Raw genomic sequence first — 115,343 nt, forward strand, 5'->3', positions numbered from 1 at the left:
CCGGCGCGCTGCCGTTGGGGGTGGGCGCCAGGGGCGGCCGACGGTTAGTTGCGATTTATAGGCTATCTGTATGCGGCTTTGCTCTCTGCCTGATGAAGGGAGACTCCAAGGTCGAATGCCGCGCGATCAGACTCGAGCTCTGCCGTACATAGCCGCTCGGACGCCGATTGAAAGCATCCAGGTGCACAGTTTTCAACTTGCGTTGATCTGTCCAGGACGTACGTCGTTGCGTCCAGGTTGCGTCAGGGTTTATTGCCTATCCTTGAGGCCTGCCGCAATGCACCTATCAATCTAATTCCCGGAGATAAAGACCATGACTGAAGCAAGCACCAAAAGGATCGCGCTCGTTACCGGCGCAGGCAGCGGGATTGGCCGAGCCACGGCGACGGCGCTGCTCGCGGACGGCTTCTGCGTAGTGCTTGCGGGCCGCCGCGCCGAGCCGCTCGCTGAGCTCGTCGAGACCGCAAAAGCCGCGGGCCAGGAAGCCCTTGCAGTGGTGACCGACGTTCGTGACGCAGCCAGTGTGGATGCCCTTTTCGACACCATCGAGCGCACCTACGGCAGACTCGACGTTCTGTTCAACAATGCCGGCGTCAATGCGCCCGCTGTGCCGATGGATGAACTACCCGTTGAGACCTGGACAAATCTCATCAATACCAACGTGACCGGTGTTTTCCTCTGCGCGCGTGGAGCTTTCGGATTGATGAGAAGGCAATCGCCGCAAGGGGGCCGCATTATCAACAACGGGTCGATTTCGGCACATGCGCCACGCCCCTTCACTTCGCCCTACACCGCTAGCAAGCACGCAGTGCTTGGTCTCACGAAAAGTATCGCGCTCGATGGCCGCGAGTTCAACATCGTCTGCAGTCAGATCGACATTGGCAATGCGCTGACGGAACTGTCCGAACGCATGACGCGCGGCGTACGCCAGGCAAATGGAACGATGGCAGCAGAACCCATGTTCGATGTGAAACACGTTGCGGAAGCGGTACGTTACATCGCCAATCTGCCCTTGAGCACCAACGTTCTGAACATGACGGTTATGGCCAGCAACATGCCATTTGTGGGGCGCGGCTAGGCCCTGCTTGCAGGCAAGCAACCCTTACATCACCTTCGAGACGCTCGTGAAAATCGACATTCTTCTATCAAGCTTCGTCCTGAGTTCATCGATCGATGAAAAGCCGGGCGATCTTGAGAGGATGTTGCTAATCATGTAGCAGGCCAGTTGTAGTTCGCGCGCCGATTTCCTGCTTTTGTCGAAGGGGCAAGCCGCTGGGGGCTGCTCGGTTCGGAAGACCTCGGTGGCGGGATAAGCACGACTTTCCGGCTGGAGAATGGTTTCAGTCCCTACACCGGATTAAACCGGGCCGGTGGTGGGGAGTTTGGACGGTCGGCGTGGGTCGGCCTGAACAGCAAGACTTGGGGTTCGATAACGTTGTGCCGGCAATATGATTCAGTCGCGGATTTCTACCAGCCGACCGTATTCGCTAGTACGTGGGGCCCATTCTTCTCCCACGCCGGCGACATCGACAACGCAATGGACACTTATCGACAGAGCAACGCGATTAAATATGCCAGCGTCAACTATGGTGGCTTCCGATTTGGAGCACTCTATGCATTGGGCGGCGTGGCAGGTGAGTTTGGCAAGCTCAGTACCCTTATCGCGGGGGTTAGCTATACCCGTGGGCCCCTCTATCTCGGCGCCGCCTACGATCATTCCAGCGACCCCGTGCAGCAATTCCCAGACGGAGCATGGACCTTTGGGGGAGCATTCTCGTACCTCGGAAATGGAGCGACCACGAGCCCGTCGAACAAGGAGATGTTTGGTGTCGGTGGTACATACCAGATAGGGCCAGCGACGGTGGGTTTGAACTACAGCCACACTGTGTTCGCCGACATACAGGGAACCACGGCTTCCGCATTATTTCAGAATTACGAGGTCTGGTTTAACTACAGAGTCACCCCCGCAGTGCTTCTTGGCTTGGGCGATACCTTCACGAAAGGAAGTGTGCGGTATGGTGCAATCCGGCCGCAGTACAACCAGCTCAATGCGGCGGCAGATTATTCTCTGTCCAAGCGTACCGATGTTTACTTTGAAATGAGCTATGAAGTGGCCTCCGGTGGCGCGAACGCAGCGCTTTATGGCCCCTTTACCGGAGCATCGTCAACCAACAAACAGTTCGCGGCGCACGTGGGGATAAGGCAGAGATTCTAAAGGGCTAGTTCGCCTGCCGGTACGGGACATCGGCGCAACGGCGACGAGCGGGTGGGTCAAGCCATTGGTACGCGGTCTCGCACCTCCGTGAGACGCGATTGGAGAATAGCCGGCGCGCAAGCCCGCGTGCCTGGCTTCAGCCGCATATCCCACTATCACCGCAACCGGTGTCACGACATCACCAGGCTGGTTCCCGGCTCACGCCGCATAGCTGCGTACGAAAAGGTCAGCGACTGCCTTAACGAGCATCTTTCGTTCGGCCCGCGCCGGTTTGGTCCGTTCGCCAACCAGCATCCGTCGCTCAAAATCGCCGGTTAACATTTCGATGAAGAACATCGCAGCGAGCCTGGCATCCGTATCGCGGAGCCGGCCCGCTTTTTGGTGGGTCTGTATGAAGTCGGCGCAAAGCGCGTATGTCCGTTCTGGACCAGCGTTCATCCATGCCCGTGCAATGTCAGGAAACGCGGGAGCCTCAGAGACGATTAGCCGATGCAATGCCAACGCGTCTGACCGAAGAACGATATCCAGGACAGTTTCGGCCAGCGCGTGCAACCCATGGCCCAAAGGCAGTTTCGCGAAATCATTGTCAACGAGCGGAACAAGGAGTACCTCAAGCAGCTTGTCCACCGCAGCGAGGAACAGGCCTTCCTTGCCACCAAACCACGAATACACATTGGTCTTCGACTGGCCCGCGGCAGCGACGAGTTCGTCGATGCTAACAGCGGCAAAGCCTCGAGCGAGAAAGCGTTCTGCCGCAATGTCCAGAAGATGCTCACGCTTTGCTTCGGAACTGGGTCGCCTCATCTTAGTCCCCGATCACGCCGCGGCCGATCAGACTGGGCGCAGCAATAAAATCGCCTGAGAGCGCGGCAGGCAGGGTTCGGCCAGGAGAGGCCGTCCAACGCGCGGTGCCTTGCACCATACAAGCTAGCCAATAGTTGCCGCACGATCTCCATCAAACAAGAACTTGAGCCAGGTCAGTCGAAGTGTCAGGAAGCGTGCCCGTAATCTGAATCCATCACATCCCGTCGCGATCGATTAAATGATACCATACAGTATGGTATCGTATCGAAACAGATCTCCGCGTACCGGAGGCGTCGATTGCGAAGTAGCTCGTACTGCCCATCGCTGTAATCGTCACGAAATTCCAGCGATCAGCGGGACACGGCAGTACCTCGTTGGCCTTGAAAAGTGAAACCATGAAATTCAGCAACATGAAACTGGGCACCAGACTGATCAGTGCCTTTATCCTGGTGTGTGCCATCGGCGCCATCGTCAGCGGGATCGGCATCCGCGATATGGATCAGATTAATGACAATGGCGACGATATCTACCGTGTCAATCTGATCGGGCTCGACCTTACCCAGGAGGCGAACATCGACCTCCTGTATGTCAGCCGTTCGCTGCGCGACGCCATTCTGGCCACCAGCGCCGAGCAGCGGGCCGCATTCCTCGCCGACAGCGAAAAAAACCTGGCACTGACGCGTGAGGCCCTCGATAAAGCCAGACAGACGTTAGTGACCGACGAAGCCAGGGCTGCTTTCGCCGAGCTCGACCAGAGCTGGCAAGATTACGCGCAGGCCGTCAGGGAGATGCAGGCCAGGGCCCGCGCTGCTTCGCTACAGGATCGCAGTGACCTGACCGACTACCTGTTCGGCGATTTGCGCTCGAGGACCAACAAGGTCGACGACCAGATGGACGCATTGGTGAATCTGAAGCAGAAAGGCGCGAAAGCGCGTGCCGACTCGAACCGGATGCTCTATCAGGAAAGCAGAGCTCTGATGATCGCCCTGGTCGTCCTCTCTGTCTTGAGTGGTATCGGAATCGGGGTCTGGCTCACGCGCAGCGTGACGCGGCAGTTGGGCACCGAGCCGGCGATCGCCGCCGAACTGGCGAGGAGCGTTGCAACCGGCGATCTGCGTGTAAAGATCAACCTGCGCCCCGGCGACACGAGCAGTCTGATGGCATCGCTGAAGGCCATGCGCGACGGCCTGTTGGGCATCGTGTCAGAGGTGCGCGAGAACGCCGAAGGCGTGGCGAGCGCGAGTGCGCAGATCGCCCAGGGCAATCTGGACCTGTCGAGCCGCACCGAAGAGCAGGCGGCCTCTCTCGAGGAGACCGCCTCCAGCATGGAAGAGTTGACCGCCACGGTCCGCCATAACACGGACAACGCGAGGCAGGCAGCCACGCTGGCCGGCACGGCCTCGGAAATCGCACAGCGCGGCGGCGAGGTGGTCGGGCGTGTCGTTGCGACAATGCATGAGATCGCCAGCAGTTCAGCCCGAATGTCGGAGATCATCACCGTGATCGAGGGCATCGCCTTCCAGACCAACATCCTCGCGCTCAACGCGGCGGTCGAGGCAGCCCGCGCGGGCGAACAGGGTCGAGGGTTTGCTGTCGTGGCCGGTGAGGTCCGCACACTCGCCCAGCGCAGCGCCACTGCGGCGAAGGAAATCAAGGATCTGATCAGCGGCTCGCTGGATCGGGTGGACGTCGGCTCGAAGCTCGTCGAGGAAGCAGGCAGCACGATCAACGAGATCGTCGAGTCGGTGAGGCGCGTGACCGATATTGTGGGCGAAATCTCGTCGGCCTCGCAGGAGCAGAGCACCGGTATCGAGCAGGTGAATCAGGCCGTCAGCCAGATGGACCAGGTGACGCAGCAGAACGCCGCGCTGGTCGAAGAGGCCTCGGCGGCGGCGCAGTCGATGGCCGGGCAGGCCCAAAGCCTGCGTGAAACGGTGGCGTTCTTCAAAGTCGGCGAAACGGGACCATCGGCGTCACGAGCGGTTGCCCCGCGGAGTGAACCGCGCCGGCCGGCACCGAAGATTCGCACGGCTCTTGGCGCACCATTGGCCAGGCCAGAGACGAGGTCAGTCGTACGGGCAGACCGGAGCACCACAGCCGCCACAGACACCAGTGACACGGTGGACTGGCAGGTATTCTGAGTGGGCGGAAAATTGAACAATACTGACGACGTGCTGGGCAAGATGGCCGGGATCGTGACCACCAACACGAAGACAGTCAGCATGCTAGGCGCACGGTCCATGGTGCTGGGCGCGTTTTTTGATGCAACCCTGCCCCACCTCACGGCGTCGCAGCGTGCCGCGGTCACCCGGTCATTCCGGCAGGGCATCGAGCATGCCCTGTCGCACATGGACGATATGCCCTTGCCCGCCGAATATCACTCGACGCTGCTTGAACTCACCAATGCCATCCTCGCCGCACTGAGCCAGGAATCGGGCAGCCGCCGATAGCTTCACCCCTGGCTCAGCAAAGATAGTGAGTGGGAGTGCCTATTGAGCATGAACTCATGCAACGAACATGACAGACCAATATCCGTCCCCGTCGAACACGCAGCAGTTATCGCTGATGCAGCAAGCGCTGGATAGCTATGAGCAACGCTACCGGACGCTGTACGAAGCCACGCCGGCCATGCTGCACTCGATCGATTCACAAGGACGCCTGGTACACGTCAGCGATCTCTGGCTGGCGACCCTGGGCTATGCGCGCGAAGAGGTGATTGGTTGCTGGTGGGCTGACTTCCTGACGCCGGCGTCGCGTACCTATGCCACCGGAACCGTCATCCCGGAACTCTTTCGAACGGGGCACAATAAGGGCGTCGAATACCAGGCGGTGCATAAAGACGGCACCGTTATAGACATAGTCGCATCGTCTTTCATCCAGCGCGATCCGGATGGCATCCCGTTGCTCTCACTGACGGTGATCGAGGACGTGACCGAACGCAAGCGCGTGCAGACCGAACTGGCCGAGCAGATTGAACGATTGCATGTGACGCTCCATGCGATTGGTGAAGGGGTGATCACAACGGATGCGAAGGGTCGGGTCGAGTACCTTAACCCGGTCGCTGAAAAGCTCACGGGCTGGACTACCGCAGCGGCTCGTGGAATGTCATCCGTTGCGGTATTCCGTATCGTCGATGACGCGACTCGCTTGCCCGCCAGGAGCCCGGTGGAAATGTGTCTGGCTGCCGACCAGCCCGTTGGCGTAGCCGGTCAGGCGATGCTGACCGGTCGCCATTGCCGGGAATATTTCATTGAGTATTCCACCGCGCCGATCAGAAGCGCCGAGGCTGACACGTGGGGGGTCGTGCTGGTGTTTCGTGACGTCTCGGAACAGCGCCGCCTGAGTCGCGAGATGACGTACCGTGCGACACACGACGCGCTCACCGGTCTCGTCAACCGGGACGAATTCGAGCATCGACTGCAACTGGCGCTTGCTCGCGCTCATAGAGGAGAGGCCGAGTATGCGCTGATGTATGTCGATCTGGACCAGTTCAAGCTGGTCAATGACGCAGGCGGACATGCCGCGGGAGACAGGCTGCTCAAGCAGGTTGCCGGTGTGATCGGGCGACTGGTCCGCAAAAGCGATACATTTGCCCGCCTGGGTGGTGATGAGTTTGGTCTGATCATCGAGCACTGCTCGACTGAAGCGGCTCAAAGCGTCGCGCAACAGATCTGCCAGGAAATCGACGCATTCCGCTTTCAACTGGGAACCCATCGTCTCCACATTGGCGCAAGCATAGGGCTGGTGCCGGTGGACAGGCGCTGGCCGACGACGGCGAACCTGCTGCGGGCGGCCGACAGCGCCTGCTACGCTGCCAAGGAAGCCGGACGAAACCGCGTGCACACCTACTTTGCCGACGACGCGATAATCGAGTCCCACCGGCTGGACATGCAATGGGTGCGCCGCATCGAACAGGCGCTGGACAACGACCAGTTCATTCTCCACTGGCAGCGGATCATGCCATTGAGCCATGACACCGGCGGCATACACGGAGAGGTCCTGCTAAGACTGGTTGGCGATGATGGAGAACTGATTTCGCCCGGCGCATTCCTTCCCGCTGCGGAGCGTTTCCATATGGCCTCGCGTATCGATCGCTGGGTGGTGCGAGAGGTCTTCGAGTGGATGGCGACGCACAAGACTGCGCTGTCACATGTCGTTACCGTGTCGGTCAACCTGTCCGGTCTGTCGATCGCGGACCTCGATTTTCATCGCTATGTGCTGGAGTTGATCGGGGCCTTCGAGTTTGACCATCACAAGCTGTGCTTTGAGATCACTGAAACCGCCGCCATCACCAATCTCAGCGACGCGAGATTATTTTTTGAATCCATGCGCGCCTATGGCGTGCGCTTCGCGCTGGACGATTTTGGCAGCGGTGTTTCATCGTTCGGTTATCTGAAGAGTCTGCCCGTCGACTACCTGAAGATAGACGGTCAGTTTATCCGTGACCTGGAAGAGAACCTGGTCGATCAGGCTACGGTACGTTGCATCAGCGAAGTCTCAAAGATAACCGGCAAGAAGACGGTTGCCGAATTTGTCGAGACCGAGGCCGTGGAAACGCTGTTGCGTGAAATCGGGATCGATTATGCACAGGGCTTTCTGCGACATCGCCCGGTCGCCCTCGACACCATCTTCGACTTGCCAGCCAGTGCATAGACAAGTGAACATAGACAGGACCCAATCAGCGTGCGTGGCTTCCGTGCCCATCTGCCCGTGGCAGATGACAAACTATACTGTCGAACTTATCGGGCCGCAGACATCCAACTGACCTGATGACCCACTACAACTTTCTTCGAACTCGAAACGCCATGACGACGACAATTGCGAAGTCTCGAAAGAGTCAGGAAGCCGATTTGTTGCCGGGCCGACGATCCGCTCAAAAGCGGAGTAATCTCCTCGCCATCGCTTCTGAGCTATTTCTCGCAAAGGGCTACGATGGGGTCAGCCTTGACGAAATCATCGCAACAGTCGGTGGATCGAAAACGACCATCTATTCGTATTTCAAAGGAAAAGAAGGTGTGTTCGTCGCCGCCGTCAGTGCACTGTGCGACGAGACAGTTGCAAAAGTCTTCCGGATCAAGGCATCTTCAATGCCATTGCACGAGGCTTTGCAGGCAGTTGGCCAGGCCCTCCTTGACGCAGTGTTGTCGCCCCGAGCGGTGGCCCTCCAGCGCCTCGTTCTAGCCGAGGCGCGCCGTTTCCCGGAGATAGGACGCATCTGGTTCGAGCGCGGCCCTGCCCAGACCCACCGCCTGCTGGCAGACTTCTTTGAAGAGCGTCAACGCATCGGTGAAATCGGTTCTGTCGATCCGCACAAAATTGCCGTACTGTTTCACGACATGTTGACTTGCGAGATACATCAGCAAGTATCGCTCGGGATAATAGCGAGACCGAAACGGGCTGTCCTGACCGACAAGGTGCGCTCAGCGATCGAGATCCTGTTGAACGGCTGCAAAGCCATCTGAAGTCTCCACGCCGCGTCAGGGAGCCGCTACGAAGCCGCCAGCGCGTCACGCTCAGGAACCGTCCAACGCCGGAAGCAGCGCTGGCACGCTCGTCAGGAAAGCGCGCACGTGCATCGCGATCACCGCGTCGCTGGGCGTGGTGTTGTCGTTCGAATAGATACGGCGGCGAATCGCGAGGTGGGATACCGCGCCGTGCAGCAGCCAGCCCACCTCGGTCAGATGAGCCGGATCGGCCGGTACGCCGCGTCCCAATTCGTGCGCCGTCTCAGTGACGATGATCTCAAGCGCATGTGTCACGACGGCGTTCGTGTACGTAGGCGCCATCTGCAAGTCTTCAAGCGAAGAGTAGAGAAACAGGCGAAGCCACTGCCGCGTCAACAGGGTGTCGTAGTACTCGCGATAAAAAGTATTGAGCCTGCTTTCAATGGGCACACTGCGGTCTTTCAGTTGAACAAACCACATCGCCTTGAAAGTCCCCACAATTTCGCGCTTGTAAACTTCGTCGATCAACGCGGCCTTGCTCGGGAACAGGCTATACAGCAAACGTTGCGACACGCCACAGGCGTCAGCAATCGCGCGAGTCTGCGCGTTCAGGCCGTGCTCGGCGAAATATTCGGCGGCCTTCTCCAGCACGCGCGCCTGACGCTCGGCGCGTGGCAGACGCTGCGGCGCTTTCTTCATTGGCCGCTTGACCGGCGCGCGACCCGCTGCGGTCTTGCTGCCCGGCTCTGCAACATCCGTGGGTTTGGCCTTCATGACGCTCCTGTGTCCATCGCTTTCGAAAAATAAGTCTTCACATGACGACTTATGGTTTGGTAGAGTATATCGACCGGGGACGAGGAAGAGTCTCGCCAGCCACCCGGGCGCAGTCATGCATTATCTCAGGCTGCCGTGAAGCGAGTCCCATCTTTGACCGCCACCTGCTGCAAACGTCTCAATCCGAAGCGTTTGAGGGCGCGTCGTACAACCCGAATTCCGTTCTTCGCCCATGTCTTTGTCAAGCCGCCAGCCCGTCATCATCGCGCTGATCGTCGCCAGTGCCTATTTCATGGAGAACCTGGATGCGACGGTGATCGCAACCGCACTGCCCCACATGGCTGCCACGTTCGGCGTCACGTCCGTGAGCCTGAGTATCGGCATGACTGCCTATCTGCTGGCACTCGCGGTCTTCATTCCAATCAGCGGATGGGTAGCCGACCGCTTTGGGCAATGTTCGGTGTTCGGTGGCGCGATCATCGTGTTCACCGGCGCCTCCATCTTGTGCGGGTTGAGTAACGGCCTCGTCGAATTCACAATTGCGCGGATCCTGCAGGGAATCGGCGGCGCAATGATGGTGCCGGTAGGCCGTCTCGCCGTGCTGCGCAGCACCGAGAAACGTCACCTGATGCGCTCGATAGCCTATATCACGTGGCCCGGCCTCGCGGCACCGGTGTTGGGTCCGGCCCTGGGCGGATTTATCTCGACCTATTTCAGCTGGCGCTGGATCTTTCTGCTAAACATACCGATCGGTTTGGTGGGCCTGGCGCTAACCGTCATCTTCATTCCGAACTACCGCGAACCCACCCGCCGTCCCTTCGATGTGCCGGGGTTCGTGCTGAGCGGTATCGCACTGACGTGCCTGATGTACGGCATGGTTTTGATCGGGCAACTGCATAGCGACTGGCGCATCACGACCGCCGCGCTGATCTGTGGCTTCGTCGCCGCCGTCCTCGCCATACGGCATTTCGGCCGCGCCGAGCATCCCCTGATCGATCTTTCGCCCTGGCGAATTCCGACGTTCCGCGTGACCCTCGACGGTGGTTCGTTATATGTCGTATCGGTTAGCGTCTCACCCTTCCTGTTACCGCTGCTGTTCCAGCTGGGCTTCGGGTTGAATGCATTCGCCGCCGGTTTGCTTGTGCTCGCGTACGCGGCCGGCAATCTGGGCATGAAAACTTTCACCACGCCGATCCTCAAACGCTTTGGCTTTCGCAAGGTAATGATCGTCAACGGGGTGCTGACTGCGGCCACAATCGCTTTGTGCAGCCTGCTTTCGCCGGATACGCCGCGCGCGCTGATCATGCTGGTATTAGTGGCCGGCGGACTGTGCCGGTCGATGCAGTTCACAAGCATCAACACGCTCGCGTTTGCGGACGTTCCGCAGGCGCGAATGAGTTCGGCGAGCACATTCTTTAGCATGGTCCAGCAGATGAGCATCGGACTGGGCATCGCATTTGGTGCGATCGCGCTGCACGCTGCGGTCCTGATTCACGGAAATCACGCACAACTCTCACTGGCTGATTTCCGGCTCGCCTTCCTGCTGGTGGCTGTGCTGGTGCTGATCTCGGTCCTCTACTTTATCGGCGTAGAACCGGATGCAGGCCGGGAGGTGAGCGGCCATACGCGAACCGCATCGCAGTAGCGCGGAATCGAATCGCGAATTTGCATGCCCTGATGGGCAAAACCGTGGAAGTTGAACAGAGAGATAGTCCGTGCAGGAAAAAAGCAGTACCCCGTCCGCAGTACGACCGACCGCCTCGGCCGGTGTCATGCCAACAGTCGACATAGCCGCCCCCCGTAGCGCCTCGCAACAGATGCTGATCCTCGTGGGCATTTGCATCGCCGTGCTCGTGCTGCCGCTGAATTTCGGCGGCGCGGCCGTGTCCGCGCCGGCCATCGGCACTGCGTTGGGAGGCAGCCCAGTGGCGCTCAACTGGATTCTCAACGCCTTTATGCTGAGCTTCGGCAGCAGTCTGATGGCCTCGGGAGCGCTTGCCGATCGGTTCGGACGAAAGCGTGTATTCGCCCTGGGCGTGGTGCTGTTCGCTTTGACTTCACTTGGGATCGCCGCGGCGCCGACTTTGTTGTGGGTCGATTTTCTGCGCGCGCTTCAGGGCATTGCCGCCGCACTGGTCCTGGCCGGCTCGTCGGCAGCGCTCGCGCAGGAGTTTGACGGACATGGGCGCGCCCGCGCGTTCAGCATGCTCGGCACCACCTTCGGCCTCGGCCTGGCGCTTGGGCCACTACTCGCCGGTTTCCTCACAGAGACGTTCGGTTGGCGTTCGTTCTTCCTGGTGGATGCCGCAATCGGCTTGACCGGGTTCGCACTCGGCGTTCCGAAACTTAGAGAATCGTACGACCCGAATGCCATGGGTCTCGATTGGCCTGGCGCCGCCAGCTTTACCGCCGCGCTGACGCTCTTCACCTTCGGGTTGTTGCAAGGACCGGAAAGCGGCTGGAGCAGCCCTCTCATCATTGGACTGTTGTCAGGCGCCGTGGCGATGTTCATCGCGTTCGTCTGGATCGAGAAACGTGCTGCCCGGCCCATGCTCGACCTGGCGCTGTTTCGCTATCCGCGCTTCGTGGGTGTGCAGGCACTCCCTCTCGCGACGGCATTTTGTTACGTCACGCTGCTTCTGGTCTTGCCCACGCGATTTATCGGCATTGAAGGGCATTCTGCGATCGAGGCCGGCTTGATGATGCTCTCGCTATCGGCGCCGATGCTCTTCGTGCCCATCACGGCTGCATTTCTCACGCGATGGATGTCGGCCGGTGTCATTTCAGCGGTCGGCCTCGTCATCGCGGCAGTCGGTATGCTCTGGTTCAGTGGCATCGCGCCTGGTGCGCCATCAGGTGCCATGACGGTTCCACTATTCATCATCGGAATCGGAGCCGGCCTGCCGTGGGGCCTGATGGATGGCTTGTCGATCAGCGTCGTTCCGAAGGAACGCGCGGGCATGGCAACCGGCATCTTCAGCACGACACGTGTAGCGGGAGAGGGCATGACGCTCGCAATCGCCGGCGCGATCCTGGCGGTTCTCACACGTCTAAGGCTATCCGATGCGCTCGCAGCGTTCCCGTCCGTTTCGCGCGATGCCGCCGCGCAAGCCGCCCAACGCGTGGCAACCGGCGACTTGCCGCATGCCGCCGCTCTTCTGCCCGCGCTGGGGCAGCCGGTTCTCGCGCAGGCGTACGATGGCGCGTTCCGTGTCCTGCTTCATATTCTTGTGGCCATCACCCTGGCCTCCGCGCTTGTCGTGCTGGGGTTTCTCGGTCGCACGCCGTCCACTGCCAGCCCGAGCGATTCCGGCCGCACGCTTTTAGGCGGCGAAGGGGTGGCCGACTGAGAACACGCCTGGGGCGAATTGATGATCGGTCAGGCGGCCGCCCCGATCTGTGACGTTTGCTCACAAAGTCAATATTTTTCGTGCATTGTCGTACCCTCGGTCAGGGCGCTTAATCTTCCTCGAGAGCATTCCGCAACGCGTAAATCTGGAGGAAGCCATGGATTTTGGGCTGCGCAAACCTGCGATTTCTGATCGGTTGATGAAACGCATCGCCTGGCGGCTCGCGCCGCTGATGATCGTGATGTACATCGCGAACCAGCTTGACCGCGCGAACATCGGCTATGCGGCGCTGACCATGAACGCCGAACTCCACATGACGACGGCGCAATTTGGCTTCGCTGCGAGCCTTTTTTTTCTCGGCTATATTTTGTTCGAAGTGCCGAGCAACCTGTGCATGCATCGGTTTGGCGCGAGACTGTGGATGACGCGCATTCTGCTGAGCTGGGGTCTGCTCTCCTCGCTGACGAGCTTTGTCCCTGACTCTCGCTGGCTCTATATCGCCCGCTTCTTTCTTGGCGCGTTCGAAGCCGGCCTGTTTCCGGGCATGGTGTATTACCTCACGCTGTGGATGCCGGCGCGCAATCGCGTATGGATGATGTCTCTGTTCGTGACAGCCATCCCACTGACCGGCGTGCTCGGGGCACCGGTGTCAACCTGGCTGATGGCACATGCGAACGTGTTCGGTGTCACCGGCTGGCGCGCCATGCTTCTGCTGGAGGGGCTCCCTGCCATCCTCCTCGCCGGGATCGTCTATTTCTGGCTGACGGACAACCCGTCCCGCTGCCGCTGGCTTTCCGCTGAGGAAAAGAGTGAGATCGAGGCGGCGCTGGCTGCCGAACGGGCCGCGGCAGCGGCCGCCACCTCGCCGTCCAGCGCGTGGAGGGCGCTCGGCAATCCGAAAGTCTGGGCGCTCGGTGTCGTCTACTTCGGCACTAACGCCGGCATCATCGGTTTGCTCTATTTCCTGCCGCAAGTCATCAAAACGTTTGAGAGCACTTTCGGAGTGAAGTACAGCCTCATGGATATCGGGCTGATCACGGCGATTCCATTCGGCGTTGCCGTTATCGCGACGCTGATCTGGGGCCGTGTGGTTAGCCGCCACCAGGTCGGCGCCTGGCACGTGGCAGGCCCCCTGCTGGTGTGCGCGGCCGCGCTCTCGGTAGCCCTGCTGCTGAAGTCTCCCTACCAGTCGATCATCGCCCTCTCGATCGGCGCCGCGGCCTGCTTCTGCAGCATCACGACCTTCTGGCAACTGCCTAGCCGCATCCTCACCGATCGCGCTGCAGCAGCCGGCATCGCGCTGATCACGAGCATCGGGGTATCGTCAGGATTTTTGCTGCCGTATTTTATCGGTTGGGTAAAGGATACGACCGGCACGTTTGTCCTCGCATTTGTCGGCATCGCCGCGACCATGGTGCTCGCCTCGATCACGGTCACGCTGCTCGAGAGTCGTTGGCGCAAAGTTGGCCAGCCACAGCTTGCCAGCGAATAGGCGTGGCCAGCGCCTCGCTGGCCTTAGGACTATCATCGAACGATCCATTGCCCATTTCTTTTCGCCAGCAAGGATTTTCGATGCGCCGCGGTGTCCCAAGTCTCAGTGCGTTGCAGGCTTTTGAAGCCGCGGCGCGACATGAAAGTTTTTCGAAAGCAGCGGTCGAGCTGTCGCAAACGCATGGTGCTGTTTGCAAAAAGGTCAACGAACTCGAGGCTCATCTGGGCATCCCGCTATTCGAGCGGGTGCGTCAGCGTCTGGTACTGTCCGCGGCGGGGGCAGAGTACGCGCGGCGAATTCGCGTCCATCTCGACCAGATTCGCCGCGATACGCTCGAGCTGATGCGCAAGCAAAGTGAAGTGAAGATCCAGTTGGCCGTCGGCGTCACGTTCGCGTCCCAATGGCTGATTCCGCGTCTGCATGATTTCTACGAGCTCAACCCGGACCTGCAACTTCACATCATGGGACGTGACCAGCCGACATTCTTCGACAATTCAAGCTTCGACGCCGCGATCTATTTCGGACAGAGCCTGTGGCCCGCCATGCCGGGGCAACCGCTCGTGAGCGACGACAAGATTCTGGCTGTGTGCGCGCCCGGCTTGATCGGCAGGCGCGATAGCTTGAGCAGCGAAATGATCAGCACGCTACCCTGGATTCACACCCGCGATCTTCCGCGCGCGTGGCTTGCATGGTCCGAAAGTGCATCCGTGCAGATCGTTGAGCATAGCGCGGCGAACCAGCACTACGACATGTTCATCATGGCAATCAACGCCGCGATCTCTGGACTAGGCGTGGCGTTGCTTCCGCGTATCCTGATCGAACGGGAGCTGCGCAGCGGTGCACTCGTCCAGGTGCATCCTCATTCGATCCCGAATCCGGAGACCGTCTACTATTCGTTTCCCGAGCAGAAACGTGACTGGGAGCCGCTTAGACGCTTCGATCAATGGCTAGGCGCGGCCGTGCGCGAGTATCGCGAAGGCTGCCACCGCGACAGCACGGCAGCCTTCGAAGCATCGCTTGCGCCCAACTGAGGACGTCCGTATGCGGACGTCCGTGTTTCACGCGAGTTCGCGCAGATCCGGACTGTCGCGCAGGAGCTGCTGGTAGAGCCCCTGGAAGTTGAGCCATGCAACGTAGTCGGAGCCCAGTTGCGCGCGCGTTGCCCGCGCGTCCTCGTCCGATAGCGGCTCAATCGGACCGGCCGCTTCGGCCAGCAACTGCACCTGGCAGCAACGTTCCATTGCAATGAAGCGGTACGCCGCGGCGTCGACCGATGAACCGACGGTCAGCAAGCCATGATTGAGCAGAACGGCGGCGCGCTTTGTACCCATTGTCTCCGCGATCCGGCGACCCTCTTCTGTTGCGAGCACAACGACGTCGCCGCGAAACAGCACGTGGTCGTCATAGAAGAGACAGGCTTCCTGATTGAGCGGAGCAAGGAGCCGGGCGCGCGCTGAAAACGCACGGCCGGAGGTGGTATGTGTATGGGCTGCTGCAACGACGTCGGGATTCGCGCCGTGGATGCCGCAGTGAATCGCCGCCGCAGCGGCGTTGACGGGGCCGGTCCCATGATAAACGTTGGCTTCGTCGTCAATGCAAACGAGATCGTCGGGATGGATCGACGAAAAATGCTGCGCGTACGGGTTGACCCAAAACCGGTCGTGAAACTCCGGATCGCGCACCGTGATATGCCCGGCTATGCCCTCGGACAGCCCGAATCGCGCAAAGATGCGAAATGCAGCAGCGAGTTTGAGCTTGCGATGTTGCCGTTCATCGTCGAGGCTGGCGAAAACCGGCGGCTCCGGCAAGCGTCCGCCGATTGGTTTGGGAATCTGCAACTCGCGGACTTCCGCGTGGCCCATGACATACTCCTTCGTGCTGTTCGGAGTCTTGATTTTCGTCCGCACAAAAGACTCAGTCCATCGACGATTTGTCACAAGATCGCTTCTTGCGCTCACAACGCCCGAAAGGAAAACCGGGCCTGGTGTCGCGATTCAGGCTATGCGTTTGCGTCGTGCCGGCGGGATCGTCCATTCACCGCCCTCCTCAACGTGTTCCGTCAGCTTGTTGATGCAGTCAAAAAGCACTCGCTTTTCCTCCGCTGACAGAACGGACATGAGCTGCTCGTCGAAGCTCTGACCGATCCGATCGCACTTGCGGACAATTGTCTTGCCTTTTCTGGTCAGGTTCAGGTTGATGACACGTGCATCCGTCGTGCCGGTAGAGCGTGTCAACAAGCCGCGATTAGCTAGCGTGGTGACCAGCTTCGAAACCAGCGTCTTTTCAAGGTAGGTCAGCTCGATCAGCGGGCCGAGCGAGATGCCCGGCTGCATATCGACGAAGCGCAGCACGCGCAGGTCGCGAAGGGTTACGTCACATTCGGCTTCGTAAAGGCCAGACGCCACGCCCTTGGCCAACTCGCTCAGTACGTCGAGGCGGAAGTTCAAATGCTCCAGTCGTGGATACGGCGCCTTCGACATGCTGGTCTCTCCCATTCGGCGGCTCTGATTCAGTTGCACACTGCAACTTTTCAAGTTTACGCGTTTCGCGCACGAAACATACCATCGTGCGGAAACTTCCACACGTGCAGACAAGCCCGGGCTTGCCGAGCGGCACGAGCGTACCGCAATGCGTACGAATCGGGCAAGCCCGCTCGATGCCGGTGCGGCAAGCGGATGGACGCTGACTAACCCCTCTCCCCCTGGTCAATCGCCTTGAGCACCAGACTGAAAAATTCGTCCGCATACGCCGGGTTGAGCCAGCGCACCACCACCGCCAGCTCGCGTTCCGGTTCGATCCAGGTGAACGAACCGCCCGCGCCGATTGCGAAGTAGCTGGACGCCGGCACGCTCGGAAAGACGCTGCGCTCGTGGTTGAGCCAGACCAGGTAGCCATAGAACGGTGCGATCGCACACGGTGTCAACATGCGCTGCAGCCATTCGCTGGAGACAATCTGCCGGCCGTTGACGCTGCCCTGACCCAGCAACAGCTGTGCCACCTTGATCTGGTCCTGGGCGCTGATCGACAGTCCGCCACCCCAGTGCGTGCCGCCTGGAACCGACTGCACGCGCTGTCCGCCTACCTCCACCCAGGCATTGTCGTAACCGACCCATTGCCAGTTCTCGCTCGCGTTGAGTGGCCGCATGATTGCTTCGCGAAACACCTCAGGCAGCGGGCGGCCGAACAGATGCAGCAGCGCCAGCGAAAACTGGTTGATGCGCACGTCGTTATATTCCCAGTAGGTACCGGGAGCCCGCAACGGCCGACGCTGCCCTTTTTTCCCGTCGGGCTCCTTGCCGAATCTGACGTACCGGTAGTGGTCGGCCTCGTCTGGCAAGCCGAAACACACGCCTTGCCATTCGCTCGTCTGCTGCAGCAGATGCGCCCAGGTCACACTTGCGTTGTGTTCGTCATCAAAGCCAATACCAGGTACGCGCACGTGCACCGGCTCGTCGACGTCGGGCAGCAGGCCTCGATCGTGCGCAACGCCGGCCAGCAAAGCGAGATAAGTCTTGGCGATGCTAAAGGTCAGGTCGGCACGAGCAGGTTCGCCCCACGAAGTTAGCGGGCGGCCGGCGCGAGTGATGACCCCGGACACCGGCCCACGCCCATGCACCGGTCCGAGCAGCCGGTTCCAGGGTGGCGGATCGTCCTGATGCACGCCCCATACGCCATCGACCTCGCGGTCCCACGGCGTTTCATGGTCGATCGCGAATTGCACAGCATGCTGGAGATTGACAGGTTGCATGAGGATCCTTTACCGGGCACAAAACAGCTTGACGAGGTTCACCCAATACGTCGCACCGATCGTAAGCGCGGCATCGTTGAAGTCGTAATGCGGATTATGGAGCGGTGCCGCCGGACTCGCCTCGTCAACACCCATCCAGATGTATGCGCCGGGCTTTGCGTGCAGCATGAACGCAAAATCTTCCGAAGCCATCGAAGGCACACAACCTCGCCGCACGCCGGTAGCGCCGACGGTCGCCTCGGCGGCCGCCGCTGCAAGACCGGCTTGAGCGACAGTGTTGATGGTGGCCGGATACGCGTAGCGATAGTCGAGCGTCGCGTTTGCGCCCAGTGCGCACGCGATACCCGAGGAGATCTCGCCGATCGACGCGCGAATCCGTTCCTGCACATCGCTCGAGAAGCAGCGCACGGTGCCGCGAATGACCGCACGGTCAGGCAGTACGTTCCACGCTTCGCCACCATGAATTTGCGTGACGCTGACGACGCCGGATTCCTTCGGCGAAATTCGTCGGCTTATGATCGTCTGCAATGCGGTGACGATCTGGCTGGCACACACCAGCACGTCGGTCCCCTCTTCCGGCATCGCGGCATGCGAACCCTTGCCATCGACAACGATCTCGAACGTGTCGAACGATGCCATCATCGGACCGTCGTTGATCGCAAACTGGCCGCGCGGAATGCCCGGCCAGTTGTGCAAACCAAACACGGCGTCGCATGCAAAGCGCTCGAAGAGCCCCTCTTCGACCATCATCCTGCCACCGCCCGCCGGCCCCTCTTCTGCTGGCTGAAAAATCACATGTACCGTGCCACGCCAACTAGAGTCGCGGCTCAACGCGACAGCGGCGCCGAGCAGCATTGCCGTGTGACCGTCATGGCCACACGCATGCATCTTGCCTTCATGTTGCGACCGATGCGCGAAGCTATTGGCTTCAACGATCGGCAGCGCGTCCATGTCGGCGCGCAAGCCGATGGCGGGTCCCGCGCTTCGGGTCATGGTGCCCACCACACCGGTTCGTCCAATGCCGCCATGTACCTCGAAGCCATACTGTCGCAACACGCCAGCGACGAGGTCCGCGGTTGCGACCTCCTCGAACGCAGTTTCCGGACAGGCGTGCAGTGCGTGCCGCCACTTCGTCATCAGGTCGATCAGGTCGCTATCCATCGGAATTTCATTCCTTTCAGGGGCAAATTACGGAGACAAAAAAACAGGGAATCGACGAAGCGGTATTGCATCCGCGCAGCTTCGAGTGGGCAAGATATCTGGCAAGCTGGCCGTGGCCGGTTGCATTACGAGCGCGTGGATGCGCGGGCAAACCACGCACGGCGCATCGGCCTGAGCGCGGCGATCGCGAGCAAAGCGGTACAACTATCCAACGCGATAGCCGTGCCGAACACTGCGTCCCATCCGCCCGTGTGCTCGTGGAGTAGCGCCGCCACCGGTCCGCCCAGGATCGATCCGACGCCTTGCGCATAAGACAGGCACGCGTAGTTGACGATTGCATGCTTGCCGCCAAAGGTGTCCGTGAGCGTCGACGGGAAAAGCGAAAAAATCTCACCCCAGCCGAGAAAGACGACGCCTGACAGCAGCACGAACAACACCGGGTCGTGCCGCGACGTGAGCCACAAGGTCATCGCTATCGCTTCCATGCCGAATGCGATCAGCATCGTATGCTCGCGCCCGATCAGGTCGGAGATCCATCCGAACATGGGCCGCGTCACGCCGTTCGCCACGCGATCAATGGTCAACGCAAGCGGCAACGCCGCGAGGCCGAACACGGTGACGCCCGACATGCCGAAATCTCGTGTGAACACTGCCATCTGTGAAGTCACCATCAGGCCGGAGGTTGCCATCATCGACATCATCACGAACATCAGCCAGAACAACGGCGTGCGCAGCATGCTGCCGGGCCGCGTGTCGGCTACGGCGGCGGCGGCTTTCTGCGGCCGCCAGTCCGCCATATAACCAGGGGGCGGCAGCCTCATGCCGAGCGCGGCAAGTATGCCGACTACGCCGAGGATCACGCCAAAGACGACCAGCGTATGCTGATAGCCGTACTTGGCGATGCTATTGGTGATCGGAAACGTCGTGAGCATTGCGCCCATGCCGAAGCCCGCCATCACTACACCGATCGCAAAACCGCGACGGTCCGGGAACCAGCGCGCCATCAGCCCGATCGTGCCGACCACGACGATACCTACGCCGATTCCCCCGAGAACGCCATAGCAGAGATAGACGGACAGCAGAGACTCCGCGCGGCTCGTCAGTACCCAGCTAAGCCCCGTGATCGCGCCGCCGGCGGCCAGCAGCCAGCGCGGTCCAAAGCGCTCGATTAAATAGCCTTCGAGCGGCGACAGAAAAGTCTGGCAGACAATGAGAATGGAGAAGGTGACCTGCAGACTCGGCAATGACACGCCGAGTTGCGCTGTCAGCGGGCGCGTCAGCAAAGTCCAGATGTATTGGGGATTGGACGCGACCATCGCACATACGAGGCCGCATAGTAATTGCCACCAGCGGCTCTGTAGTGAAAGTGCAAGTGGCGCGCGGCCGCGGACGCCAAAATCCTGGGTACTCATGCTTCAACTCCGTACGAATAGGTGACACGAAATGACTCAGGCAGTGCGCTTTCCTGGAGGTCTGATACGACGCTCCTGGACAACGCGCTCAGTACATCGAAGCGGAAGTTCGGATGACCCAGCCTTGAAAATGGCACCTTCGACGATCCGCCAGTGTGGCTGCATCACGCCGATATAGTTGCAATTTCCAATAATTGCCATTCACATGTGACTTCGATTTGCACGAAGTGTGCCACGACGAGGGAAACCCTGTGTTCATGGACAAGTAAGGTGTTTTTCATATCACGATGCGCACCCCGCCATGCGCAAAAATCATGCGCGGGGCGCGCGCGAAAGGTGCACCGCGCGACGCAATATCACCGTTGCACCGATTCCGGGCGCAACATCGGCATTCGTTGAACCCGTACGGCTGCGACGCTCCCAGGGAGGAAAAACACGAGACGCAGCCGCCGCATGTTCAGCGCGTCAGTCCTCGAGAAGCCGGGTGAGCGCAGCGGAAATAAACGCGGCATCGTCTACATTGGCCGTCGGCAGTCCGGCGCGATGGCCCCATATCGACGAAATGGGCAGGAGCGTGGCGTTTCGCATCTGCTCGACTTCGAGCCGGTTGTCCTCCACCTGGAAATACAGATCGGTCGTGCTCGGCATGATCAACGCCTTTGCCGTAATTGCTTTCAGCGCCGCGTGAAAATCGCCGTTGTAGGTGGAATTGGCGGCGATGTTCGCATGCTGCCATGTCCATAGGTGAGCCAGCAGATTGTTGCCGTCGCGCTTCAGGAAATTCGCTTCCCACGACATCACGAGATAATCTTCGAGCGAGGAAAAACCGGCCTGCCGCCACACTTCGTTACGATAAAACGTCTGCGACATCGCCATGGCGGCGTAGTTGCGACCCATGGCCCGCAGACCGCGTTCGGGACGCTCAACGAATGTTCCGTTTTGAAAACCCGGATCCGTCGTCAGCGTCGCGCGCACGCCCTCGATGAATACCTGGTTGTGCGGCGAGGCCTTTGCCGCGCCGCAAAGCACGGCCAGCCGCCTGACCATGTCCGGATACATCGATGCCCATTGATACGCCTGCAAGCCGCCCATCGACCAGCCGCATGCCAATTGCAAGACTTCGATGCCGAGTTCTTGTGTCAGGAGTTGGTGTTGAATCGCGACGTTATCGGCAATCGTAAAATTCGGCCAACGGCTTCCGGTAAAGGGCTCGGTTGCGTTGCTGGGCGAGGACGACAGTCCATTGCCGAACAGATTCGGAATAACGACGAAGTACTTGTTAGTGTCCAGCGCCTTGCCCGGCCCGACCATCCACTCGATGTCATAGTGATGCGCGGAAAACGACGTCATATACAAAATGACATTCGATTTTTCTGCGTTCAGCTTTCCGTAGGTTTGATAGGCGAGCTTGGCATCTCTGAACGTGATGCCTGATTGCAGCACCACGTTTCCAGCATTGAATACAAAATAGTCTTCCATTGGTGGGGGATTCCTCTTGGTGAAATGCGGCGAATGGTAATAGAAAAGTCAGCCCTGGATGCGCTGCGGCGGCATGAAGCCAGGCCCGCTGGAAGCCACAGAAGATGATTCGCTCAGGAGACACTCACTGTGATCAAAAAGCCCGCGTCAAGCGGCGCCGAACGCAAAGCCACGCCCTGGCGCCGCCGCCAGCAAGGCCTGCGTATATTCGTGGCGCGGTGCGAGGAACACGTCCTGGATCGCTCCTTCCTCGACAATTTCGCCGCGCCGCATCACGATGACCCGATCGCAGATCTGGCTGGCCACCCGCAGGTCGTGCGTGATGAACAGAATGCCGATCCGCAGCCGCTGCTGAATGTCATCCAGCAGGTCGAGAATCTGCGCCTGGACCGAGACGTCGAGTGCGGACACCGCCTCGTCGGCAATCAACACTTGTGGCTCGCATGCCAGCGCCCGCGCGATCGAAATGCGTTGCCGCTGGCCACCGGAGAATTCGCTAGGGTAGCGGTTCAGCGCATCGGGCCTGAGCCGTACCAGCGTCATCAATTCTTCAGCACGCTGCCACGCTTGAGCGTAGGGCACACCGAAATTCAACGGCCCTTCGATGATCGACGCACCCACTGTCTGGCGCGGATCCAGCGACCGGTAGGGATCCTGGAACACAACCTGGACGCCGCGCCGGAACGGATAGAGCGCGCGGCCGCGCGCTTTGGCCACCGATCGCCCGTCGGCGAAGATGTCGCCGGCAGTCGGCTCAATCAGCCGCGCGATGCAGCGCGCGACGGTCGACTTTCCCGAACCGGACTCGCCCACGATTCCGACCGTTTCGCCCGGATGCACCATGAGCGAAACATCGCTGGCGGCCTGCACCTTGCGTTTGCGGCCCGGCCAGGAACCCGTCACATAGGTCTTCCCGATCCCACGCGCGTCGAGCAGCGGATAGGCTTTCTCCACCGGCGGGCGCGTGCGCGGCACCAGCGCGGGAACGGCTGCCAGCAACATACGGGTATAGGGCTCGCGCGGTTGCTGCAACACCTGCAACTTGGCGCCCTGCTCGACCATGTCGCCCAGGCGCAGCACGACGACACGATCAGCAATCTCGGCGACGACGCCGAAATCGTGCGTGATGAAGAGCACGGCGGTTCCGCTCTCCGTCTGCAATTCACGAATCAGCTTGAGGATCTCGGCCTGGGTCGTGACGTCGAGCGCCGTGGTGGGCTCGTCGCAAATCAGCAGCGACGGCTTCAGGATCAGCGCCATGGCGATCACGATGCGCTGGCGCTGCCCACCCGACAACTGATGCGGATAAGACGCGTAGATACGCTCCGGTTCCGGCAGCCTCACATGGGCGAAGATCTCGAGGATACGCCGGCGCCGCTCGCCGGCGCCGGCACGGCTATGCTGTGCCAGCATCTCGTCGACCTGCGCGCCGCACGTCATGATCGGATTGAGGGCCGTCATCGGCTCCTGGAAAACCATCGCCATTTTTTCGCCGCGCAATTGGCGGATGCGCTCCGGGCTTGCTGTCAGCACGTCCTCGCCGAGCAGTTCGATGCTGCCGTCCACCGCCTTGAGCGCGGCCGGCAGCAAGCCCATCACGGCCTGTGCGATCACCGATTTTCCCGAACCCGACTCGCCCAGCAGGCAGACAATCTCCCCCTGTCGCACGTCGAGCGAGACATGCCGGATCGCATGGGGGCGGTCGGCGCCGGCCGGCAGCGCAATGGTGAGGTTATTCACGGCGAGGACGGTTGTAGCCGGCCCGGCGACGGCGGGTGCTGCCGTTTTGAAGTCGAAATCGGGCATCGCGTCAGCTCCCCCGTTTGTTGAATTTTGGATCGAGCGTGTCACGCAATCCGTCGCCCAGGATGTTGACCGCCAGCACCGTCAGCGCCAGGAAAACGCCAGGGAACAGCACGGTCTGAGGATACTGGTTGAACTGCATGCGGCCGTCGGCCATGACGTTGCCCCACGTCGGAATATCCGGCGGCAGACCGACGCCGAGAAACGACAGAATCGCCTCCACCAGGATGGCCGACGCGCACACGTAGGTTCCTTGCACGATCAGTGGTGCAATTGCATTCGGCAGAATATGACGCCACAGAATCTTGAGGGTCGGCGTGGCCAACGAAATGGCGGCCTCGATGTAGGGTTCCTCGCGAATGGTCAGCACGATCGAGCGCACCAGGCGCGCGACGCGCGGAATTTCAGGAATCGTGATCGCGACAATCACCGTGACCAGCGTCGGTCGCCAGAGCGCCATCAACGTAATCGCGAACAGGATGCTGGGAATCGCCATCAAGCTGTCCATGGCGCGCATGATGACGTCGTCGAGGCGGCGAAAATACCCCGCCGCCACGCCAACCAGTGCGCCGAAGGTGAGTGCCAGCAGTGCCACCGTGATGCCGACCGTGAGGGACACGCGCGCACCGTAGACGACCCGGCTCCAGGTATCCCGGCCGAGACTATCGGTACCCATCAGGAAGAAGTGCTGGAACGTCGCGCCTGACAGATCACTGAATTCGGCCGTCACGCCCGGTGCGAGATTGGCGCTCGCGGGATCCATCGCGGTCGGGTCGATCGTGCCAAGCCACGGTGCGGCGACGGCTACGAAGATCAGCAGCAACAGTGCACCGCATCCCAGACGCACCGACCAGTTTCGCAGCACACGGCGCCACAACGGTGTGCGGGAGCGTATGGTCGGCACCGCCTCCAGGTTGGCAAGAATGGCGCCCGGCGCGGCAAGGGTCATCGGATCGTGATCGTCGCTCATGTCCAATCGTCCTTTCATTCAATAGCGGATACGCGGGTCGAGCAGCAGATAGCTCATGTCGACCAGCAGGTTGATAAGCACGTAAACAAAGGAAAAGAACAGCGTGATGCCTTGTACCAGCGGGAAGTCGCGTGCCAGTACCGCGTCGACCGTCAGCTGCCCGAGCCCGGGGATCGCGTAGACGGTCTCGGTGACCACCACGCCGCCGATCAGCAAGCCGACGCCAATGCCGATCACGGTGACGATCGGTACCGCGGCATTGGCCAGCGCATGGCGAATCAGCACGCGTGCTTCGGAGATACCTTTGGCGCGGGCGGTGCGGATGTAGTCTTCGGTCAGCGCCTCGGCAACCGCCGCGCGCGTCACGCGGGCAATCAGCGCAAGGTAGACGATGGACAGCGTAATGGCCGGCAGGATCAGGTGCGTGAGCCACGGACCAATACCCGCGCTCAGGGGAGCGTACCCCTGCACCGGCAGCAGCTTCGCATGCAAGGCGACCGCCCATATGAGGATGTAGCCGACCACGAACGACGGCACCGAGAATCCCATCACCGAAAGCCCCATCAGCGTCCGGTCCAGCCAGCCTCCGTGCCGCGAGGCCGCGATCACGCCGAGCGGCACCGCGAGCAGAAGCGTCATCACCAGTGTCAGGACGGACAACGACACGGTCGGTGCGATGCGTTGCGCAATCAACCGGGTTACCGGCTGTTTCATGTAGTACGAGTCGCCGAGGTTGCCCTGCAGCAGCTGCCCGGTCCATTTGACGAACTGCACCGGCAGCGGCCGGTCGAGCCCGAGGCTCGCGTGGATCCGCGCGATGTCGGCGCTCGTGCCGTTGTCACCGACAAGCGCCGCAGCCGGATCTCCCGGCGTCAGGCGCAGAATCATGAATACGATAAGGGCGACAACGACCAGCACGGGCACCGTCGACAGTACGCGCCGGAAAAGAAAAAAAACCATGTCGGTTACGCTCCAAAGCCGGTTGACAGATGGACGGGCTCGCGTTTGCTCTGCGAGACGGCAGCCGGCCGGCGAACAGCCAGCCGCCGACACAGGTTAGCTCTTGCGAATGTTCCAGAACACGTTGACCGGAGCCGGGACGACGCCGCTGACCACGCCCTTGCGGATCACCGAATAGAAATCAAAGTCGCCCAACGGCGCCAGGAGCCCGCTCTGATATGTTTCCAGTTGGATCGCCGTAGCGATCTTCTTTCGCTGCGCAGGATCGGTGCTGACGAGGTATTCGTTCTTGAGCTGCTCAATCTTGTCGTCGGTCGCCCAGCCGAACCAGCCCTTCTCGCCATTGCCCGTCAGCGGCGTGAAGAACAACGGATTCATCGTGTCGCCGGGCGCCCAGCCGGTAATGAACAGGTTCCAGCCACCCTTGTCGGCCGGCGCCTTGCTGGTTCGGCGCGTCACGAGCGTCGACCAGTCCATTGCCTGAAGGTCGACATTGAAGCCGGCCTGCTTCAACAGTTGCGCCATGACTGGCGGAAACTTATTCAGTACTGCGTAGTCCGACGGATACATCAGCACCACCGGCTTGCCGTCGTAGCCCGCTTCCTTCAGCAGATTGCGGGCCGCCGCGAACTGGGGCTTGCCGGTGAAATAGGCGGTGTCGTTCGACGCCAACGGCGAATCGCATGGGTAAATCGACGTACATGTCCGGTACAGATCCTTGTTCACCAGTTGGGCGCGCATCAACGCTTCCTGGTTGATCGCCATGATTGCCGCCTGCGCAATCTTCGGGTTATTGAACGGCGGCACGAGATGATTCAGGTGCAGGTCGAAGAGCCCGGCGGGAGTCGGCTTCACCAGCTCCAGTTTGGGATTGCTCTTGAATGCGGCGTACTGCTCGGCGGGCATCCATTCGATCATGTCCACTTCACCGTTGGCGATCGCATTGGCCTGCGTCTGTGCGTCCTTGAGCACGATCCATTCGACCCGGTCGACATAGACATGCTTGCCGCCTGCGGTACCGGAAGCCGGCTCCGGTCGCGGCACATAGTTCGGGTTCTTGATGTACACGATCTTCGCGCCCGGGCGATACTCGTCCTGTTTGAAGATGTAGGGGCCCGACCCGGTGTAGTCAGAGATCTGCTGGTCCGCCGGCGTATCGGCGACCCGCTTGGGCATGATGAACGCGGCGCTGCCTGACGGCTTGCCGAGCGCGTCAAGGACCATTGGGAAGGGTTGCTTGAAGGTCATGCGGAAGGTCTTGGCGTCGACCGCATCGAACGACTGCAGGGCCGTGAACATTCTTTCACCGAACACGTCGCGCTTGCCCCAGCGCGTGATCGACGCGATAACGTCAGCTGAGGTGACCGGCTTGCCGTCGGTGAACGCAAGTCCCTTGCGCAGCGTGAACGTCCAGGTCTTGCCGTCCGGAGAGGTCGTATACGTGTCCACCATCTCCGGTTGCACTACGCCCTTGGCATCCACGCCGAACAGTGTGTCGTAGATCATGTAGCCGTGATCGCGCGTGATGAATGCCGTGGTCCAGATCGGATCGAGAATCTTCAGATCGGCTTGCGGCACGATGCGTAATACCTTGGACTCATCCTGCGCACATACCATCGTCGCAGCGCTCGCAATCAGCGCTCCAGCCACGCATTGAGTAAACAGTCGCTTCAGCATGCTTCACTCCAATAGGAAGAAATGACACCAAATGAATTCAGGCCGCGCTTGCGTCGTATTAGCGGCCGTGTCTACTCGCCACCCTCTTCGAGGTGTTCGGTAAGCTTGTTGATACAGTGGAATGGCACGTCACGTCCTTTCCGGACGCCGCACTCCACGCCAACGCGTCGAGTGCATCCAGACGGAACTTCAGATGCTTCAATTTCGGCTATGCGCCTGCGACAGGCTGATCTCCAATTCCATCGCGCTACATTAATTGCAACTTGCAACAATTGAAATTCACACGCTTACAGGCACGAAGCGTGCCATCATTCGGTAAATCCAGTACGTGTGGGCAAGTCGTGCGCTTACCCCACCGGCAAGAGCACGCTGCGGTGCGCGGGAGTTGTGCAAGTGCGCGCGAGGACGGTGCATTGCGCATTGCAAGATCGCTGTCGCACCGATTCCGGGCGCGCCAGCGGCGTCCCTCGTCGGTACCGCGTCTTTGCACGCTAGTTGAGGTACGGTTTAAGCAGATGTTTTCCACACACTTGAAAGGAACGCTTCGATGAACTATCCGAGCATCGCTGTGGGGGCACTTGGCGGCACCATATGCATGACCGCCGACAGTGCCGACGCTGGCGCGTTGCCACGTCTTTCCGCGCAGCAATTAGTGACTGCGGTCCCCGGTCTGGCTGATATCGCGCAGATTCACGCCGAGACGCTTTTGCAATTACCCAGCCCTTCGCTGAACTTCGCGCATGTGCTGGACAGTCTGGTGTGGGCAGAGCGCATGGTGGCTGCCGGCGCCGCTGGGATCGTGCTGACCCAAGGGACCGACACGCTAGAGGAAACCGCCTTCCTGCTCGATCTTCTGTGGACGCATCCTCAGCCACTGGTGGTCACAGGCGCGATGCGCACGCCGTTGACCGCAGGCGCGGATGGGCCCGCCAATATTCTTGCCGCGGTGGCCTGCGCCGCGCACGGCACCAGTCGCGGGCGCGGTGTAGCGGTAGTCATGAACAACACGATCCACGAGGCGCGCTGGGTGCGCAAAGCGAACTCGATGTCCGTCGAAACCTTCGAGTCGCCGGTCGTAGGGCCAGCTGGCATGGTGCTCGAAGGTATGCCCCAGTATTTCCGGCCACCGTCAAGGCGTTATTCCCAGCGCTTCGCAAAGCCCGACCTGTCGGTTCGAGTGGCGCTCGTCGAGACATGTCTGGGCGAGACGGGTGAGATGCTCGACGCGGTCGCGCACGCGGGATATCACGGGATCGTCATTGCGGGCTACGGTGCAGGCCATGTTTCGGATGACGAAGCACAGCGCATCGAGGCGCTGGCGCCGCGGCTGCCGATCGTCATTTCCAGCCGCACGGGCTCGGGCTCGACGGCCGAACGCACCTATGGATTTTCCGGCTCGGAAATCGACCTGGCCCGCCGTGGCGCTTTGTTTTCAGGGTGGCTCGGGCCGCGCAAGGCGCGCCTGCTTCTCTGGCTGCTGCTCGCCACGGGCGCGCCGCGCAACGCATGCGCCACTGCGTTCGAATTCTGGAAGCGTGTCGACAATGCCGGCTAGACGCGCGGCACAACGTCCATTGCCAGCCGGCTGGACCGACCAGTTCCGGGTTGCGGTGCAAATCGCAGGTGATCGAGAAATCACCGGCTTTTTCGCCATCTCAGCCCGCTCCCGGCCCCTTCCCGAGAAAGCCCTCGAGAAACTCGATGAACGCCGTCACCTTCGCCGTCAGATTGAGCCGCTCTGGATACACAGCATAGATGTCCGCCGGCGGCAACGACCAATCGGGCAGCAACTGCTTGAGACGGCCAGACTGCAGATAGGTGGTCGCATCCCATTCCGAACGCATCAGGATGCCTTGACCGTCAAGTGCCCAGACGAGCGTCGCTTCACCATCGTTGCTGCTCAGCACACCGTGCACCTTGACCGTCTCGTGGCGCTTCCCCTTGCTGAAATGCCAGGTGCCATAGGCCCTGTCGTTTTCCCTGAGTACGATGCATTGATGCCGCTGCAGATCGCGCGGCGTATCGGGTTCGCCTTTCGCGCGCAAGTAGATCGGCGACGCGCAGATCATCCGACGGTTCGTCGCGACCTTGCGTGCGATCAACCTTGAATCAGGAATCTCGCCGAACCGGACGCCGACGTCAAACGCAGCTTCGGCAAGATTCAACGGCCGATCCGTCAACTCGAGCTGGACCTCGACGTCGGGATACTGGCGATGAAACGCCGCGATGGCCGGGGCGATATGACGGCGGCCAAAGCCGAACGTCGCATTGACGCGCAGCAGCCCTTTTGGCGTCGCCCTGCTGCTTGAAATGGTCCGGTCGAGTTCCTGTAACGCGGACAGCAGCTTCGACCCCGTGGTCAGGTACTGCTCGCCCTCATGCGTCATGCTGAGCCGCCGCGTGGTCCGGTTCAGCAGCCGCACACCGAGTCGCCGCTCGATCTGCGCCAGGCGCGCGCTCACCGCGGGCGGCGTAACCCCAACGTCCCGCGCGAGCGCCGACAGGCTGCCATGTTTGACGAGTTCGACAAAAAACTCGAGGTCCGAAACCGCATCCATTGATAAATATAAGTTAAGAGTAGTTTAAATTCTTCTGAATTCTATATCAGAATTGGCGAATTAGACTCCTGCACATCGGTCGATCATGACCGCGCCCCACGCCTCAGATTCAACCGGCCAGAGGAGTCCATGCCGCACACCTTTTATCAAAAGCTCGTCGCATCGCATACGGTCGACCACCTCGACGAGCAGCATGTGCTGCTGTATGCGGACCTGCACATCATGAACGAGTACACGAGTCCGCAGGCGTTCGCCGGGCTCGCTGAGAAAGACGTCCTCGTGCGCCGACCGCGGCAGCAGATGGGCATTGTCGACCACGTGATCCCTACGCGCGCGGTGCCGGTTGCCGCCCGCACGATCGACATCGTCGACGCGTCAAAGCAAGCCTCGAATTTCACACGCAACTGCGTCACACAAGGCATCCATCTGTTCGACGTGAATGATCCGGCGCAGGGGATCGAGCACGTCGTCGCCCCGGAAATCGGACTGATCCGTCCTGGCATGGTCGTACTGTGCGGCGACAGCCACACGACGACTTACGGTGCGCTCGGCGCACTCGGCTTCGGGATCGGCACCTCCGAAGTCGAACACGTGCTCGCGACGCAAACGCTCGTCTATCGCGTGGCGGACGACATGCGGATCACCGTCGACGGAGAATTGCCGCCTGGCACCACGTCGAAAGACCTGGTACTGCACATCATTGCCCGTATCGGCGCACAGGGTGCCCGTGGTTTCGCGCTCGAATACGCGGGATCGACGATCGCTTCGCTTTCTGCCGAAGCGCGGATGACCCTGTGCAACATGACGGTCGAAGCCGGCGCGCGCGCTGCGCTGATTGCACCGGACGACACGACGATCGACTACGTGCGGACTCGCGTGCGCGATCTGGATACAGCCACGCTCGACAGTGCAACGGCCGCATGGCGCTCGCTGCGCTCGGACCCCGATGCTGTCTTCGATGTCGAATATCATGTCGATGCATCGCAAATCGCGCCGTATGTGACATGGGGCACGAGTCCGGACCAGGCGATTCCCGTCGACGGGCACATTCCCTCGGTCGACACGGCAACCGGCATCGACGCAGCAACCGCGCGTAAGGCACTCGACTACATCGCGCTGCCGGCCGGCGCAAGCATCGAGGGCACGCCAATCGATCGTGTGTTCATCGGCTCGTGCACCAATGCGCGCATTGAAGACCTGCGAGCGGCAGCGGCCATGGTGCGGGGACGCAAGGTCGCGGCATCGGTTCGCGCGATGGTCGTTCCAGGTTCCGGCATGGTCCGCGACCAGGCCGAGCGCGAAGGCGTTGCGCAGATCCTGATCGACGCGGGCTTCGAGTGGCGCCAGCCCGGCTGTTCAATGTGCCTCGCGATGAACGACGACGTGCTGGCACCGGGCGAGCGCTGCGCATCGACGACCAATCGCAACTTCGAAGGCCGCCAGGGCCGCGGCAGCAAGACTCATTTGATGAGTCCCGCAATGGCCGCCGCCGCCGCGATTGCGGGCCATATCGTCGACATTCGCAAGGAGCTTGTACATGGCTGATCGCCGTCTCATTCAGGGCACCGCAGCACCGTTGCCGATCAACAATCTCGATACCGACCAGATCATGCCGAAGCAGTTCCTGCTCGGCATCGACAAGTCGGGGCTTGCGCGTGGGCTGCTTTACGACCTGCGTTACGATGACCGCGGTCAGCCGCGCGAGACGTTCGTGCTGAATCGCCCCGAATACCGCGACGCACGCATTCTGATCGGCGGCTCGAATTTCGGCTGTGGATCAAGCCGCGAACACGCCGTGTGGGGACTACAACAAGCCGGCATCGAAGCGGTCATCGCGCCGAGCTACGGCGAGATCTTCTACTTCAACGCCGGCAACAATCGCCTGCTGCTCGTGACGCTCGCGCCGGAAATAGTCGATGCACTCGTTGCCGAACTGGCTGATACGGATAGCAAACAACTGTCGATCGACGTCGAAAACGAAGTTGTCGTGACCGCCTCGGGCGAGCGCCATTCGTTCTCGATCCCGTCGAGGCAAAAGCGCATGTTCATGGACGGTCTCGACATGGTTCAGATGACACTGCAGCAATCCGATCAGATCGACGCGTTTGAAAAACGGCATTGGGCCGCCAATCCGTGGGCACGCATCGATCTTCCCGCCCAGCAACGCAGCACTTCGTAAATAGACGCACACACGCCCTCGACGCGTGTGTGCCTGCATCGAGCAACACGAATTTCAACCTGATAACGAGACCGGCGCGTGGAACGCGCCGGCGGGAGACAACCATGCCCCAGCCTTCCCAACGCGCCACCGTGCCGGACGCGCACGCGCTAGAGACGCGCACCGTCAAGAAGATTACGTGGCGCATCGTGCCATTCATCATCGCGCTGTACTTCGTGAGCTTCCTGAACCGCGTCAACGTCGGCTTCGCCGGCCTGACGATGAATCACGACATCGGACTCACGCCATCGATGTTCGGCTTCGGCGCGGGAATCTTCTTTGTCGGCTACATTGTGTTCGGCATGCCGTCGAATCTCGCGCTGCAGCGCGTCGGCGCGCGCCGGTGGATCGCGTTGCTCATGGTCGTGTGGGGAACCCTCTCGGCGGCAACCGCGAGCGTCAGCGGTCCCTATAGCTTCTATGTGCTGCGCTTCCTGCTGGGGTTGGCAGAGGCCGGGTTCTTTCCGGGCATCATCCTGTATCTGAGCTATTGGTTCCCAGCCCGGCATCGGGCGCTTGTGACGGCGATCTTCATGACCGCCGCGCCGTTGTCGAACATGGTCGGCTCGCCGATCTCCGGCGCCATCATGGGCATGGACGGCATCGCACAAATTCATGGCTGGCAGTGGCTCTTCATTCTCGAAGCGGTGCCGACCGTCGCGCTCGGCGTGATCGCGTACTTCTTCCTGACCGACAAGCCTGAAGATGCGCGCTGGCTCGCGACCGACGAACGTGAGTGGCTCACGCTCGAGATGGACCGGGAGCGCTCCCTCAAGAAGACGAGCGCCGCATCCAGCGTATGGGCGGCCACGAAGGATCCGCGCGTGCTCGCTCTCGCCCTCGTCTATGCGGGCACGTCGACCGGGCTGTACGCGATTGGCATCTGGGCACCGATGATCATTAGCCACTTCGGCTTCAGCTATTTCGAACTGGGACTCGTCAACGCAATTCCCAATGTCGTCGCCGTCGTCGGCATGGTGCTCTGGGCGAAAAACTCCGACCGCACCGGCGAACGCAGATTGCACGTGTCGATCGCTTGTCTGGCCGCGGGCGCCGGGATGTTGCTTGCCGGGTATGCACCGTCCGCACTGCTCCTGATCGTCGGACTGTCGGTCGCGAATTTTGGCATCAACGCTGCGAAGCCGCCGCTGTGGAGCATGCCTACGCAATTCCTCTCCGGTTCGGCTGCAGCAGCGGGCATCGCGTTGATCAACGCAATGGGCAGTCTGATCGGCGGTACGATCGGCCCGATGGTCATCGGCAAGTTACGCGAAGTCAGCGGCGACTACTCGCTCGGACTCTACTTCGTTAGCGGCACGCTGATCGTGTCCGCGGTCATATCCTGGATGTTTGGCCGTCGAGAAACGAAGTCGTCCGTGACGCCCACAGTCTCCTGATTCTGTCGTGCGAAGCAGCGTCCGATTCTTCGGCAAATAGGATCAGTGCGCAAAAGCCATACAAAACCTGACCAGGATCACAACGACGCGAACGCTGTTGCCTAACCGCCAACGCGTCGTCGAACGCTCCTGACACGCGTGAACGTAGCGGCCCTTGCGACAAATCATTGGGCAGAAGTGCCGCGACCCGGTAAGCACTTGCTGGCGTCGGGAGGAAGCCGTGCTTTTCGGCCGCCCCCGACGCCGCGGCATTTATGCGGAGGCCGAAGCGACACTTCATGCGCATGCCCCGAGCCAAAACGCCGACTGGATCGAACTGGCAAGGTACTGTATCGAGCGCATCCTCACGCCGAAACATAGACGTTCTGATGCGATCGCATTGGCACCGCACTTAAATGCTGGAGGCGGCGCTCGCACCGCTTTCCAATCCTAAATGTTTTGCAATGGCCTTTCGCCGTCAAACGCCTGTGTTCGCCCAGCGGCGGTGCACCGCCGATTTTGTCGTGCCCGATGCACCTTCCTTGCGCGCATTTGCACACTTTTCGAACATGACAGTGTGCTCACATCCGCCTGACAATACTCGATTAGCATTTGTATACAGGGCGTTCGCACGATGGCATGCTTTTTGCAAATTGAATCAATGCGAATATTTCAATTGTTGCAATTCGCAACTATATTTCGCGGACAACCGACGAAACCAGCAACTAAGTGCCCCCATGACAGGCGCTTCTCAAGCGTCAACCAACCGTTTACCGACGCTGCGCGGAGCAGGCACGTAAGCGAAGTGCGAAGTGATTCAAGTTCAGCAAGAGGATCCGCATGCCCGTACAACCAGCGTTGCGAAGCAAAGTCGGCAGCGTCCGCGAAATCCGTGACGCGATCCGCGCGGGAACGCGCACCATCGAGCAGACTGTGCAACAGGCCTTCGATGTCGCGCAACGGCTGCAGCCTGAGTTGCAAGCGTTCATCCATCTGCCGGCGTCGCCCATAGTCAATCGTGCCGCTCCCCACGCGCCGCTCGCGGGCGTCCCTGTCGGCATAAAAGACCTGATCGATACGGCCGATATGCCCACCGCGTACGGGTCGCCGGCGTACGAAGGGCGCAGGCCCGACAAGGACGCATGGGTAGTCGCCCGTTTGCGTGAAGCCGGCGCCACGATACTCGGCAAAACGGTCACCACCGAGTTCGCCTGGCGTCAGCCTGGCGCCACGACCAACCCGTGGAATAACGATCACACGCCTGGCGGCTCGTCGAGCGGCTCGGCGGCCGCCGTTGCGGCAGGCATCGTGCCGCTCGCGCTTGGCACGCAGACGTTCGGATCCGTCATCCGTCCCGCCGCGTATTGCGGAGTGGTCGGGGTAAAGCCGAGTTACGGGACGATTGCGCGGACTGGCGTGTTGCCGTTGTCAGGGTCGCTCGATCACCTTGGCGTTTTCACCACCAATGTCGCTGACGCAGTTCATGCGCTATCCATTCTGGCGGGTAGCGATGCGAACGATCCACACGTCTCGCATAACAGTCGCCAGGGGAAAGGCCCAGGCAATGCGGCAAAGCGGCCGCCACGCATCGGCGTGCTGCGCGAGCAGCTCGGCGGACCGGTCGACAAAGCGCAACAGCACGTGTTGAATCACCTTGCCTTGCGTTTGCGCGCTGACGGCGCAGAAATCGTCGGTGCCGAGTTGCCGGCCGAACTGGTCGACGCCGCACGGCATGCTTCGATCTTGCTCGCGGTTGAAGCGGCGCTGACGCATGGCGAACTGGTAGACCGTTCGCCGGCGCTTGTCAGCGCACCGATTAAGGCTCTGATCGCGGAAGGCCGGGCATTGCCCGCGACCGAGTATGCGAAAGCAAAAGCATTGCAGGTCAGGATGGCGCGTCGCTTCGACCGCTGGCTCACCGGAACGGCGGGACTGGACGCGCTGCTGGTAGCGCCCGCATCGGGCGAGGCGCCCCGCGGGCTCGACTATACGGGCGATGCGGCGTTCTGCACGCCCTGGACCTTCCTCGGCGTGCCGGCGGTGACGTTACCGGTTGGCTTCGGTCCGGAGGGGCTGCCACTCGGCGTGCAACTGATCGGTGCGAGTCAATGCGACGCCGCGTTGCTGTCGCTTGCCGAGTGGGTGGAAGAGAGAGCCGGTTGGCGCGCCGCAGTTGCTTCTCGCTGAGGCCGGCTTCGTTGTGTGCAGCAAGTATCACGTGATCATGCGAACCCGTAGCGGCTGAGCGGGTAGCGATGATCGATTGATTTTCGAGGAAATATGTCAGCAGAATTTTTAAATCCTGTGCGGGGTATCCGCGGGATGGCAGTCACACCCCATGCGCTGGCGTCGCAAAGCGCGCTCGCGATCCTGCGCGACGGCGGCAATGCCGTGGAGGCGATGATTGCCGCCGCGGCGACCATCGCAGCGGTGTATCCGCATATGAACAGCATCGGCGGCGACGGCTTCTGGTTGATTTCACGGCCGGGCGAAGAGCCCATCGGCATCGAGGCGTGTGGAGCGGCGGCGTCGGCGGCGACGATCGACGCCTACCGCGCCCGCGGCCTGCAATCCATCCCGTTTCGCGGCCCACTGGCGGCGAATACCGTGGCCGGCACAGTGTCGGGCTGGTCGCGGGCGCATCGCTGGTCGACTGACACACTCGGCGGCAAGCTCCCCGTCGCGCGCCTGCTGGAAGACGCAATCGCCTATGCAGGAGGCGGTATTCCGGTCACTCGCAGTCAGTCCGACTGCATCGCGCTGAAGCGGGACGAACTCGAATCAGTCGCGGGGTTCGCCGAAACGTTTCTGACGAGCGACAACCCGCTGGGCGTGCCGGCCGTCGGCGACCGTTTTGTGCAGCCGCGCCTCGCCGCGACGCTCGAGCGTCTCGCCCACGCGGGTCTCGACGACTTCTACCGGGGCGACCTCGCGCGCAGCATCGCGGACGACCTGCGCGCCGTCGGAAGTCCACTCTCGCTGGCGGACCTTGAACAACATCGCGCAAAGCTGCGCACGCCGCTGGCACTCACGCATTCGCTCGGCACGATCTACAACATGCCGCCGCCCACACAAGGGCTTGTATCGCTGCAGATTCTCGGTGTGCTTGACCGTGTCTTGCGCGACGATATGGATCCGCTCGGACCCGAGTACGTCCACGCGTGCGTGGAGGCGACCAAGCTCGCGTTCGCCATACGCGACAAGCACATCACCGATCCGGATTACATGGACATCGATCCGCAGGCGCTGCTTGCGCCGCCTGTGCTCGACGCGATGGCCGAAAAGATTTCAATGTCCGCGGCAGCGCCATGGGGTCGCGGTCTCGGACCGGCCGACACCGTGTGGCTCGGCGTGATCGATGCCGATGGCGTAGCCGTCAGCTTCATCCAGAGCATCTATCACGAGTTCGGCAGCGGCCTCGTGCTTCCGGATTCGGGTATCAACTGGCAAAACCGCGGCTGTAGCTTCTCGCTCGATTCCGCTGCGCGCAATCCGCTTACCCCGGGACGACGGCCGTTTCACACGCTGAACCCGGCGCTCGCGCGCTTCGCCGATGGACGCACGATGGTGTACGGAAACATGGGCGGCGACGGCCAGCCGCAATCGCAAAGCGCCGTGTTTTCGCGGATCGCGCACTTCGGCTGGAATCCGCAAGCCGCTATCGACGCGCCTCGCTGGCTGCTGGGTCGGACCTGGGGCCAAACCAATGAATCGCTCAAGCTGGAAGCGCGGTTTCCCGTCGACACATTCAATGCGCTGCGTCGGCTCGGCCATGACGTCGAGCAGATGCGGCCGTACGACGAAGCAATGGGCCACGCCGGCGCGATTGTCCGGCACGGCAACGGATGTCTGGAAGCAGGTTTCGACCCGCGCAGCGACGGCGCCGCGGCTGGCTGGTAGGCACGTCTGTTAGACAGCGGGCGGCCGCTCCGCCCGCACCCTTTTGAATCGATGACCCGCGGGCGTTCGCGCCGGCGGCAAGGACAGCGCACGTCCGTTCATCTGTCGACACATCAATCCCAAACGGAGAAACACCTTGAGCATCCCCACGCAATCACTGAAAGGTGCCGCCCCGCCCGCCGCCGGAACAGCGGCGCATACCCGCTGGATCCAGCTCGGACTCGGCCTGGTTTGCATGATGACGATATCGAGTCCGCAATATGTATGGACGCTGATGACGAAGCCGCTCATGGCCAAGCTCGGCATCGCGCTGCCGGAACTCCAGGTGACATTCTCTCTGCTGGTGTTATTGCAGGCATTTTTTTCACCATTCCAGGGTGCGCTGATTGATCGTTTCGGGCCGCGCATGCTGATCTCGATCGGTACGCTGCTCGCAGGCGTGAGCTGGGTGTTGGCTTCGTATGCGCACACTACGTCGATGCTGTACCTCACGTATGGCGGCATCGGCGGTCTCGGTACCGGCATCGTCTACGTCGGCGTGGTGGGATTCGTGGTTCGCTGGTTTCCCGATCGACGCGGTTTCGCCGCCGGTGTAGCGGCCGCAGGATATGGCATGGGCGCCATTGTCACCACCTTTCCGATCTCCGCATCGCTGGCAACGCATGGCGTCGAATCCACGCTGTGGCTGTACGGCATCATTTTCGCGGCGGTCGGCCTGCTCGCCTCGCAGGGCCTGCGAGTCCCGCCTGCGGCCGACAGCGTCGGCCCGGCCGTAACGTTGACAGCAGTTGCGGCGCGCGACTACCGCCCGTCCGAGATGCTCAAGACGCCGCTGTTCTGGCTGATGTTCGTGATGATGACGATGATGTCTACTTCAGGCCTCATGGTCACGTCGCAGATGGCAAGCTTCGCCGCTGACTTCGGTGTCAGCAAGGTACTGGTCTTCGGGCTCGCCGCGTTGCCGCTGGCACTGACGATCGACCGCTTCACGAACGGGCTGACCCGTCCGCTGTTCGGCTGGATATCGGATCGCCTGGGACGCGAAAACACGATGGGTTTCGCGTTCGCGCTGGAAGGTGTGGCGATGGCGCTCTGGTTGCTGACGCGCGACAACGCAGTCCTGTTCGTGCTGCTGTCGGGCGTGGTGTTCTTCGGTTGGGGCGAAATCTTTTCGCTGTTTCCTTCGACCTTGACCGACACGTTTGGTACCCGCTATGCCACGACGAATTACGGCTGGCTTTACATCTCGTTCGGGATTGGCTCGATCTTCGGCGGCCCGCTGGCCGCGTTGCTGCATCAGCACACCGGTAGCTGGGTGCCCGTGTTCGGATGCGCGATTGTGCTCGATCTGAGCACGGCCGTCCTTGCAATGTTCGTGTTGAAGCCGGCGCGCGCGCGTTTCGTCGGCGTGCGCGGATAACAATTCTGGTCGTGGGCAACATCCCTTCTACAAGCAACGGATGTCACAACACCTGAAACAGTATGACCGCTCGCTATTGCAGCGGTCATGACGTCAATGGCAACGGTCGCTATCGAAGCGACCCTTGCGTTTACAGCGATGCCGCTCACAACAAAGACCCGCGCAACGCGGGCACGCATGATCAGCGATTTCTATCGATTGCCCGCGTCACTTTCGATTATCTCCTCTCAGATCGTCGCACCTATACTGGCTTTCAATCAGGCATGGAACGGGTGCCCGCGGCGTGGGAGATGACCGGTTCAACCATCCCCGATGCGCAACGCGCCGGGCGTGTACCTGACATTCAAACAGCGAATTAGGAAGATAGGCATGAGCAGAGCACCTGCAGCAGTCGGGGCATACGCCCAGCCGAAGACATCGGTTCGCTGGAAGATTTTTCTCATCATGTTGTTGCTCGTCACGGTCAACTACATCGATCGTGCGTCCCTGTCAGTCGCGATGCCGATGATCGCAAGCGAGTTCACGCTGACGCCGGTCATGCAAGGGCTCATCATGAGTTCCTTCTTCTGGTCGTACACGCTGATGCAGATTCCAGGCGGCATGGCAGTCGACCGCTTCAAGCCGCGACTGGTCCTCGCGCTGTGCACGTTGCTCTGGGGTGCCTTCCAGGGTCTTGGCGCGTTGACGACCAATGCGATGGCCCTGCTCGCTACGAGGCTCGGGCTCGGTGTGGCAGAAGCGCCGGTGGCCTCGGCGGGCGGTGCGCTCAATGCGATGTGGCTCACGCAGCATGAACGGGTCCGTGGCGCATCGCTCATGGATGGCGGCTCGCCGCTCGGCGCAGCGCTTGGATCGGTGCTGATCACCTGGCTGATCGTCGTCGCGCACTCATGGCGCGCAGCATTCGCGATCGCCGGCGTCGGCACGGTTCTGTGCGGCATAGGCGCCTGGTATTACATCAAGAATCAACCGCGCGAACACGCCGGGGTCAATGAAGCCGAAGCGGAACACATCGAACAGGCCCGGCGCAAGGAAGATGAAAAGGAGGCGAAACACCTGTCGGGCAACTCGCTGGATTTCTTCAAGTATCGCTCCGTGCTGCTGATGTTCGTCGGCTTCATGTGTTGCACGACGCTTTACTACGGCCTGTTGACATGGATGCCCACCTATCTGCAGAAAGCGCAGGGCTTCAATATTCAACAGATGGGCGGCGCGAGCTTCGTGATCTTCTTCTCCGGCTTCGTCGGCGAACTCTTCGGCGCCTACGTCGCCGACAAGTGGCTCGCGAGCGGCGCCGCGCCGAACCGCGTGATGCGCACGATCTTCGGTATCGCCGGCGTGGTTGCCACGATTGCGGTGTTTTCAGTGGCCCATGCCACGAGCCCCACGATGGTCGTGATCCTGCTGTCCATCACGCTCTTCTTTCTGCGCTGGGGTGGTCTGTACTGGTCGATCCCCGCGATGCTCGCCTCGCGCAACAAGGTGGGCATGCTCGGCGGTCTGCTCAACTTCGGTGGGAATCTCGGCGGCATGGTGATCCCGATCGCGATCGGCGCGATCGTGCAATTCACGGGCTCCTATTTCCTCGCACTGATGTGTTTCGCCGCAATGGGCGTCGGCCTGCTGCTCTGTTCGATCGGAATCGATTATGAAACGAAGATCCCGGTCTGAGCGAAACGTCGCGCCTCGCATGAACAACGTTGCTACTGAGATTGGAAAATGGGAATAGCAAAAGTCGAAGACATCATTGGTCAAACCGTCCGGCGCGACATTGGCCGCATGAAGCAGTTCGTTGAGGGTCAGCTGGAAGCGGCCGCGCGTTCGATCATGAGCACGCCGAACGCCCACGTGGGTATCGTGACTGGCTTCTTCATCCGCAATGCCGTGCCGCCCTCGCCGGAGACGGACGGGCTGGGCGGCATGGCCCATCTGGCCGCCGCACTGTCGAACCTCGGCGTGCCGGTGACGGTGATCTCGGACGCGCCTTGCTGCAAGGCGGTCTGGGCCGTCACGACGGAATTGCCGAAAGACGTGGCGTTCGAGATCACCTCGGTGAGCGCGGCATCGGTCAAGTCGCTGAGAACCCGGTTAAGCGAGGCTGAACGTCCGATCACGCATATGATCGCGATCGAGCGGGTGTCGCCCGCGAGCGACGGCAAGCCGCACCGCGAGTACGGCGCGGACATGTCCGACGATACGGCTCCGCTGCATCTTCTGTTCGAGGATCCCGAGTGGTCGCGTCCGTGGGTCACGATCGGCATCGGCGACGGCGGCAACGAAATCGGCATGGGCGTGCTGCCCGAGGACATCGTCCATGACGACATTCCCAACGGTCCGTTGATCAGCGCAGCCATTCCCGCGGACTACCTGATCGTTTCCAGCGTCTCGAACTGGGGCGGCTGGGGATTGGTATCCGCGATGGCGATGGTCGCGCCGCGAGATGCGGCGGCACGGCTGCTCATCGATTTCACGCCGGAGCGAGACCGGGCGTATCTCACCGCGGCCGTCGACGTCGGGCAGGCAGTTGACGATAGCCGCATCGACCGCCCCGCGACGCCGAAGATGAGCGTCGACCGGCTGTCGTGGGAACAGCATGCACAAGTGCTGACCCAGCTCAGAGCGCACGTCGACGGATACCTCGCGGCACCGTCGCACTCGTGAGCACGCCGCCCTTTTTCCTCTCTTAACGCACCAACATGTCCGACCTTTCGAGTACCACTCTCAGACGTGCGCCGTCGTGGGCCGCCAGCTTGCCAGAAGAATTGCAGACGCCGTGTTTCATCGTCTCCGAGCGCGGCATCGTCGATAACCTGTATGCGACCGCCCGTGCATGTGGAGGCGTGGAACGGCTCATGCCGCATGTGAAAACGCATCGCGCCGGATGGATCGTCAAGCGGTTGATTCGCGAAGGCGTAACCGCGTTCAAGGCCGCTACCGTGGCGGAAGTGGCGATGGTGCTCGAGGCCGGCGCGAAACACGTCGTCTGGGCGTATCCGACCGTCAACCCCGCTCATATCCGCACCTTGCTTGCGCTGGCGCACGCTCATCCGGACGCACGGGTCGAAGCGCTCGTCGACTCGGCGGCAGGCGTAGCCGCGTGGCATCTCGCGACGAATGGGGCGCCGCCGGCCAATCTCGCGCTGCTCATCGATCTGGACCCCGGCATGGGCAGAACGGGCGCACCGATGGCAGCGGCGACGCTGCAATTGGCCCGTGAGCTGGCGGCAATCGGCTGCTTTGGCGGATGGCATGTCTACGACGGCCATATCCATGATCTCGACATTGCCACGCGCCGCACGCGGGTGGCCGCCATCGTGGAGAAAGTGACGGCATTGACGCGCGCAGCCGACGCAGACGGATTGTCGACGAGGCTCATCGCCGGGGGCAGCTATACGTTCGATCTGTGGCCGCGCACGCTCGCCAACTTCGTGTCCCCGGGCAGCTGGACCTATTCGAGCGCTCAACACGATCTGGACCTGGCTGCGCTCGGCTGGACGCCGAGCGCCTATGTACTGGCAACAGTGATTTCACGCAGCAGCACGACCGCCACGCTCGATGCGGGCTCGAAGGCGATCTCGCCCGACAAGCCGCTCGCCGAGCGCTTTCGCTGGGACGGCAAGATCGTCATGATGAGCGAAGAGCACGTCGTGGTCGAGAACACCGATCTGGCTGTCGGCGACCGGGTAATGTTATTGCCGCGTCACGCTTGCACGTCGGCTTATCTCTACCCCGCCGCGATGGTGCTTAGCACCGAAGGGTCGTGGGAAGTGCGTGAGCAACTCGGGAGCCGTCGATAGGCCGGGAGGTCCGCCGCGGCAGGCGTCGGATGAAGCGATACAACGCGACTTGCCACGCACGTCACGCGGCAAGTCGGACAAACACCCGATCAATGTGAAGGGAAAAACATGAACGACAGTGGCACGCGCCCCGCATTGCGTAGCGTCAATCCGGCCGACTTCAAACCAGGCGGATATTATTCGTCCGCGATGATAGCGGGCGACTTCGTTTTCCTGTCCGGCCAGACGCCGCGCGACGCCGACCGGAAGCTGATCGGCGAGTCGATCGAAGAGCAGACCCGTGCAACGCTCGCCAATGTCGAGCGGGTACTGGCCGCCGCCGGCGCGGGACTGGAGGATGTCGTCAAGGTCACGGTCTATCTGACCGACTTGACGCTCTTTAGCCGCTTCAACGCGCTCTATGCGAGCTGGTTTGGTCAGCACAAGCCGGCGCGAACGACCGTGGAAGCCGGTCTGCAAGGCGTGCTCATAGAGATCGACGTGGTTGCTTATATAGGTAAGCGCTGAACCAGGCGGTGCGGCGCGCGGTGCGCCGCACGCACACGCACGCACGCACGCTAAAAGCCGTAAAGCCTTGCGGGATTCTCAACGAGAATTCGATGCCGCGTCGATTCATCGGGTATCCACATTGCCAGATCATCCAGCAAGTGGGCTGCGTCCGGCTTGTTGTCAGCCGCTTGCGTCGGATGAGGCCAGTCGGATCCCCACAGCGTCCTGTCCGCCGCAAGCTGGGCAAACCTGAGCGCGACCATGCCGGCATCGGCGTAGACCGGCGCTCCGCTGCGCGACACGAGATAGGGGCCGCTTAATTTCACCCAGGTACGGCCGTTGGCCAGCAACGCCTCGACCATTCGAAACGCGGCATGCTCCGCGCCGCCCGGTTGCGGGATCTGCCCCATATGATCGATCACGAGCGGCGACGACAGACTCGCGAGCAACTGCTGGTGCGCGAGTAGCTGCGCCGCGGTGGCATTGACCTGAATGTGCCAACCGAGCGGTTCGATCCGCTTCGAGAGCGGTTCCATCATCGATACCGTGACGCCGACCAGGTATTCAAGGTTAAAGCGCAACCCGCGTACACCCCTATCGTGAAGACTGGCCAGCTCACCGTCAGTCACGGTGACGGGCACGGTCGCGATACCGCGCGCGGTCTGTCCGAACTGCGACAGCGCATCGAGCAGGCAACGGTTGTCGTTGCCATACGTAGACGGTTGAACGACGACGTGCCGCTCGACACCCAGCCTCCGCTGCAGCGCGCGATAGTCGGCGACCGTCGCGTCGGGCGGCTGCAATTGCGCTGACGGATCGACTGGATACCGCGCATCGTAGATGTGGTGATGACTATCGGTCGCCTTCGGCGGAACCGGAAAGCGCGGCTGCCCGGTACCGCTTTCGCCGCCGCGCTCACCGAATTCATGTCGGTTGTGCATGTTCACGCGCCCATTCGACAACATCGCGGTGCGTCGCGAACCAGACGCCCGGTAACGACTGCGCATGCCGGATGATTTCTTCGAGGATCCATATCCTCGAGCGGTAACCGGTGACGTGCGGATGCATCGTCAACTGGAAGATGCCACCCTCCGCATAAGCCGCGTCGAACTCGCGGCGAAAGATCTCGTAGACGTCGGCCGGCGACGTATAAGGCCGCACCGCCTCGAAGCGGTTCATGATCAGATACGCGCCGTCGTCGCGAATCCATTCGACCGGCAGTTCGACGAGACCGCTCGGCACGCCGTCTTCGAGCAGCTCGTAGCAGTCGACGTCGGCCATCAACGACGAGTCGTAGCGCAAGCCCATCTCGCGCGCGATCGAAAGCGTATGCGGGCTGAAATCCCATGACGGCGTACGCATGCCCACCGGACGCTGCCCGGCGATGGTCTCGAGCGTATCCGCCGAGCGTAGCAACAGATCGCGTTCCGCCTCATGGGGGAGTATCGAGTTCAGTTCATGAATCCAACCATGCAAGCCGATTTCGTGGCCGTCGCCGATGATGCGCTGGGCCTCTTCCGGATGCAAAAGCGCAGTGACCGCCGGGACAAAGAATGAAGCTGGCACGGCATATTTGCGCAGCACGTCGAGAATGCGCGGCATGCCGGCGCGGCTGCCGTACTGCCCCCAACTGAGCCGGCCGATCGACTTGCCGCCCTCGCGCAATTCGCTGGTTTCGTGGTCGCAATCAAATGAAAGCGCCACCGCGCAGCGCGCGCCAGCGGGCCATGCATTGGGACGAAGCGCGCGTCCCGCCCGCACCTGGTCGACCAGCTTGCGCCAATGGGCTTCGGGCCATTGCCATGGCTGGCCGTACGAGTCATCTGGGTTCATCAAAACGTCCTTACTGATGGTTGTTAACTTAAGACCGGGCAGCGCTCAGGTCATTCGAATCAATCGGCGAGTCACCCGCAGCGGAGGGTCGAGCAGGTGCGATGCCCGCCACGACATCCGGAACCGCTTCGGGTATCGCAGACCTCATACAGGCAGCTTCTTCTCGTAGTCGATGCCGAGCGAGCAGAGCAGCAAGCCGACACCGGTCGCCGCAAAGAACATCATGGCGAGAAAATACGAACCGGTCGCCTGGACAATCCCGCCGACCAGAATCGGCGCGCCAATGCCGCCGACCGCCGCCCCCAGGTTCAGAAAACCACCGAGCGCGCCGACCTTGTTGCGCGTGGCAAGCAGGGGCGGAATGCACCAGTACAGATTGCCCCAGCGCAAGAAGAAAACCGTACACGAGAGGAGCGCGACGACCAGTGTCGCGCTGGACAAGTAAGCCACCGAAAACACCGAGACGGTGGCAATCACGCCGGCCGTGCCGAAAATCGTCCGCAACACTGTGTTCGGCCTGCCGCCCGCCGCCAGCCACTTATCGGCAATCCACGCGCCAACGAGTTCCCCGGCGAAGCCGGAAAAGTAAATGATGAAACTCGACCCACCCATCTGACGGATATCGAGGCCGTGCTCCCTGATCAGATAGCTCGGCATCCAGGTGAGCAATCCGTTGAACAACGTGTTGCAGCACATGAAGCCGAAGAACATGAGCAGGAAAGAGCGGTACTTCAGAAAATCGATTGCGCGCCCGGATGCGTTGGCCGGCTCGCGCTCGAGTTCTTCCTCGTGCGAACGCTCGATGAACGACGCTTCTTCTTCGTTGACCGCCGGATGCTCACGCGGATGATTACGGATAAAGAACCAGGCCACGACGCCGGCCAGCGTCGTGGCGACACCGGCAACCAGAAACGCGAGGCGCCACGAGCCCATGAGTCCGATCAACGCGGAGATCAACAACGATCCCACCGCTGCGCCTAGGGGCGCGCCGCCGTCCATCAGCGACGCGCCCCTTGTGCGTTCGTTGCGCGTTAGCCAGAGGGCATTGAGCTTACCGCCGGCGGGCGCGATCGACGCCTCGGAGAAGCCGAGACCGAGGCGCATCAGCAGCAGTGAAGCAGCATTCGTGCAGAATCCCGCGCCGGCCTGAAAGCATCCCCAGACGAGCGTCGCAACCGTGATCACGATGCGCGGCTTGAAGCGGTCGACCAGCATGCCCGACGGAATCTGCATGATCGTATACGACCAGAAGAACGAACTCAGAATCAAGCCTTGCACCACCGGCGAGAGCGAGAACTCCTTCGAGATCAGCGGCATCGCGACCGACAGCGAAGCGCGGTCCACGTAGTTGATTGTGATCAGCACGAGCAGGAACCAGAAGATCCTCCATCGAACCGATGATTTACGGCCGCGCGCCAGCGCTACGATTCTCGTGTTCATATTCGCTTCCCCCGCTTCAATAGTGGTTGCCGCTCAAGCCGTGCTGTCAAAATCTCACACGCAGGGCCGCACGCGCGACCCATTGCGTCGTCGTGCTCGATTCCGACCCCGGGAAGCCTTGGTAGATATCCGCGTTCGCTCCGCCGGCAGCCTTCTGATATGCCGCGTTCAGGTAGACGTCGGTGCGTTTGGAGAGGGCGTAGTCCGCCAGCAGGTTGATCTGGTTGTACTTGGGTCTCGCGCCGTTGTAGTCCACCTTGGCTTCCGTGAACGTATAGCCGGCGCCCAAAGTCGTCACTGGCGTCACGTGGTATTGCCCCCAGATTTCATAGTTGCTGAAGGTGACCGTGTTACCTACCACGCCGCTCGCATCCTCAAACCGTGTGTTGGTGTACGCCAGGGTGACCCGCGCCGGCCCGACCGTGTACGCGCCGCCCACGCCAATATTCTGCATGTTGCCCGGATTGCCGACGTAGCCGAATGCGCCTTCGCCGTTCGACACGCCCGGTATGGCGTTCGGCTTGAAACCACCGTCCGCAAACTGTTGCGCGGGGTTGGTCGCGTAAAAGTACGCGGCGCCAAGGTAGAACGGACCGTTGCGATAATCCGCGCCGGCGCCGATCGTGCTCTCCTTCCGGAAGTCGCCCGCGACGCCGCCGAATGCGTACATCGCTTCGGCCGTCAATCCTCCCCAGGTCGGCGTGACATACTTGACGGAGTTGTTCACGCGAAAAGCATTGTCTGTGTTGTCGATATCGCTCGGGTGCGAAAACAGGCCACCCCATTGGCCATTAGAGGTGGTCGGGCCAATGATGTCGACAATCGGGTCATACTGACGGCCAAGTGTCAGCGTGCCCCAGCGTTGATTAGCCAGGCCGACGTAGGCCTGGCGGCCGAATTCCAGACCACCCTGCCCGAGCCCGCCGGTAGAAACGTTGAAGCCGTTTTCCAACTGAAAGATCGCTTTGGTGCCGCCGCCGAGATCCTCGCTGCCTCTCAAACCCCATCTGCTACCGCCCTCGACGCCACTTTGCATGGCCCATTGACTGTGGCCGGCCGAGTTGCTGACGTAGGTCAGGCCCTCATCTATCATCCCGTACAACGTAACGCTGCTTTGCGCAAACGCGGGAATTGCGAACGCGTTCGAAAGTGCGAGAGCGAGCAGTGACTTCCTTATCATAAGGATTCCAAATTCATGGTCAGAGGTTTTATATGCCGATCTTGTGATAAACCGCGCACCACTTCGTATCTCGAGACCGGGGAGTGTCAGATTGCGCGCGGGGCAATCGGAGCCTGCGGACTGTCTTGCTGAAAAATGCCCGACAACTCATTACATTCCGGTGTCAGAGAGGCAACCGAAGAGTGCACCGAGTATACGAACGCAATTTTTCCGGGAGATAATCAAAGTTAGCGAGACCATCTGATAGAAACCTTCGATCATGCGTATTTCTCTGCAGCAAATTGAGACCTTTTACTGGGTGGCGCGGTTGGGTGGGTTTCATGCGGCGGCGCGCCATCAGCACCTCACGCAGCCGACCATCTCGGCACGCGTCCAGGAGTTCGAAGAACATCTCGGCGTGCAGCTCTTCACGCGCAGCCGGACGCGCTCCGAGCTCACGCTCGCAGGCCGTGACGCGCTCGCCAATGCGGAACAGGTGCTGAAGCTCGCCGAAAAACTCGAACAGATTGCGAAGCGTACTGATCCCATGTACGGGCTATTACGTCTTGGCGCAATCGAGTCGATCGCCCACGCCGGGCTTGCCGATCTACTGACGCAACTCAAGACGCGATACCCGCACATGAAGATCGAACTCACGATCGATGTGGGTGTCGCACTCGGACGCAAGCTTGGTGCGCACGAACTCGACATAGCGATACTGAACGATTCCACCGACGCGCCTCACGTGGTCGAGACCGCGATCGGCTACACCGATCTGCACTGGGTTGCGTCGCCGCAACTCGTGCCCAACAACCAGGTCACCCCTCACGATCTTGCATCGGTGCCGATCATCACCGTCTCACAACCGTCGTCGAACCATTCCCTGGTGATGAACTGGTTCCGCAGCGCCGGTTGCAATCCCGACAACATCAGCTCATGCAATTCGCTGTCGATGATGTCGCGGCTGGTCGCCGCCGGACATGCGGCGGCCGTGTTGTCGCCCGCGATAATGCGCGCGGAGATCGATTCCGGGCTGATTCACGTGCTGAACACTGAAAGGCCGATCACTCAGCAAGGGTTCTTCGTCGCCTATCAGGAAGAGTGTCTTAGCGGCGCGGATACCATCGTGGAGCTGGCAAAAGAGGTGCTCACGCGTAGTCGCGTGCTGATTCCGGGGTAGTCGGCGGGCGGGCGCGGACTATGACGTGCCGTACTGGGCAAGACCGGCGTACGGCGTGTTCATCATGCGTGTTCATCAGGACAGGGAGCGGTCAAGTTCGCTCAGACGCCGGCCGGTTTCGGCGTCGAACAGGTGGACGGCGTCCGGTAGCGGCGCAATGCACAGACGCTCTCCCGGTCGCGCGAGAACGCGTTCGCGAAACTCACAGACGATCTCGTCGCTGCCGTAACGGACATTGACCTGAGTGGCCGATCCGGTCGTCTCGACGACTACGACTTCGGTCGGCGTGCCATCCGCCGTCGTGACGAAATGCTCGGGACGAATCCCGAGGATCACCGGTCTCGAACGATCTGCCGTGAGTTGGCGGCCGAGGCGAACCGTCAAGCCGCTATCGGAACGGAACACGGTTTCCCTGTCGCCATCGACAAGCGCGCCGCGCAGGAAATTCATTGCCGGCGAGCCGATGAACCCTGCGACAAACACGTTGCGCGGCTGATCGTAAACTTCGAGCGGCGCGCCCACCTGTTCGACGACACCGTCGCGCATCACCACGATCCTGTCGGCCAGCGTCATCGCCTCGACCTGATCGTGCGTGACGTAGACGGTCGTCGTCCGCAGGCGTTGATGAAGCTGCTTGATCTCCGTGCGCATGGCGACGCGTAGTTTGGCATCGAGGTTCGACAGCGGCTCGTCGAACAGGAAGACTTGCGGATCACGCACGATCGCCCGTCCCATCGCGACGCGCTGGCGTTGCCCGCCGGAGAGCTGGCGAGGATAACGCTCAAGAAGCGGATCGAGTGCGAGAATCTCGGCGGCACGCCTGACTCGCCGCTCGATTTCAGCCTTCGGGACGTTGCTGATCTTGAGCGAGAACCCCATGTTCTGCCCAACCGTCATGTGCGGGTAAAGCGCGTAGTTCTGGAACACCATCGCCATGTCGCGGTTTTTGGGCGACATGTCGTTCACTACCTGCCCCGCCACGCGGATCTGTCCGGACGTGATGTCCTCGAGGCCCGCGATCATCCGCAGCAGCGTCGACTTGCCGCAGCCGGAAGGACCCACTAGCACCGCAAATTCTCCATCAAGGATATCCACGCTGATATCTTGAATGACGGAGTGAGAGCCATAGGACTTTTTAACGTTGTGGATGCTGAGGTTTGCCAAAGGGATGACTCCGGGAATGGGTGGATGAATGGCGGGACGCTCGCGTCAAGGCATCAGCAGACCGCCATTGACCTCGACGACCTGGCCGGTCACGTAGCCGCTCAACTGATCCGAGCACAGGTAAAGGAAGGTTCCGACGCAATCCTCCGGATCGCCTATACGACCCATCGGGATCTGCGTCGCGGTGGCCTTCAGTTGTTCGGGCGAGGTGACTCGCTCTTGCAAGTCGGTCATGATCACCCCGGGCGAGACGACATTCACCCTGATGCCTTCGGGCGCGACTTCCTTTGCGATCGAACGCGAAAATGTCGACATGAATGCCTTCGCGCCGGCATACACGGCCGAGCCTTGACCACCGCCAGTGCGCGCCGCGACGGAGCTGACGTTGATGATATTGCCGCCGCTCTTCTGACTGCGAAACTGGCGCACGGCCGCGCGGCATGCAACGAACACAGGCCGCACGTTGATCGCCATATGGCGCTCGAAGAGCTCATCGGGAAACTCCGCAATGCCGACGCGCGAGATCTGGTCGCCGGCATTGTTGATCAACACGTCCAGCCGCCCGAAGGTCTCGACCGTTTCCTGGATCAGCCGCTCGGCGGTGCCGTGCAGCGCGATGTCGCCCTCCACGATGCGCGCGGTACCGCCCTGCTGCTCGATGTCGGCGGCCACGGCCTCGGCTTGCGCGCGTCCGCTGCGGTAATGAACCATCACTTTCGCACCACGGGCACCGAGGCCGCGTGCCACCGCCGCGCCAATTCCGCGGCTCGCACCGGTCACGAGGCAGACCTTGCCTGCAATCTCATTCAGAATCATCTACGTTCTCCGTGGTTCAGGATGCGCTCCGGTCGGCGACCGGTTGAGCGACGCGTGCGGCGAGCAGGAAAGGCAGCGCAACGTCATGAAATGCGTCCGGCTGCTCGAGTTGCGGCGTATGACCTGCATCCTCGATGACTGCCAACGCGGCGCCTGCAATCCTTGCCTGCATCTCTGCTCCGTGCTCGGGCGTGCGCGCGCGGTCGTGCCGACCCTGGACGATCAGCGTCGGAACCCGGATGGAGGAGAGTTGGTCGAGCGTGTTATTCAATGCGTTGGAGCGTGCTGCATCGATGGCGGCGGCCTGCGTGGCGCTCAGCGCGATGCTGCGGAACTTCGCCAGATCAGGAGCCGATGGAGGGCGGAGAAAGAACCCGTTCACGATGGGCTCGATCGCGGTTTCGTCCCAGGGCGCGGCCGCCATGACGTCGGCCTTCGCGAGCGCCGCGGCGGGGTCTGCGGCCATCGCGCCCGTCGCGACGAGCAGCAGGCGCGACACGCGTTCCGGGTAGCGCAACACGAACTGCTGCGCGACGACGCCTCCCATGGAGCCACCGATCAACGTGACGCGGGACAGGCCGCGTGCATCGAGCAGACGCGCGACCGAGTCCGCCAGCGCGGCCATCGTGTACGGACCGGGTTCGCCCGCCGACGCGCCGAAGCCCGGTAGATCGGGTGCGAGACACGGAACGCCGGCGGCGGCGAGCCGATCGGCAGTCGGCTCCCAGTAGGCCGACGACTGACAGAACCCGTGCAGGAAAACGGCGGGCGTACCGGCACCGTCGCGCTCGAGGGTGAAATTGCTCATTAACTCGCCTCTTTCTTCAGTTGTTGCGCTTTTTGCGCCGACGCGGTCAATGCCGCGATCGGCGTGATCTGCCGCATTAACACAGCCTGAATCTGCTGCTGCGTAAAGCGGTCCCATTCGCTGTACCAGGTCGTGCCGATGTTCTCGCGAATGCGCGCATTCGCCATTTGCTGCTGGATGATCGCCGGCTCGTAGCCCAACTGTTTCTGCGAAGCCTCGATCTGTGGATCACTGTCGAGCGGCTTGAACGGATACCCTACCCCGTACTTGAGATACCACGTCTGGGCGGATGAGTACTGGCCCTTGGCATCCTTGCCGCCAAGGAAATACATCAGGCGCCAGGCCGCGTCGCGCGCTTTGGTCTGGGAACTCATGCCATACAGGCGCGCCCATCCCATCGGTCCTTTGCCGACATCCGTCACGGCTGGAAAGCGCGTCATGCGAATGTTGCCGGCGCGCTTGCTGTACTGCGGATTGTTGGAGCGAGGAAAGACGTTGCCGACGTTGGACGTGAAGATGCCCTGACCGCTCAGGTAAGCGTCGCGTACCTGGGTGTCGTCGAGTTCGAGGCCACGCGGGTCGAGGATCTGCCAGCTATGCATCGCATCGACCATCCATTGCAGGACCGTCAGCGCCGTCTTGTCTTCATTGGGAAACACGGGGTCCATCGCAGGATTGAACAGATGCCCGCCGGAGGCGAGCACCATGGACCAGAATTCGCTCAGCCCGTCCACGTTCGTTTTGTAGCCCTTCAGGATCGGGTACTGGGCGATGCCTGCTTTCTTGACCTCAAGGGCCGCGTTCTTGAGCTGGTCGAGCGTGACCGGTGCCGCTTTGACGCCGGCCTTGGCGAGCGCGGCACGGTCGTAGATGTAGACGTAGATGTCGCCGTAGTAGGGTGTGCCGTATTGTTTGCCCTTGTAGAAGAGCGCCTCGCGGTCGAACGGAAAGATGTCGTGGTTCAATTCATTGAGCTTCGGCAAGCCGTCGATCGGCTGCAACCAGCCCGCGTCGGCCCACGCGCCCAGGTCTATGTCGCGTACATAGAACGCGTCCGGTTGGGAGCCGGCATTGAACAGGGCGATCATCTTCTCGCTGTATAACTGCATGTCGAGCGGCGTGTAGTTCACCTTGATGTCGGGATTCTCGGCCATGAACTGCTGTAGCCGCTGCTCGACCACCTGTGGCTCGAAGGCCCAGCCGGCGAATCGCACCGAAACGTCGGCCGCGCGCGCCGGCGACATCAGCCCGAAGCCGCCGAGCGCCGCGCCGGTGCCGGCGAGCGCGGACATCGTGAGAAATCGACGGCGGGACAACGCAGGATAGGAATCTTCACTGGACGACATCGTGGTCCTCCTTGAGGCCATGAGATTGCATTGAATGGATTGCCATAATCAGTCCTTCACGGCACCGCTTGTCAGTCCCTGGACGATCAGCCGCTGGAACAGGAATGCCAGGGCCAGTGGCGGGATGATGGCCAGTACGCCGCCCGTGGCCATCAGCGTGCGCTGCGTCGTCACGTCGGTGGCGAAGCCCGCGACGACGACCGGCAATGTCTTCGACGCCGTCGTGCTCGTCAGGATCACGGCAAACAGGTAGTCGTTCCACGCGGTCATGAAGGCAAACATAGCCGAAGAGACGAGACCGGGCATGGCGACGGGCAGCAGCACCTTGACGAGCATCTGAAACCAGCTGCACCCGTCCATCAGCGCGGCTTCTTCGAGCGAGCGCGGGATAGTCTGAAAGTAGTTCTTCAGCAGCCAGATCGTGAACGGCAACGTGAAGGTCACATACGTGATGATCAGCGCGGACAGGTGGTCCAGCATCCCGAGATTCTTGAGCGTCAGATAGAGCGGCACGATCAGCGCGATACCTGGGACCATGCGCGAGCCAAGATAAACACCGAGCAGTGCGCCCTGCCCGCGAAAACGCAAACGAGCGAGGCTGTAGCCGGCGAGCGTGCCAAGCACCAGGTTGACCGCGGCCGTACCGAGCGCGGCGATCAGCGAGTTCAGCATGCCTGGAAGCATTTCTTCGGCAGCACGGCCGCCAACGATCGCGCTCGTTCCCGACGGATGAAAGAACATCTTGTAGTGCTCGAGCGTCGGGTGCCGGGGAATCCACTGCGTGGGCACGGTCAGCGCGTCACGCTCGTGCATGAAACTCGTCAGCAGCAACCAGCAGAACGGCGCGAGGATGTAGATCGCGACGGCGATACCCGCCACGACCAGGAACACTGTGCGCCGCGATTGGCGGCCGGCAGGGGTGAACAACGGGTGTAGAAGAGCGCTCATGCTTCAAAGTCCCCACGTCCGTACAGCACTCGGAAATAGGCCAGGGCAAGCCCCAGCGTAATCAGGCTTACCAGCCAGGCGTAGGCGTTCCCGTGGCCGAAATCGAGGTTATCGAAAGTGGTGAGGTAGGTCTGCCACGTGAGCGTGGTGGTGGCCGTGCCGGGGCCGCCCGCGGTCAGGACATAAATGATGTCGAACGCCCGGAGCGCGGACATCGTCTGCAGGATCAATACGACGAGCAGCGACTGCGAAAGCCAGGGCAAGGTGATGTACCGGAACAGCTGGAACCTGCTGGCGCCGTCCATGCCGGCCGCCTCGTAAAGCTCCGCGGGGATCCGCTGCAACGCGGAGAGCAACAGGATCACAGCGAGCGGCAACAGGCTCCAGACTTCCGAGAACACGAGCGCGAGCAAAGCCGAGGTGGGCGTCGACAACCAGCCGCGATACTGGTCGATCAGGCCGAGGCTGACCAGCAGGCCGTTGAGCGCGCCCACCTTGGCGTCATAGATCCATTGCCACATCAGGCCATTCACCACGGGCGGAATGGCCCACGGCAGCAGGACCAGCGTGCGCACCAGCGCGCGGCCGGGAAACTCACGGTTGAGCAGAAGCGCGATCAGGATGCCGAACACCACCACCAGCAGAACCACCAGCACCGTGTACACGGCGGTGATCCGCAGGGCGGTCCAGAATTCGGACGACTGCAGTATGTCGCTGTAGTTCGACAGGCCGACGAACTTGAAAGCCCGCGGACGCTGGAGGTTGTACCGGTGCAGGCTGATCCACGCCGAGTAGGCGATCGGGAACGCGGAAAGCAGGACGATCGCGAGGAGCGCCGGTGTGTTGAGCAGCCAGGCGAACGCGCGGCAATCGTAGCCGATACGTTTGCTGCGAAGGCGCGGGTTGCCGGACGATACCGATAGTGACAGTCTCATGAGCGGGTCCCCAGACGCAGGAACCTGCCGGCCCGAATGCCGGTAGGACCTTGTGCGTCGTAAGTCATCGAGCCGCTCACCATGACGCTGTCGATCCCGGCGGCGGGCGTGGTCGGCTGCGCGTAGGTGGCGCGGTCAATCACGAACTCCGGATCGAACACGACCAGATCCGCGTGCTTGCCGACCGCGATCGCGCCGCGATCCAGCAGATTGAAACGGTGTGCGGACAGACCGGTCATGCGATGCACCGCTTCCTCCAGCGTGAACAGACCCAGCTCGCGGGAGTAATGGCCTAACACGCGCGGAAAGGTCCCCCACAGGCGCGGGTGCGGATGACGATCGTGCGGCAGCCCGTCTGAGCCGATCATGGTCGCCTCGTATTGCAGGACGCGGCGCACGTCGTCCTCACGCATCTGGAAATAACTCGCGCCACCCGGCTGGAGACGCTCACAAGCTTCTTTCTGGGTGCATTGCCACTCGTGCGCGATGTCGGCCAGTGAGCGCCCGCTCATTGCGGGGTAAGGCTCGGACCACGTCACCATGATGTCGATGATGTCGTCCACCAGGTCCGGTCGCAAAATGGTCGAACCGGCGACGTAAGGGTACGCGTCGAGGCCGATCGGCTGCGTGCGCCGCGCGGCGTCGATGTGGGCGAGTGTTTCGACGGAGCGCCCCCAGTTGGTCGGCCCGGCGCACTTGTGATGGGAGATCACCACGGGCAGAGCGGCATCTCGCCCGGCCGTGAACGCTTCGTCCAGCGACGCGATCACGTCCTCGGCTTCGTTGCGGATATGCGCGGTATAAATGCCGCCGGCTTCGGCGGCGATACGCGCCAGCAGCGTGACCTCGGCAACGTCCGCTGCCGCGTTGGTGTCGTAGAAGAGACCCGTGCTGAGGCCCGTCGCACCCGCGGCCATCGCTTCGCGCATCAGGTCCGCCATCTTCGTCTGTTCCGCGTCTGTCGCGGCGCGGTAAGGATCGTCCATTGTCGCGACGCGCAAGGTCGAGTGGCCGACGAGGGCCGCGACATTGACCGCCGGACGTGCGGCGTCGACGGCTTGCGCATAGGCCTTCATCGTTGGAAAGACGTGCTTGCCGGAACCGCCCAGCAAGGTCAGCGGCGGCGGCACGTTCGGGTGCACGAGCGGCGCGAGACTGATCCCGCAATTGCCCACCACAACGGTGGTCACGCCCTGGCTTATCTTGGACAGCATCTGCGGCGCCGACAGGACGGATTCGTCGTCGTGGGTATGCACATCGATAAAGCCGGGCGCGACGACGCGCCCGGACGCGTCGATGCACGTCGCCCCGCGCAGCCCGAGATCCGCACCGATCTCGCTGATGCGGCCGTTTTCGACGCGCACGTCGGCGCGAAAACGCGACGCTCCGCTACCGTCGATCACGAAGCCGCCCTGAAACAGCCAATGCGTGGAGCCGTGCGCTTCCGGTGTTCCGTTCATAGGTCCAATTTCGCCAAGGCAAATGATGCTGTGGATGAGATGTAAGTAAATTTCACCTTCAGGGCCCGGTATCGTCGCTATGCGCCGCCAAACAAAGAACCACATCCGCTTGGTCGCCAGCCCGGCATTTCACAGACCCAGCACAAAACACACTGCAATTTCGCTGTTTACGACAGTAAATTAATTTGTATTCCTATTGAAATGGAGCAAACCTGCATCGGCCTGCCGTCACCCGCTCCCACATGGCAATGCGGTTTAGGTGTAACTAAATTTCATGACCAAGGGTAAAGCTTTGGTCCTTTGATGTCAAAAAGGAAAAAAATAAATTTGTGGAGGGGTGCTGGGCAATCACGGCGGAGGGCCGCGGGGAGCCGTTTCGCCGGGGTAGACGTACTTATTTGCCGCCGAGCGCGTCGCGCTCCGCTTCTGACCAGGCGCGCTGCAACGCCGGGTGCACGTCGCTATCGACACCCCTCTCGCGCAGCACGGACCGGACTCGCTTGAGCCGCTCGAGCGCCGACGGGCCGAGTCGCAAGCCAACCCCGACCATCAGAACCTCGATGAGTATCTGGCCGGCAAGATATGCCTCCGTGCCCACCCGCGCAGCGGCGTCCTCGGGCACGATCATGCCGATCGGAATCGTGCACTGCTTCGCAAGCGGTGTGTCGGGCCGGGTAATGCCGATTACCGTCGCGCCCTGCTCACGCGCGAGCGCCACGGCTTCCAGCAAGGTCGGCATGCGTCCGACGTGTGAAATCGCGAGTACGACGTCGCGAGGCGACAGCGCTGCTGCCGAGATGACTTGCATATGCGGATCGAAATAGGCGTTCGATGTGAGACCGAGGCGAGCAAAGCGCGACTGGGCGTCGTTGGCGAGAAAAGTCGACACGCTGCCCACGCTATAACAGTCGATCCGGTTGGCCGCAGCAAGCTTCTCGATGGCGTGACCGATCGTGTCGGCGTCGAGCTGGCTCTCAAGACCGGTCAGCACGGCGGCGGCTCCGTACAGGATTTTGTGGACGATGCTTGCTACGTCATCTTTGGCGTTGACCGCTCGATGAAGGTACGGCGTGCCTACCGCCAGGCTCTGCGCAAGTTGCAGCTTGAAGTCGCTCAACCCTTCGAAGCCCACGGCGCGGCAGAATCGAACGACGGTCGGTGCGCTAACCCCGGCGCGGTGCGCAATCTCCGCGACATTGGCTCGCACCGACCACTCCGGCTCGGCCAGTATCGCCTGCCCCACCAGTTGCTGCGCGTCAGGCAGGGAGTCTGAAATCGCCCGGATTCTCGCCAGAGTGTCGGTCGTGGAGTGAGGTACTACCTGTAGGTTATCCATGCTTCAGTTCGCTGATTTTGCGCGCATGTTTGACGTCCCGCACGCAGTTTTCCGGGCAACGTTTTTACACTCAGTGTAAACAAATTTCACCCATGCCAGAAAGAATACTTGGAAGGCAGCTCTGTGGGCGCTTGCAACCGAGAGTTGCGACGTTGGGAGAAACTAGATTACACGCTATTGTGTATCGCGAGCTTGCCAGGGAGGTCGCTAAACGAGCATTCTGGCTGTGGGTCTGAGGGCAAATCCGAGTGCGCGCACTGCCGCCGAAACGAAAACGGCCGGACTGGTTATGTGCGGAGTCCGCGCGAGCATGCGTGATACGCATGCAGCTGCGCCATTGTTGTCGGCGCCGGTGGGGATCTGAGCCGTCTGCCCGGTCTCACGAATCAGCGCCCGGTCGTCCGCCGGCGCGCTACGATCCCTGCTCGCGCGCTGACGTGGTGCGTCTTTCTCCGTCTTTTCATCGCGCACCGCGCCGCGGGTCGGCGACCTAGGTCTTGCGAGGACGCGCCGTCGTGCCGCGCACGATCAGGTCGGTCGGCACGATGTACTGCGAACTCACGGCCCGTCCTTCGATCCGTGCGAGCAAATACTCGGCGCTACGCGCGCCGATTTCATCAGCGGCGAGCCGCATGGTCGTCAGCGGGGGCGACGTGAAGCTGGAAAATTCGATGTCGTTGATGCCCGCGATCGACAGGTCGCCCGGCACGTCGATACCCGACTCGCGCGCCTCGGCCAGCGCGCCGATTGCAAGCAGATCGGTGCCGCAGATTACAGCGGTGGGACGCTCGGGGCCGTTCATCAGCGCCTTCATCGCCATCTGGCCTTCAATGATCTTGTGCGGCATCTCGATCAGATGCTCGTGGCGCAACTGCAGTCCGCGCGCCTGCAACGCCGCGCGCACGCCGATAATGCGATCAGCCGCGCGATCGCTATGCTGCGTCATTTGCGTAATCATGCCGAAGCGCGTGTGCCCGAGATCGAGCAGATAGTCGGCGAGGCGTCGGCCAACCGCTACGTTGTCAAAACCGACATACGAATGGTCGCGATCGACTGTCCAGCCATTGACGAGCGGAATCTGCTCCTTCTCGATCAATTCGTAGAGCGCCGGCGAGTGGCTGCGGCCCACGAGCATCAAGCCGGCGATGCCGTCCGCGATAAGCGCGCGCACTTGCTTCAGTTCGTCTTCCTGATCGTAATACGAGCATCCGAGCAGCAACGTATAGCCGGCTTCGCCGATGCGCTTTTGCAGCGCGAACACGCCGATCGCGAAGTTCTGGTTTTCTAGCGACGGGATCACCGCGCCGATCGTTTTCGAGCGCTGCGATGCCAGCGCCCGCGCCGCGGCGTGCGGTGTGTAGCCGAGTGCCTGCGCGATGTCGCGCACGCGGTTCTGCAGTTCGGCCGCTACCTTTGCGTTGCCGTTCAACACGCGCGAAACGGTCGCAGTCGATACCCCCGCCGCGCGCGCGACATCTATCACCGAAATCGCATTCGATTTGCGACGCGGCGCTCTTTTCTTTGCCTCGTTGGTCAACTTCCACCCTGCCCGATGTCGAGGCGCACCATCGCGCCTTCTCTTTGCGGCATACTATAACGCGGCATCTTGAGAAATGGCCACCGCCGGTCACGGGCCTTCGCCTGGTCGATCCGTTCGCGGCGCCGCCGAACTCCGCAAGTCAGCTGAAGCCGCGGAAGAGCGCTTCTCGCCTACCCTATCCTCTCCTCGCCCCCTTGCCCGCGGTCTGCACCGCATACTGTCCGGCGTCATTCTCAGGTGCGAGTCGAGCTGTCGCATGTTTCGTCCCATCGGTTACGCGCATTGCCAAACACGCTATAAACGGTCACGACGTGCTAGTCACCCCGGCACGCAAACTAAGTAATCGCTTTCTATAGCGCCTGAGATTCCGGGCGGTACTTGGTCAAAACAGGAGAAATTCACGGTAGTTTAGGGAGAAACCTAGGGAAATTCAAGAGAAAGCGCTTACTCATTTGACCTATACTGTGACTCCGCGCGACGGCAATACCTGCGACCGTCGTGGATCAACTTGCCGCCTGCGAAACCGCTCGGCGGCAGGTCACGTGTAGCGAGTACGCCGGCCACAACATCACGCTCATGAATTCGCACGAAGGGAACGTGATTGGCCGACGTGATCGTTCATCTGATCACGAGACCAAAGCCGGATCCGGCCAAGATTCGATTTTGGCCCAGCCCGTCAAGCAGGCAGCCAGCGTCAGCACCATAAACACAGTTGAAGTGAGACTCCAGTCATGGACTTCACCATCGTACCGATCCGTTGCGGCGATATCGTCAATCATGAGCGCTCGTGCTTTTTGTACCGTAAGAACTGCGGTTCCGCGCGCCTGCATGCGCCGTGCATCGCGTGGTTGCTGCGCAGCGCTCGCCATACGATCGTCGTCGATGCCGGACCGGGTTCCCGATCACGCGCACCGCAGTGCTACACCGAGACGGATGCCGGAATCGACGACCTGCTGCAGTACGGCCTGGCGCGCGAAGGCGTCGACCCGGCTTCCGTCGAACTGGTCATTCTCACGCATCTGCATAACGACCATGTCGGCGGCGCACGATTGTTCACGAACGCGCGCTTTCACGTCCAGGAAGCGGAGTTGAAAGAGGCGGTCTGGCCAGTGCCCTTCCAGCGGCCGATCTACGAAACCAACCAACGCGGCCACACGCCACCGTGGGTGGACATTCTCGACCGGATGGACGTGGCGTTCGGTGACGCCGACGTAGTGCCCGGCATCCGCGTGTTGCGCTTGCCGGGACATACGGCAGGCTCACAGGGTGTGCTGGTCGATACGCAGGCAGGACCGTATCTCATCGCGGGCGACCTGATTCCGCTCTATGAGAACTGGCCGGAAGACGGCAGCGAACCGATCCCGAACGGCAACCACACGGACCTGCGCGCTTACGACGAAAGCTTCCGCCGCATCGCGGCGCTTGGGGCGAAGGTGCTGCCGGCCCATGAGCCACGGGTCTTTGAGCGCAAGGTGTATCCCCCACCGCCGGGGCGCTGAGCGGCCGGAATTGTCACCGAGACAGGCGATGAGGCGGAGGGGGTTCCGACTGCTGCCCGCGATGATGACCGCCGGCAATCTCGGGCGTTACGTTGGCGGCCGGCTGCATTGGATACGCGTCGAATACGTTCCCGATAAACGTTGCTTTGCTGGTGTTGGCCGGTGCGATGCTGTACGGTTCGCAACGGGTGCGTTGGTTGATCGCCACCGAACCACTGGTATCGGAGACGGCCGGCACTTTGAGCGGCGGCCTGATAAATGGCGTCGGTATGATCGGCGCATTGCGTTCGTTGGCGAACTCATTCTCATCAGGACTGCTAGTGATACGCGTGTGCGCTCGTCGGAACGAGCGCGCTACTGACGTTGATCAAAGAGGCCAACAGCCCAAAAGCGATCAGGTACGCCATGCGGCCAATGGTGCGAACGCACTCACCGCGTCATTGATCGTTTAGGTACTTAACTGCCAGGACATTGCCTGCTCATCCAACACAGGGCCGCACGAGCCGAAGCTTTTAGCAAGCCTGAAGCACATTGATGACGCGGTTCACGAGCAACGGACGAGTATTGCGTCCATATTCGGCCATATGCGCAGAGGCCCCATGCGCCCTCAATGCTTCCGCGCTTTCCCAACGTTCGATTACTGCAAAGGTGTCTTCGCCGAGCGGTGTCTGAATCGCCCCAAACTCCGGCACGTCGATTACGGCCTCGTAGCTGATACATCCCTCTTCCGCCAACACCGCCGGACGGTTCTTGTTGAAGAGAGCCAGCACGGCTTCGCGTTGACCAGGCTGGGCAGTGATCGTTGCAATGACATGAATCATCCAGATTTTTTCCTTTCCATTTTCGGCGCCGATCGCCGCACGAAATCATAGCCGCATTTAGACACGTCTGCCGACAGCGCCTACCGCACGGTTCCAGTCGAGCTCTCGACGCGGCTCGTCAGTGATTCATTCGCCGCGCGGTGCACGCACCCTCGATGGCGATGCGAGCCGCCCACCCATCGATAGAGGTCGAATGGGGCGCTGCGATTTACCGGGGGGCACACTACCGAATACGGCGCAGCCACATTGCGGAGAAAGTGCCGCAACGATAATGAGGGCGTGCAATCACCCCCAGACGGCGGTAGACGAGCGCGCACCACAACAGGTAGCGTTCGCCGCGGAATCGTTGATGATGTGAATGAACCAGACCTTGCGGGTATCGTGATCAATGTCGCCGGCAACTGCTGCCACGAGGCCGCGCGTTGCTGATAGCCCTGCAGAAAACGTTATGCGTTCCGCGCACGCACACGCGCGGCCTTTCTGATTTCACCGGCGACGTAGGAACTGAACGTATTGGCAACGTCCGGCAGATTCAGAATATTGGCCTCGGTGACATTAGCCGGCTTGAGCATTTGACGCTCAATAGCGCGGAGTCCCATTGTGCTCGACGCGACAAACTTGCGGACGAGATCCTCGCGTGTCTTCTTGTCCGCTGTGTCGAAGAATTCGCGCGCCAGGCGAATCTCCTCCTGTCGACGCTTGTCGGCTGCCGCGTTAGCTGCCGCCAGGCTGGCCTCGACTGCCTTTTGCTTGTCAGACGTCGCCCCCTGCGCCCCCGTCGTCGCTTCAACAATCTGAGCCTGAATCAACTCAACCTGCCTGTCGGCGTCGGATACGCGGTAGTTGTCCGAAAGAGCCCTCATCAAGTAGGCGGATGCTCGTTTTACTTTGGTGCCTTGCCTGATTGTCCACCGGGTGTAGTCGATCGCTTGTTGAATGCGCTCGTCTGTCCAGACGGACCTGTTCTCAGCGATTTTTTCAAACTGTTTTTCAGACAGTCCGAATTCATCTTGAAGCATTTTGAAAAGTACGACCGAGTTCAGCATGGCCGCCTTCGATGCCAATGCCCCTTCCTTGCGTTTTAGCCGGAAGCGTATCTGGTCTTTCTTTCGCGAGCCGGGAGTCCCGGCTCGGGTCTCGTACGACAACTCGATGTCCGACAGTTCGTTGATCTGGTTGACGGCCGGCTCGAGATAATCGCGCTTGAAGTATTTGAACTCAGCGTTGTTTGCCCATGACTTACCGGGCAAGTTTCGAACGAGGTCGAGTGACAACCAGTCTGTTAGCCCGCCAGGCACGGATGGCAAAACATGGTCGTAAATGCCTCGCGCATAGATGAGCGTAAATCTCGAGGTAACTAGCAGGCTGGTCCAGTACGAGTTCTCCGGGTCCTTGATGAGGCGTTGCAGCTCGATAGGCACCCGGAAGCGAATCCGGCCATTTCTGACGCTGACCCGGCCTATCAGCTCGAGCCAGTCCCCGTCCTCGTTCTGGACGACCAGGTCCTCATCGGCATCGTCTTCACCGGCATTCCCCTCCTTGCCGGGTTCGGGAGGCTCCTCCAGCATCCGTCCTTTCGAATCCACGGACACCACCGGCGCACTCATCACTTCGAGCATGGAAGATTTGACGCTGCGGATGACGCTGGAAAAATGCTTCTTGTTTCTGCTGTCATAGCGCATCAGCCATTTAAAAAAGCTGAGGGTCACGTCATAGGTTTCCTGAATTTCAGGTTCCTGCGCGACGATGAAGTAAGCGGCATCCACAAAGCGTCTGGCGGACAGACCCAAACCGATAATGCGTGCGAAGACCCGGTTCTTTTGATAACCAATATCTTTGTCTGGACTAGCCTCATTGATGGACCTTTGCGCCGGCGCCATCTCCACGAATAGGTCCAGTGCAAATTGAAGAGGGGTTACTCGTCGGTCGACGCTGCTGGCCATGCCCGTTCCCTGGAAATTCAGCAGACTCTAGGCATACAGAGGTGAGATGTCAATAAAAAAGTCTCACCTTTGTCGCTGGGACGAAGCACAAGCACAGCATCTCTCACCTTCGGCACACCATCTCTCACCACCTGTAGAAACCCCGGAACGCTTAACTCATGATGGCAGGGGGTTTCAGCCGGTTATCCACAGGTGTCGCGGGAAAATCTCTCACCTTCAGCAAAACGCGCTTTTGTCTCTCACCTCGACACACTATAAATCTCCCCTTCTGTTCTCGGCCGTCTCACCCAAGGTGCACATTTTCTATCACCTTTGGCACATTGTGTCTCACCTTTCCGGGGCTAACTGTTTGATAACAAAGAAATTGCGGTTCTCCTGTAGGTTTGTTAGTTCGTTTTTTTATATAAAACAACCAACAAACCGCCTGGCAATCGAGGCAATTGGTTCCAGGGCTCCGCCCGCGGTAAGCAGCGGAGTGGGCCGGGCAAGCCGCACCTCCGACAGGTCAGCTTAGCGGGTCAAGTCAGTGATACAAGGGACACCGCTGCACTTTAAGAGCGGGTAGGGAGAACGATGGTGCAGTTCGAATCCGGTTGATGTGAAGCAATACTGCGCCATACGCATTTGGGGCACAGTCTCGGGGATGTTTTTTACCTCTCCACAAAGGTGAGAGATTATGTGCAAGATCTTCTGCAGGCAGCTACACGTGACATCTGACTCCACACTCTTCCTCACCTTCAGCGATGACGGGACTACCGTTCAATGCGCGAGCTTTACCGTTTGATTTCGATGAAACGTAAGGTGAGGGATTTTGTGCACCCGAACGGGCGTTCGATATCGACAACTGCCCCTGTGCACACTATTTCTCACCTTTGAGCTCTTCGCTTGGCCAAACGAAACAAGAATGTAATGTAGCCCCTTCTATCTGTGCGCTCATTGCGCAGGCAGGCGTCTCGAGCGCCGCCTTTTCGCCCACTCCCGGGCCGATCCCCTCGGTTCAATCGACAAAAACTCTCACCTTTTGTCCATGTTTATTTCCCTCGGCGGGGGACTTGCTTCAAAGGTGAGAGATTTTGTGCCATGGATTTCGATCAGCTGAGTTTGCATAGCGATCCGTGAAAGCATAAAAAACAGCGGCTTACAGGCGATATTGGAGAAACTGGACGACAATATAAAGCTGTTTTTGCGTTTTTCCTGTATTCTCCGTTTAGCTTCAATTTCCAGGGAAAACTCCGAAATGGCCAATGTCAGCCAACCGATGCCGATAGACCGAACCGTGACGCTCGAGGAAATCTCGGATTTCGCGGACGTCGTCACCGATTACGCAACTGAATTACGGGACCAGATTCTCGCGCCGCGCCCGCGCAAGGAAGCGCCGGTGTTTACGACTGGAGAGGTCGCCGAGCTGTGCGGCTTGACACGTCAGCAGGTGCAGTACCTCGCAACAAAGGGAGATGGTGTGCTGCCAGAAGGGCAGTCCACCGGGACCGGGCGAAGCCGCAGTCGGCTGTTTACATTAGCTGAAGCCCGAAACTGGGTACAGCAGGTGTCGGACATCTATCAGACGCCTCTGGTGGCCGGGCCGAGCGATTTTGAAGGCAAAGTGCTCATCACATCGCAGTTGAAGGGCGGCTCCGCTAAAACCACAACGTCGATGTGCCTTGCTCAAGGGCTGAGCCTGCGCGGGCGAAAGGTTCTCGTTGTCGATCTTGACCCCCAGGCGTCGCTTTCTGAGTTATGCGGACTGTACGCCGAAAAAGAGGTCTCTCCGGACGATACCGTGCTTCCTTTTGTCTATGACCAGAAGGTCGAGGGGGGTCTGCTCGCCAGAGTCCAGCCAACGTATTGGGATGGGTTGGATATCATTCCGGCGCATACAGAACTGGTTGGAGCCGAATATCACCTTCCGGCCATGCAGATGAAGCTTGCAGGATTCAAGTTCTGGCAGGTGCTCCGGGATGGACTGGCGCCGTTGCGCAAGCACTATGACTACATCATTCTGGATACCTCGCCCTCCCTGTCGTATCTCAACCTGAATGCACTGATGGCAGCGGACGCCATGGTCATGCCAATGGTCCCGGAGAATCTCGACTTCTTCAGTTCGCTTTCCTTCTGGCGACTTTTTTCGGACGTCGCCAAGTCGTTCATCAAATACGAAGCGAACAAAAAGTACGATTTCGTTTCCGTGTTGCTGACCCGCGTGAACTACAACAGCACGTCCGCGGCGCCAGTTGTGCGCACGTGGGCACAAGGTGCGTATCGTCACTGGCTTGACCCGTTCGAAGTTCCTGCCAGCTCCGTAATGAGTTCAGGTGCTCTCGCATTTACGACCGTTTTTGACATCAGCAGCTCTCATAGCCAGGCGAAATCCTTGGCTCGCGTCAAACAGCCGCTCATCGACTATTGCCGGTGGGTCGACGACATGTTTGTCAAACAATGGAGGCCAGCACAGTGAGCACCAACAATATCCGTGATCAGCTGCTGGCTAAGACTGCGAATCTTCGGTCAACAGCGGAAAGAACTCCCGATGCCAGCCGTCGCGCGAATCGGACAGAGACAGCACCGGGGATGGCCGGAGCCTTGGCGGCAGCACAGCTGAGGGTGCAAGAGCTTGAGTCGACAGGAACGACGTCGCAGTTGCCCTTGACGGACATTGTTCCCAATCCTTGGCAGCCCCGGCGAGTTTTCAATGAAGCGAAGTTGTCCGAGCTGGCAGAGTCGATTCGCGAGGTTGGGCTGATGCAGCCCATTGTGGTTCGCCGGGTTGAATCGGCGTACCAGATTGTGGCGGGGGAGCGGCGCTGGCGAGCGCACAAGATACTCGGGGCGGAGCACATCAAGACGGTGGTCATCGAGTGTTCCGACCAGGACATGATTGTGCTGGCGCTCGTCGAGAATATGGACCGGGACGACCTGACCGATTATGAAGTGGCGATCTCCCTTCGTCGATCTGAGAGCGAGTTTCCTAGCCGCAAGAGGCTGGCCGAAGCAGTAGGCCTCTCACGTACCGGGCTTTACCAATTTCTTGCGTTCGAAAATCTGCCGGACTTCATGAAAAAGGACCTCGATTTGCAGCCTGCCCTACTTGGCTGCAACGCTGCAGAGGAAATTGTCTCAGCGCTTAAGAAGCACGGCAGCGAAGCTGAGTCGGCTGCGCGCGAACTCTGGCCTGATGTGGTTAAAGGAGACATGGCCCAAGGCAAACTTGCGCCGGCGATTATCGCGATGGTGACTCGTCGTGCGTCGGGGACCACGGCTCGCGAGAGGCTCATTGAGAAATTCTTCGCCGGAAAAGACCAAGCGGGAAGCATTACCAAGGACGTCAATAGTTTTACGCTCAAAATCAAGGCTGCGGCTTTGACCGAGGCCCAAGAGGCGCGAATTCGGCAACTTATCAGTGAGCTGTACAAAGGCGAGCCGCGGTGAACAAGTGGTTCATGTGACAAAGGAGCCCGCTTCGAGCGGGTTTTTTTGTGTCCGCGCCGCGTCCGCGTCAGTATTACTGACACCCCGAGGCAGGGCCAAGAAAGGTGGCTAGACGAAGACCTTGACGGGCTTGATACGATCGTCCTAGCTGGAGTCAGCCATGACACAAAAGTAGCATCGCCAACTTGATTATTCCCTCTGGGAATGGCTCCTCCGACCGGGAGCGACCGGTATGGTCGGCACGACCTATGGACGGAGGATTATGCGGGGAAGTTTGCGCAAGCGGGACAAGGAGCTGGGGGCATGCCGGTCATTGGAGACAGGGACCTTCCAAGGCGCGTTGTGCGGAGTGTCGGTATTACTGACACTTGTGTTCAGCGGGGACTTGCCTTTGGCAGCCCGACGCTTCGCCCAATTGGCTTTTCCGGTTCGGACGCCCGGTTAGGCGCCGTGTTCGTAGTGACGTTGCGCTGCGTATCTTGTATCTCTGGACCCGCGATGGCATGAGTTGCACCGAGCGTTTGTTGTGTCAGTATTACTGACACAGGTTGGTGCCACGTCTTTTGGTCATCGGAACTCAAATGGAGAATAACAGTGCGCCAAATGCGGGAGTGAGGTGATCGGCGGTTGTTCGGCCGCCGCTCCGGCAAGGGATGTGCCGCCGGTGGAGGCATTCCCGTCTGCCTTGCCCCCAGTGCCTCCTAGGGCTTTCCCTTTTCCTCGCGGCTGCTGGCGCGCTCGGCCGACACGGAGATAATTGTCGGCGGCGGAAAGCCTAGTCCAATGGACGTTACGGCAGTCTATACATAGGTGCTACGCCACTGACTGCTTAGCGAACGTAGGGTAACAGCTGCGCCGCTCCCGCTCATCGGGCAGAGTTTCGTGTTGCGCGGTGCGCAGCAGCGTCGGTGTCAGCCCGTAAGGGAAAAATCGTTACCAGTCAGCGCAGGAGTGTCATTCTGAAGAAGTCGACGCTTTGCGAGTTAAGCGGTGACGTCCCTTCGGCTACCCCGACACTTTACGCAAACGGTGTCAGTATTACTGACACCAGTTCGCGCCGAGTGTTTGGACGGTCTTCGTGAGCGGTCACTGCGGGAAAGTAGTGAGACTATCTCGCATTTCGCATCTTCAAAATCATGGCCGAGATCAGCCGGCGGCCGCGTAAATGCTTAGGACCGAATCATTCGATTCCGCCTTTGCAATCGGAGCCGGGACGCTTCAGGCAGGTCACCGTCGTTGCGTGGGACAGAGCCGTGCGCCACCTTCGGCCCGACAGAATCGGGACCATCCAGGTACTTCTATTTGTCTGTCCTGCTCCGACCCGGGCCGGCAGCATGCGGATAATGTGGACAGGATTTTCCCGTTGTATCCAGTTGAAGCCCATCACCAGGGTGCTTGTGCGTGGGAGCCGGTATTGGGTGTCTGGTTCGACAGGGTCTTTGATTCCCAGCGGCGTACCACGCCGTGAGCGCATGGACGTCGCGCAGACAAGTTGGAGATGCCGTCGATGCACGTGGGGCAACTCCGGCGCATTTCGGCAAGACCGTGCCGATAGCGATGGCCTGTTCGCTCGTCTCCCTCGCCGGCTCCGTGATGCCCGGCCAAGCCTTGCAACTGAGGTAGCGCACGGCACTCGTCCCCGCAAAAATAGCCGCAGTACGAACATCGCGTAGCACTTACTTGACCGCGAATGCACCAGCGACCAGCGCGCTAATATTCGTGGCCTTAGCCGACCACGCGGAATCTGGTTCGCAGAAAAATTCTTGTACGGCTTCCACGATGTCATCGAAGACTCGAGAAAGCTTTCCCCCGCGTCCAGACTCACGCTAAGAGGAAGCATTCAGTCCCTTCCGGTCGCCGTACTGTCTCCGCGCGGTCGCGAAAACAGTACAGGTACGCGAGCAACGCTTTTTTTCGTCGTTGTACGCCGAGATCAGAGATGACACCGAAGTCCCGCGCTCGATCGAGCCACTGCAACCGTCGCGCGACTCCGCAATGTGCTGAAGTGCCATGAGCGGCTTTGGGGTCGGGATTCCGCTCCACGAGGGCCGTGCACCGTTCTCGAGGCACAGCGGCTAGCCGTCCCGGCGTTGCCGCATTGGCGTCCAGCCGCGCAGTTCGATGTGGACCAGCGTCTTCACTTACTTCGGCGGCATCGGCTGGTGGAGAATTACCCGAAACCATGCCGAGACCGCGTCTTCCGCCTTTGGGATTGGGTAATCCTGCTCGTGGTTTTCACTCAAAACGGCCACCGATTTCAGCCTGCGACCCAGCTTTCGCGCGTCCGCTACGGTCTCGAACAAGCAAGCGTGCCAGACATATCCGTTCAGATAGATGATCGTTCTATCTCCGCGAGCAACGCTGTCGTCACCTCGCCGGCTCAGATCCAGTTCTCCACGGAGCGTCCTTGGCTGGATCATGCATGTAACTATACGAACTGGGAATCGTTTTTAGACGGAAGCAACGGCGGGTCTGGCCGTCGGCGAACGACGCCGCACAGGGTGGGCGACATTGTTACGCTGGTCCATGAACGGGCCTCAGCTCGGCATCGTGACCCTGTTACCTGATAGTAATCCGGGGCCACAGTCCAAAGAAAAGCCCCGATGAGTGTCTGTCCGGGAGAAGCGGGCTACGGCAGGCGGAAGTCAGGCGAGTCCCCGCATCAACCTGCCCGGCTGCTAGCGACGGGATTTTTCAGTTATGCGCCCGATGCGTAGCACCACATGAGGCAATCACTTCAGCTGCAAAACTTCCGGCGGACGCTGCCAGTCGCACACTAAACCGACGTTTTTAGACGACGACACTCTAGCCACGTAGATTTCTTTCACTCGGGATATGGATTCGTGCGCAACGCTGGGTCAAACCTTGGGGCTCGGAATAAACGCCTGGCGCGCTGGCGTGACGGGGTTACCGCGGGGAACACCGTCTCAATGTCACGAGGCTTGACGGAGTGGTCAGTTGCTCGCGAAGGATCCCGACGCCAAAGTGCTTTAAGCTTGCTGTCGTCGCTCCATATTTACGGCCGCTGCTCACGACGGTCAGTGCTTTCTTCTTCTGTCTGCCTGTGGAATGACTGATCGGCATCTGAATATATATCGTTCGCTGTCGCGACGATCAGAAACGTCTACTGCTTAATAGTTATTTGCTATCAAACTTATAATTTGATAGTTATATGGGCTTACTCGCCTGTTCTCGTATGAAGGCGCCGGCCTGCGTGCGCCCGCGGAACGGCCCACTTCATCTATTAGACGCTACCCGCCTTGTAGCGAGGAAAATCCGCGCGATATGCCCTTCAGTCTAGTTTTCCGCTCTTCGGGCGGACACGGCCCGCTGGTCGCTGGCAAAAATCGCCGAAAGTTTCGACACTCGGTCGTTCCCAGAAATGGCGGGATGGCAAGGATTTTCGCCGAGGTCTATCTTCAACGAGGCGGCATTCGTGACGGGACCTTCAATCAGAAGGTAAGCCATTCGGAATCGCCGAGAGAGAAGGGGGCGTGACGGACCGGTTTATCATGCGGCTCCGGGACGGCGGCAGCGGCACGGAGATCTGCGCGCACATCTCGACCCGCGCGAATAGTTGCTCCCGCCGTAGCGTGCAGACGGTACTCAAGAAACGGTTTCAACATCGGTTATCCGGATCCTCGTGAAACAATTACACGGTCACTGCGGGAGTACCAAAAACGCCGCGCAAACAAGGCCTTGGAACATTTCTAGGCCACCATCTTCCAAATGTTTCACGACGAAGCGCATTTCTGGGCTGCCAAATCGACAAAGGGAGAGCGGCTATCGCCGAGCAGTACCTTCGCAAACCGCCATGTATCAAATGTTACGTATTCTGTAGTTCTCGTCTCGCCTCACAATGACAATTACGGACGACTACCGCCCAGCGGCAAAGAGGATGGTGCGTTGTTCGCCATTGCGCGATGGTGAGGCGATCGGGTAGGGTGAGAATTTCACAACCACAACAAGGGATCGGCAATGAACAAACAGGAATTGGTGGATGCAGTCGCTGCGGCGACTGGCGCGAGCAAGGCGGCCACAGGCGAAGCGATCGATGCGTTCACCGGCGCAATCACGAGCGCCGTCGGGAAGGGTGACACGGTCCAACTCATCGGTTTCGGATCGTTTTCGACGGGAGCCCGCGCCGCACGCGTCGGCCGCAATCCGGCGACCGGCGCTGAAATCCAGATCCCTGCGGCGAAGACCGTGAAGTTCACGGCGGGCAAGGCATTCAAAGATGCGGTGAACGGATCCTGATAGCGACAGAAAGCCGCCGCTCGGAGGCACGCCGGCGGCCGACCATTGCAGACACGTCGTCGCCAGAGGTCGGCGTGCTCTGCGGAGTCCCCGCGGCCACATGCCTGGGTATCCTCTCTAAAAGAGACCTGTTGTAAAGGCAGCTATTTGCACCACAGCCTCCAGTTGTCAGGCATGGCCGCGCAGCACGACGAAGGCGACCCGCGATGAACGCTGGAATCGCCCCACGTGTTCGACTGCGATCTGCGCCTACGACTTCGCGCCAAGCCGGAACTTGTGCAGCAATGGCTCCGTATATCCGCTGGGCTGTGATCGCCCTTCAAAAACCAGCGCCTTCGCCGCCTTGAACGCAAGCGATGTGTCGAGGTGACCGGTCATGGGCTGGTACTGCGGGTCGCTGGCGTTCTGCGCATCCACCACTTTCGCCATGCGCTTGAACGTTTCGTTCACCAGCGCTTCCGATACCACGCCATGATGCAGCCAGTTCGCAATGTGTTGGCTCGAAATGCGCAGCGTCGCGCGGTCTTCCATCAGACCGATATCGTGAATATCCGGCACCTTCGAGCATCCGACGCCCTGATCGATCCAGCGCACCACGTAACCCAGAATCCCTTGCGCGTTGTTCTCGATTTCCTTGCGGACTTCCTCCTCCGACCACTGCGCCTTTTCGACGACAGGAATCGTCAGCAAGCCATCGAGCAGTTCATCGCGCACGCTCTCGTAAGCGGTCTTTTCCAACTCTTGCTGCACGGCCTGAACGTCAACCTGATGGTAGTGCAGCGCGTGCAGCGTCGCGGCAGTCGGCGACGGGACCCAGGCCGTGTTCGCGCCCGCTTTCGGATGCGCGATCTTCTGTTCGAGCATCGCGTGCATCAGGTCCGGCATTGCCCACATGCCCTTGCCGATCTGCGCGCGCCCGCGCAATCCCGAGCTTAAGCCGGCCAGCACGTTGTTGCGCTCGTAAGCCGCGATCCACGCGGACGATTTCATATCACCCTTGCGCATCATCGGACCGGCTTCCATTGCGCTATGCATCTCGTCGCCGGTGCGATCCAGGAAGCCCGTATTGATGAACGCCACGCGCGCCGATGCCGCCGCGATACACGCTTGCAGGTTGACGCTCGTGCGGCGTTCCTCGTCCATGATGCCCATCTTGATGGTATGGCGCGGCAACCCCAGCAGATCTTCGACACGGTCGAACAGTTCATTGGAAAACGCGACTTCGGCCGGCCCGTGCATCTTCGGCTTGACGATGTAAATCGATCCAGTCCGCGAATTGAGCTTGTTTTGAAGGTCGTGCATCGCGCCCAGCGAGGTCATCACGGCATCCAGAATGCCTTCGGGAATCTGATGACCGTCGCGATCGACAATTGCCGGATTCGTCATCAGATGCCCGACGTTGCGAATGAACAGCAAAGAGCGTCCATGCAGCTTCACGGTCGAGCCATCGCCTGCGGTGTATTGGCGATCGGCGTTCAGGCGACGCGTGAAGGTCTTGCCGTTTTTCGTGACTTGCTCGGACAGATCGCCTTTCGCGAGGCCAGTCCAGTTGCGGTAAAGCTGGACCTTGTCGGCGGCATCGACAGCGGCAACCGAGTCTTCGCAATCGATGATCGTCGAGACGGCCGCTTCCATCAGCACGTCTTTCACGCGCGCGGCGTCGATCTTGCCGATGGCGTCCGTGGCGTCGATCTGGATCTCGAAGTGCAGGCCGTGATGTTTGAGCAGGACGGCGGAAGGGGAGCCTGAATCTCCTTGATAGCCGATGAACTGCGCGGGAACCTTCAATGCCGACGAGCCGTTTTTGAGCGTGACGGCGAGCTTGCCGCATTCCACGCGGTACGCGATGGCGTCGACATGGGAGCCGTTGGCGAGCGGTGCGGCTTCGTCGAGGAATGCACGGGCGCGCGCGATCACGCGTGCGCCGCGGACCGGGTTGAAGTGAGCGGTGCGCTCTGCGCCGTCGGTTTCGAGGATCGCGTCGGTGCCGTAGAGCGCGTCATACAGGCTGCCCCAGCGCGCATTCGCGGCGTTGAGTGCGTAGCGCTGATTCGAGAGCGGCACGACGAGTTGCGGGCCGGCTTGCCCGGCGATTTCGGTGTCGACATTCTGGGTCGTCGCCTTGACGGCTACGGCCGTCGGCACGATATAGCCAATGCCTTCGAGAAATGAGCGGTATGCCTTCAGATCGCGCACCGGGCCCGGATTTGCGCGGTGCCACTGGTCCAGTTCCGTCTGCAGACGATCGCGCTCCGCGAGCAGCGCACGGTTCTTCGGCGCGAGGTCGTGGACGAGGGCATCGAAGCCTTTCCAGAAGGCTTCGCTGTCGATGCCAGTCCCACTCAACGCCTCATCGTCGACAAATTTGTTGAGAACAGCCGCGACGCGCAGCCCGTTTCGCTCGATCATTTCACCCATCATGTGCTCCAACAGTTTCAAATATCAATCAATCAGCCGTTGAGGCTGTTTGCTGCGGTTCTGGCCACTTGCGAATCCTGATCCGGCTTGACACCGGATACACCGACTGCGCCCACAACGTGCCCGTCGACCATGACGGGCACGCCGCCTTCCAGCGTGCCGGCCAGCGGTGCGCTCAGGAATGCGGTCCGGCCGCCGTTGATCATGTCTTCGTACTGCTTCGATTCACGTCGGCCGAGCGCTGAGGTACGCGCCTTTTCGGTCGCGATGTAAGCGCCGATCGGCGCACAGCCGTCGAGACGGAGCAGGGCAAGCAGATGGCCCCCGTCATCCACCACCGCGATGGTGACTGCCCACTGGTTTTTCTCTGCTTCCGCGCGCGCGGCTTCGAGGATTTGCGTAGCTTCTACAACGGTCAATACGGATTTGCTTTGCATGTTGGGTTATCGAGTCTGTGTTTCGAAGTGAAGTGTCGCCGCCGGCGCATGCCGGTGGCCTGGATATGTTTTGTGGCGAACCGGGTTAGCCACCCAGTGCGCCCTGCGTGTTGACGTGCACCGCATAAATAGACTGCGACGACGCCATGAACAGCCGGTTCCGCGCGCGTCCGCCAAAGCACAAATTCGCGCAACGCTCGGGCAGCGCGATCCGGCCGATCATCTTTCCTTGTGGCGAAATGACCATGACGCCATCGAGTTCGTCATTGCCCATGCCCCAGCCGCACCACAAATTGCCGTCGATGTCCGCGCGCATTCCGTCGATCGTGCCGGCGCCCGCGTCGTGGAACATCCGGCCTTTACCGATTCCGCGACCGTCCGCGGCCATTTCATAAACGTGAATCATCCGGTTGGGCACACCGCGCGACTCGATGATGTAGAGCAGCTTCTCGTCGGGTGAAAAGCACAGGCCGTTCGGCCCTTTCAAATCGCGAGTGACGATGGACGCTTCGCCCGTCACGCCATCGATCCGATATACGGAGTGCGGGAGTTCCTGCTCCGCCTTGATTCCTTCGTAGTGCCCGGAAATGCCCATCGGCGGATCGGTGAACCAGATTGAACCGTCCGATTTCACGACCAGATCGTTGGGGGAATTAAGCGGCTTGCCTTCAAAGGAATCGAGAAGGACGGTGATGCTGCCGTCGTACTCGGTGCGTGTGACGCGGCGGCCGTGCTCGCACGTAACGAGCCGTCCCTGCCTGTCTCGGGTATTGCCGTTCGCGTAGTTGGAAGGTTTCCGGAACACGCTGACCACACCCGTTTCCTCTTCCCATTTCAGCATCTGGTTGTTCGGAATGTCGCTCCACAGCAGGTAGCGCCCGTCGCCGAACCAAACCGGACCTTCGGTCCAGCGGTAGCCGGTAGCCAGCCGTTCGACAGCCGAAAAGGCCACACGGTATTTGTCGAAGGAAGGGTCTAGCGAAATCACCCGGGGATCGGGGTATCGCTCAGCTTGTTGCCACATCTCAGTCTCCTGTTCGGGTACCCGGCATTTCCGCCTAGGCGGCGGCACGACCGGTAGTATAAGGGGAAATGAGTAAGCGCTTTCTCTTGAATTCGCAACTGATGTGCCATAAGATGCTTGGAATTCTGGAGTTTAGAGCAGTGGCGCGTCGGCCGTATCGGTTATGTAAGAAAGCGATTACTCGATTTGTGGCCGCATTTGACCGCCTGGCGCAAAATTTTTTGAAGGGCAATGCCTGATGACTGAGATGACGAGCAAGAACGTAACCGGGCCAGTGATCCGGTTGCATCCCGCTGACAATGTGGTAATTGCGCGCATCGACGTCGCGATCGGTACGCCGGTTCCATCGGAAGATTTTGTGTGCCGCAGTCAGGTGACCGCGGGTTATAAGATCGCGGCGACGCCCATCAAAAAGGGCGAACCGGTTCGCAAATACAACGTGGTGATCGGTTTCGCCGCGACGGATATTGCGCCAGGCACGATGGTCCATAGCCATAACGTCGAGTTCCGTGAGTTCGACCGGGACTACGCATTTGGCGCGGACTACCGGCCCGTCGAGATGGTGCCCGAAGCGGGGCGCGCCACGTTCCAGGGCATCGTGCGGGATAACGGCGAGGTTGCCACGCGCAACTACATTGGCGTGTTGTCGACAGTGAATTGCTCGGCCACGGTCGCCCACAGGATCGCCGAATGGTTCACACCGGAACGGCTGGCGGACTACCCGAACGTAGACGGCGTGGTCGCGTTCACGCACTCGATCGGTTGCGGCATGGAAATGAGCGGTGAGCCGATGGCGCTGCTGCGCCGAACGATGGCGGGTTACGCGCGCCATCCTAATCTTGCCGCGGCGCTGATTGTCGGGCTGGGATGCGAGCGCAACCAGCTGGCCGGACTGATGGGTCAGGAAGGCCTGAAGGCTGACTCGCGGCTGCACACGTTCATCATGCAGGAGAGCGGCGGCACCCGCCGGACCATCGAGGCCGGCGTAGCTGCGGTCAAGGCGCTGCTACCCGATGCCAATCGCGTGAAGCGCACGACGGTTCCCGCAAGCCACCTGAAGATCGGTCTGCAATGCGGCGGCTCGGACGGTTTTTCGTCGATCACCGCCAATCCTTCGCTTGGCGCCGCGATGGACTTGCTGGTTCGTCATGGCGGCACAGCCATCCTCTCCGAAACGCCCGAGATCTACGGCGTGGAACATACGCTCACGCGGCGTGCGGTCAGCCGCGAAGTTGGCGAGAAGCTGATTGAGCGGATTCACTGGTGGAAAGACGAGTACTCGGTCGGTCGAGACGTTCAGATCAACGGCCAGGTCAGCCCTGGCAATCAGGTTGGCGGACTGGCGAACATCTTCGAAAAGTCGATTGGCTCAGCGATGAAAGGCGGCACCGGGCCGCTGATGCAAGTCTATCGATACGCCGAGCCGGTGAAGCAAGCTGGACTCGTCTTCATGGACACTCCCGGCTTCGACCCGGTCTCCGCGACGGGTCAGATTGCAGGCGGCGCAAATCTTATTGCCTTCACCACAGGTCGCGGTTCGATGTTCGGCGCCAAGCCCGTGCCATCGCTGAAGCTCGCCACCAACACGCCGATGTACACCCGGCTGACCGAAGACATGGATCTGAATTGCGGTGGGATCCTGGACGGCACTGCGTCGATCCAGAGCACGGGTCAGAAAATCTTCGACGCGATTCTTGCAGCCGCGTCGGGTGAGCGGACAAAAAGCGAAATGCTTGGGCTAGGTGATCACGAATTCGTGCCGTGGCAGATCGGCATCATGAGTTGAGTCCGCGGTGCGTCAGCGCATCGCGAGGGTGAGCGGCTATTTATATCCATAACTAAAACCGCCGCCCTGTAGCTAGTCGAACAAAATAGAGGAGACAGCCCTTGAGCACGCAAACCCCGGCAATACACGTACCTGACAGCGCGGCAAGCAACTCGATCTACACGCGAGTGACCTGGCGCTTCATGCCCTTGCTGTTCGTCTGCTACGTGGTGGCCTATCTGGATCGGGTCAACGTGGGCTTCGCCAAGCTTCAGATGCTCAGTGATCTGAACTTCAGCGAGGCAATGTACGGTTTCGGCGCCGGCATCTTTTTCATCGGGTATTTCTTCTTCGAGGTGCCGAGCAACCTGCTGCTGCACCGGCTCGGCGCGCGCCGCTGGATCGCCCGGATCATGCTCACGTGGGCCGTGCTCTCGGCGGCGACCGCGTGGGTCAGCACGCCCACGATGTTCTATGTATTGCGCTTCTTTCTGGGCGTGGCCGAAGCCGGCTTCTTCCCGGGGCTGGTGCTGTATCTCACCTACTGGTATCCATCGCACCGGCGCGGCAAGATGATTGCTTTCCTGATGGCGGGCAATCCGGTGGCGGGCATTGTCGGTGGCCCGATATCGGGCTTCATCATGCAGCGCCTCGCGGGGAACGCGGGGCTTGCCGGCTGGCAGTGGCTGTTCATTCTGGAAGCCATCCCCGCGCTGATCCTGGGAGCCGTCATTTTCTGGTTTCTCGACGACCGGGTGAAGGACGCAAAGTGGCTGCCGGTTGAGGACCGCGACTTCATTGCAGCTGAAATCGATGCGGAAGCCCGCACCAAAAGCCACGGTTCCGTGCGCGAGGTCTTCACATCGCTCAAGGTCTGGACCTTGTGCACGATTCTCTTCGGCATCGTGATGGGCTCTTATGCGGTTGGCTTCTGGCAGCCGACCATCATAAAGAGTTCCGGAATCACGGACGCCTTCACCATCGGCCTGCTGACCGTCGTGCCGTATCTTGCCGCCTTGATTCTGATGATCGTGGTCGGCCGCCACGCGGACCGCACGCGTGAACGCCGCTGGCACGTCGTGTTGCCGCAATGCATGGCGGCGGCGGGTTTCGTGATGTGCGCCTACGCAGGCAGCAATACCTATATTGCGTTGCTTGGCCTGACGCTTGCCGCTTCGGGCGTGATTACGGCGTTGCCCATGTTCTGGGCCTTGCCCACCTCTTTTCTCGGTGGCACCGGTGCCGCCGCCGGTATTGCATTGATCAATTCGACGGGCAATCTCGCAGGATTTGTGAGCCCTGCGCTGGTTGGGTGGCTAAAGACGGTCACGCATTCACTTGATTCGAGCCTGTTCCTGATCGCGGGGTCGCTGATTGTCTCCGCATGTCTGATCTTGACGCAGCTTCCCGCCAGGCTTGTCAACAAGTAGTACCTCATGGCACTCGAGAGAAGTGTCAGATAACAACATTCGGTATCCTCAATTACATGGAATAGAGACAACATGAAGACTGGGAAGTATCGCTACGTTGTCGCGTTGCTGCTGTTTATAGCGGGCGCGATCAATTACATGGACCGCGCGGCGCTTGGCGTGGTCGCGCCTATCCTCAACAAGGAACTGAGTCTTTCGCCGTCGCAACTCGGCGTGGTGTTCAGCAGTTTTTTCTTCGGCTATTCCATTTTCGCATTCGTCGGCGGGCAACTCGCCGACAAGTACGGCCCGCGCCGGGTCTTCTCCTGGGCAATGGGGACATGGTCCATTCTCTGCGGGTTGACTGCGGCCGCGACGGGATTCGGCACGCTGCTGGTTTCCCGGGCGCTGTTCGGTTTCGGCGAAGGTCCGATGAATTCGACGACCAACCGGACCATCACCAACTGGTTTCCCCGGCATGAAACCGCGACCATGGTCGGCTTCACGTTCTCGGGCCAGACGGTAGGCAGTGCGATCGCCGGGCCGGTGGTGGGTCTGATCGCGATTGCTTACGGCTGGCGCACGTCGTTTGTGATTATCGCGGCGCTCGGGCTGGTATGGATCGTCGCGTGGCGTATCTTCGCGACCGACAAGCCGGCGCAAAGCGCGCGGGTCGGCGAGGCCGAACGCGAGATGGTCGAAGCGAGCCGTAGCGCGGCACATCCGGCCGAAGGCGGCGACGAAAGCACGCCGCTGCGCAGCTACCTGTTTCGTCCGAGCACGCTTGCGCTTGGCGTCGGCCTTTTCGCCGTGAACTACACGCTGTTCGTGTTCATCTCGTGGATGCCGAGCTATTTCACCAACGCACTGCATCTCGACATGAAACACATGAGCATTCTGAGCGCAGTGCCATGGGCATGCGGCGGGATTGGATACTTCGGCGGCGGTCTGGTTGCCGATGCGTGTTTCAAGCGCATGAGCAACAAGCTGCTGGCGCGCAAGGTGTCGGCGATCGTGCCGCTTGCGCTGTCGGGTCTCGCCCTGCTGGGCGTGAGCATGGTCGATTCCGTGACGCCCGCAGTGCTGCTTGTCGCATTCGCCGTGTTGTTCCTGACGGCTTCGTCGCAAGCGTGCTGGGCCACCATGCACGAGCTCGTGCCGGGCAGGCATCTTGGCGGGGTAAGCGGTTTTGTGCACCTGCTGAGCAACATTTCGGGCATCGTCGGTCCGACCATGATGGGTCTGGCGGTCCAGTACTTTGGTGGTTACAGCAGCGGCTTCATGCTCGGCGCGGCGGTCGATCTGGTCGGCGTACTGGCCATGCTGCTGGTCATCGGCCGGCGCCCGGCAGGCGAGACGGCTGGGACGCATACCACCGCCGCATAAACGGTCCGTCATGCCATGCATGCTGTCAGGGCGGCGCAGGCGGGGCCAGCCGCCCATGACCGTGCGCGCGGCCGCACGATCGGTTGCGTGAGTAATCTCGTTTTTTTTCGAGTCGATCTACTGCTATGAAACACGTCATCGTTGAACCCGAGCAAGCCGACTATCAAACACGTTCGCGGATCGTTTCGGTGGAGGCGCGCACCATCCGCGTGCCGCTCGACCGCCACACCGCATTCTCGACCCGTCTCGTCACCGCCCGCGACTACACGGTCGTGCGCGTCACGACAGCCGACGGCCATTACGGCATCGGCTTTTGCTACAGCGGCAACCGCGCCGGCATGCTGGTCACGTACGCCGTCCGCGAATTGTTTGCGCCGCTATTGCGCGGGCGCTCCGCGCTCGATGTCGAAGGCACGTGGTGCGCCATGTACGACGAGTCGTTGCTGCAAGGGCGTGCCGGTTCGGTCATGCGGGCGCTGTCCATCATCGACATCGCGTTGTGGGACCGGAATGCACGCGCTGCGGGCCTGCCGTTGAGCCGCTATCTCGGCGGCACATGCAGCGCCACCGTGCCGGCCTATGCCAGCGGCGGTTACTACCTCGAAGGCAAGACGCCCGAGCACCTCGGCGAGGAAATGGCGGGCTACGTGGCGCTGGGGTTTCGCGCCGTGAAGATGAAGGTAGGGCGGCTCGATCCGCGCAGCGAGGAAGCGCGGATCAGGGCGGCACGGGAAGCGATCGGCGACGACGTGCTGCTGATGCTCGATGCCAACAACGCCTGGTCCGACGTTCCGACCGCGCTCGAATACATGCGCCGGTACGAGCCGTTCAACCCGTACTGGATAGAAGAGCCGTTCAGCCCTGACGACATCGAGAGCCATGCGCAATTGAGCCGGCGCACGCCGGTGACCGTCGCGACCGGCGAGATTGAAGCAGGGCGTTGGCGGCATCAGGAGCTGCTCGACAAGCGCGCGGCGATGATCCTTCAGTCGGACGCGGCGGTATGCGGCGGGATCAGCGAATGGCGACGGATTGCGGCGTCGGCCGCAGCCGTGGGTGTGACGATGTGCCCGCACTGGTTCCACGATCTGCACGTGCATCTGGTGGCGTCGACGACCAATGCGCGCTATGTCGAATTTTTTCCTGACGATCAGGTGCTGAATTTCCGTCGGCTAGTCGATACGCAACTGTCGTTCGCAGACGGCCAGCTGACCGTGCCGACGCGTCCGGGCCTCGGATTCGACTTCGAGGAAGCCGCGTTGAACGAATACGCGCTGGACGATTGGGCGTGAAGCCGAAGCCGTGAATAGCCGGGAAACGCCCACTGGTTGCGCATGCAACCAGTGGGTGTTTCTTCAGGGCATCAGGCGGTGACTTCGATACCCGGCATCGAGAAGCCGATTTCGCGGAGTGCGGCGGCGAGCGCATCGCATTGCACGGGCGTCAGATCGACGAGAGGAGGACGGACGACGCCCCACTCGGGATCGCTCGAATACAAGCCGATCGCTGCCTTGAGCGCGGGGATCATCGGGAACCTGGCGAACGTCGCGCGCGTGACGTCCAGTGCTGCCTGACAGGCATCGGCGTCGGCCGCTTGCCAGTGGCGATACAACTGCACGATCGCCGCCGGATTGACGTTTCCGGTTGCCGTGATGCAGCCGACGCCGCCCGCCCGCATGGTGGCCAGCAGAAAGGTTTCACTGCCGGCGAACACATCGAAGCCATGCGGCTGGAAGCGCTCGAGCATGGCCTGCGTGTTGCTCCAGTCGCCCGAACTGTCCTTCACGCCGGCGATCACGCCCGGGAAAGCAGCGAGCAGCCGCTCGATGAGCGCGAGGCTGAGCGGCACCTGCGACACGGGCGGGATGTGATACAGATAAATGCGCAGCGCGTCGGAACCCACACGCTCGATGATCTGCGCATAGCTGCGGAACAGGCCTTCGTCGGTGACGCCCTTGTAGAAGAACGGCGGCAGCGTCAGCACATTGTTCACGCCCAGCGAAAGCGCATGGCGGGTCAGTTCGACCGTGTCGGTGAGGGCCGAGCAGCCGGTGCCCGGCATCAGACGATCGACCGGAATGCCTGCGCCAACCAACGTTTCGAGCAGTTTCATTTTCTCGCTGACCGCGAGCGAATTCGCTTCCGAGTTGGTGCCGAAAACCGCGAGTCCGACGTCCTGTTCGATAAGCCATCGGCAATGACGGACATAGCGGTCGTGATCGGGAAGAAGATCCTTTGTGAACGGCGTGACCACGGGCGAGTAGACGCCGCGCGGCCGGTTGACTGAAGTCATCGCGTGTTCCTTTTGATTGGGGTGAGGGTGTTTCGCGCCATTCAGCCGGCGATCTGTTGCGCCGGCGAGCGGGCGTGGAGCGCTTCGGGATTGACACAGGTCGACGAGAGCTGGCCGTCGAATGCATCGATGAGATTGCGTACCGCGCGCATGGCCATGTTCTCGCGTGTCTGTTGCGTGGCGGAGCCGATGTGCGGCACCGCGACCACGTTCGGTAACTGGAGCAGCGGCGAATCCGGCGACACCGGTTCGCGTTCGAACACGTCGAGACCGGCGCCGCGAATGCGGTTTTCGCGCAGATGCGCGATGAGGGCGGCTTCGTCGACGACCTGTCCGCGCGCACAGTTGATGAGAATGGCCGACGGCTTCATGGCGCCGAGCTCGGCACTGCCGATCAGGCGCTCAGTAGCGGGCGAGAGCGGCACGAGCACGCAAACGAAGTCCGCAGCCGCGAGCAGTTCGGGAAGCGGTCGCCATTGCGCGCCGTAGCGCTCCTCTGCATCGGGATTGCGGGAGCGATTGGAATAGATCACGTCCATGCCGAAGCCGAGAGCGGCGCGCTTGGCGACCGCGCTGCCAATGCGCCCAAGTCCGACGATGCCCAGCGTTTTGTGATGCACGTCGACACCGAATTGCGCCTCGCCGACAGTACGCGTCCACTGGCCGCGCCGCGTCCAGTCGGCGAGTTCGGAAATCCGCCGGGCGGTCGCGAGGATCAGGCTGAACACGAGGTCGGCGGTGGTTTCGGTGACTTCTTCCGGCGTATTCGTCAGCACGATGCCGCGGCGCGAGAGTTCGGGGACATCGAACGCATCGAAGCCCGCCGAAATGGTAGACGCGACCTCGAGCAGGGGCGCAGCATCAAGGATCTCAGGCGTGATCTTGAGATTGTTGCCGACTATTCCATGAGCCGTGCCCAAGGCGCGCCTGAACGGCGCGAGGTCGCCGGAGGAAACGTCGACCAGCTCGACGGAACAGTGCTCACGAAGAAGCCCCAGCACGGCTGGAGGCAACGAACGGTAGGCCACGACATGCTTCATGAAGACCTCAGCAGAATGCTGTTAGAGAGTTGACAGGCGGCATCGACCGCAACAAAAAAGAATCGCTTGCGGACAGACTATAAGTATCGGTAAGATCGCCGTCAAGATTATTGATAATCGTATCGGAAATTCAGGAGCAGTGATGAGCGAGAAGAAAAGCGGCTTGCGGCAGGGCCTGACGAACTACGGCGATGAGGGTTTCTCGCTTTTTCTGCGCAAGGCGTTTATCAAAGGCGCGGGCTATACCGACGACGCGCTGTCGCGTCCGATCGTGGCTATCGCGAACACGGGCAGTGCCTACAATCCGTGCCACGGCAACGCGCCGCAGTTGATCGAGGCGGTAAAACGCGGCGTGATGCTGGCGGGCGGGCTGCCCGTCGAATTCCCGACGATTTCGATCGCGGAGAGTTTTTCGCATCCGACCAGCATGTACCTGCGCAACCTGATGTCGATGGACACGGAGGAGATGATCCGGGCGCAGCCGATGGATGCGGTGGTGCTGATCGGCGGCTGCGACAAAACCGTCCCGGCCCAGTTGATGGGTGCCGCGGCGGCGGGCGTTCCCGCTATTCAACTGGTGACGGGTGCCATGTTGACGGGCTCGCATCGCGGTGAACGGGTGGGAGCATGTACGGACTGCCGTCGCTTCTGGGCGAGCTTTCGCGGCGACCAGATCGACGAAGCCGAAATCGAAGCGGTCAACAATCAGCTCGTCGCGACGGTCGGAACCTGTTCGGTGATGGGAACGGCAAGCACGATGGCCTGCATTGCGGAAGCCTTGGGCATGATGCTGCCGGGCGGTGCGTCTGCGCCTGCGGTGACGGCCGATCGTATCCGTATCGCGGAGCGTACTGGTGCGCAGGCCGTGGCGATGATCGGGCGGGATCTGAGTCCGACGACCATCCTGACGCCCAAGGCAATCGAAAACGCGTTGCGGGTGCTGCTCGCGATCGGCGGCTCGACTAACGGCATCATTCACCTCACGGCCATTGCGGGCCGGCTCGGGATTCGCATCGACCTCGAGCAGCTCGACAGGATGGCGCGCGAGACCCCGGTGCTCGTCGATTTGAAGCCGTCTGGACAGCACTACATGGAAGACCTGCATCGCGCCGGCGGGTTGACCACGGTCATGCGCGAGATGAAGGGCCTGTTGCATCTCGACGCGCTCACCGTGACCGGCCGTACGCTCGGCGAGGAACTGGATCTCGCTCCGGCGAGCTTCCCGCAAGAAGTCGTCCGCCCGTTTGGCCGCCCGATCTTTCCGCAAGGCGGTATCGCGGTGCTGCGCGGCAATCTCGCACCGGGCGGCGCGATCATCAAGCAGTCAGCGGCAAGCGCCAGCCTGATGGAGCACGAAGGGCGGGCCGTCGTCTTCGAGGACGCGGAGGATCTGGCTCGCCGTATCGACGATCCGGAACTCGAGGTGGAAGCGCACGACGTACTCGTGCTCAAGCGGATCGGTCCGGTCGGCGCACCCGGAATGCCGGAAGCGGGCTACATTCCGATCCCGCGCAAGCTCGGCCGCCTGGGGGTGAAAGACATGGTGCGCATTTCGGATGGCCGCATGAGCGGCACGGCGTCCGGTACCGTGGTCCTGCACGTGACACCTGAAGCGGCTATCGGCGGTCCCCTCGCGATCGTGCAAACGGGCGACCGGATTCGCCTGAGCGTGGCGGAACGGTCTATCGAACTTGCCCTTAGCGACGAGGAAATTGCAGCGCGTCTCGCCGCGTTGCCGGCGCGCCAGGTCGATCCTGACGAGCGTGGTTATCGCAAGCTCTTTCTGACCACAATCACTCAGGCCGACGAGGGTTGCGACTTTGACTTTCTACAAGCTACCCGTATCACCGCGACCGTTCCTGGTAACGGAAACAAGGGTTAAAGGTCATATTTTCGTATAGGCTCGCGGCTTAGATCATTTTGCGGATCCTTTTATGAGCAATGCTGCCAAGCCCAAACGCTCCGATGCACCGACTGCGAAGACGGTCGAGCGCGACCGCAATATCGACGAGACGCTGCGCAGCGTCTCGGACGAGCTCGAGGAGCAGATCGTCCTTGGCGTTCTGCATCCGCGCGAACGGCTCGTGGAAGACGATCTGTGCGAGCGCTTCAACCTGAAGCGCCACGTCGCACGTCAGGTGCTGGTGGAAGTGGAGCGGCGCGGCCTGGTGGAGCGCCGCAAGAATGTAGGCGCGCTGGTCAAGTCGTTTACACCGCGCGAGGTCACCGAACTGTATGCGCTACGCGAATTGCTGGAAGCAGACGCGGCGAGGCGCATCGTTTTTCCGGTGAGTAGCGAGGCGCTCGCTGCATTGACGGCAATTCAGGCAGAGCACGACGAAGCGGCTATCGCCGGCGATCTGCGGCGGGTGTTCCGCGCGAACATGGCTTTTCACCATGCGTTCTTTGCGCTGTCGGAAAGCCAGGTGCTAACCGAGGCGATTCACGAGTATGAACGCCGCACGCATGCCATCCGTTCGGTATCCATTGTGTTTCCTCAGTATCTGGAGAAGGCTCGCGCCGAGCATCACCAGATGATCGAGGCGCTTCGAACCGGCGACCGGGAATCGTTGATCAAGTTATGTCGCGAGCACCTGGTGCCATCGCGCGATGCCTATCTTGAAGCGCACCATCGGCGCTCGGCCGGCTACGCCCTACAGAAAGGCGAAACCGATTAACCGTATTGACCTGAATCACAGAGAGGGTATCAATGACTCGAGTACTGATTACCGGCGCGGCCGGTCACATTGGACGTGTGCTGCGCGCCGGTTTCCAGGGCCACTATGAATTGCGTCTTGCCGACATTGCGCCGCAGGCCGAGGCGCAGGCCGGCGAAGAAATCGTGACCGCGGACATCACGCGGCTGGAGGAGCTTCTGCCGGTCATGAAGGGCGTCGACGTCGTCGTGCATCTCGCCGGTATTCCTGACGAGGCTCGCTGGGAGCGCATCCGTGATATGAACATCGAGGGCTGCTACAACGTGTTCGAAGCGGCGCGGCAAGCGGGCGTCAAGCGCGTGGTGTTCGCGAGTTCGAACCATGCAGTGGGTTTTCAGCGTCGCGACAGGATGATCGACAATTCCGTCGAGCCGCGTCCTGATAGCCGCTACGGCGTCTCGAAGGTGTTCGGCGAGGCGCTTGGGCGGATGTACGCCGACAAGCACGGCATGTCGGTTGCCTGTATCCGGATCGGCTCATTCCGCCCGGACAATCGGCCAACCGTACCGCGCCATCTCTTCACATGGATCAGCCATCGTGACATGGTGCAGGTGGCGCGCCGCTGTATCGACTATCCGGAGTTCCACTTCGCGGTCGTCTATGGCGTATCGAATAACGCGCGCAATCGCTGGGACAACGCCAACGTGCGCTATCTCGGGTACGTGCCGGAAGATGATGCCGAACTGTACGCGGCTGAGATCGAGGCAACGGGAAAAGTGGAAGATGCGCGTGAAGCGCTGTTTCACGGCGGTCCCGGCTGCCTTGTCGAATTCGACGGTGATCCGCTTCAGATCGATTGAATACGACGGTCCGTCGTCGGGACGATTACGCCGCGTTCAGGCGGCGGTCGTGAATTGGCATCCTTCATGACCCGACGACAAGAACCAGGTGGACGTTTTTAACTTCCGCGTCCATGTTCGAGTCTCCCTGCGAAAAGTGCCCTCGGTTCGCACCGGTTGCACTGCTTCGCAGGGCAGTTCTTGCGGCTGCTTCCTGCGCTTCGTTCAGCCGGCCAGCGGGCCGACCTCGAAACTGAAGTTCGCAATGCCATCCACTCCGCCTGTGACCTTGTCGCCCGGGCGCAATGCGGCGACGCCAGCGGGTGTTCCGCTGAAAATAAGGTCGCCCGGCTTTACAGTCACGGACTGAGACACGTAGCTGATGATGTCTGCGACAGGCCAGATCATCTCGCTGAGATCGCCTTGCTGACGAACTTCGCCATTCACTGACAACCAGATCCGGCCGCTTGACGGATGCCCCGTCCCGGATGCCGGTTTGATCTCGCTCACCGGCGCGGATGCGTCAAAGCCTTTCGCCCAGTCCCACGGGCGGCTCAGTTTCTTCGCCGTCGCCTGAAGATCCCGGCGGGTCAGATCGACGCCGACTCCGTAACCCCAGACATATTCGAGTGCGTTTTCGGGAGCAATGGCTTTTCCTTCCTTGCCGATCGCAATGACGAGTTCAATCTCGTGGTGCAAGTCGGCGGTAAGGGGCGGGTACGGAAGGACGCCGGACGCCGGTACGACGGCATCGGCAGGCTTGGAAAAAAAGAACGGAGGATCGCGGTCCGGGTTGGCGCCCATTTCGCGCGCATGGTCTGCGTAGTTGCGCCCGACACAAAACACGCGGCGCACGGGAAAGCGGCTCGTCGAGCCGCTGACGGCAACGGACGTGATCGTAGGGGGTGTCACTGAGTATTCGGACATGGTAAGCCTCGCTAGTAGTATCGGGCTACCCACGATATCGCCCTGCGAACGCACCGTGCAGGACAAATCCGCTGAACACCAGGACGATCTTACGGTGCGTCTTTGCGCGCGGTCGCACCACCGTTTCGTTGACTGGTGCTCCGGTGCATGTCGCGAAAGTCGCTCGGAGATTGACCGACCGACTGACGAAATCGCCGTGAAAAATAGGCTTCGTCGCGATAGCCGACCAGAAACGCAATGTCCTTGATGCGGCGGTTGTCGTTTGCCAGCAGATCCTTTGCACGTGCAATGCGCCGCTCGGTTACCCACTCGACAAAGGTCCGGCCCGTCTCTTTCTTGATCAGATGCGTCAGATAGTTCGGCGATAGAAACGCAGCGGCGGCGGCAGAGGTGAGCGACAGTGCGTCGTTCGCGAGATTCGCATTGACATGACGGTCCACGCGCACGAGAGCGTCTCGTCGGCCAAGTCGTTGGACGTTACGCGAGGAAAGCCGAAGTAACTGATCCGCGTATCGCTGACATACGATCCCGATAAGCTGAAGAAGGTATCCGCGCAGAAGGGCGGTCGCACCGAAGCGACGCGTCTCATTGACCGCCAGCATGCGGGACAGAACCGGTTCGATTTCGGCGAGATCGGCGTCCTCCAGAATGAAGTCGATGTACTCCTGAAGCCTGAATGGTGCGAGTTCCGGCGCCTGCGCGATCGACACGTCCTCGAGGTCCAGGAAATCCTCGATTCCGTCCGTATTGGCGCGTAAAAACGCTTGCGCAAAGTTGATGACAACGAAGCGCGACTGCGCGGGATGCGGTATCAGATGCAGGCGATGCGGCAAGATAAAGGCGACCGCGCCCGCAGGAAATGGCCGGCGTACTCCGCCGATGTGCTGTTCGGTGTCACCGCCGAGATTGATCTGAATCTGAAAATATTCGTGCTTGTGCGGCTCTTCAATCGCGGGGCGTGTGGCTTGGTCGCGGATGTAGAAATCGAGGCGATCGCTTCGCTCGGGCATCGCATAAGTGCGTGATACCGCCGCCGGTGAAGCCTTCATGGCTGCGTGCTCCAATTGATTCATGGTCGCCGGGGCGTTGCACCCTTGACGGCGCCATCGGGCGCGAGGGTAGCTTGAGATGATGCATGGCTGCACCCGGACGCCTGATGAGGCGCTTCCTCGCTGCCGGTCGAGCTACTGTATCAGACCATAAGTCGTCATGTGAAGATGTACCGCTGTGAAGCGGTGTGCATAGGCCGCTCGTGCGCGTGAGGTGCTTTCAGTGGTGATTAGCTGCCTCAAACTGCTTCGCAACAATTTATACCTTATAAAATTATAAAAAGGTATAAAAACGGCGGCCTGCCATTTATACCTTATAATCAAAAAAACAGGTATAGGTATCGCGATCATGCCGAGCTTCCACAACGACGCACTTCAAACCCTCTATTCCTCTGTAACCGAGTATGCCAGCACGCAAACGTCGATTCCCCTGCATTCTCCGGGATCAGCTGCGCGCAAGACAGTCGACGGGAAGACCTATCTCTACTGGCGGGTTTACCTGGCGTCCGGCAAGCACAAGGAAACCTCGTTAGGCCGGTTGGGAGAACCGGCGACCGATGCGGCGCTCGAGGCCAAGGTGCTTGAGGGCGCAGAGATGCGGGCGATCGGCGCAGATGTTCAGCTGTTGCGCAAGGCCGGCTTTGCCGCGGCCGATAACTCTTCGGCGCTGACCATTGCAACGCTGTTCAACGCCGGCATCTTCAACCACGGCGGGGTGCTTGTCGGCTCGCATGCATTTGGCGCGCTTCTGAATAGTCTGGGCGTTCGTCAGCCGGCGAATTACAAGACCGAGGACATCGACATCGGAAGCGCGGGTTCAATTTCGCTTGCCATCCCGGAAGACCGTAGCTTTCTCGAGATTCTGCGCGACAGCAGTATTTCGTTTCTCGAAGTCCCTGAACTGGACTCCCGTAGACCATCCACGTCGTTCAAGGCAAGAGGCCAGCCGTTGAAAGTCGATCTGTTGGTGCCGGGTACGGACGCGTATGAAGCCAGGCCACTGCCGCATCTACGCGCACACGCGACCGGGCTGCCGTACTTCAGATACCTCGTGTCTGACACGGTTCGTGGCGTTATCCTCGGCAAGGAACACGTCGTTCCGGTGCAGTTGCCTGACCCCGCGAGGTTCGCCCTTCACAAGCTTATCGTCAGCACGCTACGGGACGCCTCGCGCGCAGCCAAAGCGGATAAGGATCGTCGTCAAGCCTGTGTGCTGATTGACGCTCTGATGGAAAAATTTCCGGACTGGCTCACGATTGCGGCCGATGAGCTGGAGGAGGACGCCCGCCCGAAGGTGGCCAAGGCTTCGGCGCTTGCCTTGCGGCTAAACCTGGATCTGTCGGAGCGCACACGCGACTTTCTGGGGAACCTGGTTACTTAGGCATCCGGACTTGCGGCGGGCAGCCTCAATGCGATGGGCGAAGCTTGCCCCAACGGTCAATGAAGGACGTCACACGATGCAGTCGGAGCAAGTTTCTCACTGGCGGATAAAGTGTCATTTGTCCCGGCACGCCTCGCGTTGATTGCAGCAACAATCTCTGAAAAGCGATGTTCCGTGAGAGGATAAAACGAGAAAACGGCCAATGTCACTGCGAGCAGTCCAGCCGGGACCAATGTCAACGCGCTATATATGCCCGCGATGCTCTGTGGGGTCTGGTGTGACGCATTAGGCACATAACCGGAGGCAGCGAGCACAAATGCTGGAAGCGCACCGCCCAAGGCCTGCCCGCACTTGCGCGAAAATGAAAAGAAGGCGTAGCTCATGCCCTCGAGACGCTCGCCGCTGACATACTCGCCATACTCGACGGTATCGGCCTGCAGCGCGAATGCCATCGACGATACGAGAACCTGCCCAATCGATATCAGGCTGAAGAGTGCAAAGATCGCATACGCATTCGTGGTACGCACGAAGTACAGCGCAATGAATCCACCGATATACACACACAATCCTGCGATGAAGACCCCTTTCCGCCCAGAGAGCTTGACCAGCCACTGAGTCAGACAGATAGAAACGAGCATTCCCAGAAGCTTCCTTGCTACGACAATGGCAACGATCATTTCCGGATTGTCGAGAACGTACCTCGCAAAATAGATAATCGTGGCGTTCATCGAAAAATAAGCGGCCATGATGCAAACCTGCGCAAAGCAGATAAACATCAATGCACGGTTTCTCGATATCGTTCGCAGGCTGTCTCTGAGCGATTGCACCTCCCTGCGACGGCTGACAACTTCCTTCGTTCCTTTGAAGCAGATGACGTAGAACAGCACGCCGATCAACCCGAAAATTGTCACATAGCGTGTGTACATGTCGTGCAGGCCGTCACCGCCTTGTGCGGCATGATGGATCCTGGGTGCAATCACGATCGCCAGAAAAATCGCGGTGAAAGATGCCATCACCTCACGCGATACGCCAAGCATCGCCCTCACTCCGGAATCCTGGCTGATTGCGGTGGCCAGTGAACCATATGGAATGCTGACGAACGAAAACAACGCGCCGAGCAAACCGTAGCTGCAGTAGGCATAGGCAAGTTTCGCACCCGCTCCCCAGTGCGCTGGGACGGAAAACACCAACACGTTGGCAACTGCCAGCGGTAACGCGAGCCAGAGAAGATATGGCCGGAATCGACCCCAGCGTGTATTGGTGCGATCCGCGGAGAACACGGGAACACTGCGGGTTGGCGCAATTTCGTCGGTTCAGGAGTCGGTCCTGGCAGGACCTGTGGTGTCTTTTCGCCAGTTGTTCCCGGCGTGGCGAGTCCGCATTGTGACGGGCGGAGCGCTCAACCTGCTCGGCCAGGTAGACTCGGGAGATCTCGACATCGCGGTAATCGGTCGGCCGTCGTTCACCGTGCCAAATGGACTTGAATGGTGCGCGCTCTCGTTCGAACCATTCGTTCTCCTCGTGCCGGATACGCTAGCTGGGCAGCCGTGGCGATATGCGCTTTGCGAGGCGCCGTTCATTCGTTACGACCGCGGCTCATTCGGCGGACAACTCGTCGATCAATTTCTGTCTCGTGCGGGTCTCGATGTGCATGATGCAGTCGAGCTGATCGATTTGCACGGTATTGCCCAGATGGTCGCCAGCGGCGCCGGTGTTGCCCTCGTGCCGAGAACGGTCGCGCGGGTCACCTGGCCCACAGGGGTGACCGCGCTTGAACTCGGCGAGGATACCTTTTATCGGGAAATTGGCATGGTGCAAAAACCTCGACAAAATCGCCACCTCGCAGCCCAAAAATTCGCCGAAGAAATGATCAAGGCATGGCGCCCCGAGCCAGTCCCTGCCAGCCAGAACTGACGAAGCGCATTGTGCGGGAAGCTGCCGGTGGAGGCAGACAAGGGGTGAGACGCGGCGTGTTGTGATCGCCCGTGATTCACACGATGGACTAACGAAAATCACGTCTGCGCCGTGGTGCGTCATGCCGATCGCGCGGCATAAGCACGCCACAAGCGCCGCTCAGTCGCTGTGCAGCGTATCGATAATCGCCTGCGTGATGCCGGGCCGGTCATAGGACGCGCGCTGGATCATGCCGACAGTGCGCAACATCGGCGGATCCGAAATCGACAGCACGCGTAGCAACGGATCGTTGTGCCAGTTGCCGCGATGCAGAAGCGGCAGTACCGTGACGCCGACATTTTCGCGCACCAGCGCGACGATCGTCTCGATCGAGTTGAGTTCGAGGTATTCGTTGACCGTCAGGCCGGCTGTCTGCAGGGCGTGCTCGACGACGCGCCCGGTGCGCACCCGCCGGTCGAAGCGCAGGAAGGGGTGGCTGCACAGAATCCGCCGCGGATCGTTGTCGCCGATTTCGCGGCTAACCACCAGCATCAGCGGCTCCGCGTAGAGCGTCGTCCACTTCAGCGTGTCAGGCAGCGTCGTGTCGGCATGCGCGACGACCGCCGCGATATCGACCTCTCCCCCCTCGACCATCCGCGCCAGTTCGTCGGAGCGAGACGACAGCAGCCGCACGTCCAGTTGCGGATGCGCGGCCTTCAAACGCGCGACGACCAGCGACAGCGCACCGATCACCGACACCACCGCGCCGATGGTCACCGGCCCGACCATCGAATCCGCCGGCGTCGCCTCGAGTTCGCCCAGCAGGTCGAAGATCTGCTCGACCTTTGGCCAGATCTCCTGTCCGTGGCGGCTCAGCGCAATCTGCCGCCCGCTGCGGTCGAACAACTGGCGGCCGAGCGCCTGTTCAAGCGCGCGCATCTGCAAGCTGACGGCCGCCTGGGTCAGCGCGACTCGCCCGGCCGCCGCCGCGAATGAACCGGTCCGCGCGACGGCCCGAAAGGTCCTCAACATGCGCAACGTCGTATCGCTCATACTCAAGAAAAATTTAACTGTGAATAAGAAATATTAATATTTTTCGTGATGACGCGCACCACATAATCATTGCCAGGACAGCCTTGAACAGGACTAGCAAGCCGATATGGAGTTTTCTAGCACGGCCGATACTGACCGCCGACCGGTTCTGGAGGTCCGCGGCTTTTCGTTGAAGTTCTCGCGCGCCGCGGAAGTACCGAACCTGGTCCACGATGTGTCGTTTTCAGTCGGCACCGGCGAGACGCTCTGCATCGTCGGCGAATCGGGCTGCGGCAAGAGCGTGACGTCGCTTGCGCTGATGGGGCTGCTCGCGAGCCCGCCGGCACACCGCGTCGCCGGCACCGCACACTTCGAAGGCAAGGATCTGTTCTCGTTGTCTGAGCGCGAACTGGCCGATATTCGCGGCAACCGGCTGTCGATGATCTTTCAGGAGCCGATGACGTCGCTGAACCCGGCGTTCACGGTCGGCGAGCAGATTGGGGAAAGCATCCGGCGGCATCGCCATGTCGAGCGCGGGCAGGCGCGCGAGCTGGCGCTCGAGATGCTGCGGCTGGTGCGAATCCCGGCGCCCGAAACCCGGCTCGATGCATACCCGCATCAGCTTTCCGGCGGCATGCGCCAACGCGTGATGATCGCGATGGCGCTCGCGAACCGCCCGCGCCTGTTGATCGCCGACGAGCCGACCACCGCGCTCGACGTCACGATCCAGGCGCAGGTCCTGGCGCTCGTAAAAAACCTGCAAGCCGAGACTGGCACCGCGATGGTGTTGATCACGCACGACCTCGGCGTCGTCGCGGAAGTCGCCGACCACGTGGCGGTGATGTACGCGGGACGCATCGTCGAATACGGCACCGTCGCCGACCTGTTCGACGACCCGCAACATCCCTACACGATCGGCCTGATGGGTGCGATTCCGTCGGTCGGCAAGCGCGAAGGCGCGCTCGCGACGATCCGCGGGTCGGTGCCGTCGCCCGAGTTGATGCCGCACGGCTGCCGCTTCGCGCCGCGCTGCCCGTTCGCCGAGCAACGCTGCATCGACGCCGCGCCGCCCGACAAAGTGATTGCCGGCGTGCATCGTGTCGCGTGCTGGCTCGCTCCGGTCGAACAGGTCGCCGCGCCGCTATCGCGCAAGGAAATTGCATGACGACGCCCACTACACCGACGCCGATCATCGAGGCGCGCGCGCTGACGAAGCATTTTGGCGGTACGCGGCAGCTCTTCACGCGCACGCCAACCGTCTATGCAGTCAACGACGTATCGTTCGCGGTCCAGCCCGGCGAGACCTTCGCGATCGTCGGCGAATCCGGCTGTGGCAAGTCCACGCTGGGCCGCCTGCTGCTCCGTTTGATCGACTCGACAGACGGCCGCGTCTTCTATCAAGGCAAGGACATCACGCATCAGCAAGGCGCGCCGCTGCGGCGGCTGCGCCGCGAAATGCAGATCATCTTTCAGGATCCGTTCGCGTCGCTGAATCCGGGCATGACGATCGGCCAGATCGTCGGCGAGCCGATCGCGCTGCACGGGCTCGCGCACAACGGCGCCGAGCAACGCGAGCGCGTCGCGCAATTGCTGCGCACGGTTGGCCTGCAACCGGCCTACGCGGACCGTTACCCGCACGAATTCTCCGGCGGCCAGCGACAACGGATCGGCATTGCGCGCGCCTTGGCCGGCGAGCCGAAGCTGATCGTCGGCGACGAGCCGGTGTCGGCGCTCGACGTCTCGGTGCAGGCGCAGGTAATCAATCTTCTCGAGACACTGAAACAGGATCTCGGCCTCACGTTGATCATGGTCGCGCATGACCTCGCGGTGATTCGCCATATGAGCGACCGCGTCGCTGTGATGTATCTCGGCGAGATCGTCGAGCTGGCCGATGTCGATGCACTGTTCGACGCGCCGCTGCATCCGTACACGCAAGCGCTGCTGCGCGCGATTCCGGCGAGCAGCCCGCGCGAGCGGCGCGCGAAGCCCGCGTTGGCCGGCGATTTGCCGAGTCCGACCGCGCCGCCTTCCGGTTGCCGCTTCCATACGCGCTGTCCGCATGCGAAGCCGCACTGCGCGCAAGCGCGGCCGATCATCGAACGACTCGACGACGGACGGCAGGTCGCGTGCCACTTCTGGCGCGAGATTCAGAACGCCGGCGGTGGCGCGCCGCTGGCCACGAGCGCCAGCCCGAAATTGATCGAGCGGCTCGCGATCTACCGCGACCGCCAGACGGCGCTGGCCGCCGGCGTTGGCGACTGAGCCGGTGGTCGAGATGAAAGTCGGGTGAAGAATCGAGTTGCCGCGGCCCGCTTACCAAACCGCTTTATGAATTGGAAAACAAAGGGAAAGTCCTCATGCGAAGAATGTTGATTGCCGCGGCGCTCGCACTCAGCGCCACCGCCGCGATGGCCCAGACCGGCCAGACGATACGGATCGGCTTGCAGGACGACATCGGTTCCCTCGACCCCGCGCGCAGCGTGCAACTCGTCGACCGGATCGTGTTTGCGTCGATGTGCAATGCGCTGGTCGATATCACGCCCGACCTGAAGATCGTGCCGATGCTGGCAACCTCGTGGACCACGAGCGCCGACGGCAAAACGCTGACGTTCAAGCTGCGTCAAGGCGTGAAGTTCCAGGACGACGAGCCGTTCAATGCGGCCGCGGTCAAGGCGAACCTCGACCGCGACCGCACGCTGCAGACGAGCAACCGCAAGAGCGAACTTGCATCGGTCGATCACGTCGACGTGATCGACGACTACACGGTCGCAATCGTGTTGAAGCAGCCGGACGCCGCGCTGCTCGCGACGCTGACCGACCGCGCCGGCATGATGCTCGCGCCGAAGACGCTGGCCGATCCGGCGGGCGTCGCTGCGCATCCGGTGTGTTCGGGCCCGTACAAGTTCGTTCAGCGCGTGCAGAACGATCGCGTCGTGCTGGAGAAATTCCCTGGCTACTGGGACGCCGACAAATACCCGATCCAGCGCGTGATCTTCTTGCCGATTCCGGACAGCACCGTGCGCCTCGCCAATCTGCGCTCGGGTTCGCTCGATATGCTTGAGCGCCTCGCGCCGTCCGATGTCGCGTCGGTCAAGAGCGACACGAACAACAAATTCGCGCCGGTCAGCGGCTTCGGCTACTACTACGTGACGTTCAACATCGGCAACGGCAAGCGCAGCAACGCGGTGCTGAAAGACAAGCGGGTGCGGCAGGCATTCGAACTCGCGATCGACCGTGACGCGATCAACCAGGTGATCGGCGCGGGGATCTTCGCGCCGGCGAATCAGGCGGTGCCGAAGTCGAGCCCGTACTACAACGCGTCGCTGCCGATGACGCATCGCGACGTCGCGAAGGCGAAGGCGCTGCTGAAGGCGGCGGGCCACGAGCACGTCGACATCGAATTCACTTACCCGAACAACACGGTGTCGAGCCAGATCGTGCAGATGATGCAGGCAATGGTCAGTGAAGCCGGCTTCAATCTGAAGCTGCGGCCGACCGACTATGCGACCGAGCTCAATGCCGCGCACAGCGGCGACTTCGAGGCGATGTACCTCGGCTGGTCGGGCCGTGTCGATCCGGACGGCAACCTGCATCAGTTCAACACCTGCGCCGGCAACCTCAATTACGCGCATTACTGCAACCCCGAGGTCGACCGATTGCTCGACGCCGCGCGCGTGAAGCTGACCACGGCGGAACGCAAAACGGACTACGACGCGGCCTCGAAGCTGCTCGCCGACGAAGATCCGATCATCTATGTGTATAGCCAGCCATGGCCGTTCGAGTTGTCGAAGAAGGTGCAAGGCTTCACGCCCTATCCCGACGGCTTGATCCGGCTGCGCGGCGTCAGTATCAAGGGCTGACCGATCATGCTGCAGATCATTGCAAATCGCGTGCTGGTTGCCATTCCGACGCTGATTCTCGTGTCGATGCTGATCTTTGGCCTGCAGAAGCTGCTACCCGGCGATCCGGTGATGGCGATGGCAGGCGAAGATCAGGATCCACAGTTGATCGCGTCGCTGCGCGTCAAATACCACCTCGACGAGCCGGTGCCGACGCAGTACGCGCTGTGGGTCCGCGACGTCGTGCACGGCGATCTCGGCGCGTCGCTGCGCACTGACGTGCCGGTAACGTCGCTGATCGCGCAGAAGCTGCCGGTCACCCTGCAGCTCGCAGCGATGGCGATGATCTTCGCAATCGGTATCGGCATTCCGGCTGGCGTCATCTCCGCGGCAAGCCGCGGCGGCGCGCTCGATTACGGCGCGAACGTGTTCGCGCTGTCCGGCATGTCGATCCCGAACTTCTGGCTCGGGATCATGCTGATCTTTCTGGTGTCGGTGCGCTGGCATCTGCTGCCGTCGTCCGGCTACGTGTCGCCCACCGAAGACTTCTGGCTCAGCATCAAGACCATGCTGATGCCCGCGTTCGTGCTCGGCGCGTCGCTCGGCGCTCAATTGATGCGCCACACGCGCAGCGCGATGCTGAGCGTGCTGCGCACCGACTATATTCGTACCGCGCGTGCCAAAGGGCTGCTGCGCGGCACAGTCGTCGTCAAGCACGCATTTCGTAACGCGCTGGTTCCGATCGTCACCGTGCTCGCGCTGCTGTTCGGCGAACTGCTTGCGGGCGCGGTGCTGACCGAGCAGGTTTTCACGATCCCCGGCTTCGGCAAGCTCATCGTCGATGCCGTGTTCAATCGCGACTACGCGGTCGTGCAGGGCGTGGTGCTCGTCACCGCGCTGTGCTTCATCGTCGTGAACCTGTGCGCCGACGTGTTGTACGTCCTCCTCAATCCCCGCCTGAGACGCAGCTGATGGCTACTCCCGTCACTCCCGTTCGCGCATCGGCCGCTGCGCAGACGACCGTATTGCCGCGCCGCAAGCGCCGCGGAATCGCGAAATTCATGCGCAATCGCGCCGCCGTGTTTGGCGCGGTGCTGGTGCTGCTCATCGTCTTGATGGCGGTATTCGCGCCGTGGCTGTCACATTACGACCCGGTGCAGGCCAGCTTCATGACCGTGCGGCAGGCGCCTTCGGCCGTGCACTGGTTCGGCACCGACGAACTTGGCCGCGACGTGCTGAGCCGCCTGTTGTGGGGCGCGCGCGCCTCGCTGCTGGCGGGCGTCGTATCGGTCTGCATCGCGGTCGTGATCGGCGTGCCGCTCGGCTTGCTGGCCGGCTACTTCGGCAAGCTTGTCGACGGCGTGATCTCGCGAATCGCCGATGCGTTGCTGTCGATTCCGTTCCTGATTCTCGCGATCGCGCTCGCCGCATTCCTCGGTCCGAGCCTGACCAACGCGATGGCCGCGATCGGCATCTCGGCGATGCCGCGCTTCGTCCGGCTGACGCGCGGCCAGGCGATCTCCGTGAAGGCCGAGGAGTACGTCGAAGGCGCGCGGGCCATCGGCCTCGGCCACGCACGGATCATCGTGCGCTACATCCTGCCGAACGTGCTGCCGCCGATCATCGTGCAGGCCAGCCTGACGATCGCGACCGCGATCATCGCCGAAGCGAGCCTGTCGTTCCTCGGACTCGGCCAGTTGCCGCCGTCGCCGTCGTGGGGTTCGATGCTCAACACCGCGAAGGATTTTGTCAGTCAGGCGCCGTGGATGTCGGTTTTCCCAGGCATTGCGATCTTTCTGGCTGTGCTCGGTTTCAACCTGCTCGGTGACGGTCTGCGCGATGCGCTCGATCCGCGCGAGTCGTAACCGGATTGCAGCGCCGCACTAATCGGCCGACGGCCCCCTCATTACTTTCGCTCGAGTTTTTCAATGACACGTTTCAATTGGCAGAACCCGTATCCCACGCCCCGGTTGCCCGTGTTCGCGCGCAACATCGTTTCGACGTCGCATCCGCTTGCCGCGCAAGCGGGCTTGCGGATGTTGTGGAAAGGCGGCAACGCCATTGATGCGGCGATTGCCGCAGCCGCGGCGATCACGGTCGTCGAGCCGGTCTCGAACGGCCTCGGCAGCGACGCGTTCGCGCTCGTCTGGGACGGCGCGAAGCTGCATGGGCTGAACGCGTCGGGCGTGTCGCCCGCCGCATGGAATGTCGACTACTTCAAGCGTAAGTACGGTGAGGAAAACGGTCTCGCGAAGCGCCCCAAGCGCGGCTGGGATACGGTGACGGTGCCGGGCGTGATCGCCGGCTGGGAGGCGTTGCATCAGAAGTTCGGCTCGCTGCCGTTCGCGGACCTGATGGAGCCGGCCATCGAAATCGCCGAGCGCGGGCATGCGGTGGCGAGCGTCGTTGCGTACAAATGGGCGGCGGCCGTGCCCGAGCTGAAAGACCAGCCGGGCTTCGCCGAAACGTTCATGCCGCGCGGCCGCGCGCCGGAAGTGAGTGAACTGGTGCGCTTTCCGGGCCACGCGAAGACTCTGCGCAAGCTGGCCGAGCTGGGCCCGCGCGCGTACTACGAAGGCGAGATCGCCGAACAGATCGCCGCGTTCTCGCGCGAGGGTGGCGGCGCGCTCACGATGGACGATCTGCGCAACTACCGCGTCGACTGGGTCGAGCCGATCAGCAAGGACTATCGCGGCCACACGGTGCACGAAATTCCGCCGAACGGCCAGGGCATTGCCGCGCTGATCGCGCTCGGCATTCTCGAACAGTTCGACCTGGGCTCGCTGCCGGTTGACGGCATCGAATCGCAGCACCTGCAGATCGAAGCCATGAAGCTCGCGTTCGCCGACGTCTACCAGTACGTCGCCGATCCGCGCTCGATGGAAGTCACGCCCGAGCAGATGCTCGACGACGCGTACCTGAAGTCGCGCGCGAAGCTGATCGACCACAAGCGCGCCACGCAGTTCGACTTCGGCATGCCGAAGGCCGGCGGCACGATCTACATGTCGGTGGCGGACGAGCGCGGCATGATGGTCAGCTTCATCCAGTCGAACTACATGGGCTTCGGCTCGGGCATCGTGGTGCCGGACAGCGGCATTTCGCTGCAGAACCGCGGCTACGGGTTCTCGATGGATCCGAAGTCAGCGAATGTGGTCGAGGGCGGCAAGCGACCGTTCCATACGATCATCCCTGCTTTTCTGACCCAGAAGGTGGACGGCAAGCACGAAGCGGTGATGAGCTTCGGCGTGATGGGCGGCGACATGCAGCCGCAAGGGCATCTGCAGTCCATCGTGCGGATGCTCGACTACGGTCAGCAGCCGCAGGCCGCCTGCGACGCGCCGCGCTGGAAGGTCAATCGCGACTTCACGGTCGACGTCGAAGCGACGCTCGATGAAGACACGGTGCGCGCGCTCGAAGGCCTCGGCCACACGATCAAGTCGGTCGAGGATCCGTATATGGACTTCGGCTCTGGGCAGTACATCTGGAAGCTCGATCGCAACGACCCCGAGCGCGGTTATGTCGCGGCGAGCGACACCCGGCGCGACGGACTGGCTGCGGGGTTCTGATTCGGGTAGCCGTACCGTACGAGATGCCTGAGCCTCGGAGGTGGCGACCCGCCGCTTGTTAGGCTCGGCGTCAAAGATGCCGGAGCACCCGCAGTCCAGGAGCATGGGCATATCGCGCGAACCATTTTTGAAAGCCCCGGCCGGTTTCGCATTAGTGGTTCAGACAGAAGCACGCGCTCACAGCTTCAGCAGGCGACAGGCCAGTGTCGAAGTAAGACTGCAATCGTCGGACGATCGCATCGTCAGGTTCCCAGGGCGCGTGAATGAAGCCCTCTCCCAAGGCTTTGTCGTACACGGCTTTTGCCCATGCGCGCAGGTCGAACTCGAACGGAACCGCTAGGGCTATCTGATTGGACTGGATAAACATGACAACCTCCACAACATCGAAAATGCGAGTGGTCAAATCACGTAGATACGAATAACGGCAGCGGATTGATACGACCTGTCCGCGTTTCAACGATTTGGCCGCGCCACGGTCTTGATCATCGCGACAAGCACACACGCCACGATGACAAGAAAGCCGGACATATAGATAAGCACGATGGTCAGCATCGTCTGCTCCTCCTGCAGATAAGCCGCAATTGCGGCGGCCACCTCCGGCTGACAGCACGGCTACGATTGCGCAGCAGGTCCACGGCACAAACCGTGAGACGAGCGGTGAGCATCAATCGTCAAGAAACCGGATTCAGGTTCGCGTATTGATCGAGCGAACTGGTGATGAACAAGGCTGACCATGTCAGGCGTATCGCGCTTGCACAGTGGCCTTGAAAACAATGTACAGGTCCGAGTCAAACGAAACCATTCTACGAACGGTTCGGACGCTCCTGCATGTGGATAGGAATCCCATACCCCCGTATAACTCGGGCTATTGCTGAGGGCGATGAGATCGCGTCCTTCGCAATGAAGTTCCTGTTCGAAACGCAAACGCCGTTGGCGTGAAGCCATCCGGACTCAAATCGTCTGACGACGCAGGGGAATTGAAGCGGTGAGGGGGCGGAGTGTGTGCCCGGGCGGGACGACTGTCTTCTGACGAGCTGCAAACGCGTTACGGCTGACCCAGCGCAAGATTGAGCAATCGCTCAACCGTGGTGGCATCAACGGGCTTCTCGAGGAAAGGAGGGGCGCCTCTGGCCTGGATTTTCGCCTCAAGGGCGGCGGTCGGGAATCCCGTGGTGAAAATGATCGGAATTGCGTACCCGAGGGCGAGCAGGCGGTCGTGCAGTCCGATTCCAGACAGGCCCGGCATTCGTATATCCGAAATCAGGCATGACGTTTCGCCGATCAACCCTGAGTTCAGAAATTCCTCCGCCGATGCAAATACTCGCGCCTGCCACCCTAGCGAACGAATCAGGCTCGCGGTCGCCACCCGGGCACCCTCATCATCATCGACGATGGAAATTATTTGAGAAGACACGGGCGACGGGCCTCGACACACTGAAAGCGGAGCGTGCCAGACGGAATCGTGTGGCATGCGACTCAAATCAATCGTAGTCCGGAAGCCGCTGCACGGAAATGATACGAATGTATAGACGGTTCAATAGACGGTTCATGAGCGTAGCGTGAATCGCGGGTGTGTTTTCGATCGTGCTTTCAAACATTACCGATTTATCGGCCTGCTTATCGGCCTGCTTATCACGCCGGATTGCCCTTCAAGACGCGTCGCCAATCGAAGGCAGGCTGAACTGGAAAATGGCCCCGTGCCCCGCATTGTTGGACGCCCACACCTGTCCGCCATGGGCTTCGATAATCGAACGGCAGATCGACAATCCCATGCCCATTCCTTCGGTCTTCGTGGTGAAGAAAGCGTCGAACAGCCGGTTTGCGCTTTCCGGATCGATGCCCGGGCCAGAGTCCTGTACGGCGACCACCACGTGCCCATCGCCATTCTGGTGCGACTCGATCAGTAGTTCACGTGGGTCGTCGCCGATGTCCGCCATCGCCTGGATGCCGTTTATCACCAGATTGATGAGCACTTGCTGAAGCTGGATCCGATCGCCGAGCGACGGCGGCAACCCGGAGGCAAGCTCGAGACGCAACGAAACACGATGATTCGAGATTTCGCGCTGAACCAGGGCTACAACGTCATTGATCACATCGTTGAGTTCCAGTTGCGCCTTCCGCGGGGCAGCCTTGCTGGTGAGCGTGCGGATACGTCGGACAATTTCGCTCGCACGCCTGCCTTCGCCGATCATATGTTCCACACAGGCCCGCACTTCTTCCGGTTGCGGCTTCGTGTGGCCGAGCCATCGCAGGCAGGCTTCGCCACTGGTGACGATCGCGCCGAGCGGCTGGCCTACTTCGTGGGCGATGGAGGCACTCAGTTCGCCAAGCGTCGTTACGCGAGTTGCATGAGCCAGTTCCACCTGCAACGCCTGCAATTGCTCCTCTGCTTGCGTGGCCGCGGTCCGCCGCGCTGCGAGTTCCGTCTCGGCCGCTTTCTGTTCGGTCAGGTCGAGCACGAACGCTACGCCCTTTTCCTCCGAGCCCTCCATCAATGCCCCGCCGACCAGAACCGGGATGCGCCCGCCGTCCTTGCGGATATATTCCTTCTCATAGGGCGAGGAGCTGCCGCGTTGCCGTAGTTCTTCAAGCGCCCGCGCATCTGCGGCGCGATATTCCGCAGGCGTCATGGTGGCCCATTGGACATGGCCGGACAGCAGATCCTGTCGCGAATAACCTACGATCCGAAGGAACGCGTCGTTCGCGTCGGTGGCGATACCGGCTACGTTCCAGAAGAACACCCCGATGATATTCGACTCGACCAGTCGCCGGATGCGTGCTTCGCGCTCGCGTAGCTCCTCCTCGGCGAGCTTGCGCTCGCTGTTCTCCCGCTGCAGGTCGGCATAAAGCAGCGCGTTCTCCAGCGAGATCGCCGCCTGAGAGGCCAGCAGTTCCAGCACGGTCACGCGTTCGGGCGTAAACGCATGCGTGGCCAGGTTGTTCTCCAGATACAGCAGGCCGATCAACGCAGAGCGGTGCATGATCGGCAGGCACAACACCGACTTCGGTCGCCGGCGCGCAAAGTAGTCGTCTGCCGCAAAGGGATTCGACTGCATCGCATCCGTCAGCAACACCCGCTCCTGGCAGCGCCGCACGTAATTGGTGATGGACGCGGGTAACACCGACTCGCGTAGGGACGATTCCGGCAACGCTTCTGCGGGCAGCGTGCGGCCCAGATGCCGCCGTACCTGGATCGTCTGCTGCTCGACGCTTGCTTCAGCCGCGAGGACCAGGCTCTCGTTGCGTGCGAGCAGCAAATGGCAGGTCTGTGCCCCGGCATTTTCGAGCAGGATGTGCATCAGCGTGTCGACCAGATCCTCGAGCACGATCTGGCCAGAGATGGCCTGTGAGGCCTTGGTGACCGACAGCAGATCCAGTTGTTCAACTTTGCCGAACGCGGTGTCAACCGATAAAGCCGGCTCTTCGCGCAGTTGCGGCGCGCGCGCGTCGATCTGCCTGACCTTGCCGTCGGCGCCCCAACGCGCGAAGCAGTCACGCGCCTTTCGCATATAGGTGTCGGCAAATGTCTCGAATCCACGCGTGCGGTAGAACGCCGCTGCGCGTTCGTAAGCGACTGCTTCGTTCTGGACGAAGTCGTGCTCGCGAGCCGATCGAATGGCCTGTTCGTAAAGCCGCATGGCGGCGGAGTCGCGTCCTTCGAGCCGGGCGATCTCCGCGGCGATCAGCGCGGCGCGGTTCGTGAAATTCTCGGGGCAATGGTTCGCCCATGTCTCGAGCTGCTTGTGGTGAGCGGACAGCGCCTCCAGGTGCCGCGGCCGTTCGTCCGCCGATACCGAATCGCAGTGTGCCGCGCGCGCCAGCGCCGCATAGAAATGATATTCCGCCACCTCGAAGCAGAAAGGGGACGTCCACAGCAACAGCTCAGCATTCGATGCCGCCGCGATGGCGCCCGCATAGTCACCCGCATGGAAGCGCGCTTGCAACTTGCGAATCCAATACCAGCAAGCGCCGAGTGCCAGCCCCGGATCTGCGCCCAAATGCTGCTCGAAGCGGTCTTCGTCAAACGCGGCATCGTTGAAGGAGCCAAATTCTGGCGTCATGCCGCGAAGTGATTTGATCATCGCGACCTGGGTAGCGATTATGTCGGCGACGAAGTCGAACCGCATTTTGTGTGCGAACTCGAAGCTGCTTTCGGCTTCTCGCTGCACATCGCCGAGCGGCTCTCCAGCACCCAGACGATTGGTGATCAGGTTGTTGCTGCAATAGCCAGAGAAGGTAAGGTCGCCGGTTTGGTTGGCCGTGTCGAAGGCGAGCCGCAGTAAGGCGTGAGCCGAGCGTATGTGCTTCGTCCAGGGAACGATGAAGGCGCCAAAGCAGGTGTAGACGCGGGCTTTGAAGCGATCCATCCGGTACTTCTCGACGAGATCGACGCCAAGCTTGCCGAACCGGAACCCGGCCTGGTAATCGCCGAATTGCGGCCCGAGGGTCATGCCGAGCATCACATAGGCGAAGCCCGATCCATCGCTGTTGCCACGCTCGAGGCTCAGATTCGCCATACGGCCGGCGATGAGGCAATACAGGTTCCTGTCGGTGGCATGGGCCGGCGGCTGAACGGCGGTCAGCACCTCCAGGGTGGCGCGGCAGACGGGATCGGTCATCAAGGGCAAATCCAGGAGCTGCTCAATCGAGCGATCGCCCATTCGTTGCCACAAGTGCTCATACTCCAGTTGCACGTCTTCCTTTCCCGGGTGCGCCGACCACGTGATGCCGACGGCGCGCAGATAGTCGAGGCTCACTTCAACGGCGCGATCGGCTTGTCCCGCGTTCATATAAAGCGCCATGCGCAGGCACGTGACGGAGGCCTTATCGATGAGGTTTGCGGCCCGTTGTGAAAGCGTCGACAGTCGCTGTTCCGCCGTCGTCAGGCAGCCGGTCAGGAATTCGCATTCGGCACGCTGAAAACCGAGCGAGAACGTGAGGGCATCGTGCCGGTTCGTACCGTCCTCTATCACCAGTGCTTCGCCAGCGGTGAAGTAGGCCAGTGCCGATGCATAAGCCGTCGCTGTCTTGGCACGCAGGCCAGCGGTGAGATTGAGTTCAGCTACGCGCTCACGCTCCTCTTGTGCCGTGATCAGCGCGGCGCCCCGGTTGAAATGGTTCGCCACATCGAACAGATGATCGACGAGCGCGTCGGCCGTCATGCTCGAGAGGAGTACGCGACCGATACGCAGGTGGACTTCACTGCGGCGTTCTTCGGGAATCAGTGAATAAGCCGCTTGCTGGATCCGGTCGTGCAGGAACTTACCGCTGCCGTGAGTGCGCAAGATCAGATTTTCGCGCACCGCAGGTGCAAGGTGATGCTCAACCTCGGCGTGGCCGCTGACCAGCTCGAGAATCCGCAGGTCGAACTTGTTGCCGAGGCAAGCGGCCAGCTGCAGCGCTTCCTGTGCCGGGATCGGCAGTTGCCGTAACTTGCCCAACATCAGATCGACGACGTTGTCGGCAAAGTCTTTCGCTTTGATCTGTTCCAGGTCCCATCGCCATGCCTGGATCTGTGCATCACGCCGGAGCAACCCCTCCTTGTGCAGCGCATCCAGGAACTGGATAAAGAAAAACGGGTTGCTCTCGGTGCGTTCGCAAATGAGGTGCGTGAGCGGCGCGCAGGACGCGGGCGGCGCATGCAGCGTGTCGGCCACCAACTGGTTCAGATGCGCGGCAGACAACGGCGCGAGCTGGATGTCGACCACCGGCGTGCCACCGTGATGTATCGCATCGAGACTTCTCATCAGCGGATGCGCGCCGTTCACTTCGTTGTCGCGATAGGCGCCGATCAGCAGCAGATAACAGGTGTCTGGATGGGTGAGCAGGTGTTCGACGAGTGCCAGGCTGGCTGCGTCGATCCACTGCAGATCGTCCAGAAAGAGGACCAGCGGGTGTGCCTTGCTCGTGAACACGGTCACGAATTGCCGGAACACGAGACGGAACCGGTTTTGAGCCTCCGTCGGCGGCAGCGGCGGTACCGGAGCTTGCGTGCCGATGATCAACTCGACTTTGGGCAGCACATCGAGAATGAGCTGGCCATTGACCCCGACCGCAGCCTGCAGTTGTTGCCGCCAGCCGGCGATGCGCGCTGCACTTTCGGCCAGCAGTTGCTGCACCAACTCGCCGAACGCTTGCGTCAGGGTGGCATAGGGAATGTCGCGCCGGTACTGATCGAACTTTCCTGAAATGAAATAGCCATGCTTCGTGACAATCGGCTTGCGCAGCGCGTCGACCAGCGACGATTTGCCGATGCCCGAATACCCGGATACGGTGGCAAGCGCCGTCCAGCCGGTGGACGCCATGAGTTCGAATACACCGAGGAGCATGTTCGACTCTTGATCGCGCCCGTACAGTCTGTGTGGAATCTGGAAACGATCCGATAGATCGTCCGTGCCGAGCCGGAACGGGTCGATGCGGCCGGAGGAACACCATTGCGCCAGACAGCGGTCGAGATCGGATTGCACGCCACGCATGCTTTGATAGCGATCCTCCGGTAGTTTGGCCAGTAGTTTCATCACGATGTCCGACACCGGTTGCGGCACGGCGGGCGCGACCTCGCATGGCGGCTGTGGCATGCGGGCGATATGGCAATGCGCCCATTCCAGCGGATCGCTCGCCTGGAAAGGCAACTGACCGGTCAGCATGCGATAGAGCAGCACGCCCATCGAATAGCAATCGGTCCGGTAATCGACCGGACGATTCATGCGGCCGGTTTGCTCGGGGGACATGTACGCCCATTCGCCTACGGATACGACAACGTCCTCTGGCGAGATGATGTGTTCCTGGGTCGTCGCGAAGCTGAAATCCGCCAGCAGAACATTGTCGGTATCCGGCGCGATCAGAATATTGGCCGGCCGCAGATCCCGATGGATGACCTGGGCGGTATCGATACCCGCCAAGGCAACGGCCAGGTGATGCGCGATAGTCAGGCAGCGAGGCAGGTCCGGGCGCGGGCCCTGGCACAAAATGGTCTCGAGCGATTCGCCCGGGAAGTCTTCCAGAATCAACACCAGGCGGCCGCGGTCATTCATCAGGGCGAGCGGCTTCGCAACGCCCGCGACTTTCAATGTTCGAAGGAGCAGGTACTCGCGCTTGAAACGAGCGGATTGGACCGTGCCGGCGTGTTCAGGAAGGAGCTTCAGGAGCACCGGCATCCCATCCATCAAGCGGCGGGCACGGTAGAGCGCGGAGCCCGCAGTCATGCAGAGCCGATCAATCGTCTGACAATTCGCGATAATCATTGTCCCCCCCTTGTGTGCCGGCGACCTGGCCCGACACCTGCACGTTGCATTCCGCTGTTGAATGGGATTCAGGCCCGCGTGAACGTTGGCCTCATCCAAAGCGATCACCTGGTGACCCGCAACGATTTACAATTAGTTTACCCGGTTGCCAATCAGGTGCTGGGAGCACTGGCAAGTGGCGGCGTAAAATGGCCGCATGCCAGAGGGGTGCGCCCGCACTCCAGCTTCGCGAGGTGTCCAGATGATTACTAGACCGACCCGCCAAACAATGGACGAATCTGAAGCAAGCAACAATTCCCTCATCTACGTCGTCGACGACGATGAGGGAATCCGTCTGGCCCTTGACTTGCTCTTGCGCTCCGTAGGCTTGCGCGTCGAAACGTTCGAGTCCCCGGACGAATTTCTCCGCTTTCCTCACTCCGCTGGACCGAGTTGCCTCATCCTCGACGTGCGACTCCGCGGCAAAAGCGGCATGGCTTTTCACCAGGAAATCGTGAATAGCGGCATGCGTATTCCCGTCGTATTCATGACCGGTCATGGCGACATCGAAATGGGGGTGAAGGCAATGAAGGCGGGCGCGCTTGATTTCTTCGCGAAGCCATTCAAAGACCAGGACATGCTCGACGCAGTTGCTCAGGCCTTGGCGCGAGACAGTGAGAGACTCGCGGCAGAATCGGCGTTAACGGGTCTGCGCGCCGCGTACCAGTCTCTTTCGCCGCGCGAGAAAGAAGTGATGGGCTTTGTCCTGTCCGGTCTGCTGAACAAGCAGATTGCCTCTGAGATGAACTTGAGCGAGATCACGGTCAAGGTCCACCGTGGACAGGTCATGCGAAAAATGAACGCGCGCTCGATGCCGGATCTTGTCCGCAAGGCCGAATCGCTGGGTATCAAGCCCTGCCTGCCCGACGGCCGTCGTTGATTGCTGAACGCGGATCTTCCGCCAGCATAGTTGTGCGCCAAGTCACGCGCGGTGAAAAGTCTTCATGTCGCGCTTATACGTCCGTATAAGCCAGTTACGCTAATGCTGCATCGGCATATCCAATCGTAGAGTAGACCCGCCCCCCGGCTGAATCTACTCTTCTCTCACGGCTACACGCTCGCTGCTAATGCAGCGCAAAGATCGCCGTTCTGCCCGACGACCGCATGGCACTTTCGGATGGCCGCCTGACCGGTTCCCTTCTTAAAGTCTGCAAGGAATCATCGTGTCACATGTTCTACGTAGCTGGATTCATATCGGAAGCAACGCATATAACGAGTACACTTTTGTGCCGTGGCTTGGCAGAACTATTTATCGCCGTACCGTCGACTTCTCCGCCATATGCATCCAGTAGCCGCAAGTCAGCGGTTGCGCTGCAGTGATTCTGACTAGCGAGCTCATCAAGGCCCGCGCACGCGTCTGAGACGCGCTGAAATTGAAAGAACCCTTATCGGCCGGATTCGCGGACCCCCGGCCCGTCGTCGTTCAACGAATCGCCGGAGCGAAAGCGCTGCCGGTATTCAACGGGACTAATCTGAAGCCGGCGACTAAATGTGCGCCGAAGTGTATCCGCGCTCTCAAAGCCGCAACGTTTCGCGATTTCGCCGATTGGGTGGCGAGTGCTTTCGAGGTAGCGGCGGGCGGCGTCGATGCGCGCGTCGTTCAGGAATGCGATGAGACTGACGCCACATTCCTTGGTGAAGATGCGCGACAGATTGCGCGGACTCATTTTGAGCCGGCGCGCCAGCGACGTGGTCGTATGATTCAGATGAAGGTTGTCGAGCAGGTACTGCTGAATCGACTGGATCTGCGAGTCGCTGGCGGCCTGGGTTTCCAGCAGCGGACTGAACTGCGACTGGCCGCCCGCGCGGCGCACGTACACGATCAGATACTTCGCGACGTCGAGCGCCATCTGCTTGCCGAAGTCTTCTTCGATCATGACCAGCGCCAGATCGATGCCGGCGGTCACGCCCGCGGTCGTGTAGAGGCTGCTGTCTTTTACGTAGATCTGGTCGGGTTCGACCTTCGCCTTCGGAAACATCGATGAAAGACGTGTGGCGTCCATCCAGTGTGTCGTGACCGTCCGGTTATCGATCATGCCGGCGGCGCCGAACGCAAAAACGCCGTTGCAGATAGCGGCGATCCGCCTGGTACTCTTGTGCTGCTTGGCGAGCCATTCGCTGAGCGTCGAGTCTTCCAGTACTTCGAATACGCCGAGGCCACCGGGCACGATCACCGTGTCAAAATGCGGACACGGATCGAAGATGGTCCGGTCCGGCATGACCGTCAGCCCGCTGGAAGACAGCACACTGCCCCGCGTCGTGCCGATTGTCAGCATTTCGTATTCGCACGCCCCCTGACTGAGGACGCGGACCTCCGCGAAGGCATCTTTGGGGCCGGCGATATCGAGCAGCTGGAAGCCGGGGTACAGGACCATTCCGACGGTGATCTTGCGCATAGGTGTCAGTCAAAATGGAGCCGACGCTGGGGCGGCGCATACCGCATGCGCTCGCCTAGTGGTTCGTCTCAAGTTCGTCGAAGCGCCGGGTTCGGTAAAGCACCATCGATACGAGCCAGCTCGCGGCGAAGATACCAATGATGATGTAGCCCAGCGTGCCGAAGTTATCGTTCAACGTACCGATAGCATCCCACAGCTTGCCTTCGAGCTTCAAGTGGTCAGAAATCAGGCCCAAAGCCTCGATCGTGCCGACCAGCAGCGCGACCGCGACCGACACCAGCGTAATCGTCATGTTGTAGTAGATCTTACGAATCGGCTTGAGGTACGCCCAGCCGTAGGCACCGAGCATCAGATGACCGTCGAGCGTGTCGACCAGCGACATCCCCGCGCTGAAAAGCGCCGGGAACACCATCACTGACCATGGCGAAATGCCGTGCGAAGCCTGCGACGCGGACATGCCGAGCAGGCTCACCTCGGTCGCGGTATCGAAACCGAGTCCGAACAGAAAGCCAAGCGGGAACATGTGCCAGCTACGCGCGACGAGCCGAAACATCGGGCGAAAGATCCGCGCGAGAAAGCTGCGATCGGCCAGCAACATGTCGAAGTCGTCGTCGACGTAGGCACCGCCTGCGCGCACGTGGCGCCATGCCTGGAAGATCGATTTCAGAATCACGAGGTTCAGGAACGCAATCGCGAACAGGAAGACGGTCGACACCGACGTGCTGATCAGTCCGCCCAATTCCTTGTAGTGGGCAAAGCGCGTGTTCAACGCGCTTGCGACTGCTGCAACCGCGAGCGAGGCGATGACGATGATAGTCGAGTGACCGAGCGAGAAGAAAAAGCCCACGGCAACAGGGCGTTGTTTCTCCTGCATCAGCTTACGGGTCACATTGTCGATCGCGGCAATATGATCGGCATCGACCGCATGGCGCAAGCCTAGTCCATAGGCGATCAACGCGGTGCCGAGCAGGACCGGGTGGTCCCGGAACGACACGAACGCCCAGATCCACGCGCCGACATTCATCACCAACAGCAGGCCGTAGATGCCGAAAAGCTTGCGCTGGACCTGCGGATCGGATCCGGTGAGTACATTGGACAGTTGCTTGAGCATGGTAGATATCCTGATGAAACTTCGTTTTGCGATATGGCGGGCGTCTCGTGCTATTGCCTGAATGCCGCAAGCATGGGCACGGCTCAGTTGCCTGACGGACGCAACGCACGCAGATTCAGCGACGCCATGTCGGTGGCCGACAGCACGCCGGCCTGCGTCACGGTCTTTTCGAGGGCGAGCAGAAAGCGCTCGTAGTAATCCCACGGCGGCTGCCCCGCGCAGTATCCGTCTTCCCATTCGGCGATCGACTCGATGAGGTTTTGACGGAAGTCGTCCCACTCGAAGTGCCCCGCCTTCGACAGCGAAAGCGCGAGCCCGAATACCTGCCGTTCCCATGGCTTGTCGAACAGCAGCTTGCCTTGCATGCGCGGCGGAGAGTCCGGATGTCCCAGCATGCTGGAGGCGGCATATTCCTCGAAACGGGTAAACATGATCAGACCGCCGGCCGTGGCGATGCAGCGGGCGAGGGCACCAGCGCCACACCCATCATCGCTTCGGGGGTGACGAGCCCGGCCAGTTCCGCTTCGCTCATGCCTTCGGTGCCGGCGGGCCGCTCCGGGATGACGAACCAGCGGATTTGCGCGCTGCTGTCCCATACCTTGACTTCCGTGTCGTCCGAAACCGGCACGCCGAACTCCTTCAGCACGGCGCGCGGTTCGCGCACGCCGCGCGCGCGGAACACCGGGTCTTTGTACCAGTACGGCGGCAGACCCAGCACGGGCCACGGATAACAGGAGCAGAGCGTGCAGATGATGAGGTTGTGAACGCCGTTGCCGTTGGCGACCGCGGCCATGTGTTCGCCTTCCGCGCCTTCCATGCCGGCCGGGAAGTTCATTTCCGCAATGGCCTTCGGTGTGTCTTCGACTAGGCGCTCCCTGAACGCCGGGTCGATCCACGCGCGCGCCACGATTTTCGCGCCGTTGAACGGGCCAGCCATCGTTTCGAAATGACTGAGCACGGTGTCGACCGAGTCGCTGCCCAGCACCCCTTTCTCGATCAGAAGCGCTTCAAGTGCGCGTACCTTGGCCGCGCTCGCGGCTTCGCGCTCGTCGTCGTATTTGAAAAGTTCGCTCATGTTAGTTTCGTACCGGATGATGGATGGGGAGATTCAGTTCGATGCGTCGAGATACGCTTCGTAGAGGTCGGCGTAGATCGTCGTGTTCGGTTCGCTCTTGTCCTTGCCCCAGATGTCCTCGGCCTTGAATGCAACGCGATAGACGGGCATCGGCTCGCCGATGCCGTCGGGTCCGGTCGAAACGAAGTAGGAGAAGGCGCCCGGATAGACGAGGTCGATCACACCGCGCTTGTTGCGCAGGTAGCCCGGCAAACGCGTGTGATCGACGGCGGCCGGATCGGCGATGCGCACCTCGGCGCCGGATTCGAAACGCGGCGCCTGCGTCAGTGTGTTCAGCCCTGAATCACCTTTCGCGAGGTACTCGTTGATCTGCGAGGCAATGCCCGGATTCGGCTGCGCGGGCAGCGGCGCATCCGGCTGAGCGCGGTAATGCTCGGTCTTCTGCGCAAGTTCCTCGGCCGATACATAACCCTGATCGATGAAGAATTGCGAAATCCCCATCAGCCACTTTTCGTAGTACCGGTATTTGAAGTATTCGAACGGCTGCATGCCTTCGGCGCCGGTGCGCAGCGACGCCCAGGTCCACGTATTCCTGAACGTGGTAGGCAGCGTCGCCACCGGATACTTTGGCAGCGCGTCCGACAGATGCGCGCTTTCCGCCATCATCACCGTATGAATGCCGAAAATGCGCTTCTCCCACTGCTCGACGAAAACCCGTGTCTCGACACTGACGGGTCCGAGGTTTTCGAGCCCGCCAAGGCTGTGCTGTAGTTTCATGGTGTGCGGTTCCTGAAGTGAGAGGTCAGTTGAGTTGCGGCTGGGGCTGGTGGCTGAGTGCTTCGCCGAACGCTTCGGAGACGATGCCGAAGACAGCGCCGGTGACGAGCGCGGCGGCGGCCACTAACGCGGGGTTGTGGATGCCGACCGTGGTAATCGCCTTACCGGAGGCGACGGTGGTGCCGACCGTGGAAGCGAAGCCCCACACAACGGCGGGCAGCACATTCAGCAACTTCAGTTTCGATACCTGCACCATCGCCGCACTGCCGACACCGACGCAAACCGCCACGGCGATCGGCGCCGGCCCGGTATTGGCGATCGCCAGCAACGAGAGCGACGCGATGACGAGGCCGGTGAGGTTCGACGCGACGCTCTGCACGAAGCCGCGCGGACCACCACCGACCACGAAGAACGACGCCCAGGCGATAAAGGTGACCCACACCGGGACCGGAAACACCGTTGCGGTCACGTAGGTGTCGACGACGGCGAGCACGCCGATACTGACGGTAAGCGCATTAGTCTTCTTCATTGCAGACTCCTTGAGGGTAGGTGGGCTAGTGAATACAGCTGAGAAACGATTCGCGTAGTTGCGGAAAATCCAGATTGCGGCCGATGAACACGAACTTGTTCTCGCGCGGCTCGTCCTTCAGCCATGCGCGTCCGGGTGCGGCTTCCAGCAACATATGCACGCTATGGAAATGGAACTGCCGCGCTTCGGCGTGGAAGTTGAGGACCCCTTTCATCCGCATCAGTTGCTGCCCTTGCTGCTGCACGAGTTCATTGATCCAACGGTTAAAGCGCGTCGCATCGAGGTCGCCCTTTTCGACCAGCGCGCACGATTGAATCGACGTGTCGTGTTCGTGGTCGTGAGCGCCTTCGTCGAGCAGATCGGGCTCGATCGCGAGCAGCGCGGGCAACGAGAAGCGGCGCATACCCAGCAGAGCGTCCGCGCGGATTTGCGAACGAGTCGAGGTGATGATGGCGGCGGTCGGATTCAATGAACGGATGGTTCGTTCGATGGCGATCAGCTCGTCTTCCGCGATCAGGTCGAGCTTGTTGATCAGAATGACGTCGGCGAAGGCCACCTGTTCGCGCGCGATGTCGTCATCGAGTTGCTGGCGCAGATGCAGTGCGTCGACCACGGTGACGACCGATTCGAGATCTACGGCTTCGCGCAGGTCGGGATCGGCGAGGAACGTTTGCAGGACCGGCGCCGGATCGGCCAGTCCGGATGTCTCGACGATCAGGCGCTGCATGGGCGCCGCGCCGGTCTGTGGACGCGCCAGCAGCGCTTTCACACTGTCGACGAGGTCCGCGCGCACCGTGCAGCACACGCAGCCGTTATTGATCTCGACCAGCGCCTGTTCTTCGGCGACGATCAGTTGACCGTCGATGCCGACTTCGCCGAATTCGTTGACGACCACGCCGATTGATCCCGGCGCGTGTTGCTGCAGCAACTGATTGACGAGCGTGGTTTTGCCGGCGCCGAGAAACCCGGAGATGATGGTGACGGGAAGCTTGCGCGGTATGGGTGTGCGATTCATGAGTGAGTCCGTTGCTGATCGAGACTGACTCAATAGAGCGAGTACCAGGCCTGTCGCCGGCATCCGTCTGTGCGGGAACCCAGCTTGTCCCGAATGCACTGAAAATGTGGCGGTTTTTGTCCGAGGCGGAAAATAAGGACAAAATGGCACGATGATGCGGCCGGAAGCCGATGCCAAGCGCTGGTGCAGAGGTGGGATTCGATGCGCCGCGACGGTGCGTAATGCTCCGTGACTACGCGATGCGGCGGGGATGACCCGCTGGAAATGCGCTAATGAAAGCGCGAATTCTGCAGTAACTGACGGTGTCTACGGCTATTCCGCTTTCGTCGGGGCCGGCGTCTGGAAATGCTCGACCAGAAATTCGATGAACGCTCTCGCACGAACGGTCTGGTTGCTTCGGCTCGGATAGTAGACGTACAGATCCGCTGACGGCAGCACGAATTCAGGCAGCACCACCTTCAGCCTGCCACTCTCCAGATACTTGGCCAGATCCCACTCCGAACGAATCACAATCCCGTGGCCGTCCAGCGCCCATCCGAGCACGATGTCTCCGTCGTTGCTCGACAGCATCCCGTGCACCTTCACGACTTCACTCTGGTCGCCGTGCATGAAGCGCCAGATACCGTAGGCATCGTCGTTCTGCCGATGGATGATGCAACGGTGATCGCTGAGTTCCTGAAGGCTGGACGGCGTGCCGTGCCGCTTGAGATAGCCGGGCGAGGCGCACAGCAAACGCCGGTTCGACATCACACGTCGGGCATTGAGGCGTTTGTCGGGCAGCAAGCCGAACCGGATAGCCAGATCAATGCCGCTTTCGACCAGATCGATTGGCCTGTCAGTCACTTCAACCTGCACCGCGACATCCGGATAGCGTTTGGCGAATTCGGAGACGATCGGCGCGATCGCCGTGCGGCCGAAGCCGAGCGTCGCGTTTACGCGTAACAGACCGCGCGGTGTCGAGCGGCCGCTCGACACCAGGTCTTCCATTTCGCGGACTTCGGCCAGAATCCGTGTCGCGTGCAGCAGGTAGGTTTGGCCCTCGCTTGTCAAACTGACGCTGCGCGTGGTCCGGTTGACGAGTCGCACGCCGAGCCGGTTTTCCATCTGCACAAGTCGTCGGGTGGCAGCCGGCGGCGTCAGATCGAGCGCTCGGGCTGCCGCCGAGAGGCTGCCGTGGCGTGCGATCAGCACAAAAAACTCAAGATCAGAAGCGATGTCAGTTTTCACTGAAAGTGAATAAACAA

General features: G+C 60.9%; 91 protein-coding genes and 1 pseudogene. 43 read left to right on the top strand and 49 right to left on the bottom strand.

Going from position 1 to position 115,343, the window contains the following annotated elements:
* The first annotated feature begins 313 nt into the window (after window positions 1-313).
* Both PQR53_RS25400 and PQR53_RS25405 read left to right on the top strand, forming a co-directional pair.
* Window positions 314-1,078, top strand: a complete 765-nt coding sequence (locus PQR53_RS25400; RefSeq protein ID WP_408460066.1) for an SDR family oxidoreductase — start codon at window positions 314-316, stop codon at window positions 1,076-1,078.
* Window positions 1,079-1,273: 195 nt separating this feature from the next.
* A pseudogene (locus tag PQR53_RS25405) lies at window positions 1,274-2,215 on the top strand (porin); the annotation flags it as partial.
* 198 nt (window positions 2,216-2,413) lie between these two features.
* Here PQR53_RS25405 and PQR53_RS25410 read toward each other — a convergent pair.
* The gene (locus PQR53_RS25410; RefSeq protein ID WP_408460069.1) at window positions 2,414-3,019 is read right to left on the bottom strand and encodes a TetR/AcrR family transcriptional regulator; all 606 of its coding nucleotides are present in this window, start codon (window positions 3,017-3,019) and stop codon (window positions 2,414-2,416) included.
* A 395-nt stretch (window positions 3,020-3,414) separates the two neighbouring features.
* Between PQR53_RS25410 and PQR53_RS25415 the strand changes: the two genes are divergently transcribed.
* From PQR53_RS25415 to PQR53_RS25430, 4 genes are all read left to right on the top strand, one after another.
* Window positions 3,415-5,160, top strand: coding sequence for a methyl-accepting chemotaxis protein (locus tag PQR53_RS25415; RefSeq protein WP_408460072.1), 1,746 nt, complete (start codon window positions 3,415-3,417; stop codon window positions 5,158-5,160).
* Window positions 5,161-5,469, top strand: a complete 309-nt coding sequence (locus PQR53_RS25420) for a hypothetical protein (protein WP_408460075.1) — start codon at window positions 5,161-5,163, stop codon at window positions 5,467-5,469. It abuts the gene before it with no gap.
* 67 nt (window positions 5,470-5,536) lie between these two features.
* The gene (locus PQR53_RS25425; protein WP_408460078.1) at window positions 5,537-7,672 is read left to right on the top strand and encodes an EAL domain-containing protein; all 2,136 of its coding nucleotides are present in this window, start codon (window positions 5,537-5,539) and stop codon (window positions 7,670-7,672) included.
* A gap of 152 nt (window positions 7,673-7,824) precedes the next feature.
* Window positions 7,825-8,481 (top strand): TetR/AcrR family transcriptional regulator, encoded by a 657-nt coding sequence (locus PQR53_RS25430; protein WP_408460081.1) that lies wholly within the window; start codon window positions 7,825-7,827, stop codon window positions 8,479-8,481.
* Between the two features lie 51 nt (window positions 8,482-8,532).
* On the opposite strand, the gene PQR53_RS25435 is transcribed toward PQR53_RS25430, so the two are convergent.
* Complete coding sequence (locus PQR53_RS25435) at window positions 8,533-9,237, bottom strand: TetR/AcrR family transcriptional regulator (RefSeq protein WP_408460083.1); 705 nt, start codon at window positions 9,235-9,237, stop codon at window positions 8,533-8,535.
* Window positions 9,238-9,469: 232 nt separating this feature from the next.
* On the opposite strand from PQR53_RS25435, the gene PQR53_RS25440 reads away from it, so the two are divergent.
* From PQR53_RS25440 to PQR53_RS25455, 4 genes are all read left to right on the top strand, one after another.
* A complete protein-coding gene (locus PQR53_RS25440) occupies window positions 9,470-10,882 on the top strand; it encodes an MFS transporter (RefSeq protein ID WP_408460086.1) in 1,413 nt (470 codons plus the stop codon).
* 127 nt (window positions 10,883-11,009) lie between these two features.
* Window positions 11,010-12,587: an MFS transporter gene (locus PQR53_RS25445; RefSeq protein WP_408460089.1), complete on the top strand. Its 1,578-nt coding sequence runs from the start codon at window positions 11,010-11,012 to the stop codon at window positions 12,585-12,587.
* Window positions 12,588-12,636: 49 nt separating this feature from the next.
* Complete coding sequence (locus tag PQR53_RS25450) at window positions 12,637-14,079, top strand: MFS transporter (RefSeq protein ID WP_408460092.1); 1,443 nt, start codon at window positions 12,637-12,639, stop codon at window positions 14,077-14,079.
* 80 nt (window positions 14,080-14,159) lie between these two features.
* Window positions 14,160-15,110 carry a LysR substrate-binding domain-containing protein gene (locus PQR53_RS25455; RefSeq protein ID WP_408460095.1) on the top strand — a complete coding sequence of 317 codons (951 nt, stop codon included), beginning with the start codon at window positions 14,160-14,162 and terminating at the stop codon, window positions 15,108-15,110.
* A gap of 27 nt (window positions 15,111-15,137) precedes the next feature.
* Here PQR53_RS25455 and PQR53_RS25460 read toward each other — a convergent pair whose 3' ends face one another.
* The 10 genes from PQR53_RS25460 to PQR53_RS25505 all read right to left on the bottom strand — a co-directional run bounded on the left by PQR53_RS25460 (window position 15,138) and on the right by PQR53_RS25505 (window position 27,289).
* On the bottom strand, window positions 15,138-15,941 hold the full coding sequence (locus PQR53_RS25460) for a class II aldolase/adducin family protein (protein WP_408460097.1): 804 nt from the start codon (window positions 15,939-15,941) through the stop codon (window positions 15,138-15,140).
* A 132-nt stretch (window positions 15,942-16,073) separates the two neighbouring features.
* Window positions 16,074-16,559, bottom strand: coding sequence for a MarR family winged helix-turn-helix transcriptional regulator (locus tag PQR53_RS25465; RefSeq protein WP_408460099.1), 486 nt, complete (start codon window positions 16,557-16,559; stop codon window positions 16,074-16,076).
* Window positions 16,560-16,765: 206 nt separating this feature from the next.
* Complete coding sequence (locus PQR53_RS25470) at window positions 16,766-17,827, bottom strand: serine hydrolase domain-containing protein (RefSeq protein ID WP_408460102.1); 1,062 nt, start codon at window positions 17,825-17,827, stop codon at window positions 16,766-16,768.
* 9 nt (window positions 17,828-17,836) lie between these two features.
* Window positions 17,837-18,988 (bottom strand): M20 aminoacylase family protein, encoded by a 1,152-nt coding sequence (locus tag PQR53_RS25475; protein WP_408460105.1) that lies wholly within the window; start codon window positions 18,986-18,988, stop codon window positions 17,837-17,839.
* A gap of 125 nt (window positions 18,989-19,113) precedes the next feature.
* Entirely contained in the window at window positions 19,114-20,400 is a 1,287-nt protein-coding gene (oxlT, locus tag PQR53_RS25480; RefSeq protein ID WP_408460108.1) for an oxalate/formate MFS antiporter, read from the bottom strand.
* Between the two features lie 465 nt (window positions 20,401-20,865).
* On the bottom strand, window positions 20,866-21,879 hold the full coding sequence (locus PQR53_RS25485) for an alpha/beta fold hydrolase (RefSeq protein ID WP_408460111.1): 1,014 nt from the start codon (window positions 21,877-21,879) through the stop codon (window positions 20,866-20,868).
* A 147-nt stretch (window positions 21,880-22,026) separates the two neighbouring features.
* Complete coding sequence (locus tag PQR53_RS25490; protein ID WP_408460114.1) at window positions 22,027-23,685, bottom strand: dipeptide ABC transporter ATP-binding protein; 1,659 nt, start codon at window positions 23,683-23,685, stop codon at window positions 22,027-22,029.
* A 4-nt stretch (window positions 23,686-23,689) separates the two neighbouring features.
* On the bottom strand, window positions 23,690-24,652 hold the full coding sequence (locus PQR53_RS25495; protein WP_408460117.1) for an ABC transporter permease: 963 nt from the start codon (window positions 24,650-24,652) through the stop codon (window positions 23,690-23,692).
* An 18-nt stretch (window positions 24,653-24,670) separates the two neighbouring features.
* Entirely contained in the window at window positions 24,671-25,612 is a 942-nt protein-coding gene (locus PQR53_RS25500; protein ID WP_408460120.1) for an ABC transporter permease, read from the bottom strand.
* A gap of 96 nt (window positions 25,613-25,708) precedes the next feature.
* On the bottom strand, window positions 25,709-27,289 hold the full coding sequence (locus PQR53_RS25505; protein WP_408460123.1) for an ABC transporter substrate-binding protein: 1,581 nt from the start codon (window positions 27,287-27,289) through the stop codon (window positions 25,709-25,711).
* Between the two features lie 547 nt (window positions 27,290-27,836).
* Between PQR53_RS25505 and PQR53_RS25510 the strand changes: the two genes are divergently transcribed.
* Entirely contained in the window at window positions 27,837-28,844 is a 1,008-nt protein-coding gene (locus tag PQR53_RS25510; protein ID WP_408460126.1) for an asparaginase, read from the top strand.
* A gap of 100 nt (window positions 28,845-28,944) precedes the next feature.
* Here the strand turns inward: PQR53_RS25510 and PQR53_RS25515 are convergent, their stop codons facing one another.
* Entirely contained in the window at window positions 28,945-29,847 is a 903-nt protein-coding gene (locus PQR53_RS25515) for a LysR family transcriptional regulator (RefSeq protein ID WP_408460129.1), read from the bottom strand.
* 129 nt (window positions 29,848-29,976) lie between these two features.
* Between PQR53_RS25515 and leuC the strand changes: the two genes are divergently transcribed.
* The 11 genes from leuC to PQR53_RS25570 all read left to right on the top strand — a co-directional run bounded on the left by leuC (window position 29,977) and on the right by PQR53_RS25570 (window position 43,065).
* Window positions 29,977-31,392 (top strand): 3-isopropylmalate dehydratase large subunit, encoded by a 1,416-nt coding sequence (leuC, locus tag PQR53_RS25520; protein ID WP_408460132.1) that lies wholly within the window; start codon window positions 29,977-29,979, stop codon window positions 31,390-31,392.
* A complete protein-coding gene (gene leuD / locus PQR53_RS25525) occupies window positions 31,385-32,026 on the top strand; it encodes a 3-isopropylmalate dehydratase small subunit (protein ID WP_408460135.1) in 642 nt (213 codons plus the stop codon). The genes leuC and leuD overlap by 8 nt, the downstream gene beginning before the upstream one ends.
* A 104-nt stretch (window positions 32,027-32,130) precedes the next feature.
* A complete protein-coding gene (locus tag PQR53_RS25530; RefSeq protein WP_408460138.1) occupies window positions 32,131-33,462 on the top strand; it encodes an MFS transporter in 1,332 nt (443 codons plus the stop codon).
* An 819-nt stretch (window positions 33,463-34,281) separates the two neighbouring features.
* A complete protein-coding gene (locus PQR53_RS25535) occupies window positions 34,282-35,628 on the top strand; it encodes an amidase (protein WP_408460141.1) in 1,347 nt (448 codons plus the stop codon).
* Window positions 35,629-35,763: 135 nt separating this feature from the next.
* The gene (locus PQR53_RS25540) at window positions 35,764-37,341 is read left to right on the top strand and encodes a gamma-glutamyltransferase family protein (protein WP_408460144.1); all 1,578 of its coding nucleotides are present in this window, start codon (window positions 35,764-35,766) and stop codon (window positions 37,339-37,341) included.
* A gap of 136 nt (window positions 37,342-37,477) precedes the next feature.
* A complete protein-coding gene (gene oxlT / locus PQR53_RS25545; protein WP_408460147.1) occupies window positions 37,478-38,761 on the top strand; it encodes an oxalate/formate MFS antiporter in 1,284 nt (427 codons plus the stop codon).
* A gap of 62 nt (window positions 38,762-38,823) precedes the next feature.
* On the top strand, window positions 38,824-39,120 hold the full coding sequence (locus tag PQR53_RS25550) for a hypothetical protein (RefSeq protein WP_408460150.1): 297 nt from the start codon (window positions 38,824-38,826) through the stop codon (window positions 39,118-39,120).
* Window positions 39,121-39,130: 10 nt separating this feature from the next.
* A complete protein-coding gene (locus PQR53_RS25555; RefSeq protein ID WP_408460153.1) occupies window positions 39,131-40,432 on the top strand; it encodes an MFS transporter in 1,302 nt (433 codons plus the stop codon).
* A 48-nt stretch (window positions 40,433-40,480) separates the two neighbouring features.
* Window positions 40,481-41,422, top strand: a complete 942-nt coding sequence (locus PQR53_RS25560) for a glutamate cyclase domain-containing protein (protein WP_408460155.1) — start codon at window positions 40,481-40,483, stop codon at window positions 41,420-41,422.
* Between the two features lie 35 nt (window positions 41,423-41,457).
* On the top strand, window positions 41,458-42,558 hold the full coding sequence (locus tag PQR53_RS25565; RefSeq protein WP_408460158.1) for an alanine racemase: 1,101 nt from the start codon (window positions 41,458-41,460) through the stop codon (window positions 42,556-42,558).
* Between the two features lie 108 nt (window positions 42,559-42,666).
* On the top strand, window positions 42,667-43,065 hold the full coding sequence (locus tag PQR53_RS25570) for a RidA family protein (RefSeq protein WP_408460161.1): 399 nt from the start codon (window positions 42,667-42,669) through the stop codon (window positions 43,063-43,065).
* Between the two features lie 50 nt (window positions 43,066-43,115).
* Here the strand turns inward: PQR53_RS25570 and PQR53_RS25575 are convergent, their stop codons facing one another.
* From PQR53_RS25575 to PQR53_RS25590, 4 genes are all read right to left on the bottom strand, one after another.
* Window positions 43,116-43,988, bottom strand: a complete 873-nt coding sequence (locus PQR53_RS25575; RefSeq protein WP_408460164.1) for an amidohydrolase family protein — start codon at window positions 43,986-43,988, stop codon at window positions 43,116-43,118.
* The gene (locus PQR53_RS25580) at window positions 43,972-44,880 is read right to left on the bottom strand and encodes a polysaccharide deacetylase family protein (protein ID WP_408460167.1); all 909 of its coding nucleotides are present in this window, start codon (window positions 44,878-44,880) and stop codon (window positions 43,972-43,974) included. Before PQR53_RS25580 ends, PQR53_RS25575 begins: the two co-directional genes overlap by 17 nt.
* A gap of 144 nt (window positions 44,881-45,024) precedes the next feature.
* The gene (locus PQR53_RS25585; RefSeq protein WP_408460170.1) at window positions 45,025-46,320 is read right to left on the bottom strand and encodes an MFS transporter; all 1,296 of its coding nucleotides are present in this window, start codon (window positions 46,318-46,320) and stop codon (window positions 45,025-45,027) included.
* A gap of 46 nt (window positions 46,321-46,366) precedes the next feature.
* A complete protein-coding gene (locus tag PQR53_RS25590; protein WP_408460173.1) occupies window positions 46,367-47,500 on the bottom strand; it encodes a porin in 1,134 nt (377 codons plus the stop codon).
* Between the two features lie 259 nt (window positions 47,501-47,759).
* On the opposite strand from PQR53_RS25590, the gene PQR53_RS25595 reads away from it, so the two are divergent.
* The gene (locus tag PQR53_RS25595) at window positions 47,760-48,659 is read left to right on the top strand and encodes a LysR family transcriptional regulator (protein ID WP_408460175.1); all 900 of its coding nucleotides are present in this window, start codon (window positions 47,760-47,762) and stop codon (window positions 48,657-48,659) included.
* A 75-nt stretch (window positions 48,660-48,734) separates the two neighbouring features.
* On the opposite strand, the gene PQR53_RS25600 is transcribed toward PQR53_RS25595, so the two are convergent.
* The 9 genes from PQR53_RS25600 to PQR53_RS25640 all read right to left on the bottom strand — a co-directional run bounded on the left by PQR53_RS25600 (window position 48,735) and on the right by PQR53_RS25640 (window position 58,955).
* Entirely contained in the window at window positions 48,735-49,823 is a 1,089-nt protein-coding gene (locus PQR53_RS25600; protein WP_408460178.1) for an ABC transporter ATP-binding protein, read from the bottom strand.
* A gap of 45 nt (window positions 49,824-49,868) precedes the next feature.
* Window positions 49,869-50,633, bottom strand: coding sequence for an SDR family NAD(P)-dependent oxidoreductase (locus PQR53_RS25605; protein WP_408460325.1), 765 nt, complete (start codon window positions 50,631-50,633; stop codon window positions 49,869-49,871).
* 22 nt (window positions 50,634-50,655) lie between these two features.
* On the bottom strand, window positions 50,656-51,447 hold the full coding sequence (locus PQR53_RS25610; protein ID WP_408460181.1) for an alpha/beta fold hydrolase: 792 nt from the start codon (window positions 51,445-51,447) through the stop codon (window positions 50,656-50,658).
* Entirely contained in the window at window positions 51,447-52,793 is a 1,347-nt protein-coding gene (locus tag PQR53_RS25615; protein WP_408460184.1) for an ABC transporter substrate-binding protein, read from the bottom strand. The genes PQR53_RS25610 and PQR53_RS25615 overlap by 1 nt, the downstream gene beginning before the upstream one ends.
* A gap of 48 nt (window positions 52,794-52,841) precedes the next feature.
* A complete protein-coding gene (locus PQR53_RS25620; protein ID WP_408460187.1) occupies window positions 52,842-53,741 on the bottom strand; it encodes a carbohydrate ABC transporter permease in 900 nt (299 codons plus the stop codon).
* Window positions 53,738-54,676 (bottom strand): carbohydrate ABC transporter permease, encoded by a 939-nt coding sequence (locus tag PQR53_RS25625; RefSeq protein WP_408460190.1) that lies wholly within the window; start codon window positions 54,674-54,676, stop codon window positions 53,738-53,740. Before PQR53_RS25625 ends, PQR53_RS25620 begins: the two co-directional genes overlap by 4 nt.
* The gene (locus tag PQR53_RS25630) at window positions 54,673-56,136 is read right to left on the bottom strand and encodes an N-acyl-D-amino-acid deacylase family protein (RefSeq protein ID WP_408460193.1); all 1,464 of its coding nucleotides are present in this window, start codon (window positions 56,134-56,136) and stop codon (window positions 54,673-54,675) included. Before PQR53_RS25630 ends, PQR53_RS25625 begins: the two co-directional genes overlap by 4 nt.
* Window positions 56,137-56,530: 394 nt before the next feature.
* Entirely contained in the window at window positions 56,531-57,472 is a 942-nt protein-coding gene (locus PQR53_RS25635; RefSeq protein ID WP_408460196.1) for a MurR/RpiR family transcriptional regulator, read from the bottom strand.
* A gap of 490 nt (window positions 57,473-57,962) precedes the next feature.
* A complete protein-coding gene (locus PQR53_RS25640) occupies window positions 57,963-58,955 on the bottom strand; it encodes a LacI family DNA-binding transcriptional regulator (RefSeq protein ID WP_408460199.1) in 993 nt (330 codons plus the stop codon).
* A 788-nt stretch (window positions 58,956-59,743) separates the two neighbouring features.
* Between PQR53_RS25640 and PQR53_RS25645 the strand changes: the two genes are divergently transcribed.
* Window positions 59,744-60,511, top strand: a complete 768-nt coding sequence (locus PQR53_RS25645; protein ID WP_408460202.1) for an N-acyl homoserine lactonase family protein — start codon at window positions 59,744-59,746, stop codon at window positions 60,509-60,511.
* Window positions 60,512-61,023: 512 nt separating this feature from the next.
* Here the strand turns inward: PQR53_RS25645 and PQR53_RS25650 are convergent.
* Window positions 61,024-61,332: a putative quinol monooxygenase gene (locus PQR53_RS25650; protein ID WP_408460205.1), complete on the bottom strand. Its 309-nt coding sequence runs from the start codon at window positions 61,330-61,332 to the stop codon at window positions 61,024-61,026.
* Between the two features lie 446 nt (window positions 61,333-61,778).
* Window positions 61,779-63,275, bottom strand: coding sequence for a replication initiation protein (locus tag PQR53_RS25655; RefSeq protein ID WP_408460208.1), 1,497 nt, complete (start codon window positions 63,273-63,275; stop codon window positions 61,779-61,781).
* A gap of 1,237 nt (window positions 63,276-64,512) precedes the next feature.
* Between PQR53_RS25655 and PQR53_RS25660 the strand changes: the two genes are divergently transcribed.
* Both PQR53_RS25660 and PQR53_RS25665 read left to right on the top strand, forming a co-directional pair.
* Window positions 64,513-65,730 (top strand): ParA family protein, encoded by a 1,218-nt coding sequence (locus tag PQR53_RS25660; protein WP_179742369.1) that lies wholly within the window; start codon window positions 64,513-64,515, stop codon window positions 65,728-65,730.
* The gene (locus tag PQR53_RS25665; protein ID WP_408460211.1) at window positions 65,712-66,701 is read left to right on the top strand and encodes a ParB/RepB/Spo0J family partition protein; all 990 of its coding nucleotides are present in this window, start codon (window positions 65,712-65,714) and stop codon (window positions 66,699-66,701) included. Before PQR53_RS25660 ends, PQR53_RS25665 begins: the two co-directional genes overlap by 19 nt.
* Before the next feature lie 3,297 nt (window positions 66,702-69,998).
* Here PQR53_RS25665 and PQR53_RS25670 read toward each other — a convergent pair.
* Window positions 69,999-70,169, bottom strand: coding sequence for a hypothetical protein (locus PQR53_RS25670; protein WP_408460214.1), 171 nt, complete (start codon window positions 70,167-70,169; stop codon window positions 69,999-70,001).
* A 510-nt stretch (window positions 70,170-70,679) separates the two neighbouring features.
* Here PQR53_RS25670 and PQR53_RS25675 point away from each other — a divergent pair.
* A complete protein-coding gene (locus tag PQR53_RS25675) occupies window positions 70,680-70,958 on the top strand; it encodes an HU family DNA-binding protein (protein WP_408460217.1) in 279 nt (92 codons plus the stop codon).
* Window positions 70,959-71,207: 249 nt separating this feature from the next.
* Here PQR53_RS25675 and PQR53_RS25680 read toward each other — a convergent pair whose 3' ends face one another.
* The 3 genes from PQR53_RS25680 to PQR53_RS25690 form a co-directional block, all read right to left on the bottom strand.
* Complete coding sequence (locus PQR53_RS25680) at window positions 71,208-73,367, bottom strand: malate synthase G (RefSeq protein ID WP_408460220.1); 2,160 nt, start codon at window positions 73,365-73,367, stop codon at window positions 71,208-71,210.
* 41 nt (window positions 73,368-73,408) lie between these two features.
* On the bottom strand, window positions 73,409-73,813 hold the full coding sequence (locus PQR53_RS25685; RefSeq protein WP_408460223.1) for a heme-binding protein: 405 nt from the start codon (window positions 73,811-73,813) through the stop codon (window positions 73,409-73,411).
* 85 nt (window positions 73,814-73,898) lie between these two features.
* Window positions 73,899-74,837, bottom strand: a complete 939-nt coding sequence (locus tag PQR53_RS25690; RefSeq protein ID WP_408460226.1) for an SMP-30/gluconolactonase/LRE family protein — start codon at window positions 74,835-74,837, stop codon at window positions 73,899-73,901.
* A gap of 238 nt (window positions 74,838-75,075) precedes the next feature.
* Here PQR53_RS25690 and PQR53_RS25695 point away from each other — a divergent pair, with 238 nt between their 5' ends.
* From PQR53_RS25695 to PQR53_RS25710, 4 genes are all read left to right on the top strand, one after another.
* Window positions 75,076-76,623, top strand: a complete 1,548-nt coding sequence (locus PQR53_RS25695; protein ID WP_408460229.1) for a UxaA family hydrolase — start codon at window positions 75,076-75,078, stop codon at window positions 76,621-76,623.
* A gap of 101 nt (window positions 76,624-76,724) precedes the next feature.
* Window positions 76,725-78,032, top strand: a complete 1,308-nt coding sequence (locus tag PQR53_RS25700; RefSeq protein WP_408460232.1) for an MFS transporter — start codon at window positions 76,725-76,727, stop codon at window positions 78,030-78,032.
* Window positions 78,033-78,104: 72 nt separating this feature from the next.
* The gene (locus PQR53_RS25705; RefSeq protein ID WP_408460235.1) at window positions 78,105-79,397 is read left to right on the top strand and encodes an MFS transporter; all 1,293 of its coding nucleotides are present in this window, start codon (window positions 78,105-78,107) and stop codon (window positions 79,395-79,397) included.
* A 125-nt stretch (window positions 79,398-79,522) separates the two neighbouring features.
* Complete coding sequence (locus PQR53_RS25710) at window positions 79,523-80,689, top strand: mandelate racemase/muconate lactonizing enzyme family protein (protein ID WP_408460237.1); 1,167 nt, start codon at window positions 79,523-79,525, stop codon at window positions 80,687-80,689.
* Window positions 80,690-80,760: 71 nt separating this feature from the next.
* Here the strand turns inward: PQR53_RS25710 and PQR53_RS25715 are convergent, their stop codons facing one another.
* Together PQR53_RS25715 and PQR53_RS25720 are read right to left on the bottom strand one after the other, a co-directional pair.
* Window positions 80,761-81,690 carry a dihydrodipicolinate synthase family protein gene (locus PQR53_RS25715; RefSeq protein WP_408460240.1) on the bottom strand — a complete coding sequence of 310 codons (930 nt, stop codon included), beginning with the start codon at window positions 81,688-81,690 and terminating at the stop codon, window positions 80,761-80,763.
* Window positions 81,691-81,731: 41 nt separating this feature from the next.
* A complete protein-coding gene (locus tag PQR53_RS25720) occupies window positions 81,732-82,730 on the bottom strand; it encodes a 2-hydroxyacid dehydrogenase (protein ID WP_408460243.1) in 999 nt (332 codons plus the stop codon).
* Window positions 82,731-82,872: 142 nt separating this feature from the next.
* Between PQR53_RS25720 and PQR53_RS25725 the strand changes: the two genes are divergently transcribed.
* From PQR53_RS25725 to PQR53_RS25735, 3 genes are read left to right on the top strand one after another with little or no spacing between them, the layout of a single operon-like run.
* Window positions 82,873-84,612: an IlvD/Edd family dehydratase gene (locus tag PQR53_RS25725; RefSeq protein WP_408460245.1), complete on the top strand. Its 1,740-nt coding sequence runs from the start codon at window positions 82,873-82,875 to the stop codon at window positions 84,610-84,612.
* A gap of 52 nt (window positions 84,613-84,664) precedes the next feature.
* Window positions 84,665-85,408: a GntR family transcriptional regulator gene (locus PQR53_RS25730; protein ID WP_408460248.1), complete on the top strand. Its 744-nt coding sequence runs from the start codon at window positions 84,665-84,667 to the stop codon at window positions 85,406-85,408.
* 32 nt (window positions 85,409-85,440) lie between these two features.
* The gene (locus tag PQR53_RS25735; RefSeq protein WP_408460250.1) at window positions 85,441-86,247 is read left to right on the top strand and encodes an NAD-dependent epimerase/dehydratase family protein; all 807 of its coding nucleotides are present in this window, start codon (window positions 85,441-85,443) and stop codon (window positions 86,245-86,247) included.
* 204 nt (window positions 86,248-86,451) lie between these two features.
* On the opposite strand, the gene PQR53_RS25740 is transcribed toward PQR53_RS25735, so the two are convergent.
* Entirely contained in the window at window positions 86,452-87,153 is a 702-nt protein-coding gene (locus PQR53_RS25740; RefSeq protein WP_408460329.1) for a fumarylacetoacetate hydrolase family protein, read from the bottom strand.
* Window positions 87,154-87,242: 89 nt separating this feature from the next.
* A complete protein-coding gene (locus tag PQR53_RS25745) occupies window positions 87,243-88,202 on the bottom strand; it encodes an AraC family transcriptional regulator (protein WP_408460253.1) in 960 nt (319 codons plus the stop codon).
* A 349-nt stretch (window positions 88,203-88,551) separates the two neighbouring features.
* Here PQR53_RS25745 and PQR53_RS25750 point away from each other — a divergent pair, with 349 nt between their 5' ends.
* Window positions 88,552-89,583: a GSU2403 family nucleotidyltransferase fold protein gene (locus PQR53_RS25750; protein ID WP_408460255.1), complete on the top strand. Its 1,032-nt coding sequence runs from the start codon at window positions 88,552-88,554 to the stop codon at window positions 89,581-89,583.
* 56 nt (window positions 89,584-89,639) lie between these two features.
* Here the strand turns inward: PQR53_RS25750 and PQR53_RS25755 are convergent, their stop codons facing one another.
* Window positions 89,640-90,863 carry a glycoside-pentoside-hexuronide (GPH):cation symporter gene (locus tag PQR53_RS25755; protein WP_408460257.1) on the bottom strand — a complete coding sequence of 408 codons (1,224 nt, stop codon included), beginning with the start codon at window positions 90,861-90,863 and terminating at the stop codon, window positions 89,640-89,642.
* Here PQR53_RS25755 and PQR53_RS25760 point away from each other — a divergent pair.
* On the top strand, window positions 90,844-91,497 hold the full coding sequence (locus PQR53_RS25760) for a LysR substrate-binding domain-containing protein (protein ID WP_408460332.1): 654 nt from the start codon (window positions 90,844-90,846) through the stop codon (window positions 91,495-91,497). The two genes, PQR53_RS25755 and PQR53_RS25760, sit on opposite strands and share 20 nt — an antisense overlap.
* Before the next feature lie 159 nt (window positions 91,498-91,656).
* On the opposite strand, the gene PQR53_RS25765 is transcribed toward PQR53_RS25760, so the two are convergent.
* Window positions 91,657-92,529, bottom strand: a complete 873-nt coding sequence (locus PQR53_RS25765; protein WP_408460259.1) for a LysR family transcriptional regulator — start codon at window positions 92,527-92,529, stop codon at window positions 91,657-91,659.
* Between the two features lie 106 nt (window positions 92,530-92,635).
* On the opposite strand from PQR53_RS25765, the gene PQR53_RS25770 reads away from it, so the two are divergent.
* The 6 genes from PQR53_RS25770 to PQR53_RS25795 all read left to right on the top strand — a co-directional run bounded on the left by PQR53_RS25770 (window position 92,636) and on the right by PQR53_RS25795 (window position 99,913).
* Window positions 92,636-93,673, top strand: coding sequence for an ABC transporter ATP-binding protein (locus PQR53_RS25770; RefSeq protein ID WP_408460262.1), 1,038 nt, complete (start codon window positions 92,636-92,638; stop codon window positions 93,671-93,673).
* The gene (locus PQR53_RS25775) at window positions 93,670-94,770 is read left to right on the top strand and encodes an ABC transporter ATP-binding protein (protein WP_408460264.1); all 1,101 of its coding nucleotides are present in this window, start codon (window positions 93,670-93,672) and stop codon (window positions 94,768-94,770) included. Before PQR53_RS25770 ends, PQR53_RS25775 begins: the two co-directional genes overlap by 4 nt.
* A gap of 95 nt (window positions 94,771-94,865) precedes the next feature.
* A complete protein-coding gene (locus PQR53_RS25780; RefSeq protein WP_408460267.1) occupies window positions 94,866-96,368 on the top strand; it encodes an ABC transporter substrate-binding protein in 1,503 nt (500 codons plus the stop codon).
* A 6-nt stretch (window positions 96,369-96,374) separates the two neighbouring features.
* Complete coding sequence (locus tag PQR53_RS25785) at window positions 96,375-97,319, top strand: ABC transporter permease (protein ID WP_408460270.1); 945 nt, start codon at window positions 96,375-96,377, stop codon at window positions 97,317-97,319.
* On the top strand, window positions 97,319-98,212 hold the full coding sequence (locus PQR53_RS25790) for an ABC transporter permease (protein WP_408460273.1): 894 nt from the start codon (window positions 97,319-97,321) through the stop codon (window positions 98,210-98,212). The genes PQR53_RS25785 and PQR53_RS25790 overlap by 1 nt, the downstream gene beginning before the upstream one ends.
* Before the next feature lie 63 nt (window positions 98,213-98,275).
* Window positions 98,276-99,913: a gamma-glutamyltransferase family protein gene (locus PQR53_RS25795; RefSeq protein ID WP_408460276.1), complete on the top strand. Its 1,638-nt coding sequence runs from the start codon at window positions 98,276-98,278 to the stop codon at window positions 99,911-99,913.
* A 151-nt stretch (window positions 99,914-100,064) separates the two neighbouring features.
* Here PQR53_RS25795 and PQR53_RS25800 read toward each other — a convergent pair whose 3' ends face one another.
* From PQR53_RS25800 to PQR53_RS25810, 3 genes are all read right to left on the bottom strand, one after another.
* Window positions 100,065-100,280 (bottom strand): hypothetical protein, encoded by a 216-nt coding sequence (locus tag PQR53_RS25800; protein ID WP_408460279.1) that lies wholly within the window; start codon window positions 100,278-100,280, stop codon window positions 100,065-100,067.
* A 678-nt stretch (window positions 100,281-100,958) separates the two neighbouring features.
* Window positions 100,959-101,327 (bottom strand): response regulator transcription factor, encoded by a 369-nt coding sequence (locus PQR53_RS25805; protein ID WP_408460282.1) that lies wholly within the window; start codon window positions 101,325-101,327, stop codon window positions 100,959-100,961.
* A gap of 235 nt (window positions 101,328-101,562) precedes the next feature.
* Window positions 101,563-107,118, bottom strand: coding sequence for a trifunctional serine/threonine-protein kinase/ATP-binding protein/sensor histidine kinase (locus tag PQR53_RS25810; protein WP_408460285.1), 5,556 nt, complete (start codon window positions 107,116-107,118; stop codon window positions 101,563-101,565).
* 307 nt (window positions 107,119-107,425) lie between these two features.
* Between PQR53_RS25810 and PQR53_RS25815 the strand changes: the two genes are divergently transcribed.
* Window positions 107,426-108,076: a response regulator transcription factor gene (locus tag PQR53_RS25815; RefSeq protein WP_408460288.1), complete on the top strand. Its 651-nt coding sequence runs from the start codon at window positions 107,426-107,428 to the stop codon at window positions 108,074-108,076.
* 505 nt (window positions 108,077-108,581) lie between these two features.
* On the opposite strand, the gene PQR53_RS25820 is transcribed toward PQR53_RS25815, so the two are convergent.
* From PQR53_RS25820 to PQR53_RS25855, 8 genes are all read right to left on the bottom strand, one after another.
* Window positions 108,582-109,592: a GlxA family transcriptional regulator gene (locus PQR53_RS25820; RefSeq protein WP_408460291.1), complete on the bottom strand. Its 1,011-nt coding sequence runs from the start codon at window positions 109,590-109,592 to the stop codon at window positions 108,582-108,584.
* Window positions 109,593-109,647: 55 nt separating this feature from the next.
* The gene (locus tag PQR53_RS25825; protein WP_408460294.1) at window positions 109,648-110,703 is read right to left on the bottom strand and encodes a HoxN/HupN/NixA family nickel/cobalt transporter; all 1,056 of its coding nucleotides are present in this window, start codon (window positions 110,701-110,703) and stop codon (window positions 109,648-109,650) included.
* Between the two features lie 83 nt (window positions 110,704-110,786).
* Entirely contained in the window at window positions 110,787-111,134 is a 348-nt protein-coding gene (locus PQR53_RS25830) for a nitrile hydratase accessory protein (protein ID WP_179742166.1), read from the bottom strand.
* A gap of 2 nt (window positions 111,135-111,136) precedes the next feature.
* Window positions 111,137-111,778, bottom strand: coding sequence for a nitrile hydratase subunit alpha (gene nthA / locus PQR53_RS25835; protein ID WP_408460298.1), 642 nt, complete (start codon window positions 111,776-111,778; stop codon window positions 111,137-111,139).
* 33 nt (window positions 111,779-111,811) lie between these two features.
* Entirely contained in the window at window positions 111,812-112,555 is a 744-nt protein-coding gene (gene nthB / locus PQR53_RS25840) for a nitrile hydratase subunit beta (RefSeq protein ID WP_408460301.1), read from the bottom strand.
* Window positions 112,556-112,580: 25 nt separating this feature from the next.
* Window positions 112,581-113,084 carry a DUF1097 domain-containing protein gene (locus tag PQR53_RS25845; protein ID WP_408460304.1) on the bottom strand — a complete coding sequence of 168 codons (504 nt, stop codon included), beginning with the start codon at window positions 113,082-113,084 and terminating at the stop codon, window positions 112,581-112,583.
* 25 nt (window positions 113,085-113,109) lie between these two features.
* Window positions 113,110-114,099 (bottom strand): CobW family GTP-binding protein, encoded by a 990-nt coding sequence (locus PQR53_RS25850; RefSeq protein ID WP_408460307.1) that lies wholly within the window; start codon window positions 114,097-114,099, stop codon window positions 113,110-113,112.
* 312 nt (window positions 114,100-114,411) lie between these two features.
* Complete coding sequence (locus tag PQR53_RS25855; RefSeq protein ID WP_408460310.1) at window positions 114,412-115,326, bottom strand: LysR family transcriptional regulator; 915 nt, start codon at window positions 115,324-115,326, stop codon at window positions 114,412-114,414.
* Between the last annotated feature and the right edge of the window lie 17 nt (window positions 115,327-115,343).

The sequence above is a fragment of the Paraburkholderia fungorum genome, assembly GCF_046027605.1.
GTDB lineage: Bacteria > Pseudomonadota > Gammaproteobacteria > Burkholderiales > Burkholderiaceae > Paraburkholderia > Paraburkholderia fungorum_F.

Coding starts and splice junctions, on each gene's coding strand:
- PQR53_RS25510 (WP_408460126.1), top strand. CDS start 27,837: ATGAACTATCCGAGCATCGCTGTGGGGGCACTTGGCGGCACCATATGC.
- PQR53_RS25550 (WP_408460150.1), top strand. CDS start 38,824: ATGACCGCTCGCTATTGCAGCGGTCATGACGTCAATGGCAACGGTCGC.
- PQR53_RS25665 (WP_408460211.1), top strand. CDS start 65,712: ATGGAGGCCAGCACAGTGAGCACCAACAATATCCGTGATCAGCTGCTG.
- PQR53_RS25845 (WP_408460304.1), bottom strand. CDS start 113,084: ATGAAGAAGACTAATGCGCTTACCGTCAGTATCGGCGTGCTCGCCGTC.
- PQR53_RS25785 (WP_408460270.1), top strand. CDS start 96,375: ATGCTGCAGATCATTGCAAATCGCGTGCTGGTTGCCATTCCGACGCTG.
- nthB (WP_408460301.1), bottom strand. CDS start 112,555: ATGAAACTACAGCACAGCCTTGGCGGGCTCGAAAACCTCGGACCCGTC.
- PQR53_RS25790 (WP_408460273.1), top strand. CDS start 97,319: ATGGCTACTCCCGTCACTCCCGTTCGCGCATCGGCCGCTGCGCAGACG.
- PQR53_RS25830 (WP_179742166.1), bottom strand. CDS start 111,134: ATGTTTACCCGTTTCGAGGAATATGCCGCCTCCAGCATGCTGGGACAT.
- PQR53_RS25660 (WP_179742369.1), top strand. CDS start 64,513: ATGGCCAATGTCAGCCAACCGATGCCGATAGACCGAACCGTGACGCTC.
- PQR53_RS25650 (WP_408460205.1), bottom strand. CDS start 61,332: ATGATTCATGTCATTGCAACGATCACTGCCCAGCCTGGTCAACGCGAA.
- PQR53_RS25500 (WP_408460120.1), bottom strand. CDS start 25,612: ATGGTTTTTTTTCTTTTCCGGCGCGTACTGTCGACGGTGCCCGTGCTG.
- PQR53_RS25575 (WP_408460164.1), bottom strand. CDS start 43,988: ATGCACAACCGACATGAATTCGGTGAGCGCGGCGGCGAAAGCGGTACC.
- PQR53_RS25475 (WP_408460105.1), bottom strand. CDS start 18,988: ATGGATAGCGACCTGATCGACCTGATGACGAAGTGGCGGCACGCACTG.
- PQR53_RS25680 (WP_408460220.1), bottom strand. CDS start 73,367: ATGATCGAGCGAAACGGGCTGCGCGTCGCGGCTGTTCTCAACAAATTT.
- PQR53_RS25815 (WP_408460288.1), top strand. CDS start 107,426: ATGGACGAATCTGAAGCAAGCAACAATTCCCTCATCTACGTCGTCGAC.
- PQR53_RS25580 (WP_408460167.1), bottom strand. CDS start 44,880: ATGAACCCAGATGACTCGTACGGCCAGCCATGGCAATGGCCCGAAGCC.
- PQR53_RS25565 (WP_408460158.1), top strand. CDS start 41,458: ATGTCCGACCTTTCGAGTACCACTCTCAGACGTGCGCCGTCGTGGGCC.
- PQR53_RS25810 (WP_408460285.1), bottom strand. CDS start 107,118: ATGACTGCGGGCTCCGCGCTCTACCGTGCCCGCCGCTTGATGGATGGG.
- PQR53_RS25705 (WP_408460235.1), top strand. CDS start 78,105: ATGAAGACTGGGAAGTATCGCTACGTTGTCGCGTTGCTGCTGTTTATA.
- PQR53_RS25485 (WP_408460111.1), bottom strand. CDS start 21,879: ATGGAAGACTATTTTGTATTCAATGCTGGAAACGTGGTGCTGCAATCA.
- PQR53_RS25720 (WP_408460243.1), bottom strand. CDS start 82,730: ATGAAGCATGTCGTGGCCTACCGTTCGTTGCCTCCAGCCGTGCTGGGG.
- PQR53_RS25645 (WP_408460202.1), top strand. CDS start 59,744: ATGGACTTCACCATCGTACCGATCCGTTGCGGCGATATCGTCAATCAT.
- PQR53_RS25740 (WP_408460329.1), bottom strand. CDS start 87,153: ATGTCCGAATACTCAGTGACACCCCCTACGATCACGTCCGTTGCCGTC.
- PQR53_RS25820 (WP_408460291.1), bottom strand. CDS start 109,592: ATGCGCAAGATCACCGTCGGAATGGTCCTGTACCCCGGCTTCCAGCTG.
- PQR53_RS25425 (WP_408460078.1), top strand. CDS start 5,537: ATGACAGACCAATATCCGTCCCCGTCGAACACGCAGCAGTTATCGCTG.
- PQR53_RS25725 (WP_408460245.1), top strand. CDS start 82,873: ATGAGCGAGAAGAAAAGCGGCTTGCGGCAGGGCCTGACGAACTACGGC.
- leuD (WP_408460135.1), top strand. CDS start 31,385: ATGGCTGATCGCCGTCTCATTCAGGGCACCGCAGCACCGTTGCCGATC.
- PQR53_RS25825 (WP_408460294.1), bottom strand. CDS start 110,703: ATGCTCAAGCAACTGTCCAATGTACTCACCGGATCCGATCCGCAGGTC.
- PQR53_RS25590 (WP_408460173.1), bottom strand. CDS start 47,500: ATGATAAGGAAGTCACTGCTCGCTCTCGCACTTTCGAACGCGTTCGCA.
- PQR53_RS25635 (WP_408460196.1), bottom strand. CDS start 57,472: ATGGATAACCTACAGGTAGTACCTCACTCCACGACCGACACTCTGGCG.
- PQR53_RS25765 (WP_408460259.1), bottom strand. CDS start 92,529: ATGAGCGATACGACGTTGCGCATGTTGAGGACCTTTCGGGCCGTCGCG.
- PQR53_RS25745 (WP_408460253.1), bottom strand. CDS start 88,202: ATGAAGGCTTCACCGGCGGCGGTATCACGCACTTATGCGATGCCCGAG.
- PQR53_RS25625 (WP_408460190.1), bottom strand. CDS start 54,676: ATGAGACTGTCACTATCGGTATCGTCCGGCAACCCGCGCCTTCGCAGC.
- PQR53_RS25695 (WP_408460229.1), top strand. CDS start 75,076: ATGACTGAGATGACGAGCAAGAACGTAACCGGGCCAGTGATCCGGTTG.
- PQR53_RS25615 (WP_408460184.1), bottom strand. CDS start 52,793: ATGTCGTCCAGTGAAGATTCCTATCCTGCGTTGTCCCGCCGTCGATTT.
- PQR53_RS25460 (WP_408460097.1), bottom strand. CDS start 15,941: ATGGGCCACGCGGAAGTCCGCGAGTTGCAGATTCCCAAACCAATCGGC.
- PQR53_RS25570 (WP_408460161.1), top strand. CDS start 42,667: ATGAACGACAGTGGCACGCGCCCCGCATTGCGTAGCGTCAATCCGGCC.
- PQR53_RS25620 (WP_408460187.1), bottom strand. CDS start 53,741: ATGAGCGCTCTTCTACACCCGTTGTTCACCCCTGCCGGCCGCCAATCG.
- PQR53_RS25800 (WP_408460279.1), bottom strand. CDS start 100,280: ATGTTTATCCAGTCCAATCAGATAGCCCTAGCGGTTCCGTTCGAGTTC.
- oxlT (WP_408460108.1), bottom strand. CDS start 20,400: ATGAGTACCCAGGATTTTGGCGTCCGCGGCCGCGCGCCACTTGCACTT.
- PQR53_RS25445 (WP_408460089.1), top strand. CDS start 11,010: ATGCCAACAGTCGACATAGCCGCCCCCCGTAGCGCCTCGCAACAGATG.
- nthA (WP_408460298.1), bottom strand. CDS start 111,778: ATGAGCGAACTTTTCAAATACGACGACGAGCGCGAAGCCGCGAGCGCG.
- PQR53_RS25490 (WP_408460114.1), bottom strand. CDS start 23,685: ATGCCCGATTTCGACTTCAAAACGGCAGCACCCGCCGTCGCCGGGCCG.
- PQR53_RS25770 (WP_408460262.1), top strand. CDS start 92,636: ATGGAGTTTTCTAGCACGGCCGATACTGACCGCCGACCGGTTCTGGAG.
- PQR53_RS25410 (WP_408460069.1), bottom strand. CDS start 3,019: ATGAGGCGACCCAGTTCCGAAGCAAAGCGTGAGCATCTTCTGGACATT.
- PQR53_RS25430 (WP_408460081.1), top strand. CDS start 7,825: ATGACGACGACAATTGCGAAGTCTCGAAAGAGTCAGGAAGCCGATTTG.
- PQR53_RS25670 (WP_408460214.1), bottom strand. CDS start 70,169: ATGGCTTACCTTCTGATTGAAGGTCCCGTCACGAATGCCGCCTCGTTG.
- PQR53_RS25780 (WP_408460267.1), top strand. CDS start 94,866: ATGCGAAGAATGTTGATTGCCGCGGCGCTCGCACTCAGCGCCACCGCC.
- PQR53_RS25530 (WP_408460138.1), top strand. CDS start 32,131: ATGCCCCAGCCTTCCCAACGCGCCACCGTGCCGGACGCGCACGCGCTA.
- PQR53_RS25850 (WP_408460307.1), bottom strand. CDS start 114,099: ATGAATCGCACACCCATACCGCGCAAGCTTCCCGTCACCATCATCTCC.
- PQR53_RS25750 (WP_408460255.1), top strand. CDS start 88,552: ATGCCGAGCTTCCACAACGACGCACTTCAAACCCTCTATTCCTCTGTA.
- PQR53_RS25795 (WP_408460276.1), top strand. CDS start 98,276: ATGACACGTTTCAATTGGCAGAACCCGTATCCCACGCCCCGGTTGCCC.
- PQR53_RS25730 (WP_408460248.1), top strand. CDS start 84,665: ATGAGCAATGCTGCCAAGCCCAAACGCTCCGATGCACCGACTGCGAAG.
- PQR53_RS25585 (WP_408460170.1), bottom strand. CDS start 46,320: ATGAACACGAGAATCGTAGCGCTGGCGCGCGGCCGTAAATCATCGGTT.
- PQR53_RS25685 (WP_408460223.1), bottom strand. CDS start 73,813: ATGCAAAGCAAATCCGTATTGACCGTTGTAGAAGCTACGCAAATCCTC.
- PQR53_RS25415 (WP_408460072.1), top strand. CDS start 3,415: ATGAAATTCAGCAACATGAAACTGGGCACCAGACTGATCAGTGCCTTT.
- PQR53_RS25560 (WP_408460155.1), top strand. CDS start 40,481: ATGGGAATAGCAAAAGTCGAAGACATCATTGGTCAAACCGTCCGGCGC.
- PQR53_RS25535 (WP_408460141.1), top strand. CDS start 34,282: ATGCCCGTACAACCAGCGTTGCGAAGCAAAGTCGGCAGCGTCCGCGAA.
- PQR53_RS25675 (WP_408460217.1), top strand. CDS start 70,680: ATGAACAAACAGGAATTGGTGGATGCAGTCGCTGCGGCGACTGGCGCG.
- PQR53_RS25470 (WP_408460102.1), bottom strand. CDS start 17,827: ATGCAACCTGTCAATCTCCAGCATGCTGTGCAATTCGCGATCGACCAT.
- PQR53_RS25710 (WP_408460237.1), top strand. CDS start 79,523: ATGAAACACGTCATCGTTGAACCCGAGCAAGCCGACTATCAAACACGT.
- PQR53_RS25440 (WP_408460086.1), top strand. CDS start 9,470: ATGTCTTTGTCAAGCCGCCAGCCCGTCATCATCGCGCTGATCGTCGCC.
- leuC (WP_408460132.1), top strand. CDS start 29,977: ATGCCGCACACCTTTTATCAAAAGCTCGTCGCATCGCATACGGTCGAC.
- PQR53_RS25495 (WP_408460117.1), bottom strand. CDS start 24,652: ATGAGCGACGATCACGATCCGATGACCCTTGCCGCGCCGGGCGCCATT.
- PQR53_RS25400 (WP_408460066.1), top strand. CDS start 314: ATGACTGAAGCAAGCACCAAAAGGATCGCGCTCGTTACCGGCGCAGGC.
- PQR53_RS25515 (WP_408460129.1), bottom strand. CDS start 29,847: ATGGATGCGGTTTCGGACCTCGAGTTTTTTGTCGAACTCGTCAAACAT.
- PQR53_RS25610 (WP_408460181.1), bottom strand. CDS start 51,447: ATGAGCAATTTCACCCTCGAGCGCGACGGTGCCGGTACGCCCGCCGTT.
- PQR53_RS25775 (WP_408460264.1), top strand. CDS start 93,670: ATGACGACGCCCACTACACCGACGCCGATCATCGAGGCGCGCGCGCTG.
- PQR53_RS25690 (WP_408460226.1), bottom strand. CDS start 74,837: ATGTGGCAACAAGCTGAGCGATACCCCGATCCCCGGGTGATTTCGCTA.
- PQR53_RS25465 (WP_408460099.1), bottom strand. CDS start 16,559: ATGTCGAAGGCGCCGTATCCACGACTGGAGCATTTGAACTTCCGCCTC.
- PQR53_RS25655 (WP_408460208.1), bottom strand. CDS start 63,275: ATGGCCAGCAGCGTCGACCGACGAGTAACCCCTCTTCAATTTGCACTG.
- PQR53_RS25715 (WP_408460240.1), bottom strand. CDS start 81,690: ATGACTTCAGTCAACCGGCCGCGCGGCGTCTACTCGCCCGTGGTCACG.
- PQR53_RS25735 (WP_408460250.1), top strand. CDS start 85,441: ATGACTCGAGTACTGATTACCGGCGCGGCCGGTCACATTGGACGTGTG.
- PQR53_RS25595 (WP_408460175.1), top strand. CDS start 47,760: ATGCGTATTTCTCTGCAGCAAATTGAGACCTTTTACTGGGTGGCGCGG.
- PQR53_RS25555 (WP_408460153.1), top strand. CDS start 39,131: ATGAGCAGAGCACCTGCAGCAGTCGGGGCATACGCCCAGCCGAAGACA.
- PQR53_RS25505 (WP_408460123.1), bottom strand. CDS start 27,289: ATGCTGAAGCGACTGTTTACTCAATGCGTGGCTGGAGCGCTGATTGCG.
- PQR53_RS25540 (WP_408460144.1), top strand. CDS start 35,764: ATGGCAGTCACACCCCATGCGCTGGCGTCGCAAAGCGCGCTCGCGATC.
- PQR53_RS25455 (WP_408460095.1), top strand. CDS start 14,160: ATGCGCCGCGGTGTCCCAAGTCTCAGTGCGTTGCAGGCTTTTGAAGCC.
- PQR53_RS25630 (WP_408460193.1), bottom strand. CDS start 56,136: ATGAACGGAACACCGGAAGCGCACGGCTCCACGCATTGGCTGTTTCAG.
- PQR53_RS25435 (WP_408460083.1), bottom strand. CDS start 9,237: ATGAAGGCCAAACCCACGGATGTTGCAGAGCCGGGCAGCAAGACCGCA.